This window comes from Acidovorax sp. GW821-FHT09A11 (assembly GCF_059418365.1).
The window spans coordinates 1-105,465 of record NZ_JBWKPS010000013.1 but is presented as its reverse complement, the minus strand read 5'-3'; the positions used below and the strand labels follow the sequence as shown (position 1 = coordinate 105,465).

The following is a 105,465-nucleotide window of genomic DNA, read 5'->3' as shown; positions in this document are numbered from 1 at the left end:
GGACGGGGGCCTGTGGCGCCGCGCCGCGTGTCGCCGTGGCGCGGCGCGCGGTGCCTGCGGATGCAGCCGCATCGGCCACCGCGGCCGGGCTGGCGGCCTCGGGGTAGTAGCTGGCGGGCGTCATGGGGGCGGCCGGGGCGTAGGCCTGTGGCGCCGTGCCAAAGCGGCTGGCCCCCGCCGGATCCGGAATGTACAGGCCTGCGGGCGCATTGCTGCGCGCCACGGGCTGCGGGGCGTACTGCTGGGGGGTGTAGCCCACCGGCGAGCGCACTGCCGTCGTGGCGGCGCCCGGCACCGACAGCCCACCGCCGGCACGCTGGAACTGCTGCCCGGCGCGCTGGGCGAATGGATTCCCGGAGCGCGCCGGACCCGCCGGCACGCCACTGGCGGCCAGCACGGCATCGCGCTGCGCGTTTTCGGCCGCAACGGCCGCCGTGAAGAACTCGGTGGCCTTGGAGTTCTTGCCTTGCGCGCGGTACAGCCGCCCGGTGGCGGTCAGCACCTCGGGATCGCGGGGTGCGCGCGCCAGCGCCACGGACAGCAGCGACTCCGCGTAGCCGTAGTCCTTGGCGCCGGTGGCCATGGCCGCGGTCTGCAGGAGCAGGGACACATCATTGGGCGACTTTTCCAGCAGCCGCGCATACAGCGCCTGCGCCTGGGCATAGTCGTTGTTGGCCGCGTACATGCGGGCCAGCGCCGCCATGGCCAGGGGTTCGTCGGGCTGCTCGGCCAGCAGGGGGGCGAGCGTGTCGTAGGCGGCGACCAGGTCGCCCGCTTCGCGCAGGCCCTCGGCCTGGCGCACGATGTAGGCCCGGCGGATGTCGCTGAAGCTCTTGCGCTCGCGGTCGTTCATGGGGGCGGTCTGCAACTGCCGCAGGATGCCCGCCAGTTCCACGTCCTGCTGGGTCTTGAGCAGGGTCGCCGCGTACTGCAGGCGCAGGCCCACGTCGGGCCGGGCGGTGCGTGCTAGCACCTGGCGCACCATGCCCAGGGCGCGCTGCGGCTCGCCCGCGTCCGCGTAGGCCAGGGCCATGGCCCCCAGCAGCTCGGGATCTTGCGTGGCAAAGGACTCCGCCTGCGCCAGGGCGGCCAGCGCCTCGGACTGCCGGCCTTGCGCCGCCAGCGCCGACGCCGCCGAGGCCTGCACATGCACCCACACGCGCTTTTGCAGCGCGGCGATGTCCCGGGTGCGGTGCTTTTCGGGAATGCGGTCCAGGAGGGCCAGCGCACCCGGCCAGTCACCGGCCTCGGAGGCCAGCAGGGCGCCCGCGTACAGCGCCTCGGGCATGTTGGGGTTGGACAGCAGCAGCCCGTCCATCACGCCGCGGGCCTCGGCCACCGCGCCCATGCGCAGGTACAGGCGCGCGAGGTCCAGCCGCACCCAGGGGCTGGCCGGGTCGTTCAGCAGCGCGTCTTCCAGCGCGGCGCGGGCAGCCGCGACATCGCCGCGCTCCGTGGCGGCGCGCGCCTGGCCCAGGGCCTGCGCGGCGCGCAGGCGCCCCAGGGCGCCCACTTTTTCCTGCTGCGAGGGGGACAGTTTCTCGACGAGCGCCAGCGCTTCGGCGGCCTTGTTGTTCTGCGCCAGCACGCCCACCAGGCCGCGCACCGCGTCGGGGTTGTCGGCCTGGCGCGCCAGCACGCGCCGGTAGGCCGCCTCCGCCGCGTCGTATTGGCCGTCTTCGACCAGCAGGTCCGCCAGATCGCTCTCCGCCGTCACCTCGGCGGGATTGAGCCGCACGGCCTGTTCCAGCGAACGCCGGGCCGCCGCCGTGTCGCCGCGTTCGCGTTCCGTGGTGGCCTGCTCCACCAGGCTCCAGTAGGTGGCGCTGTCCAGGGCCTGCTTCCAGCGGCTGGCCGATCCGGCGCGCGAGGCGCGCTCCAGCAGCCCCCGCGCCTCGGCAAACCGCTCCTGGCGCAGCCGCAGGATGCCCAGGCCGCCCAGGGCGTCGCCATCGCTGGGGCGCGATTCGAGCACGTTCAGGAAGGCGGCCTCCGCCGCGTCCAGTTCGCCGTCGTCCAGGGCCTGGAATCCTGCCGTGGTGCGCTGGCGCAGCGGATCGGCCGTGCGGCCGGGAGCGGCCTGGGACTGCTTTTGCAGGTTCTGCGCCTGCACCAGGCGTGTCTGCACCGCCGTGTCGCCAGGATTGGCGCGCAGGAACTCCTGGTACAGCGGGATGTCGGCCGAGCGATTGCCTGTCCAGGCCAGCGCCTTGCGCCAGCTTTCCGTGGCAGCCTTGCCCACGTCGGGACGCCCCGCCAGCCGCGCCAGCTGGGCGATGCCGTCGCGGCGCGTGGACTCGCGGTAGGTCAGGTGCTGCGCTAGGGCCAGCGCGATCTGCGGATCCTCGGGCGACTCCTGCGCCAGGCGGCTCAGGCCGCGGCGGGCTTCGTCCCAGCCGCCCGCCGTGGCGCCCAGGGTCTGGTAGTACTCCAGGGCCAGCGGCCCGGTGGGGGCGCGGTCTCCCAGCGCCGCCTGGTAGGTGCTCAGCGCCTGGCTGGCCTGGCCGCTGCGGGCCTGCTGGCGCGCGGTTTCGATCTGCGGCGCGCTGCGCCCCGTGCGGATGGACTCCTGCAGCCGGCTCACCAGGGGGCTGCGCGGGTGCGCCGCCTGCAGCTGGTTCAGGTAGCGCTGCGCGCCCTCGGGGCGCTGGGCATTGAGCTCCACCAGCGCCATCCCGTACAGCGCCTGGGCATTCTGCGGGTTGATGCGCAGCAGCTTCTGCCATGCCTCGCCCGCCCGCTCGGTGTCACCGCGCTCCTGCCAGTACTGTCCCTGGTCCAGCAGGGTCTGCTCCGCCCCGGTCTGCGCCCAGGCCGCGGCGGGCGCCATCAGCGAGGCCAGCAGCCCCATGGCCAGTGTGTGGTGACGACGACGTTTGGAGGACATGCCTTCCTTCTCCCTGCGAGGTTCCCGGCCACCGAGGTGCCGGGACTGTGTTGCGTGATTCAGAAAATACCGGGCGTGCTTCGCCTTGCCTCAACCTTTTTGCTTGAGCCGCGCCCGTGCGCGCGCCCTGAGCGACAGGTACATGATGATCGCAATCAGCACCGCCGCCGACACGCCCAGCAGGATCAGCAGCAGCGGGTTGCGCGAAAGAAACCACTGCGCGTACAGCAGGGGGCCCAGCTGGCCCACATGGTAGTTTTTCTCGGCGACCAGGCTGTCCACCTGCTTGCCGCGGATCACCGTGGTGCTGCCCTGCACGTGCTTGAGCAATTCGGCGTCCAGCAGGGCATCCATCACCTGCCCCAGCCCCGCGGGCTGGTTGCTGGCCACGAGCACCACGCTGCGGCCGCTGCGCAGGGGCGATTCAAAACCAGCCACCAGCGCATCGGTGCTGTTGCTGGAGAACGCGACCTGGTTGCGCCGCGCGTGCACGCTGGACTCCTGGCCAAAACCCCACCAGCGCAGCAGGCGGTTGGCGAAGTCCGACATCTGGAAGCTCTTCGCATCGCCCTGCAAGGCCGCGGGGATGGCGCTGGCCCACTGCTTGAGCAAGGGCTGGTTGCCGCCGGAGGCAATGACCAGCAGGTCCTTGTCGGCGAGCCTGTCCACCTGCTGGGCCTGCGCCACGGTCACGCCCAGAGCGGGGTACCCCGTCACGCGCCCCATGACGCCCATCAGCCCCAGGTAGGCCGTGTACTCCTGCACCCCCGGCTTGTCCGGCATGACCACGGCGGACTCCGAGAGATCGGCCATGCGGGTGAACGGGAACCCGGCATTGCCGAAGGCGGCCAGGTCGGGCATCGCGATGAAATGCGGGAAGCCGGAGATGTCGATGGTCGAATCGGCCTCCACCGAGCCGCGCACGTTGTCCAGCGGCACGTCCTTGCACGCGCCCTGCTTGACCACGTCGTAGTAGTAGTGCATCTGCAGCTGCGACTGGGCTGGCAGCTTGAACAGCGGGATGTGGAAGCTCTCGCGCTCCGGCGCCATCTCGCCCTTGGGCATCACCGTCGTCAACAGGCGGTCGAGCGCGCCCGGCTCCTCATGGTTCACCGCATGCAGCGGCAGGGACCGCAGGAACTGCTGGTTCACGTTGATATTGAGCGTGGACTTGTCCGCGTTGGGGCGCGGCGTATAGCGGTAGCGCAGGTCCACCGGGATGCCCTTCTGGCGCCACGCGAACAGGTCGGGCGGCAGGAAGAAGTTCACGCGGATCAGGTCGGGCGAATAACCGGACACGTTGAGCGCCTGGGCTTCGACCAGCTCGCCAAACTTCACCGGACGGTCGTTGGCCAGCCAGTTGGGCGCATCGTAGGGCTTGCGGGGCTTGAGTTCCGTGACCTCGGTGATCCGCGCCAGCGGGCCGGACAGGGCCGAGGAGCCGATGGCCAGCGCCTTGGCGGCCACGGCCAGCTCAGCCTCGTCACGCCCCATGACCAGCAGCAGCTTGCCGTTGCGGTCGGCCGGGTGGCTGACCACCGCCACCGTGGGGCCCTGGATTTCGGGCAGCGCCAGGCCCGCCGGGGCCTGGCCCCGGCCGGCCACCATCACGACGGCATTGCCGCGCGGTGGCAGTTCGCCAATGAAGGAGGGGAACTTCGCGCCCCGGAAACCCGCCAGCGCGCCGAACCAGGAAGACATGGTTCCCGCGGCCTGCAGCATGCCCGCGTTGGGCGCCGCGTTGAACACGATGGGCAGGTCCAGCGGCCGCACGTCCCGGCGGTCGAAGAACGGCTGGGGCAGCAGCGCCAGATCGTTCGTCTGCGCCACCGGCGCGACGGTGAGCTCCAGCACGCTGTCGTTGCCGATGTTGGCCCACAGGCTGGAGTGCAGCGGGTCCTCGCACTCCATGGTGTAGTGGCCGATGAGCTGCAGGTTCAGCCGGTTGAACTCGGTGATGAGGCGCGGCGGGATGGTGATCTCGCGCTGCAGGTTCTCGCCCGCCTGCTGCGTGGTCACCGGAATCGTCGCGGCCACCTGCTCGTTCACCAGCACCTTGATGTGGGACAGGTTGGTGAGCAGGGCGGGCGAGTACGAATAGTTCAGCTTCAGCCGGGCGCCGGTGACCACCTCGTCGCCGCGCACGCTGAAGGCCACGCCGCTGGTGCCGTCCACGCCCCGCAGTTGCAGGGGAAAAAGGGCGCCCAGGTCCTTGAAGCTGGTGCGGTGCACGCGCACACCGCCGTCGGACGGCGGTGCCGCGTCCACGCCGGCCGCCACGGGCGCGGGGGCCGCGGAGAGCTGCGAAACCGGCACGGCCGTCCCTGCCAGTACCAAGGCCAGCATGGCAGGCAGCATGCGCTTGCGCGGCAGCCGCGCTGTCGGATGTCTTTTGGAAATCATGGTGTGGAGTCTTTGGAAACAGGGAAAGGCTTGGAACGTGTCGGTGTTCTCAGCGGGGCTTCAGGGACTTGACGGCCGAGACGGTCAGCTGCCCCATGCCGCGCAGCCCGATCACGATCACGCTTCGGAGCGAGCGCAGTGGCTTGTCGCGCTGGCCGGTGCCCCAGCTGGTGATCCACGCATCGGCCCGCGCGAAGGTCAGCGACGCCAGCTCGGCCTGCTGGTGCAGGCTGAGGTTGTCGAACTTCACGCCCAGGCGGCCCTTGCCGCTGAACGTGACGACCGCGGGAAAGACACCTTCTTCGTCCGACCGGAACAGCGACACCGAAAGGCGGCTGCCCATGGGAATGTCGCTGTCCGGGGGCACGGACAGGCCCAGCCCGTGCTGGGAGAAGTCTTCGGTCTTGCACACCAGCGTGCGCCCGTTGTCGAAGCGGATCACGGCGGGCAGGGAGGCGGCCACGCGCGGCGTGCCCCGGATCTGGCGGGTCTCGCTGGCCACCGCGACGCTGGCGCCCAGCAGGATGACGTTGTAGGTGGTCCAGACCATGTTGATGACCAGCGTCGTGGTTTCATCGCCCGCCGACGAGAACAGCTTCCAGATTCCCACCGCGAACCCGACGAGATTGATGAGGAGCAGCACCACGTAGGGCCGTGCGATGGTCCAGTCGAAATAGGCCTTCTCGATCACCCCGCCCTTGGCCGTCACGTTGAACTTGCCCAGCTTGGGGTTGATGAACGCCACCAGCACCGGGCGCATGATGTACCAGGCCAGCACCGACTCGTACACCTCGTTCCAGAACGAATGGCGAAAGCGCCCCTGGATGCGGGAGTTGGTCACGCTGGCGTGGGCCAGGTGGGGCAACGCGTAGGCGGTGATCATCAGCGCGGTGGCCTGGAACACATGCGCGCCGAAGAACAGGTAGGCCAGCGGCGCCGTCAGGAAAACCAGGCGCGGCAGGCCGTAGAAGAAGTGCAGCATCGCGTTCAGGTAGCACAGGCGCTGCCCGAACTTGAGGCCCTTGCCGAACAGCGGATTGTCGGTGCGCGCGATCTGCGCCATGCCGCGTGCCCAGCGGATGCGCTGGCCCACGTGGCCGGACAGGCTCTCGGTGGCCAGGCCCGCGGCCTGGGGCACCTCGAGGTAGGCCGTGTTGTAGCCCAGGCGGCTGAGCTTGAGCGCGGTGTGCGCGTCCTCGGTCACGGTTTCCACCGCGATGCCGCCCACTTCCAGCAGCTCCTTGCGGCGGATGATGGCGCAGGAACCGCAGAAGAACGAGGCATTCCACAGGTCATTGCCGTCCTGCACGATGCCGTAGAACAGTTCGCCCTCGTTGGGCATGCGGTGGAACGTGTCCAGGTTGCGCTCGAACGGGTCCGGCGAGAAGAACACGTGCGGCGTCTGCAGCATCACCAGGTTGGTGTCCTTGAAGAACCAGCCCATGCAGATCTGCAGGAACGAGCGCGTGGGAATGTGGTCGCAGTCGAAGATGGCGATGTATTCGGAGTGCGTGACCTTCAGCGCCGCGTTGATGTTGCCGGCCTTGGCATGGTGGTTGTTGTCGCGGATCAGGTAGCCCACACCCAGCTCTTCGCAGAATTCGCGGAACTCGGGGCGGCGGCCGTCGTCGAGCACGTACACGTGGAGCCGGTCGGCCGGCCAGTCCAGGCTCATGGCCGAGAACACGGTCTGGCGCACCACTTCGAGCGGCTCGTTGTACGAAGGGATGAACACGTCCACGCTGGGCCAGGTGCTGATGTCCTGGGGCATGGGAACCGGGCGACGTTGCAGCGGCCACGCCGTCTGGAAGTAGCCGATGAGCAGCACCGCGAACGCATACAGCTCCGCCAGCACGAGGCCGTACCCGAAAGCCGCATCCAGCAGGTTGGTGAACCCGATGGTGTCCGTGAAGCGCCAGTAGATGTAGCGCGACGACGCCGAGATCGACAGCACGATCATGGCCAGCGTGGACAGGCGGCCGGGCGTCTTGCTCAGCAGCAGGGCGGCACCGAACGAGCCCACGGAAAAGAGGATCTGGCCCTGGAGGTCGAGCGGCACGCTGATGACCAGCCCCATCAGGAGGGCGCTGAACACCACCGCCGCGACACGCACCACGGGGTGCTGCCACAGGTTCCACCCCGTGATGGCATGCACCACGGTGCGCCAGCGGGCCTGGGGGCTGTGGGAGTCGGCGTCGGCGACTTCGTCGGCCCGGGGACGCTGGTCGACGCTCATCGCGCGGCTCCCGCCAGCGGCAGGCGCAGGCGCTGCGCCAGGACGCGCGCGCAGGCGCGCAGGTCATCGGCCGCCTGGCCCTGTGCGTCGTACTCCAGCACGCTCTGGTCGTAGGCCAGCGCTTCGCGCACGGCCTGGTCCTCGTGGATCACGCCCACCAGCCGCTCGCCCAGGTTGTCCTGCATGACGCGCGTGATGTCCTTGGACAGCTGGCGCGCGCCGTCGGCCTGGTTGAGCACATAGAGCGTTTCGGAAAAGTCGGGGCGCGGCGTGCAGTACGTGTGCACCAGGCGCTGCATCAGGGCGAGCGAGGCATACGATGCCGCGTCGGGCAGGCTGACCACGACGACCACCTGGGCTGCCGCCAGCGCCTGCTGCATGTAGACGGAGGGGCCGGGCGGCGTGTCGATCAGCACGACCGCGTCCTGCGGCAGTTCCAGGCTCTCCAGCTGCTGTGCCAGCCAGTGCGGATGCGCATCCAGATGCCGCTCGAAGGCCACGCGGTCGGCCTCGTTCACCACCCCATAGGGCAGCACATGCACCCCCGAGGGGCTTTCCACGCAGACGGAGGCCCAGCCTTCGCCCGCCAGGCTGGCCCGGGACACGCCCGCGAGGGAGCGGGGATCGGCTCCGAAGTGCAGGCCCAGCGCATTCTGGGGGTCCATGTCCACCACCAGCAAGGTCGCCACGCCCTGGCGCTCCAGCGCGGTGGCCAGGTTCGCGGTCAGTGTCGTCTTGCCCACGCCGCCCTTGGCAGAAACGATGGCAATCACTTTCATGGGTGGCCCTTGCGAGGCTGCCAGGCCGCTGCGGGCCGGGCCGGGGTGTCGCCCGCGCCCGCCAGGCGCGCAAACACCGACGGCAGATCGGCGGGCAGCGAACCGGGTTGCCCCGCCGCCGCATCGGAAGGGGAAGGGGCCGCCGCGGTGCGCAGGCCGGCCAGACCGGCCAGGGGCGAACGGGCGGCCAGCGCGGCCGAGGGTGGCACGCGGTCCGCCGGCATGGATGTGGGCGCCACCACGGGCGGAGGAACCTCGGCCGCAGGCCGCGCGGCGGGTTGCGCCCAGCCCGCGGGGGCGGGCCGTGCCGAAGCCGGCGCGGGCGCGAAGGCCGTCTGGGGCGTCGGGGCACCGGGGACGCCGGCGCGGCGGTCTACGGAAGGAACGTCATCGGCGACGGCGTCGCGGACGGCCGACACCAGCGGCCAGCGCTCCCTGGAGAGCTTGTGCTCCTGCTGGCGGGCCAGCTCATGGTAGGGGTCCGCCTTGGCGCCGAACTGCTGAAAGAGGTTCACGATGTCGTCTGAATGCTTCATGGGTCACCGTCAATGCCGAAACGTAGAAATCCGAAATCCGCAGGGCTCAGCGTGCCAGCTGGAGGTGCACGCACCCCCAGGCATCCGCGGGCGCGCGCTGCACCACCTTGAGCTGGCCAGCGCCGGCCAGTTCGAACCAGCCCTGATAGACGCCCTCCAGGAAACCACCCGACCATGGTGCGTGGTCGGGCCCGAACGCAGCGGACACGGGCGACAGGCTGTGGTGGATGTCCAGTTGCGCCACGTCCTGCACCAGGCGGACCCAGCCCCAGTCGATGCGGGTCCACACGGCCGACATGGCCTGCTCCAGCTCCTGCAGGGTGGCGCACGCCGGCAGGGGGTGCTCCGCCGCGAACCGTGCCCCCACCCGGAACATCAGCGCGCGCAGGTCTTCCGGCGCGAGTGCGGCGGCAAACTCCGACGCCAGGGCCTGAAAGAACCCTCTCCACTGGACCGTGCACTGCTGCTGGGCCAGGTGTTCGGCGATCTCGGGACTGGAGGGCATGGAAACGATGGAGGACATGGCGCGCACGCGAGCAGGCATCGGGCCGGTGATGGCCCTCGGCGGGGTGGACTAAGGGTTTACCATATGCATCGGTTGATACATGTGGTTTCAAACAGCGTTTGCAGGAATTTTAGGAGCCCTGCCCGCCGAAATGGCACTTGCCGCAGCGAACAGAAGGTCAACTTAGTTCAACTGGCGGTATCTACGTAGAGGGTTGTGGGTGCCACACCACATATCTCGCATCAATTGCTATTGAATTTTTCATTCGATAGTCAGTGACAATTGAAAAGCCCGCATTTGCGACCCGCCGCCAACTGGGCTGCGCTGGAAAAATTCCGAGTGTTTCAGTCTGTAGCCGACCCGATGACCCCGCCACCCAGGCACACCTCCCCGTCGTACAGGACCGCGCTCTGGCCGGGCGTGACCGCCCATTGCGCCTGGGAAAACCGCAGCTGGAAATCCGTGCCCGCCGCGCTGACGACCGAGCAGGCGGCGTCCTGCTGCCGATAGCGGGTCTTGGCGCCGTAGTGGCCGGGAACCGGTGGGTGGCCCGACGTCCAGCTGGCATCCTGGGCCTGCAGGGCGTGGGACAGGAGCCAGGGATGGTCATGCCCTTGCACCACGCGCAGCGTGTTCGTGGCGAGATCCTTGCGGGCGACAAACCAGGGCGCGTGATCGCCGCCGCCACGCTGCACGCCTTTTTCCTTGATGCCGCCAATGCCCAGCCCCTGGCGCTGGCCCAGCGTGTAGAAGCTCAAGCCCACATGCTTGCCGATGGTGCGCCCCCGGTCGTCCTGGATGGGGCCCGGTGCGTGGCTGATGTAGCGGTTCAGGAACTCGCGGAACGGCCGCTCGCCGATGAAGCAGATGCCGGTGGAGTCCTTCTTCCTCGCGTTGGGCAGCCCGATCTCCTCGGCGATGCGGCGCACCTCGGTCTTGTGCAGCTCGCCCACCGGGAACAGGGTCTTGGACAGCTGGGCCTGGTTCAGGCGGTGCAGGAAGTAGCTCTGGTCCTTGGACGGGTCGAGCCCCTTGAGCAGCTCGAACAGGCCCGAGGCCGGGTTCTGGCGCACCCGCGCGTAATGTCCCGTGGCGATCTTCTCGGCGCCCAGGCGCATGGCGTGGTCCAGGAAGGCCTTGAACTTGATCTCGGCGTTGCACAGCACGTCGGGGTTGGGCGTGCGGCCGGCCTGGTACTCGCGCAGGAACTCGGCGAACACGCGGTCCTTGTAGTCGGCCGCGAAGTTGACGTGCTCGATCTCGATGCCGATCACGTCGGCCACGGCGGCCGCGTCCACGAAGTCGATGTTGGACGAGCAGAACTCGCTGTCGTCGTCGTCTTCCCAGTTCTTCATGAAGATGCCGACCACCTCATGGCCCTGCTGTTTGAGCAGGTGGGCGGTCACGGCGGAGTCCACGCCGCCGGAGAGGCCGACGACGACGCGCTGCTTGGGGGATGCTGTCATCGCACCGATTGTATTTTTTGTAGCGGCAGGGCACGCGCGGGCGCCAGGAACGCCCTGTCCCCCGGCAGGCCATCCGGCGGCCGGGGGACAGGGCTGGGCGGAACTACACGAACTTGCCCGTGATGCCGCCGTCCACCACCAGTTCGGTGCCGGTCACATAGGCCGCCGCATCGCTGGCCAGGAAGGCGCAGGCGTGCGCCACGTCCCAGGCCGATCCCATGCGGCCCATGGGCACCTGGCGGGCGCGCGCGGCGCGGGCTTCATCAAGGCTGGTGTCCGAGAACATCTTGGCCACCGTGGTCGCGATGCGCGGGGTGTCGATGAGCCCCGGCACCACGGTGTTGGCGCGCACGCCCTGGCCCGCGTACTGCTGCGCCACCAGACGCGTGAAGTGGGTGACCGCCGCCTTGGTGACGCCATACGCCAGGTGCGGGTAGCCCAGGTAGCGCATGCCCGCGATGGACGAGATCGCAATGATGGAACCCCGCCCGCGCTCCACCATGCCGGGCAGCACCTGCTGGCAGGCCAGCAGCAGGCTGTTCACGTTCACGCCGTGGATGCGGTCGAAGTCCTCGGCGCTGGTCTCCAGCGGGCCGCCCGTCTTGCCGATGCCCACGTTGTGGTGCAGCACGTCGATGGCGCCTCCGAAGCGTTCGCGCGCCTCGGCGAACAGGCGCTTCACCTCCGCCGCCTCGGCCACATCGCCCACGAAGGTGGCGGCGGTGCCGCCTTCGGCATGGATCAACGCCGTGGTCTCTTCAGCGGAGGCCGCATCGCGGTCGGCCACGCACACGCTGGCGCCCAGGCGGGCGTAGGTCACGCAGGCAGCGCGGCCAATGCTCCAGCCCGGTCCGGCAGACCCGCCCCCGGCCACGAAGACCACACGGCCCGACAGGTCCAGCGGCAGGGCGGGGGGATGCGGTACGGCGCTCACGCCGGGCCGCCCTGGCCCGCGCCGCCGACGAAGGGGATCGCATGCTCCACCGTGTCCCAGATGAAGCGGCCCGACGGGCTGTTCTGCTCCTCCACGATGTGCGCCACCAGCCCGGCCGCGCGCGAGATCACGGCAAAGCCGCGCATCACCGCCGTGGGCACGCCGATCTCGCCGAGCAGCGCCGCCACCGCGCCCGTGGCGTTGATGGTGATGGCGCGGCCTGCGACCTCATCGACGGCGCTGGACAGCATCTCCAGCGCGCGGATCTTGTCGCCCTGCAGTTCGGCCTCGGCGCGGCCCATCTCCAGCAGCTTGTAGGCGCGTGGGTCCACGGGCTTGTGCAGGTGGTGGCCAAAGCCGGGCACGGGGGATTTCAGGCCCTTGTAGTGGCGTGCAATGGCCAGCGCTTCGGCTTCGGGGTCCTCAGCCGCCGCGATGCGGTCGAGCAGACTGGAGCAGTTCTCCATGGTGCCCACGAAGGAGCTGCCCACGGCCAGCAGGCCCGCGCTCACGGCGCCCTGCAGGTTCTCGGGCGCGCTCATGTAGATCAGCCGCGTGGCGATCGCACTGGGCGTGAGGCCGTGCTCCATGAGCACGATGAGCACCACGTCGGTGATGCGCAGGTCCACGCCGCGCGGGGCGCGGCCCAGTATCTGCATGAGCATCACCTCGGTGAAGGTCTTCTTCCCCATCAGGTCCTCGACCAGGTTCGCATCGCGGTAATGCAGGCTGGTGAGGGTGTGGGTGCACAGGCGGGTGACGGGGGTCTTGGAAGTGGTGGAGGTCATGTGAATGGTTCCTTCAGGCCGTGGTGGCCAGTGCGGCCAGAGCCGCATCGCGCACGGCGGACTTGAGCACCTTGCCCACGGGCGAACGCGGCAGGCTCTCGTGAAAATGGACGTGCTTGGGCGTCTGCACCGGCCCCAGGCGTTCGCGCACGAAGGCGATCAGCTCGGCCTCGCTGGCCTGCGCGCCGGGGCACAGCTGCACGGCGGCCTGCACGGTCTCGCCCCACTTGTCGTCGGGCAGGCCGAACACGGCGCATTCGTGCACGGCCGGGTGCTGGCCCAGCGCGTTCTCCACGTCCACGGGGTAGACGTTGAAGCCGCCCGTGATCACCATGTCCTTGAGCCGGTCCTTGAGGTAGAGATAACCGCGTTCGTCGATGAGCCCGCGGTCGCCGGTGTGCAGCCAGCCGTCCACCAGGGTCTCGGCGGTCTTCTCGGGCAGGCGCCAGTAGCCGGTCATCAGCAGGTCGCCGCGTGCCACCACCTCGCCCACCTCGCCCGTGGGCAGCAGGCGGCCGTCGGGCGCCATGATGGCCACGTCGCTGAACCAGGTGGTGCGGCCCACGGCCGCCCAGTTGTGCGGGTCCTCGAAGTCTGCGGGCTGCATCACGGTGAGAATCTGCGGCGCCTCGGTCTGGCCGTAGGTGGTGCCCAGCACCGGGCCGAAGAAATCGCGCACCTGGCGGATCTTCTCGGGCGGCATGGGCGCGCCGCCGTAGATGAGCCGGCGCAGGCGCGGAAAGTCCGCGCGCGATACGCCGGGCAGCGCCATCAGCATGTAGACCAGCGTGGGCGGCATGAAGCACACCGTGCCGCCGCGCTCGCGGAAGGCCGTGCGCACCGCCTCGGCGCCCGCGCCGGCCAGCACCACGTGGCAGCCGCCCTGCGCCAGAATGGGCAGCAGGTAGGTGGAGGTGCCGTGCGTGATGGGCGCGGCCACGATGTAGCGCTCGTGCTCGTCGAAGCCCCAGGCGTGGATCTGGTTGGTGATGTTGGCCATCCACGCGCGGTAGGGCTGCATCACGCCCTTGGGCGCGCCCGTGGTGCCGCCCGTGAACTTGATGGCCTGGGTCGCGTCGCCCGGCAGATCGATCACGGGGCGCGGCGCGCCGGCATGCGCGGCTGCAAGGTCCGCCAAGCCTGCGGTCGGCAGGTGGAAGCCAGGCGCGCCGTCGAGCAGCTCGGCGCAGGCCGCGTCCAGCACCAGGATGGAGGGCTCGGTCGCATCGATGATGCGGCGGATCTCGGGCCGGGTGCTCTTGGGGTTGAGCGGCACCCACACCTTGCCGCAGGCCAGCACGGCCAGCAGCGCGGCGATGTGGTCGGCGCTGTTGCCCGCGCAGATGCCCACGCGGCTTTGGGGTGTGGGGTCGATGGCGGTGAAACCCGCCGCCAGCGCCGCCACGCGGGCGGCCAGCGCGTCGTAGCGGATGGCGCCCTCGGGCGCGTCGATGGCGATGCGGTCGGGCCAGCGCTGGGCGGCCCGCCAGAAGAAGTCGATGGGGAACATAGGGGCGGCAGGGGAGGTTGCGTATTACTCGGCCGATGCGCCCGATTCCTTGACGACCTCGCGCCAGCGCTTGATCTCGGCGGCGGCAAAGCTGCGCATCTTGTCGGGCGTGCCCCCATCGGGCGTGGCGGCCAGCTCCTGCAGGCGGTTGCGCACCTCGGGCTGGGCCAGCACCTTGTTCAGGGCCGCATTGACCTGCTCGACCACGGCGCGCGGCGTGCCCGCCGGTGCGGCCAGGCCAAACCACGACTGCACGTCGAAGCCCGCATAGCCCGACTCGGCCAGCGTGGGCACATCCGGCAGCAAGGGCGAGCGCTGGGCGCTGGTGATGGCAATGGCGCGCAGCTTGCCCGCCTGCACATGCGGCAGCGCCGAGGGCGTGTTGTCGAACATCGAATCCACCTGGCCGCCCAGCAAGTCGGTGACGGCAGGCGCGCTGCCCCGGTAGGGCACGTGCAGCATCTTGAGCCTGGACTGCATCTTGAACATCTCGCCCGAGAGATGGATGGACGAGCCGCTGCCCGAGGACGCGAAGGTGATGCCGTCCTTGGACTCCTTGGCGTAGCGCACGTAGTCGGCCAGGTTCTTGATGGGCAGCCTGGGGTTGACCACCAGGATGTTCGGAATCCTGGCGATCATGCCGATGGGCTCGAAGTCCTTGACCGGGTCGTAGCCGAGCTTGGGGTACAGCGTGGCGTTGATGGTGTTGGCGATGGTGTAGACGTACAGCGTGTAGCCGTCGGCCGGCGAGCGCGCCACGGCCTCGGCGCCCACGTTGCTGTTGGCGCCCGCGCGGTTGTCCACCAACACGGGCTGGCCCAGCTGGTCGCCGAGCCTGGCGGCCACCAGGCGCGCGATCACGTCGGTGGCGCCGCCGGCTGCATAGCCCACGACGAGCTTCACGGGCTTGGCGGGCCAGCCCGTGGCGCTGGCGGTCTGGGCCTGCAGGGGCAGGGCGGCGGTGCAGGCGATGGCGGCGGCCAGGGCCAGCAGGCGCCGGCGCGGAGCCGTGTAGGGCGTGGCAGAGGGGGTGGTGTGCGAGGTCATGTCTTGTCTCCTGGTGTGTCTGAAAATCCGTCTGGGCGCCCCGGCGGCGTGGCTCTGCGGCACACTGCGCGCTGGTTGCATCGACGGACAAATTCTTTCCCATGCCCTCCCGACCTGCGAATCGAAACGTCCGTCTGCCGGACGTTCCACCCCCGCCCGAAGCCCCCGACGACCCCGGCAGCCGCACGCTGCGCCGGGGCCTGCAGGTGCTGGACGCCGTGCTGGCCCAGGGCCGCGACGGCGCGCGCGTGGTCGACCTGTGCCGCGCGGCGGGGCTGGAGCGCGCCACCGTCTACCGCCTGCTGGCCACGCTGCTGGAGAGCGGCTATGTGGCGCAGCGCGGGCGCTTTCGCTACGTGGCGGGCCCGCGCCTTGCGGCCATGGCCGAGCCCGCGGGCCAGCCCAACATGGCCATGCGCCTGGCGCCCGTGCTGGAGCGCGTGAGCCGCGCCTGCGGCGATGCGGCCTTCGCCATCGTGCGCGAGGGGCCCACTTCGCACTGCATCGCCCGCCACGTGGGCACGCACCCGGTGCAGATCCTCGTGATCCAGGTGGGCACGCGCCAGCCGCTGGGCGTGGGCGCGGCGGGCCTGGCGCTGCTGGCCGCATTGCCCGATGCCGAGATGCAGGCCGCCATCGCCGCCAACGCGCAGGCGCTGCCGCGCTACGGCGGCATGACGCCCGAGCGCCTGGCCATCCTGGTGCGCGCCACGCGCGAGCGCGGCTGGTCGGTGGTGGGCAACCACGCCACCCAGGGCGTGCTGGCCGCCGGCATGGCCGTGCGCAACGCGGCCGGCGAGCCCGTGGCCGCGATCAGCGTGGCATCCACCGTGGACCGCATGCCGCGCGAGCGCCAGCAGCTCATCGCGCGCTGGATGCGCGAGGCGCTGGCGGCGCTGCTGCCGGGCGGGGTGTGAGCGGCCGGGCGCCAGATACTATCAAAACAGTAGCTGTCAGCGCTTATGGATAAAGCGCTACAAGCCTATTTCGACCAAAACCCCGGTCGCGGCGGAATGTGCGAACATCCGCCCCATCACGCGCCGTGATGGCCGCGGCCCCGAGGACCCCGATGGAACTGAGACAACTGCGCTACTTCGTGCGCGTGGTGGAGCGCGGCTCCATGAGCCGCGCCGCGCTGGACCTGGACGTGGTGCAGTCCGCGCTGAGCCAGCAGATCACCCGGCTGGAGGGCGAGCTGGCCACGCGCCTGCTGCACCGCACGCCGCGCGGCGTGGCGCCCACCGAGGCGGGGCTGGCCTTCTTCCGCGAGGCGCAGCTCACCCTGCGCCATGCCGACCAGGCCGTGCGCGCCGCGCAGCAGGCGCGGCTGTCGGGCACCGTCACCGTGGGCCTGGCGCCCACCACGTCGAGCGTGCTGGGCCTGCCGTTGATGCAGGCCATGCGCGCGCGCTACCCCGACGTGCGGCTGCACATGGTCGAGAGCATGTCGGGCCACCTCACGGCCATGCTCAACGCGCGCGAGCTGGACCTGGCCGTGCTGTTCGACACCCGCCTGCACCAGGCGCGCCAGGCCAGCGGCGCGCGCCGCTGGGAGATGGCGCCTTTGCTCGAGGAAGACCTGTTCCTCATCTGCGCGCGCAGCGGCCCCGGCAACCCCGGCGGCCGGCAGCTGCCCGAGACCCTGACGGTGGCCGAACTGGTCCATGAACCCCTGATCCTGCCCACCGGCCCGCACGGCCTGCGCAGCACGCTGGACACCGCCTTCGCGCGCGACCGCGTGGCGCCGCACGTGGTGCTGGAGGTGGACTCGCTCGCCATGGTGATGGCCGCCGTGGACGCGGGCCTGGGCTCCACCGTGCAGCCCTGGGCCGCCATGGGCCGCTACCCGGATGCCGCCCTGCGCTTCCAGTGCGCGCGCCTGACCGACGCGCCCGCGCGCCGCGTCAACCTGCTGTGCAGCCTGCCCGATGAAGAGCTCTCGCCCGCCGCGCTGGCCACGCGCGTGGTGGTGGCCGACTGCGTGCGCCAACTCGTGGCCACCGGCCAGTGGTTCGGAACGACATGGATCGGTGGCGAGGGCGCGCCCGCCTGAACCTGCCACGCGCTGCCATCTCGATCCGTGATACCCCCATGACCTGAGCCTGCTGCACGGAGGGCCCACGTCTCCCTACAGTCGCCGTCACCACGATGAACGACACGGCGACCTCGCCAGGAGACACCCCATGGGCCCCAAAACCCCTTCTTCATTCCCCCACGCACAGCGCATGGCCTGGAGCCACCGGCCATGAGCGGCGACGCTGTGGTTGATGTGCTCGTCATCGGCGGCGGCAACGCCGCCCTGTGCGCCGCCCTGATGGCGCGCGAGGCCGGCGCCAGCGTGCTGTTGCTCGAATCGGCCCCACGCGCCTGGCGCGGTGGCAACTCTGCCCACACCCGCAACCTGCGCTGCATGCACGACGCGCCGCAGGACGTGCTGGTCGGCGCCTACCCCGAAGAAGAGTTCTGGCAAGACCTGCTCAAGGTGACGGGCGGCCTCACCAACGAACACCTGGCGCGCCTGGTGATCCGCGAGTCGAGCACCTGCCGGCCCTGGATGCGCCGCCACGGCGTGCACTTTCAGCCCGCGTTGGCCGGCACGCTGCACGTGGCGCGCACCAACGCGTTCTTCATGGGCGGGGGCAAGGCGCTGGTCAATGCCTACTACCGCAGCGCCGAGGCGCTGGGCGTGCGGGTGCGCTACGAAGCCCCGGTGGAGCGCCTGGACATCGACAACGGCCGCTTCGTCGCGGCGCACCTGGCCGGCGGCGAGCGCATCACGGCCAAGAGCTGCGTGCTCGCGGCGGGCGGGTTCGAGTCCAATCGCGAATGGCTGCGCGAGGCCTGGGGCCAGAACGAACGCGGCGAGTGGCCGTCGGACAACTTCCTCATCCGCGGCACGGCCTACAACCGGGGCGTGCTGCTGCGCCACCTGCTCGACGACCACGGCGCCGACCGCATCGGCGACCCCACGCAGGCGCACATGGTGGCCATCGACGCGCGCGCGCCGCTGTACGACGGCGGCATCTGCACGCGCATCGACTGCGTGTCGCTGGGCGTGGTGGTCAACCGCGATGGCGAGCGTTTCTACGACGAGGGCGAGGACTTCTGGCCCAAGCGATACGCGATCTGGGGCCGCCTGGTGGCGCAGCAGCCGGGGCAGATCGGCTACTCGGTCATCGACAGCCAGGCCATCGGCCGCTTCATGCCGCCCGTGTTCCCGGGCGTGAAGGCCGACACCCTGCCCGAGCTGGCGCAACAACTCGGCCTGCCCGTGGACCGCTTCATGCGCACGCTGGACAGCTACAACGCCGCCTGCCGCGTGGGCACCTTCGACCACACCACGCTGGACGACTGCCACACCGAGGGCATCGCGCCCGCCAAGACCCACTGGGCGCGGCCCATCGCCACCGGCCCGTTCTACGGCTACGCGCTCAGGCCCGGCGTGACCTTCACCTACCTGGGCCTGCGCACCGACGACACCGCCGCCGTGCGCTTTGGCGACGCGCCCAGCCCCAACCTGTTCGTGGCCGGCGAAATGATGGCCGGCAACGTGCTGGGCAAGGGCTACACGGCCGGGGTGGGCATGAGCATCGGCACGGCCTTCGGCCGCATCGCGGGCGCACAGGCCGCTTTGGCATCCAAACAGGATCCAGCGCTTATCCACAAAGCGCCAGCAGCTATGAAAACAGGAGTTAGTGATGCAAACGCTTGAAGCCCTGACGCGCGACGCCCGGGCGCTGGCGAACGGCAACATCGTGCTGTCGGCCCCCGAAACCGAAGTGGCCCGTCAGCTGCAGATCTGCAACGCCTGCCGCTACTGCGAGGGCTTTTGCGCCGTCTTCCCCGCCATGACGCGGCGGCTGGAGTTTGGCAAGGCCGACATCCACTTCATTGCCAACCTGTGCCACAACTGCGGTGCCTGCCTGCACGCCTGCCAATACGCGCCGCCGCATGAATTTGCGGTGAACGTACCGCAGGCCATGGCCCAGGTGCGGGGGCAGACCTACACCGACTACGCCTGGCCCCTGGCGCTCGGTGCGCTCTACCAGCGCAACGGGCTGACCCTGGCACTGGCCCTGGTGGCAGGCCTCACGCTGTTCATGGTGCTGGCCGTAGCGCTGCATGGCCAGGGCCTGGGTGCGCTGTGGCAGTCGCCCGTGGGCGGCTTCTACGGCATCTTTCCGCACAACCTGCTGGTGGGCCTGTTCGCGCCGGTGTTCCTGTTCGCCACGCTGGCGCTGGGCCTGGGCGTGCGCCGCTTCTGGCGCGATATCACGCCCGCCACCAGCGGCGCGCCACTGAGCGCGCCCGCCACGGCCGAGGCCACCGATGCGGTACTGCGCCTGAAATACCTGGACGGCGGCCACGGCGACGGCTGCCACAACGAGGACGACGCCTACACCCTGTCGCGCAGGCGCATGCACCACCTCACGTTCTACGGCTTCATGCTGTGCTTTGCCGCCACCAGCGTCGCCACGCTGTACCACTACCTGCTGGGCGCGCCCGCACCGTACGACCTGCCCAGCCTGCCCAAGCTCTTGGGTGGCATAGGCGGCGTCAGCCTGGCCATTGGCACAGCGGGCCTGTGGCGCTTGAACCTGCGCCGCCATCCCGCGCAGGGCGATGCGGCGCAAAAGCCCATGGACCGCGCCTTCATCGCGCTGCTGTTCCTCACCGCCACCAGCGGCCTGCTGCTCTGGGCCGCGCGCGGCACGCCCGCCCTGCCGCTGCTGCTGTGCCTGCACCTGGGCGCGGTGATGGCGCTGTTCGCCACCCTGCCCTACGGCAAGTTCGCGCACGGCATTTTCCGCACCGCATCGCTGCTGCGCCATGCGGTGGAAAAGCGCCAGCCCAACCCCATCGGGCTGGGCGCTGATTGATTCACTGACACCACACAACCCACGATGAAGGAGACCCCATGACCCCCAAACGAACCCTGCTGCAATGCGCCCTGGCGCTGGCAATCCTGCCCCTGGTCTTCGGCGCCGCCGCGCAAGACTTTCCGCCCAAGAAGCCCGTCACCCTGGTCGTGGGCTTTGCCGCGGGCGGCGCGGCCGATGCGGCCGCCCGCCTGATCGCCAAGAAGCTCTCCGAGAACATCGGCCAGTCGGTGGTGGTGGACAACAAGGGCGGGGCGGGAGGCAACATCGCACACCAGTTCGTGGCCAATGCGGCGCCGGACGGCACGGTGCTGCTGCTGGGCTCGGTGGGGCCGCTCACCATCGCGCCGCACCTGATGAAGCTCACCTACGACCCGTTCAAGGACCTGGCGGCGGTGTCGGGCGGGGTGAACTTTCCGAACGTGCTGGTGGTGCACAAGGCTGCGGGCGCGAAGACGCTCGCAGAATTCGTGCAGCTGTCCAGGAAGAAGCCCGGCAGCGTGGACTTCGCCTCCACGGGCGCGGGCTCGGCATCCCACCTGGCGGGCGAATTGTTCAACCAGCGCGCGGGCATCGACATGACCCATGTGCCCTACAAGGGCGGGGCACCCGCCTTGCAGGATTTGCTGGGCGAACGCGTCACCTCGTACTTTGCCGCGCCCCCCACCGCGCTGCCACATGTCGAAACGGGCAAGCTGATCCCGCTGGCCACCACGGGCCTCACGCGGCCGGCCTATCTGCCCAATGTCCCCACCGTGGCGGAATCGGGCTTTCCCGGCTTCGAGGCGCTCAACTGGTACGCCTTCGTGGCGCCGGGCAAAACGCCGGTGCCGCTGCTGGAACGCTGGAACCAGGAGATCGTGAAGGTGCTGAACGACGCGGGCGTGAAAGAGGCGCTCAACAAGCATGGCCTCACGCCCCAGCCCACCACGCGCGCCGAACTCACGGCCTTCATGAAGAAGGAATCGACCCAGTGGGCCACCATCATCAAGGAGCGCAAGCTCACGGCGGAGTAGAGGGGGGAAGAATCACTCCCTTGAGGCACTGCACGGCGTCCCGTGAGCACGCCGGTGAAGAGGATGCGGCAGTCCCGGGCCTCAGGGCCGCGCCGTGTCCGGCATCTGCAGCACGCTGGGGTCGGTATGGATCAAGTCCAGCGGAAAGCGCTGCCCGGCCAGGTAGTCCTGGATGCACTGCAGCACCAGTGGCGTGCGGTGGCGGTCGGCGCAGGACCTGATCTCGTCCAGCGTCATCCAGACCGAACGCACGATGCCCGCGTCCAGCGGGCGCCACGCATGGTGCGTGCCCAGGGTGCCGGCGAACGCAAAGCGCATGTAGGTGATGTCGTCGCCCGTGCGCGTCTTGGTGAACCGGTTCATGTACACCCCCACGAGCGCCGTGGGCACGAAATCATGGGCCGTCTCTTCCAGCACCTCGCGCGCGCAGGCCTGGATGGGCGATTCGCCCGGGTCCAGGTGGCCGGCGGGGTTGTTGAGCTTGAGACCGTCGGTCGTCTCTTCCTCGACCAGCAAAAAACGGCCATCGCGCTCGATGAGGGCGGCCACGGTGACGTTGGGTTTCCAGCGGTGGGGCATGGCGCGCATTATGACCACGGGCCATGACGCGCGCTGCCGCGGCCGGCATCGCCCTTCGCAGCGCCGTGCCGCGCTCAGCGCTGCGGGGCCGGTGCGGGCCGCAGCACCAGCCACAGCGCCAGCGCGATCAGCACGCCGCCGGCGGCGTGCGCCAGCGTGGCCACCTCGCCCAGCACCAGCCAGCCCCAGGCCACGCCGAACAGCGGGATCAAGAAGGTCACGGTGAGCGCCTTGACGGGCCCCACGTCGGCGATGAGCCGGAAATACAGCACGTAGGCGGCCGAGGTGCACAGCAGGCCCAGCGCCAGCATCGCGCCCCAGACGGCGGGGCCGGCCGCGAGCCAGGTGGCCACCGGCTGGTTCGCCGCCTCCCACAGGGCGAACGGCGCCAGCGCGAGCACGGCCCCCCACTGGCTGCCCAGCGCCACCAGGCGGCTGTCGAGCCCGCCGCGCTGCGTGATCCAGCGCCGCGTGAGAAAGCCCGCCAGGCCGTAGCAGGCCGTGGCCACCAGGCAGGCGGCGATGCCGCCCAGCACCGGCGCGCTGAGCGCCACCGGCCCCGCCTGCGCGAGCACCGCCACGCCCGCCATGCCCAGCAGCACGCCGCCCACGCGGGCGGGCGTGAGGCGCTCGCCGAATGCCAGCGCACCGATCACCACGCCCATGAGCGGCGTGGTGGCATTGAGGATGGCGCTGTAGCCCGCTGGCAGCACGCGCGCGGCCAGCGCGAACATCAGGAACGGTATGCCCGAATTGATGGCGCCCAGCACCAGCGCGGCGCCCAGCTTGCCCCCGAACGCGGGCCGCAGCCGCACCACCGCCAGCAGCGCGAGCAGCCCCGCCGCGCCCAGCACCACGCGGCCGAACGCGGTGGGCACCGCCCCCCACACCGGCGCGGCGATGCGCATGAAGAGAAAGCTGCCGCCCCACAGGGCGGCCAGGGCGAAAAGACGGAGCAGGCTGGGGAGGTTCATGCCCGGCATCTTCGGGGCATGGTGCCGTGGCGGCAAACCATTTATCCTGCACACCCGTTTAGCCACGCTATACAAGCACCATGCGCCTGCCGCCCCTGATCGCCATCCGCTTCTTCGAGGCCACGGCCCGCCACGCCAGCGTGCGGCGCGCGGCCGAGGAGCTGCATGTCACGCCCGGCGCCGTCTCGCAGCAGGTGCGCAAGCTCGAGGAGTTCCTCGGCTGCGCGCTGTTCGAGCGCCAGCCGCGCGGCCTGGCGCTCACGGCGGCCGGGCGCGACTACCAGGTGGCCTGTGCCGAGGGCCTGGCCCTGATCGGGCATGCCACCTCGCGCATCGCGTCGACGAACCGGCGGCACGTGGTGCTGGTGAGCTGCACGCCGGGCTTCGCCGTGCAGTGGCTGGTGCCGCGCCTGCATGGCTTCCTGCAGCAGCATCCGGACATGGACGTGCACGTGGGCACGACCAACCGCGCGGTGGACCTCGCGGCCGAAGGCGTGCACTTTGCCGTGCGCCATGGGCAGGGTGCATACACCGGCCTGCGCTCCGAGGTGCTGGTGGCCGACGACCTGGTGCCCGTGTGCAGCCCGCGCCTGCTCGCGCCGCGCCGGTCGGCGCGCGTGGCCGACATCACCAGCGCCCGGCTGCTGCACGACGAGCACCGTGGCGACTGGCGCCTGTGGTGCGAGGCGCATGGCGTGGCTGGCGTGGATTGCGACGGCGGCGTGGTGTTCGCGCATTCCAACGCGGCCATCGAGGCCGCCGTGGCCGGGCGGGGGTTTGCGCTGGCAAGGCGTGCGCTCGTGCAGCAGGAGCTGGACGCGCGCGAGCTGGTCTGCGTGCACTGCAAGCCCCTTCCGGCGCCGCTGGCCTACCACCTGGTGTACCGGCCCGAAGCCCTGATCGACCCCGCGCTGCGCCGCTTTCGCGACTGGGTCATGGCGCAGGGGAGCGCCGGTCAGGGAGCGAGTGCACGCACCATGTAGACCGCGCCGTCTCCATAGCTCGCCAGCCGTTCGCGCTGCGCCGCATCGGCCAGGGGTTGCACGGCATAGCCTTGCCGCTCCCAGTACGCCTGCGAGCCCTGCACCGACACCAGCGCCGTGTGCCGCAGGCCCTGGCCCCGGGCCTCTTCCCACATCGGCTGCAGCAGCGCGCGGGCCAGACCCTGGCCCGCGCAGGCGGGCAGCACGGCCATGTCGTGCAGGTAGAGCGTATCGGGCTGCGGCACGGCCTCGAAGCCGCCATGCAGTGGCGTCACCTTGCCCATCACCGACCGGTAGGCCGCCAGATAGGCGCACACCACGCCCGCGCGCTCCAGCACCAGCGAGCAGTTGGCCGGGCTGGCCAGGCGGGCCGCGAAGACCTCGCCGCTCTCCACGAAGCCCGCGCCATAGCAGGCCAGCTGCACCGCGAGCAGGCCGGGCAGGTCGGCGACGGCCAGGGGGCGCACCCTCGTCATCGGATCATCGGAAGGGGCCACCACGCCAGGGGCCCGGATGTGTTCCATTCAATGCGGCAACACCGGCGGCTGCACGAAGTCGTCGAGCGACAGGCCCTTTTCCCTGAGCAGGGCTTCCAGCACCGGCTGCAGCCGGCCCAGGCTTTCCTGCACGGCCTCGCGCACCGTGTCCACCACCACCTGGGTGCTGCGCTCGATCTCGATGTTGAGCGGGTCGCCCACCTTCTTGTGTTCAAACACCGTCGCACGGCGCGTTTCGGGAATCATCCAGATCTCGAACCAGCCCTCCTGCCGGTTCACCTCGGCCACCGTGAGGCTCGCGCCGTGGATGGCGATGTAGCCCTTGGCAAAGATGTAGCGGCGAAACGCCTCGGGCACGGCCACGCGCCACACCAGGTTGTTGTCGAACTCGCGGCGCTCGATGAGCGTGCCGGTGAAGTCCACATGGCCCGACAGCGGGTGGCCGCCGATCTCGGCGCCGTCCTTGGCCGCGCGTTCCACGTTCACGCGGTCGCCCTGCTGGTAGCCGCCCAGCGTGGTGATGTTCAGGCTCTGCAGCATCACGTCGAAGCTGGCCTGCGTGGGCGAGAGGATTTCCGTCACCGTGAGGCACACGCCGTCGGTGGACACGCTGGCGCCGATGGCGAGGTCCTGGCAGAAGCCTTCCGGGAAGTCGAGCGTGAAGGTGCGCAGGCCTGCGCGATCGTGGATGGCGGCAATGCCTGCCGTGGCTTGGACGATGCCTGTGAACATGGCGCGGTTTCCGGGTAGGTGGCAGAGGGGAGGGCCTTCAATTTTGCCACCCGGCCCCGCGCGCCGGGGCGGCGCGGTCCCGCCGCGCCTACGGGCTGTGCGCCAGCGGGGGCGCACGCCGCGCGTGGCCCACCAGGCAGCCGACAAAGTCCATGAGCGTGGCCGAGACACGCTCGCGGTGCCAGACCACGGTGATGGGCCCGAAGCGGATGCTGGAGTCGATGGCGATCTTCCTGAACAGCCCCAGCGACGCCATGTAGTCGGCCATGGATTCCGAACACACGCCCACATAGTCGCCCTTGTGCAACAGCGCCTGCATCATGGCCAGCGACGCCGTCTCGGCCTTCGGCACCAGCCATGAGGCCTCCTGCGCGATCAGGTAGGCATCCATCTGGATGCGCGTCAGCGTGCCGCTGGGCGGCATGACCCAGTTTTCGTGCAGCACGTCCGCGAAGCCCAGCCCCGCGCTGCGCGACCAGTACTTGCTGCCGTGCCCGATGACGACGGCCACCTGGTCGTCAAACAGGACCTGGTGGTCCAGCCCCGGCCGGTGGGCCCGCGCATCGAGCACGCCGATCACGGCATCGAGCGCGCCCGTCTCCAGCCCCTTGAGCAGATGGTCGAACGGCCCGTCGTGGATCGACACGGCCACATCGGCATGGTCCTGCTGAAAGGCGCTCACGGCCTCGGGCAGGCCGCCGGCGATACCCGCCCAGACACTGCCCACGTTCAGGCGCGGCACGCGTCCCTCGGCCATGGCGTGCATCTCCCGGCCCGTGCGGGCAATGTCGCCCAGCACGTTGATGGCCAGCCGCTTGAGCAGGTGCCCGGCGGGCGTGAGCTGCACCTTGCGCCCACGCACCACGAGCGCCGAGCCCACCACGCCCTCCATCTCGGCCAGCCAGTGCGACATGGCCGACTGCGTCATGTGCAGCCGCGCCGCCGCCAGCGTGAGCGTGCCCGCCTCGTCCAGCACCAGGAACGACTCCAGGTGCCGGACCTTGATGCGCCGCGCCCAGGACGTGCCTTCCGAACGATCAATCATGAACAAATCCTCATGGCCCCATTCTGCCTTTTCACTAGGCAATCAGCAGTATTCGTCATGACAATGTGCTCATCTTTTCTGTAACTTCCCCGTCGAGGTCACCGTGTTCAACACAATCAACAACGTCTCCAGGCTACTGATGGGCGTCGCTGCCGCAGCCGCCACGGCCACCGCCGCGCATGCGCAAGGCGCCTACCCAAACCGTCCCGTGCGCCTGGTGGTCTCGCAGGCGGCGGGCGGCAGCTCCGACACGATCGCGCGCCTGTGGGCAGAACATGCCGGCAAGGCCCTGGGCGGCACCATCGTGGTGGAAAACAAGCCCGGCGCAGGGGGGCTCATTGCCGCACAGAACGCGCTGAGCGCCCCCGCCGACGGCTACACCCTGCTGTACGGCAGCGTGTCGCTCATGGTGCTCAACCAGTTCACCTACAAACCCCTGCCCTACAACCCCGAGAAGGATTTCACGGGCGTGGCCATGCTGACCACCGTGCCGATCGTGCTGTCGGCCAATCCCGCCACGGGCATCAAGACGCTGAAAGACCTGACGGAGAAGGCCAAGGCGGCCCCCGGCAAGCTCAATTTCGCGTCCGCCGGACTGGGCAATTCCACCCACCTCGCCGTGGAACTGGTGAATGAAGCGCTGGGCATTTCGATGACCCACATCCCCTACAAGGGCGAAGCCGACGGCGTCATGGCCACCATGGGCGGGCAGACCGAACTGATGGGCGTGGTGTATGGCACAGCGTTGCCGCACATCAAGGCCAAGAAACTCAATGCGCTGGCCGTGCTGTCCCCCCAGCGCGCACCCGAGCTGCCCGATGTGCCCACCCTGGGCGAGCTGGGCGTGAAGGGTTTTGACTCCCTGGGATGGAGCGCCGTGGTGGCGCGCGCCGGCACGCCGGCCGACATCGTGGACAAGCTCAACAAGGCCACGGAAAGCTTCCACAAGAGCCCCGAAGTGCAGGCCAAGCTCAAGACCATGGGCGTGATCGCCGTGTCCGGGCCTGCGTCGCTGGTCATGGAAACCACGGTGCGCGACGCCAAGGCCTGGGGCCCCACGCTCGAGAAGCTGAACCTCAGCGCCAAGTAAGCCCGCGCCCCGCAAGCCCCTCTCTCTCAATCCACCCCGTGCCGTGTCACTGATGCCGCACGGGGTTCGCCCTTGAATGCTATGAAAAAAGAAGCCATGGTGGTCTGCCCGCAGCCCGAGGCCGCCGAATCCGGTATCGACATCCTGCGCGCCGGCGGCAATGCCGTGGATGCGGCGGTCGCCTGCGCCCTGGCCCAGACGGTGGTCGATCCGCTGATGTGCGGCATTGCGGGCTTTGGCACGGCCGCCGTGTACCTGCCCGGCGCCCGGGTGCATGAGTATTTCGACTTCCACTCGCCCGCGCCGCTGGCAGCCCGGGAGAACATGTGGGAGCACCTGCTCGAAGGCGAGACCAAGGACGGCTTCGGCTTCATCTTGACAGGCCGCGTCAACGACATCGGCCCCCAGTCGATTGGCACACCCGCCACGCTCAAGGGCCTGGAAGCCATGCACCAGGCGCACGGCCGCCTGCCGTGGAAGCAGGTGGTGGAGCCCGCGATCCGCTGGGCCTCGGACGGTTTCTTTGTGCGCCCCGGCATGCACGCCTTCTGGATCGACGAGCCCGCCATGGGCCGCGTCGGCAACCTGGAGCGGCTGCAGTACTGCGAGGACAGCCGCAACCTGTACTGCCGCCCCGATGGCCGCCCCAAGCCCATCGGCACGCCGCTGCGGAACGTTGGCATGGCCAGCGTGCTGCGCCAGATCGCCGAAGAGGGCTCGCAGCCGTTCTACCGGGGCGATCTGGCCCAGAAGATGATCGCGCACCTGCAGTCGCTGGGCGCGCTGATCACGCTCGAGGACCTGGCCCGGTACGAGGTCACGCGCAACCCACCGCTGGTGGGCAGCTACCGCGACCGCACCGTCACCACCAACCAGCCCCCCGGCGGCGGCGCCATGCTGCTGGAGATGCTCAACATCCTGGAGCACTTCGAGCTGCGCGGCATGGAGCACAACAGCCCCGAATACCTCCGGCTGGTGTGCGAGGCGATGAAGAAGGCGACGGCCGACAAGGACCGCTGCATCGGCGATCCGAAATTCTTCGACGTGCCGCTCGACAAGCTCCTGTCCAAGGACATGGCCCGCGAGGCGGCCGAACAGATCCGCGCGGGCCAGCGCTTCAGCGTGGAGCGCGTGAACCCCGGCGCGCCCGTGCCACGCGACACCACGCACCTGAGCGTGGTCGATGCGGACGGCAACGCCGTGTCGATGACGCACTCGCTGGCCATGCCCTCGGGCATCATCACGCCGGGCATGGGCTTCCTGTACAACGGCTGCATGGGTGTGTTCGACCCGCGCCCGGGCCGTGCGGGCAGCATCCAGCCGGGCAAGAGCCGCTTCACGTCGTCCTGCCCCACCATGACGTTCAAGGACGGCGGGCTGGACATCGTGCTGGGCGCACCGGGTGGAACGCAGATCGCCATGGGCGTGCTGCAGGTGCTGCTCAACGTGATCGACCACGGCATGGAGATGCAGGCCGCCGTGTCGGCGCCGCGGTTTTCGTCCACCAGCAACGCCATCGACGTGTGCAACCGCATCCCGCGTCACACCACGCGCGCGCTCGAAGCCCAGGGCTACGCGGTCGGCCGCAACCCCTACAACTACACCATTGGCTGGGTGCACGGCGTGCAGGTGCAGCCCGACGGCCTGCACGGCGGCGCCGACCCCGGGCGCGATGGCGTGGCGTACAAGCTGCGCATGGACGCGGCGCACTGAGCGCCAGCGGGCGGGCAGGCGGGCCCGCGGCGAAGCCGCGTCACTCGCTCCTCTTTGGATAGCTGGTGGCGATTCATCGATCAGCGCACCCGCCTCGCCGGCCCCTGATCGGCCGCTCAACGTAACGCAGCGCAGGGCGGGGTGCGCGGGCCGGGGCGCCAAGGCATCATCGGCCCGCTCCCGGCATGCGCCGACCGGCTTGCCCCTACCTGGCCCGCAGCAGTTCGCCCACTTCCAGCAGCACCAGCTCGTTGTCATCGGCCTTGTTCGGCTCGCGGCTGCTGCTGAAGGGCAGGTTGTTGTCGTTGCCCACGACGATGTGCGTGCCGTCCACCACGTCCACGTTCTCGATGGTGAAGAACGGGAAGGTGAGCACGCCGTTGTTCAGCGGCTTCCGGGCCAGGCGCTGCGGGTCCTGGATGTTCATCAGGTCGATGTAGCCCACCTTGCGGATCTCGCCGCCCACGTTGGCGTCGCTCATCTCGACCTTGTAGACGCGCTTGAACTTGGCCAGGTCGTGGAAGCAGTCGGTGCGCTTGTGGCCTTCCAGGCAGGCCTTGTCGGCTGTGCCTTCGCCGTTGTCGCGTTCGATGATCAAACCCGTGGTGCTGTCGATCATGTTGAAGTCGCCGATCGCGTGGTGGTTGGCCTCCAGCACGTACTTCCAGTGGCGGCCCGTCCACTGCTCGGACTTCACATCGAACTCCAGCACGCGCAGGTACTGCCTGCCGCCCACGTTCTCATACGCCTTGGCCTCCTCGTTCCACAGCGCGCCTTCCAGCAGCGCATAGAGCTTGCTGCCGTCCCTGGACGCGGCCATGCCTTCGTAGCCCTTGGAACGCTTGACCTCGAACGGCGTGGGCTTGGCGTCCGGCGCGCCGGGCATCAGCACGCCGGGGGCGTCGGGCGAGCGCACCACCTTGCCGTCCACCTTGGTCTCGAACACACCCAGCACCTTGCCGTTCAGGTCGGCCTTGATGAGGGAGGGACCGAACTCGTCGCCGATCCACAGCGCGCCGCCCGCGAACTGGAAGCTCTCGGGGTCGAAGTCGGCACCGGTCAGGTAGCGCTGTTCCGTGCCTTCGTGCGTGATGCGAAACGGCACCTTCTTGTCCGGGTCGTGCAGGAACACGGTCTTGATCCGGTTGAACTGGCCGCTCTTGAAGTCCACGGCGTAGTGGTTGAGGTAGAGCATGAAATCCGGCGAATTGGCCTTGGCGCCCGCGCCGTTGTCGGTGAGGATCCAGAACGAGCCGTCGGCCATGCGCTTGATGCCCGAATGGCCCTGGATGGGCTGGCCCCTGAAGGGCACGGACACGCCGGTGTCGCGCCCGCCCGACTGGCCCATCACGGTGCCCACGGCCTCCACGCGGCGCGGGGTAGTGAACTTGCCGCTGGCCTGCAGGTCCTGCGGGGCGTCCTTGGGCGCGGCGATCAGCGTGAAGGCCGGCAGCACGGCGTGGCCCGCCAGCGTGGCGGGGTAGGCCTGCTGGGCGTGGGAAGGAACCAGGGCAGCGCAGGCCAAGGTGGCGCCAGCAGCAATGCGTGAGAGGTGAAACATGCGTCGACTTTGAAGAAACAAAAGGCGGACGATGCCGGGGCGGTGTGACAGGGAAGTGACGGAGGGCACACACGCGTTCTTTCTACGCACCGGAAAACCTGGACACCCCCTTGCCGGGCGGGCGGGTGGCCCGACGCGGCTAAAAATCCAATATGATGGACAAAATCCCATTTGATGGAAATTCAATGCCCCTCTCCGCCGAGGACATCAGCGCCAGGATTGGCCGCCGCATCCATGGGCTGCGTGCGTCGCGCAACGACAGCCTCGACAGCCTGGCCGCCCGTTCCGGCGTGAGCCGCTCGATGATCTCCGTGATCGAACGGGGCCAGACCAACCCGACAGCAGTGGTGCTCGACCGCCTGGCATCGGCGCTGGGCGTGTCGCTGGGCGAACTGTTCGGCGAGGCGCCGCCCACCCCGGCGCGGGCCGCTCCGCTGGTGCGGCATGGCGACCAGGTGGAGTGGGTGGACCCGCAGTCCGGCTATGTGAGAAAGCAGGTGTCGCCCCCCGCGTGGCCCTCGCCGCTGCAGCTGGCGGAGGTGCGGTTTCCCGCCGGCGCGCGCGTGGCCTACGAGGGCGGCCGGCTGGACGGCTCGCTGCACCAGCAGGTGTGGGTGCTCAAAGGCCGCATGGAGATCTCGCAGGGAGACACGCTCCATGTGCTGCGCAAGGGCGACTGCCTGGCCGTGCGGCTCACGGAGCCCCTGGTCTTTTCCAATCCCGCCGACCAGGAGGCCCACTACCTGGTCGCTCTCTGCGATGTGGCCGCCCACGGCCACCGCTGACCGGATTCCCGCCACTTTGTCCATCTCCGCCACCATGAACTCCACCACCACGCCCTCTCCCGACGTCCATCTCATCGACTGCACCGAGCCAGCGCATGCCAGCGCCATTCTGGACATCCTCAACGATGCCATCGTGACCTCCACGGCGCTGTATGACTATGTGCCCCGCCCGCCGTCGGCCATGGCCAGCTGGTTCGCCGCCAAGCGGGCCGGCGGATTCCCGGTGCTGGGGGCCGCCGATGCCCAGGGCAGGCTGCTGGGCTTTGCCTCGTGGGGCACATTCCGCGCGTTTCCGGCCTACAAGTACACGGTCGAGCACAGTGTCTATGTCCACAAGGACTGCCGGGGCCGCGGACTGGGCGCCTGGCTGATGCGGGCCTTGATCGAGCGGGCGAAGGCCGCCGACATCCACGCCATCGTGGGGTGCATCGACGCGGCGAACGCAGGCAGCATCCGGCTGCACCAGCAGCTGGGGTTCGTGCACACGGGCACGATGCCCCAGGTGGGTTTCAAGTTTGGGCGGTGGCTGGATGCGGCGTTCTACCAGCTCACGCTGGACACCCCCCGCACCCCCATCGACGGCTGACACCGCGGAGGGCGCCGCCCCTGGCAAGGGTGGGGCCTGGTGTCATGGCGCCCGCCCCCCTGTCAGGAGGCGGCGCTCTCCTCGATGCGCACCAGCGTGCCGACGGCGACCCGGTCGAACAGGTCCATCACATCGGCATTGGCCATGCGCACGCAGCCGTGCGAGGCGGGCACCCCGAGGGGCGATCCCTCCGGGCAGCCATGGATGTAGATGAAGCGGCGCAGCGTGTCCACCGCGCCGCCCCGGTTCACGCCGGGTTCGCAGCCGGCCAGCCAGAGGATGCGGCACAGGATCCAGTCGCGCCCCGGGTGCCGTGCCGCCAGCGCGGGCGAATAGATCTCGCCGGTGGCCCGCCGCCCGACGAACACCGTGCCCGGCGCGCAGCCCGCGCCCACCTTGGCGCGCACGCGGTGCTGGCCGCGCGGGGTGCAGCCGCTGCCCTTGCGTTCGCCCACGCCGTTCAGGGCGGTCGATACCGGGTAGCTGCGCTCGATGGCCCCGGCCACCACCAGGTGCAATCGCTGCTGCGCCACGTGGATGTGCAGTTCAGGCCCGGTCATCGGGGTCAGCCCGCCGCCACCAGCCCCGCGCCGTGCCCGCGCGTGAAGGCCTCTTCGAACACCGAGTAGCCCGACCAGTCGCTGTGCGCGAACGCCAGCCGCGCCGTGGCGGGGGTGGGAATCCAGGGCGTTTGCTCACCATTTGATAGCTGCCTGCGCTTTCCTGGCAAGCGCTGGAGGCCAATCTGACTTAAAAATCCGAGCATCCCGGGCGTGGGGATGGCCATGGCGTGGCCGTAGCGCGTGATGTCCACGCGCGTGGCACGCTGGCGCAGGTCGGGGTGGGGCACCGCCAGTGCGGCCAGGATCGGATCGGCCCAGTGCTGCCAGGGCTGGGTGGCGAGTTGCTGGCGGCCGTCGGGAGCATCGCCCAGCGCCTGGTAGTAGGTCAGCACCGTGGGCCCCGCGAGCACGGCACGCGCGTCCAGGCGCTGGTGTCCGGCGTTCACGTAGCCCAGGCCGCCCGCCGTGGGGTCGGCGTACAGAACGTTGTCCCAGGCGGGGGCGGCGCCGGGCCTGTCGGTCAGGGCACTGTCGATGTGGATGTTGGCCACGAGCCAGGGCGCCCAGCCCAGGCGCCTTGCGGCGCCGGTGAGGAACGCGGGCGGGTTTTGCACCACGCGCGCCGCCATGAACACCGGCAGCGCCACGATGCAGCGCGGCGCCTGCCAGCGCTCCACGCTGTCGGTGGCGTGGTTGAAGGCATCCACCTCCACGCCGTGGCGATTCTCGGTGATGCGCAATACGCTGGTGGCGGCGCGCAGCTGGCCGCCACCTTGGGCACTGTTCTGCAGCGGGGCCGCCAGGCGCTGGGTGATCCAGCCATTGCCCTGCGGCCAGGTGAGCACGCTTTCGCGTGCCTCGTCCGCGGCCTCGCCCGGGGCGTGAAAACCATGGCGGCTCGCAAAGTAGTGGATGCCCGCCCATGCCGACACGCGCGCGGTGCCCGCGCCGTAGTCGTCGCGGCAGCAGTAGTCGAGGTACCAGCGCAGGTGCGGATCGTCCAGCTCCTGCTGCTGCAGCCAGGCGTCGAACGTCACCGCATCCAGCGCCTGGTGCGCGGGTGCCAGGGGCTTTCTGGCGTCCAGCGACTTGAGCACCGGCATGGTGAAGCGCGCGGCCTTGGACTGCTGCGCCACGGCCTGCGCGAAGCGGCGGTACTGGGCCAGGGTTGCATCGTCCACGCCCTGCACCGGCAGCAGGCCTTCCTGCCATGCGCCCTCGAAGAACAGGCGCTCCTGCGGGCTGTGGCACAGGTGGCGCTCGTCGTAGCGCCAGCGGCCGGCCACGCGCTGGCGCAGGCCCAGCTCTTCCAGCAGGTCCTGCACTTCGCGCGCATCGTCGCCGGGCACCGGCAGGTAGTGCGCGCCCAGCGGGCAGGCAATGCCCTGCACGGCCCCGCCCCGGCTGTTGCCGCCCGCGCTGTCCTCCAGCTCCAGCAGCGCGAAGTCCGCGATGCCCGCCAGCCGCAGCGACCGCGCCGCCGCCAGCCCCGCCACGCCGCCGCCCGCGATGATGACCTGCGCGCGCCGCACCACGGCCGGCGCGGGCCAGGAGCCGGTCTTGAGCCAGTCGCGCAGCTGGTGGCCGCGCGCCATGTCGATGCCGGTGAAGCCGCCTTCCAAGACGCGAGGGGCCTTGTCGCAACCCGGCAGGAGCACCGCGGCGGCAGTCGAGGCGGCGGCGGTGGCTAGGAAATGGCGACGTTGCATGGCGTCAGTGTCTCCGGGTGTACGCAACGCCTGCGCGGCTTGCGACCGGCGCGGCCCAGACCAGCGGCCCCCGCGCAAGGGCCGCAAAGCCGCATTGGCGGCGCTTCGCTGGCGTGCGCTGGGGGCGTCCCCCTGCCCGCTGCGCGCAGCGCTGCGAGAGCGGGGGGAAGACGCGAAGCGGCTCAGGGGGGCTTCTCAATGTTTTCCCCACTCGCGCTCGTACGTGTGCACCAGCGCCTGGTTGGACAGCCGATTCACCTCGGCGGGCACCCGCGCCATGTCGCGCGGAAAATCGAACAGCAGGGGCAGCGAGTCGGTGCCCAGAAACCGCAGGCCATCGGGCAAGGCCCCGGGCAGGCGCCAGGGCCTGCGGCTGGCGATGATGAAGCCCCATTCGCCAAAACTGGGCACATGGGCGTGATACGGCGCGGCCTGCAGGCCCACGGACTCGATGGTCTGCACCACGGTCCAGAAGCTCTGGCGCGCCACCAGCGGCGACGTGGTCTGCACCACCGCGTAGCCGCTGGCCGCCAGGCGCTTGTCCAGCAGCGCATAGAAGCTGTTGGTGTAGAGCTTGCCGATGGAAAAATTGGTGGGGTCGGGAAAGTCCACCACGATGACATCAAACGTGTCCGACCCCTCCTGCAGCCAGCCAAAGGCATCGGTGTTGACGATCTTCACCTTGGGGTTCTGCAAGGCGTTGCCGTTCAGGCGCGCGAGCGTGGGGTTCTCGCTGAAGATTTTTGTCATGGCCGGGTCCAGTTCGACCAGCGTCACGGACTCGACCGACGGGTACTTGAGGATCTCGCGCACCGCCATGCCGTCGCCACCGCCCAGCACCGCCACGCGTTTGGGCGCGCCGTGGGCCGACATGGCGGGGTGCACCAGGGCCTCGTGGTAGCGGTACTCGTCGGACTGCGCGAACTGCAGGTTGCCGTTGAGGTACAGCCGGTGCCCCACACGCCCGTGCGTGACCACGATGCGCTGGTAGGGCGATGCGGTGCTGAACACGATGCGGTCCTGGTAGAACTTGTCCTCGGCCACGCTGGTGATGTACTCGGCCCCCGCCAGGGCGGCCAGCAAAATGCCCAGCACCATCACGCAGGCCACCAGGTGCGCCTTCAGGCGCCGCAATTCATGCCGGAACAGCCACACCGCCCACAGCGCCACGGCCGCGTTCATCAGGCCGAAGAGCAGCCCCGTGCGGATGAGCCCCAGGTGCGGCACCAGCAGCAGCGGGAACGCCAGCGACACCGCCAGCGCGCCCAGGTAGTCGAACGTGAGCACCTGCGAGACCAGGTCCTTGAGCGCCACGTTGCGCTTGAGGATGCGCATGACCAGGGGGATCTCCAGCCCCACCAGCGTGCCCACCATGAGCACCATGCCGTACAGCAGAAAGCGAAACGCGCCCGGCGTGTAGGCGTTGGCCAGGAACAGGGTGGCCGGCAACGCGCCGCCAACCAGCGCCACCAGCAGCTCGATGCGCAGGAAGTGCGCGGGCAGCTGCCGCTCGAAGTAGCGCGACAGCCACGAACCCACGCCCATGGCGAACAGGTAGGTGCCGATGATGGTGGAGAACTGCAGCACCGAGTCGCCCAGCACATAGGACGCGAGCGCGCCCGCGGCCAGCTCGTACAGCAGGCCGCAGGCGGCCACGACGAAGACGCTGGTGAGCAGGGCGATCTCGATGGGGCGGGGGCCGGAGCGGGCGCCCATGGCCTCGGGCGGGGAGGCGGGGGAATTCAGGTCGGATTGCAAGGCGGTCACCGGCGCGGCCCCGGGGGGGGCGCCGCTTCAGGCAAGGTGCGTCAGTGGATCGCCGCCGCCACGATGATGCTGATGCCCAGGCACATCGCCGCCACCACCAGGCCCAGCGCCTGGTTCTGCTTCTCGACGATTTCGCGCCACAGGTCATACGGCGTGATCTTGTCGACGATGACGAAGCACAGCCAGAAGATGACCACGCCAATCAGCGCATACAGGATGGACCCGAGGAACGCCGCGGGCCTGAGCCATTCGATTCCCATCATGATGTGATCTCCTTGAACGAAAAGGTTGCCGCCAGACAGGCTGGCGGGAAAGGTTGCAAAACTGCCGGCGCCCCCCGGGCTTGCGACAACCCGGGGCTACTTGTGGCTGCCGCCGGACGAATACCCGCCATACGAGCCGCCCGAGCTGCGGTAGCTGGACGACGAGCAGTTCTCCACCCGCGGGTCGCAGCGGCTGCAGCGGCTGAGCAGCAACAGCAGGATGAGGATGACAATGGCGATAAGGATGACGGTGCCGCAGCCCAGCCCGGACTTGGCCACGAAGGGCCCCGGGTCGTCGCGCTGCAGCACGTCTTTCTTGTCGTCGAGCTTGAAGGCCTTGGCCACCGTGTCGCTGGCGAGCTTGTCGCCGGCCGACCAGGTGATCTCATTGGGGCTTTGCTCCATCGAGAGCAGGCCTTTGGCGCTGGCGAAGTCGCGGTTGGTGGTTTTCTGCCCGCGCGTGACCTGCCAGTAGAACTCGCCCAGCACATAGGTGGTTTCGGCCTCGTAGGTGTACTTGAGGTCGTACTTGGTGCCCATGTAGGTGGCCGAGCGCCCCGTGGCCGCCATCTGCGGCGCGCCCGTGGTGGGGCGCACCATGCTCCAGCCTTCTTCGGAATCGACCAGGAAGGCAAAACCGCGCTTCTGGTTGTAGAGCAGGTATTCGCTCCAGCCGAAATGCTCGTCGTCGCCGGGCTCCACGCCCATGCGGTGCTGAAAGCCCACCACCTGCCAGTGCTCGCCCTGCAGCTGGCCCTTGCTGCCCAGCGGAATGAGGGGCTGCACGGGCTCGTCCTGCTCGGCCGAGCGCAGCTCGCCGCCCACACCGCTGTCCAGGCTGATGATGCTGGCGCACGAGCCGCAGGTGACGCTCTTGGAGGTGGACAGCTGCACCTGCACGGGCGCGCCGCAGTGCGGGCAGTTGAACTGGCGGCCTTTTTCGTCCTTGGCCGATTCGTCCTTGAGGCCGGTGAGCTGCAGGTCTTCCAGCAGCACGGCCTTGCCGCGCTCGACGTTGGGCGGCGTGTGGCCGTAGTCGATGCTGACCACTTCGCCGTCGGCGCTGCGCAGTTCGACCATGCCGAACGGATGGCCCAGCGGCGGCAGCTTGGGCAGCTCGCCCTGGGCCGAGATGAGCGATGCCTGGCCCGTGTAGGCCACGCTGTAAGGCTTGCCGTTGATGGCGGTGGTGCTGCCGATGCGAAAGCGCGCGGCCTCGGGCATCTCGCGGCCCGGGTCGATGGGGCGGGTGAAGACGTAGGCGCCGTTGTCCTCGCCCAGCGTGGCCAGGGTGCCGTCCTGCAAAAAGGCGGCCCATTCGGTCCAGGTGCCCGCGTCGCCCTTGTACTGCAGGCGGCCGATGAGGGTGAAGGGCACATCCTTGCCATCGAGCTGGATGCGCCCGCTGGCCATGAGCTGCAGCGGGCTGTGGTCGTCGAACAGCTCGGCCATCTTGCCCAGGCGCTGCAGCACGTCGCCATTGCGCACCACGGTGCTCTGGCAGTAGCCGCAGACGGCGTGCGTGGACTGCGCGCTGCGGAATTCAACCGGCGCGCCGCAGCCCGGGCAGGGCGCGCGGTAGTAACGCTGTGTGGGGTCGGTGGCCATCGGGGGGCTGCTGCCTGCGCCGCGCTACGCGGCTTTGGGGCCTTTTTGGCCTCTGGCGCTGATCCCTCCAGCGCAAGCAGCTATATTTATGATAGCAACCGGAATCAGACCAGCTTCTTGAGCAGTTCGGCCTTCTTGGCGTCGAACTCTTCCTGGGTCAGGATGCCCTTGGACTTGAGCTCGCCCAGCTTCTCCAGCGTGGCCATCACGTCCTCGGGCTTGACGCCCACTGCGGCAGCAGCAGCCGCCGCAGGCGCTGCCTGCGCGGCCGCACCGCCGCCTTGCAGGCCCTGCTGCAGGTTCTGCGCCAGCACCTGGCCCAGCGCCACGCCCGCGCCCAGGCCCATGGCGTCGCCCGCGATGCCGCCACCGCCATTGCCCGCGCCTTCGGCGAACTTGGGGATGGCCTGCGCCGTCTGGTACTGCATGAACTTGCCCATGTCGTTGCCGACCATGCCCATGCCGATCTTCTGGTCGAGGATCTTTTGCAGCTCCTCGGGCAGCGAAACGTTCTGCACCGTGAGGTTCTCGATCAGGAGGCCCAGCTTGGCGAAGACGGGCGCGAGCTCCTTGGTCAGCGCATCGGCGAACATGACCTGGTTGGCCGCCAGGTCCAGGAACGGCAGGCCGCTGCCCGCGATGGCGTTGCTGATGTTCTGCAGCACCAGGCCGCGCAGCTGGCCTTCGAGGTCGGCCACGGGGTAGGACTCGCGCGTGCCGGAGATCTCGGTGTGGAACAGCTTGGGGTCGGCGATGCGGAACGCGTAGTTGCCGAACGCGCGCAGGCGCACGGCGCCGAAGTCCTTGTCGCGGATCGTGATGGGCTGGGGCGTGCCCCACTTCTGGTCGATCTGCTGGCGCGTGCTGAAGAAGTAGACGTCGCTCTTGAAGGGGGACTCGAAGAGCTTGTCCCAGTTCTTGAGGTAGGTGAGCACCGGCAGCGTCTGCGTGGTGAGCTTGTAGGTGCCGGGCGCGAACACGTCGGCCACCTGGCCCTCGTTCACGAACACCGCCATCTGCGACTCGCGCACCACCAGCGTGCCGCCGTTCTGGATTTCCATGCCCGCCATCGGGAAACGCCAGGCCAGGGTGCCGTCCCCCTCTTCAGTCCACTGGATGATGTCAATGAACTGTTTCTTGATGAAGTCCATGATGGCCATGTGTGCTCCCGGCGGTTGTAAGAGGGGGTTGAAAAGAGCGGCCATCATAGCAACGGCACCGGTGCCGGCCGGCGCTTTTTTCAGCCCGCCGGCGTGAAGGGCTTCCCACCCGGGCGCGGCCCCGCCGCGCCACCCGTCCGGCACGGGCGTTTGATAGCGCCTATGTTTGCATTAGCCAGTACCAATTGGCTTTTGCTATTGAGAATGACTACCATTCCTTCATCCCTGCCGCCACGGCGGGGCCTGCAGATACCCGGAGTCCTCCATGTCCCACATCCGCCGCGCCGCCCGCCAGAACAAGACCATGCTGCTGAAGACGGGCAGCTACTACCTGATCCACATTGGCGTGGCCGCCCTGGTGGCCTACGCCGTGACCGGCAACCTGTGGGCCTCGCTCACCCTGAGCCTGCTCGAGCCCACGGTGCAGGCGGTGGCCTTCTTCTTCCATGAGAAGGCCTGGGACCGCGCCGCCCGGCGCCGCGCGCGCGATGCCGCCCTCGCCCACACGCCCAGCGCGGCGCTGCAGGCCGGCTGACCTCCGTCATCCCAAGGAGCCACCATGTACACAATCCCCCTGCGCAGCCGCACCGCCACGGGCCTGGCTTTTCAGCGCTGGCTGGTCCAGCGCCTGGCCGGGCTGGCCCCCGCCGGCCCCGGCTAGGCACCGGAAGGAAACAGGAAAAGAAAAAAGCCCCGGCTGGCGGGGCTTTGTCGGGGGCGTGGACCGCGATGGCCGTCAGGCCTTCACGTCCAGCAGCGAGCCCATCATCTCATCCTGGGTCTTGAGGGTCTGCAGGTTGGCCTTGAACGCATAGGTGGCCGACATCTGCTCGACGGCCTCCTTCTCCAGCGCCACCCCTTGCGCCTCCTGCTCGCGCTGCACCGTGGCGCGCACCCCCGCGCTGTCGGCGGCCTCTTCCTGCGCCACCACCTCGCGGCGGTAGCCCGGGGTGTTCATGTTGGCCACGTTGTTGGCCGACGCGTCCAGCCGCAACTGGGCGGCCTGCAGGCCGGAGCTGCCGATCGAAGAAATGCTTGCCATCACGTACCCCGCGCACAGCGCCCAGTCAAGGAACGGGGATTGTCCGCCCGCGCCGCTGCGCAGGCAAGGAAGGCGCCATCAACCATGCGCCTGCAGCAGGCATTGCGCGAAGGCCTGGGCCGCGCGCGGGGGCTGCGGCGACTTGCGCAGCACGCTCACGAACTGGCAGCGGTAGTGGAACCGCCCGGGCAATACCGCCTGCATGAGCCCCTGGCGCTCGAAGCCCTCGGCATAGTGGTCCGGCAGGAAGCCCAGGTAGCGGCCCGAGAGGATGAGCGTGGCGATCGACTCCTGGTCGAAGCCCGTGGCCTTGCGCGGCAGGCGCGTGCTGTGGCTCAGCTCCATGTTGGGCGAGTGGTAGCCCAGCCCCGCGAACTGGTAGGCGCGCAGCGATTCCCAGGTCAGCGCGGCATGGTCGGTGCCGTGCAGGGGGTGGCGCGCGCCGCAGTACAGCAGCATGGTTTCGGCGAACAGGTCGGCATAGACCAGGCTTTGCGATGTGCGGTGCGCCGGGATGATGCCCACGTGGAAGCTGCCGTCGATCAGCCCGCGCTCGATGGCCGGGATCGAGGCCACGTGCATCTGCAGGCTCACTTCGGGCGCCTGGCTGGCGAACAGTGCGATCGCATCGCCAATGTGGGCGGCCGGGTTGCTGGCGGTCTTGTCGAACACCGCCACCTCCAGCCTGCCGCCCATGCGGCGGTGGATGTCATCGATGCTGCTGCGAAACGCGTCCACCGCGGACAGCAGCCGCAGGGTTTCGTCGTATACGCGCTGCCCCTCGGCCGTGAGCGCGAAACCGGCCCGCCCGCGCCGGCACAGGGTGAGGCCCAGGCGGGTCTCCAGGTCCTTCATGTGGCGGCTCACGGTGCTGGTGCCGATGTTCAGTTCCAGCTCGGCGGCCGACATGCCCCCGCACTCCGCCACGCTCTTGAACACCTGCAGCAGGCGCAGGTCCATGTCGCTGAGCTGCCCCAGCACGGCGCGGTGCCGGGCCGCGCTGGCGGGCGGGGCAGCTGCTGGGGTGGCGGGCATTACTTGCATAAACCGTCAAGTAAACATTGATATTTGACTATTTTAGAGATTAACCGCCAGCGCAACAATGCCACGCACCCGCCCTGCATGGACGGGCCTGCCCCTGCTTTTGCCGCCGTCTTGCACTGGAGAATCCCATGAGCTTCGTCAACATCGAAAAAACCGCCGCTGGCGCCGAAGGCCCCCGCATGGACGCCGAATGGCTGGAGGCGCACTGGATGCCCTTCACCGGCAACCGCAACTTCAAGGCCAAGCCGCGCATGATCGTGAGCGGCCAGGGCGCCTACTACACCGACGCCGAGGGCCGCAAGATCTTCGACGGCCTGTCGGGCCTGTGGTGCTCGGGCCTGGGCCATGGCCGCAAGGAAGTGGCCGAAGCCATCGGCAAGGCCGCCGCGACGCTGGACTACTCCCCGGCCTTCCAGTTCGGCCACCCGGCTTCCTTCGAGCTGGCCAACCGCCTCAAGGCGCTGACCCCCGCCGGGCTCGACTATGTGTTCTTCACCGGCTCGGGCTCCGAGTCGGCCGACACCTCGCTCAAGATGGCCCGCGCCTACTGGCGCGCCAAGGGGCAGGCCAGCAAGACGCGCCTGATCGGCCGCGAGAAGGGCTACCACGGCGTGAACTACGGCGGCATCTCCGTGGGCGGCATCGTGGGCAACCGCAAGACCTTCGGCCAGGGCATCGAGGCCGACCACATTCCCCACACCCAGCCACCGGCCGGCACCTTCCAGAAAGGCATGGCCAAGGACGGCGGCCGCGCGCTGGCCGACAAGCTGCTGGACGTGATCGCGCTGCACGATGCATCGAACATCGCCGCCGTGATCGTCGAGCCCTTCTCGGGCTCGGCCGGCGTGGTGATCCCGCCCAAGGGCTACCTGGAGCGCATCCGCGAGATCTGCACGCAGAACAACATCCTGCTGATCTTTGACGAGGTGATCACCGGCTTCGGCCGCTGCGGCGCCTGGACGGGGGCCGAGGCCTTCGGCGTGACGCCCGACATCCTGAACTTCGCCAAGCAGGTGACCAACGGCGCGCAGCCGCTGGGCGGCGTGATCGCCACCAAGGAGATCTACGACACCTTCATCAGCCAGGGCGGCCCCGAGTACATGCTGGAGTTCCCGCACGGCTACACCTACTCGGCCCACCCCGTGGCCTGCGCGGCGGGCAACGCGGTGCTGGACATCCTGCAAAAGGAAGACATGCCCGGCCGCGTCCAGGCGCTGGCACCGTATTTCGAGCAGGCCGTGCATGGCCTCAAGGGCACCAAGCACGTGGCGGACATCCGCAACTACGGCCTGGCCGCGGGCATCACCATCGCCGCGCTGCCGGGCGAGCCCGCCCGCCGGCCCTACGAGATCGCCATGAAGTGCTGGGACAAGGGCTTTTACGTGCGCTACGGCGGCGACACCATCCAGCTGGCCCCGCCCTTCATCAGCACCGAGGCTGAAATCGACCGCATGGTGAACGCCCTGGGCGACGCCCTGGCGGAAACCGCCTGACACGCGGCACGCCTTTTGCTCCTGAATTGATAGCATCCAGCGCTTTTCACATGGGCGCTGGAAGCATTTTTTAATCATATCCAGACATGAACCACGACAAGAACGTCACCACCACCATCGGCCACCTGATCGACGGCCAGCCCGTTGCCGACACGGCGCGCACCCAGCCGGTGTTCGACCCCGCCACCGGCGAGTCCCACACGAGCGTGGCCCTGGCAAGCAAGGCCACGGTGGAACAGGCCATCGCCTCGGCCCAGGCCGCCTTCCCGGCCTGGCGCAACACCCCGCCGCTCAAGCGCGCGCGCGTGTTGGGCAAGCTGAAAGTCCTGCTCGAGGACAACGCCGACAAGATCGCCGCCCTGATCACCGCCGAGCACGGCAAGGTGCTGGCCGATGCGCATGGCGAGCTGCAGCGCGGCATCGAGAACGTGGAGTTCGCCAGCTACGCGCCCGAGCTGCTCAAGGGCGAGCACAGCCGCAACGTGGGCCCGTCCATCGACTCCTGGAGCGAATTCCAGGCGCTGGGCGTGTGCGCCGGCATCACCCCGTTCAACTTCCCGGCCATGGTGCCGCTGTGGATGTGGCCCATGGCCGTGGCCTGCGGCAACACCTTCGTGCTCAAGCCGTCGGAGCGCGACCCGTCCTCGACGCTGTTCGTGGCCCAGCTCGCGCTCGAAGCCGGCCTGCCGCCCGGCGTGCTCAACGTGGTCAATGGCGACAAGGAAGCGGTGGACACGCTGCTGGCCGACCCGCGCGTGAAGGCCGTGAGCTTCGTGGGCTCCACGCCCGTCGCCGAGTACATCTACGCCGAAGGCTGCAAGCACGGCAAGCGCGTGCAGGCCCTGGGCGGCGCCAAGAACCACGCGGTGCTGATGCCCGATGCCGACGTGGGCAACGCCGTGAGCGCGCTGATGGGCGCGGCCTATGGCTCCTGCGGCGAGCGCTGCATGGCCATCCCCCTGCTCGTCGCCGTGGGTGACGAGGTGGGAGACGCCGTGGTCGGCGGGCTGAAGGCCGAGATCGCCAGGATGAAGGTCGGCCCCGGCACGGACAACGGCAACGACATGGGCCCGCTGGTCACCCGGCAGCACTTCGAGAAAGTGAAGTCCTATGTGGACAGCGGCGTGGCCGAAGGCGCGACCCTGGTGGTGGACGGCCGGGGCGTGCAGGTGGCCGCAGGCCATGAGAACGGCTACTTCCTGGGCGCGTGCCTGTTCGACAACGTCCGGCCCGGCATGAAGATCTACCAGGAAGAGATTTTCGGCCCCGTGCTGGGCGTGGTGCGCGTGAAGACGCTGCAAGAGGCGATGAACCTGATCGACGCCCACGAATACGGCAACGGCACCTGCATCTTCACGCGCGACGGCGAAGCCGCGCGCTACTTCACCGACCACATCCAGGTCGGCATGGTGGGCGTGAACGTGCCCCTGCCCGTGCCCGTGGCCTACCACTCGTTCGGCGGCTGGAAGCGCAGCCTGTTCGGCGACCTGCACGCCTACGGGCCCGATGCCGTGCGCTTTTACACCAAGCGCAAGACCATCACGCAGCGCTGGCCCTCGGCCGGCGTGCGCGAAGGCGCAGTGTTCAGCTTCCCCAGCAGCCGCTGACCGAGCCCCCGCGCCCAGGCCAAGACGCCCCGCAGCCGCCCCGGCTGCGGGGCGTCTTGCCTTGTGGGGGATTGCAGCCGATGGGGTCATGGCTGATCCACCCATATAAGCAGATTCGCTTACTAGGGTTTTCACGACCACCGCCCTACAATCGCAGACCCTTACAAAGCTGACAGCCACTGCAGCGCCTCTGCAGCCCGGTTTTTGCACCCACCCCCTGAGTTGGAGACACTGAATGCCCGAGAACACCACGGCCCAGAACAACAACAACGATTCCGACAAGCGCGCCCAGCTGCGCCGTGCCGCTCTCGAGTACCACGAATTTCCCAAGCCCGGCAAGATCGCCATCGCCGCCACCAAGCAGATGGTGAACCAGCACGACCTGGCCCTGGCCTACTCGCCCGGCGTGGCCGCGCCCTGCGAGGAGATCGTGAAGGACCCCGCCAACGCCTTCCGCTACACCGCGCGTGGCAACCTGGTGGCCGTCATCAGCAACGGCACCGCCGTGCTGGGCCTGGGCGACATCGGCGCGCTGGCCTCCAAGCCGGTGATGGAAGGCAAGGGCGTGCTGTTCAAGAAGTTCGCCGGCGTGGACGTGTTCGACATCGAGATCGACGAGAAGGACCCGGCCAGGCTGGTGGAGGTGATCGCCGCGCTGGAGCCGACGTTCGGCGCGATCAACCTCGAAGACATCAAGGCACCCGACTGCTTCTACGTGGAGCGCGAACTGCGCAAGCGCATGAAGATCCCCGTCTTCCATGACGACCAGCACGGCACGGCCATCACCGTGGCGGCGGCCATCGTGAATGCGCTCAAGGTGGCGGGCAAGAAGATCGAGGACGTGAAACTGGTCACCAGCGGCGCGGGCGCGGCGGCGCTGGCCTGCCTGAACCTGCTGCTCAAGGTGGGCGTGCAGCGCAAGAACGTGTTCGTCACCGACCTGGCCGGCGTGGTCTATGAAGGCCGCGAAGAGCTGATGGACGACGACAAGCGCCAGTTCATGCAGAAGACCGAGGCCCGCAAGCTGGCCGAGGTGATGGTGGGCGCGGACGTGTTCCTGGGCCTGTCGGCGGGCAACGTGCTCAAGCCCGAGATGGTGGCCACGATGGCCGAGCGGCCGGTGATCTTCGCGCTGGCCAACCCCAATCCGGAGATCACGCCCGAGCTGGCGCACAGCGTGCGCGGCGACATCATCATGGCCACGGGGCGCTCGGACTACCCCAACCAGGTGAACAACGTCCTGTGCTTCCCCTACATCTTCCGGGGCGCGCTGGACTGCGGCGCGACCACCATCACCGATGAGATGGAGATCGCCGCCGTCCACGCCATCGCCGACCTGGCCCAGGCCGAGCAAAGCGAGGTGGTGGCCGCGGCCTACGTGGGCGAGAAGCTGACGTTCGGCCCCGAATACCTGATCCCCAAGCCGTTCGACCCGCGCCTGATGATGAAGATCGCGCCGGCCGTGGCCCAGGCCGCCGCGGACAGCGGCGTGGCGCAGCGCCCCATCGCCGACATGGACGCCTACCGCGACCGGCTGCAGACCTTCGTCTACGCCTCGGGCACGACGATGAAGCCCATCTTCGACGCCGCGCGCACCGCGGCCCGCAAGCGCGTGGCCTACGCCGAGGGCGAAGAGGAACGCGTGCTGCGCGCCGCGCAGATCGTGGTGGACGAGAAGGTGGCCCGTCCCACGCTGATCGGCCGCCCGGCCATCATCGCCCAGCGCATCGAGAAATTCGGCCTGCGCCTGAAGGAAGGCGTGGACTACGACGTGGTCAACACCGATTTCGACCACCGCTACCGCGACTTCTGGCAGACCTACCACCGCATGACCGAGCGCAAGGGCATCACCCAGCAGGTCGCCAAGATCGAGATGCGCCGGCGCCTCACGCTCATCGGCTGCATGATGCTGCACAAGGGCGAGGTGGACGGCCTGATCTGCGGCACCTGGGGCACCACGGCCAACCACCTGCTCTACATCGACCAGGTGATCGGCAAGCACGCGGGCGGCGCCGACAGCACGGCGCAGGACGTGCCCGTGTATGCCTGCATGAACGGCCTCATGCTGCCAGGGCGCCAGGTCTTCCTGGTGGACACGCACGTCAACTACGACCCCACGCCCCAGGAGCTGGCCGAAATCACCGCGCTGGCCGCGGAGGAAATGATGCGCTTTGGCATCAAGCCCAAGGCCGCGCTCCTGTCGCACTCCAATTTCGGCACCAGCAACCACCCCAGCGCCGTGAAGATGCGCCAGACGCTGGAACTGCTGCGCCAGCAGGCGCCCTGGCTGGAAGTGGACGGCGAGATGCACGGCGACGTGGCCTTGGACGGCAAGGCCCGTGCGGCCCTCATGCCCAGCAGCGAACTGACGGGCGACGCCAACCTGCTGGTGTTCCCCAACATCGACGCGGCCAACATCGCCTACAACCTGCTCAAGACCGCTGCGGGCGGCGGCATCGCGATCGGCCCGGTGCTGCTGGGGGCAGCCAAACCGGTCCACATCCTGACGCCCAGCGCCACCGTGCGCCGCATCGTGAACATGACAGCCCTGACCGTGGCGGATGCCAACGTGTCGAGATAAGCCCAAAATAGATAGCAAGCACTAACTTAAAAAGCTGCTTGCCCCCTTCAGCGTCTGCCCAATCTTTGTGCAGACGCTTGCTTTTTGGGGGCCGTTGAGCGACACTAGCGGCTCGAAATTTCGGGTTAACCCGTAGTTTCTGAAAGGTTCGTTGATGCTGAAGGCTGTAGCCACCCGGGCGCGCAAAGCAGGGTTTTTGTGTGTTTTGGGTGTTGCGTTCGTGTTGTCCCCGGTGGCGGGGCATGCCCGGAAATCCCCGTCCACCGACGGTTCCCTCACCCCCATCGCACTGGCCGAGTTGCCGCCCCAAGGGCGTGCGACGTATGCGCTGATCCGTGAGGGGGGCCCCTTTCCGTATGACAAGGACGGATCGGTTTTTGGTAATCGCGAGCGGCTGTTGCCCGCCCACAAGCGGGGCTATTACCGTGAGTACACCGTCAGAACGCCAGGATCGCGCGACCGGGGAGCCCGGCGCATCGTGTGCGGCGGCAAGCCCCGGGTTCCGGACGCCTGCTACTACACCGGCGACCACTACGCCAGTTTTCGCGAGATCGTCGAATGACCCCCGATGCGGTGCACGCAGACCAGAAGAACCCTGGCAGCGCACACCGCGCCACCTTGAATCCCCCACGCGCAGGCCGCATTCCGCAGCCTTGCGAGAAGCCAGAAGTTTGTGGACTTTATAAAGAAAGAGTAGCGGAGATGCAGACGCCACTTCGTAAAGACCTGGAAACGCCACTGCGTGGCGTGCGCACCAACATCGTGCAGTCCATTCGCGCCTTCCGCGTGCAGGACCTGCAGGATGCCGCCACCTCCATGGGTCACCATTTCTTGTACGCCAACCTGGCCCACGCACAGTCCAAGCAGGATGTGCTGGACCTGATTGCCGGGCAATTCACCTTCCCGTCGCACTTCGGCAAGAATTTTGATGCGCTGTACGACTGCATGACGGATCCCTTGCACAAATCGGGCCCGCAGCCTGGTTTCATCGTGGTGCTGGAGCAGATCCCCGCCACCGGCAAGTTCGACAAGGAAGCGCGTGAACAGCTGCTCGATATCTTCCGCGACGCCGCCGACTATTGGGGCGACCGAAAAATCCCCTTCCGCTGTTTCTATTCTTTTCTGTAGCCCGTTCTGCATCCACCAGCCAAGCAGAACGGGCGAACGAGGCTACCGGCACCCAGGGTGTCGAGGGCATTGAGATCGCCGCGGAGCCCGCCGAGAAAATGCCGACCGACAAGCTCGTCGACGTGTCCCCGATGGCGCTGCGCATGAGCAGCCCTTTCAACGCCGGCTACTGGCTTTCGGCTGCCTGAGTCTGGCGGCTCATCCCCCTGAGCGGCTGCGCGCCGCTTCCCCCTTCTCCCGGCGTCGCCGGAAAGGGGGGATGCCCTCACTGCGGGGCGCCCCTTGCCTGGCATCCTCCGCTCGGGCCGTGCCAGTGGCTGTCATCTTAGTCAAATCAGACTCTAGCGCTTATCCATCAAGCGCGAGCAGCTATTGATTCAAGAGCACTGCTGTGCCAAGGCCACAAACTCGCTCACCGGAACCTCCTCGGCGCGGCGCTGGGTGTCGAAGGTGCCGGCGAACTGGCGCGCTTCGAGCCAGCGGCCCAGCGTGTGGCGCAGCAGCTTGCGGCGCTGGCTGAAGGCGACCTGCACCAGCTCTTCCAGAAGGGGCACCGACAAGGGCGCGGGCTCTGCGTGCGGCACCATGCGCACCACGGCGCTGTCCACGCGCGGGGGCGGGTCGAAGCTCTCCGGGGGAACGAACAGCACGTTTTCCATGGCGTAGCGCCATTGCAGCATCACCGACAGGCGCCCGTAGTCGCTGGTGGCAGGCTGGGCCACCATGCGGTCGATCACTTCCTTTTGCAGCATGAAGTGCTGGTCTTCGATGACCTGCACATGGTCCAGCAGATGGAACAGGATGGGCGTGGAGATGTTGTAGGGCAGGTTGCCCACCACGCGCAGCCGCAGGCCAGGCTGCGCGGCCTTCTCGCGCATCGCTTGCGCCAGCGCGGTGAAGTCCACCTTGAGCACGTCGGACTCGATCACCTCCAGCTGGCCATGCAGCCGCAGGCGCAAGGCCAGGTCGCGGTCCAGCTCGATGACCGTGAGGCGCCCCAGGCGCTCCACCAGGGGCTGCGTGAGCGCCGCAAGGCCCGGTCCGATCTCGACCATGGGCTGGCCCGGCTGGGGCGCAATGGCCTGCACGATGTCTTCGATGATGCCCTTGTCGGACAGGAAATGCTGCCCGAAGCGCTTGCGGGGGATGTGCTTCATGCCATTGGCCCGCTGGTGCTGTCGATATGCCGGGAGACGGCATGCGAGCTGTGCAAGGGCGGCCAAGCCGCGCAGGCGGCGCTTCGCCGGGGGGCGCTGGCGGGGGCCCCTCCCTTCCCGCATCGCGCAGCGATACGGAAGAAGGAGGAGGAAGGTGCGCAGCGCCTCGGGGGAACGTACTCCATCTTCATTGCGGCGGGTCGCGGTATTCCACATACGCGCGCCCGCGCAGTTCCTGCGCCCAGGTGGCGTAGGCCTCGTCCAGCTTCTTCTCGCGCACCGTATCGCGCGCCATGTCGCGCTGCTCGCGCTGCGTGAGCTTGGCCTCGCGGCGCTCGAGCAGCTGGATCAGGTGCACACCGAAGCGCGACACCAGCGGCTCGCTGACATCGCCGGGCTTGAGGCTGTTCAAGGCCTGCTCGAATTCGGGCACGTAGCGGCCCGGATTGGCCCAGCCCAGGTCGCCGCCCTCCTTGGAGCTGCCGTCCTGGGAATGCTCGCGCGCCAGCGCCGCGAAGTCGGCCTGGCCCGCCAGCACGCGGCGCCGGTAGTCCGCCAGGCGCGCCGCCGCGGCGGACTCCGTCAGCTGCGGCCCGGTGCGCAGCAGGATGTGGCGGGCATGGTTCTGCACCACCGTGGTGGGCACGCCCGCCGTGACGCGCTCCACCACCTTGAGCACGTGAAAGCCCGCCGGCGACCGCACGGGCCCGACGATGCTGCCCACCGGCAGGCCCAGCGTGGAGTTCACGAACAGTTCGGGATACCGGTCCGCCGGGCGCAGGCCCAGCAGGCCTGCGGCGCGCTGCCCTTCGGGCGCGTCGGAGAACTCGCGCGCGACGGCCGCGAAGTCCTCACCCGCGCGCACCTTGTCGGCCGCGCGCTGGGCGCGTGCCTGGCGCTCGGCCACCTGCACGGGGCTGGCATTCTCGGGGACGAGGACGAGCACGTGCCCCAGGTTGATCTCCATCGAGGCCACATCGGCGCCCCGTTGCTGCTCGCGCAGGTACTGGTCGATGTCCAGGTCGGACACCTTCACGCGCGCCTCCACTTCACGTTCGCGCAGGCGCTGCTGCAGCAGCTGGTTGCGCAGCTCTTCACGGAAGCGCTCCTTGCCCATGCCGTCCCGCGCGAGGCGGCGGTAGAGGTCGTCCACCGTCATGTTGTTCTGCCGGGCCACGCCTTGCTCGGCCTGCGACACGGCGAAGTCATCCACCTTGACGCCGGACTCCTTCGCCTGCTGCAGCTGCACGCGCTCCAGGATGATCCGTTCGAGCACTTCACGGGCGAGCAGGTCGCGCGGCGGCATGGCGCCCCCCTGCTGCGCCAGCTGTGCCTCGGCGCGCGCGAGCCGCGAGCGCACCTCGTTGTTGGTCACGGGTTCGGAATTGACCACGGCCACGATGAAATCCGCCTGACGGGGCGCCGAACTGCTGCCGCTGCCCGCCGCCGTCTCCGCGGGCAGCGTGATCGAAGGTGCGGCCGCCGGGCGCGCCGTCAGCCCCTTGCCTGCAGGCGCGCCGGAAGGGCGCAGGCCCTGGGCCAGGGTGCCCTGGGACATCAGGGAAGCCAGGGTGGCAATGGCCAGTGCGATGACACGGTGATTCATGGCGTTAAGCGTTAGTCATAGTTGCTGAAACGGCTGGGCGTTGTCACCTGCTCGCGCAGGTTCTGGTAGCGCGGCACATTTTGCTTGAAGGTATCCAGGGGGCTGGAGCCCAGGCTCAGGCGGGAGAAGCCCACGAATTCGATCTGGAACAGCAGGCGGGTGTTGGACGTGGTGACACTGCTTTGCAGGCGCTCGAGGACCACGCGGCCGATCCAGCAGCAGCTGTCGTACTCAAAGCCCACCACGGTGTCCACGAGTTTGCGGTCCTGCAGGCTGTAGTTCAGTCGCCCGACGCTGTACCAGCGCCCGCCGCCCTGGCCACGGCCGGCGGCGCCGGATGGCTTGTTGTTGTGGGTCTCGCTGCTGCCCCACAGCGCGTCCAGCGGCCATTGCCAGCCAATGTCGATCTGCTCGCTGGTGCCGCGCTGCAGGCGGTAGGCGGCGCTCACGGTGCGGTAGTTGCCCGGGCTGTAGCGCGCACCGATGGTCGAGCGGATGGAACGGCCGGTCTTGGGGTTGTACTGCACGGTGGAGTCAAAGCCCCACTGCGGCGTCCAGGTGATGCCCGCGCCCAGCAGCAGGTCCGACAGGCGCTCGCTCACGGGCGCGCCGCCCGGCAGCGTCACCTGCTGGTCGGAGAAACGAACGCGTTGCGCAACGCCGAAGCGCGCGGCCTCGGCGCCCGTGTTCGGGTCCAGCAGCCGTGTGCTGAGGCCCAGGGTGAGCAGGTTGTTGTCGGCCAGCCGGTCGTTGCCCCCGAAGGCGTTCTCGGTGTAGATGGTGGCGAAATTGAAGTCGTTGGCCGCCGTGTCGTACACGGGCAGGCGGCTCTGGTCACGGTACGGCGTGTACGTGTAGAAAGCACGCGGTTCCAGCGTCTGCAGGAAGGCGCGGCCGAAGTATGCGGCGTCGCGCTCGAAGACCAGGCCGCTGTCCAGGCTGAAGGTGGGCAGCGCGCGGCTGGCCGAACGCTCGCCATTGGACAGCGGGGTATCGAACTGGTACTGCGTGGCGTGCAGCTGCAGGCGCGGCGTGACGAAGCCCCCGGGCGACAGGAACGGCCGGCTGATCTGCGCCATCGCATAGCTGCGGTGGGCATTGGGCTGGCCCGTCAGCTCGCGGGCCGCCTGGAAGCGCGTGGTGTCCAGCTCCACGCTGGCATCCACCCCGCCACCGAGCTGCGAGGGGGCATAGCGCCATTGCAGCTGGGGCATGCGGTCGTAAGGCGGCACGATGGGAGAAGTCACGTCCTGCAGCGTCTGCCACTTGAGGGTGCGCACGCTCGCGGACATGTCATTGCGCGCCCAGGACAGCGTGGCATCGCCGGGCAGCAGGCGCTGGCGCAGAAGCTCGGAGGCGCGGCCGAAGTCGCGCCAGTAGTTGTCATCGCTGACGCGATTGAGGTTGAGGTTGAGCCCCACCCCGCCGATGCCGGTGTTGAAAGCACCCTGGTGCTGTCCCGAAAAGCTCCACCGCATGCGGTCGCGCAGGCGGTCGGTGGGCATGACGTCGGCGCTGACCTGGCCGGAATAGCTCGGCTCCAGGTAGCGGAACTCGCCCCCCAGGTTGGCGCCGCGCTTGGTCATGAGGGCGGCGCGCAGCGTGGCATCGCGGTTGGGCGCGATGTTCCAGTAGTACGGCTGCATGTAGGCCACTCCGTCGCGGCTGTCCAGGCCGATGGTCGGGGGCAGCAGGCCGGACTTGCGCTTGTCCGACAGCGGGAAGGTGATGTACGGAATCGGCAGCAGCGACACGCCCTTGAACTCCAGCACCGCGTCTTCCGCCGTACCCACCTCTTCCTCGTTGTCGATGCGGATGGTGGCGGCGCGCAGCACCCAGTCGGGCCGCCAGCTTTCTTCATTGCCGCGCTCGCACGTGGTGTATGTGGCGTTGTGCACCACGGCCCGGTCGCGGTCGATGAAATCCACGCGCGTGGCATCGCCGTGCGCCTGGGTGGCCAGAAACTTGTACCGCGCGTCGCTGAAGAAGCCCTCGAACGCATCCACCCGCAGCTCCAGCGCCGTGCCTTCGTACACATTGCCCGCGCGGTTGATGCGCACCTGCCCGCTGGCCTTGGCCAGGTCTTCGGGCACGTTGTAGTCCAGGCGGTCGGCGCGGATCACGGTGTCGCCCCGGCGCAATTCGGCATTGCCTTCGATGACGGCGTTCAGGTCGGTCTGGCCGCTGATGTGGTCACCCTTCACGAACACCGGCAGCTGGGGGCGCACGGCGTCCGGAATCTTTTCCTGCAGCAGCGGCGAGGTGCGCAGCGCGGGCGGTGCATCCCAGGCGCTGGGCGGGGGGGCCTCCGCCGCCTGCGCCAGCGCGGAGAGCGGCAGCCCGCACCAGGCCAGCGCCACGCCATAGGCCAGGGCCCGGGGCACGGGCGCGCGCAGCCGCACGGCCTTCGCCGTGGCGGGCCGGGTCCGGGGGGAAGGGGTCTGCACGGTAGGGGGCTTGCGGCGTGGCACGTGGGACGATGGGCAGGGGCGGATGAAAGAAGGACCCGCTCACCACGGAGGCGGGGAGCGGGTTTGTAAAATCGGATTATCCATGAGCCACCCATCCTCCCCTTCTCCCGCCTGCCCGCCCCCGGGCATGGCCGTGGCAACCCCCGCAACTTGTACCGTGGCCTGGCCCGACGCGGCCCGCCAGACAGCCTTCGAAGCCTGGCTCGCCCCCCTGGTGGGCCCGCACCAGTTGCTGCCCGCCACGCTGCGCCCGGCGTCGGCCGATGCGAGCTTCCGCCGCTACCTGCGCATCGACAGCGCCACGGGCAGCAGCCGCATCGTGATGGATGCCCCGCCCCACCAGGAGAACTGCCGCCCCTTCGTGCAGGTGCAGGGCCTGATGGCGTCCGCGGGCCTGAACGTGCCGCAGATCCTGGCCTGGGACGAGCCCGGCGGGTTCATGCTGCTGTCGGACCTGGGGCACCGGACGGTGATCGAGCTGCTGGACCCCGGGCAGCCCCAGGCCGCCTACGCCTGGTACCAGCAGGCCACCGATGTGCTGCTGGACTGGCAGAAGGCCTCCCAGCCCGGCGTGCTGCCGGCCTACGACGAGGCGCTGCTGCGCCGCGAGCTGGCGCTGTACCCCGACTGGTACCTGGGCCGACACCGCGGCGTCACGCTGGACGACCAGCAGCAGGCCACCCTGGGCAGCGCCTTCGATGCCATCGTGGCGCACAACCTCGCTGCGCCCCAGGTCTACGTGCACCGCGACTTCATGACGCGCAACCTGATGGCCCCCGTCGAAGAAGGCGCGCCCCTGGGCGTGCTGGACTTCCAGGACGCCGTCTACGGTCCCATCACCTATGACATCGCCAGCCTGCTGCGCGACGCGTTCATCAGCTGGGAAGAGGAGTTTGTCATCGACATTACCGTGCGTTACTGGGAAAAGGCGCGCAAGGCCGGGCTGCTGGGCGCCCGCAGCGCCAGCGGCTGGGGCGATGACTTCGGCGAGTTCTACCGCTCGGTGGAATGGATGGGCCTGCAGCGCCACCTCAAGGTCGCGGGCATCTTCGCGCGCCTGACCCTGCGCGACGGCAAGCCCAGGTACCTGGCCGACGCGCCGCGCTTCATGGCCTACATCCGCGCCACGGCCAACCGCTACCGCCAGCTGGGGCCCCTGCTCAAGATGCTCGACCAGATCGAGGGCACCGAGCCGGTCACGGGATTTGCCTACGGCCGGATGTAGGGGCGCCACCGGGCGCATGCCAGGAAAAATCGAGTCCAATCAGGCTGTAGCGCTTGTCCTTCAAGCGCAAACAGCTATAAATTAGGTAGCAAATGCCCCGTTTCCACTGCCCGGCCCTTCTGTCCACCGGCGCCGAGCTGGACCTGCCCCCGGGCGCCGCGCGCCATGTGCAGGTGCTGCGCCTGCAGCCGGGCGATGCCATCACGCTGTTCCACGGCGGCCAGGACGGGGGCGACCCGGGCGGCGAGTTCGACGCCACCGTGCTGCGCATGGGCCGCAGCGACGTGCGCGTGCTGGTGGGCGCGCACCATGCCACCGAACGCGAAGCCGCGCGCACGGTGCACCTGCTGGCGGGCATCACCGCCAACGAGCGCATGGACTGGCTCGTCGAGAAAGCCACCGAACTGGGCGTGGCCAGCATCACGCCCCTGGTGGCCGAGCGCAGCGTGCTCAAGCTCAAGGGCGAGCGGGCCGAGAAAAAAATTGCCCACTGGCAGGCCGTGGCCGTGGCCGCCTGCGAGCAGTGCGGCCGCAACCGCGTGCCCGTGGTGCACGGCGCCGTGGACCTGGCCAGCTGGGTGCGTGCGCGGCAGGCGGGTGGCGCCGGGGCCGAAGCGGTGGCACAGCGCCTGCTGCTGTCGCTGCGCGCGGGCACCGCGCCACTGCATGCGGCGGCGGCCCCCGCCGGGCCCGTGGTGTTTCTTTCCGGCCCGGAAGGCGGCCTCTCCGGCGCCGAGGAAGATCTGGCGCTGCTCCACGGCTTCGCCCCGGTCACGCTGGGGCCGCGCGTGCTGCGCGCCGAGACGGCGCCGCTCGCGGCCCTGGCGGCGCTCACGCTTCTCGCGGGCCCGTGAGGGGTTCACCCAGGCTGTACGCAGGGCGGCCCCCGCCCTAGAATGAACCGCAGAGCACCGGCAGCCGCCCGCCCGCGCGCCGCTGGCCCCGCGTTCCGCGCGATCCCACCACACTGGCAGGAGTTTCCATCTTGCGCACATCTTCCCGCCGGCGCCGCCTCAGGGATGTGGTTCTGTCGACCGATCCCCGGCGGCGCACGCTGGTGAGCATGGCGCTGCTCGCGCTGGCGCTCATGTCCAGCAGCGCGGGCGTGATGCTGCTGGTGTCGATGGCGAGCAGCGCGGTGAACGCCGCCGCCGTGCAGTGGTGGGCCGCCATTTCAGTGGGCGGGCTCGTGGTGATGACGGCGTTCATCCGCTCGGGCGAGACCGCCCGGCTCAACGACCCCTCGCTCACCGTGCCCCAGATGGTCTGGACCATCACCAGCGGCGCCGTGGCCTACGTGCTGGCGGGCGATGCGCGCGGCGTGGTGCCCAGCGTGCTGGCCATGATCCTGTTCTTCGGCACCTTCGGGCTGACCGTGGCCGAGGTCATCGGCATCGGCGTATATGCGCTGCTGGCCTTTGCCTGCGCCGTGGCCGCCACCACCCGTTTCAGCGCCAGCCCATTCGGCTACCTGGACACCGCCTATGCGCTCATGGTGCTCATCGTGCTGGGCGGCAGCATCGCGCTGAACCTGCGCATCCAGCGCATCCGCGCGCGGCTGCGCGAGCAGCGCGAGGCCTTGGCCCACGCCCTCGCCGTCAACCGCGAGCTGGCCACGCGCGACGAGCTCACGGGCCTGCCCAACCGCCGCGCGATGCTCGACCTGATGGACCTGGAGCATCGGCGCAGCCTGCGCAGCGGCCGCCCCATGCTGCTGGCGGAACTTGACATCGATCACTTCAAGCGTGTCAACGACAGCCACGGCCATGCCACCGGCGACCGCGCGCTGCAGGCCTTTGCCGGCGTGGTGCGCGCGAGCGTGCGCGACACCGACGTGCTGGCCCGCTGGGGCGGCGAAGAGTTCGTGCTGATGCTGTCGGACACCCATCTGGACGATGCGCGCGACCTGCTCGAGCGCGTGCGCCTGGCCGTGGCCGCGATGGAGATCCCGCACTCCACCGGCGTGCTGCGCCTGTCCGTGTCGGCCGGCCTGGCGCTGCACCTGCCGGGCGACACGGTGGAGCTCACGCTGGAGCGCGCGGACCAGGCGCTCTACACCGCCAAGTCGCTGGGCCGCAACCGCGTCGTGGTGGCGCCGTCCGGCCCACGGGGCGCGGTCTCGCTCGGCGCCCGGGCTTGACATGGGGCGGCATGCCGCGCGTGCCCACGACCGCGACCTGCGCCGCGAAGGACGCGGGCAAAGCCGCCACCCGGCGGGCGCTTTCAGGTCCGCAGGCGGGGCGGGGCGCGCATCTGCTCCGGCGTGGTGAAGTAGGCGGTCGACGCGCCCAGCTGGCCGCGCACCTGGGCCAGCTCGTGGCGCGCCACGCTGCGCAGGTGCACCTCGTCGGGCCCGTCCATCAGGCGCAGCGCGCGGCCCCAGGTCCAGAACGCTGCCAGCGGCGTGTCGGGCGACAGGCCCATGGCGCCAAAGATCTGCATGGCGCGGTCCACCACGCGCTGCTGCAGGCGCGCGGCCACCACCTTGATGGCCGCGACCTGGGCACGCACCTGGCGGACATCGGCGGCATCGCCCTGGTCCAGCAACCAGGCCGCATGCAGCACCAGCAGCCGCGCCTGGTCGATCTCGATGCGCGACTCGGCAATCCACTCCTGCACGTTGGCCTGCTCGGCCAGCGCCTTGCCGAAGGCCGTGCGTTCGAGCGCGCGCTCGGTGGCCAGGCGCAGCGCCAGCTCGCACTGCCCGATGGTGCGCATGCAATGGTGCACACGCCCCGGCCCCAGGCGCGCCTGTGCCATCGCAAACCCCGCGCCCCAGTCGCCCAGGAGGTGGTCGGCCGGCACCCGGACATCCTGCAGCAGGACCTCGCAATGCCCCTCGGGGGCGTGGTGGTGCAGCACGCTGATGTTGCGCACCACCCGCAGGCCCGGCGTGGCGGCGGGCACCAGCACCATGCTGTGGCGCGCGTGGCTCGGGGCCTCGCCGCCGCCACCGTCTGCGCCGGCATTGCGGCACAGCACGATGAACAGCCGGCACTGAGGATGCGCCGCCCCCGTGATGAACCACTTGCGGCCGCTGAGCACCAGCACATCCCCTTCGCGCCGTACCGTGGTCTGCAGGTTGGTGGGGTCGGACGAGGCCACATCCGGCTCGCTCATGGCGAAGGCCGAGCGCATCTGGCCACGCAGCAGCGGCTGCAGCCAGCATGCACGCTGCGCGGGCGTGGCAAAGCGGTGCAGCAGCTCGATGTTGCCGGTGTCCGGCGCCTGGCAGTTGAACACCTCGGCGGCCCAGGGCAGGCGGCCCATCGCCTCGGCCAGCGGCGCGTAGTCGAGGTTGGACAGGCGGGTGCCGGGCTCGTCGGGCCCCAGCGTGGGCAGGAACAGGTTCCACAACCCCTCCTCGCGGGCCAGGGCCTTGAGGTCTTCCACGAAGGGCGGCGGGTAGTCGCCCGCCAGCGCGGCCGCATGCCAGGCGGCGTTGTAGGGCAGCAGATAGCGGTCCATGAACGCCACGAGGCGGTCATGCAGTTCACGGGCCAGGGGCGAAGGTGCGAAGTCCATGCGGCCATTGTGAAAACCGCACGGGCACGCGTCACAACGCAGGCGACACCGGGCTTGACGCAGGTCACGCACACCGCGGCCCCGGCCCGCTGCCTGCTCTGGAACGCTCCTCATTTCATAGCTGCCAGCGCTTGCCAATCCGGCGACAGCGGGCATTTTTTCCATGGGTCGCGCGGCAGGCCGGTACCATCGCACGATGAGCACGCACTACGAAACCCTGCACCCCGCCGACGTCTACCGCGAGGCATTCGCGGTGGAACCTCCGCCGGCACCCGACGAGCGCCACCTGTGGCCGCGCAAGCCGGGCGGCTTCATCGTGCATGCAGCCGCCGCGGCGGCCATGGCCACCCCGCGGGGCGAACAGGCCCCAGCACCGGCTGTGGACGACAAGGCAGCCGCCGCCCGCGTGCTGGTGCCCGCGCAGTGGGGGCTGGTGCCGCACTGGGTCAAGTCGGCGTCCGACGCGAAGCTGCGCGCCCCCAAGCTGGTCAACGCCAAGTCCGACCTGGCCTCCACCGGCACGGCATTCCGCGATGCCTGGCTGAACGGCCAGCGCTGCATCGTGCCGATGATGGCGTTCTATGAAGACGACTTCCGCTCCGGCAAGGCCGTGCCCACGCGCATCTCCCGCGTGGACGGCAAGCCCATGGGCGTGGCCGGGCTGTGGGCCCGCTGGCAGGGAGCCGGTGGCGAGGTGATCGTGAGCTACTGCCTGCTCACCGTGAACGCCAACAACCACGCGCTGCTGCACCGCTACCAGCAACCGGGCAGCGAAAAGAGCATGCCCGCCATCCTGAACGAAGGCGCCTACGACGCCTGGCTCACGGCCCGCCCCGACAAGGCCAAGGAATTCATGCGCCAGTACGCGGCCACCGCGCTCACGGCCAACCCGGTGGAGAAGAAAGCCGACAAGGTGTCCAGGGACTGGCTGGACTGACGGCCATCTTGCCCGCGGCCATTGCAAGGCCGCCGGCTCCGCTGACTCACTTACCTGTGAGCAAAGCTGCACAACGAAGGGCTGCTGACCTCGTTATGCACTTTCGTGCTGGCCGAATGGAACTCGATGTATCGGAGAAGAGAATTCAAACAGGGGAATATTGAATATAATTAATATTCTGAAAATATTATATTAATCCCCTTTCAGAAATGCGGAATGCTTCCGGAGGGCCCGCCGTCAAATATGTTGCCATTTACCATATTGTCACCAAAAGACAAAAGGCTGCCACCTAGGTTATTATAACCTGTGTCGTTGGCCACAATCGTGGATCCTCGAAGGTAAGTCGTGCCGCCACGGGTGGTGATGCCGTATGTGTAACCTCGGACGGATACATTGCTGATGGTTGATATGGAATTGGCTGCACCAATGTGGATGCCGTAGGTGCTGGTAGCGGTCGTCGCATTCGTCATTTGGACGTTGCGAATATCCATGCGCCCATTGACAACGCTGACGGCCATATTGATGCCGTAGGCATAGCCTTCGATGGTACTGTCTTCCACGACAACATACCTGGCCGCAAGGTACCTTACAGCACTCGCCGCCCCAGACACGCCAGTAAATGTAAGCCCACGCAATACCACGACGTCGGTCGGCGCCGCATTAATCACAACACCATTCACCCCAGAACCCGCCGTCAAAATCCCTGCAATATGTCCCTTTCCATTAATGGTAATGGATTTTGTAATGGTGACGCCCCCGAAACCTCCATCATCCAATGCATTGATCTCGCCGCCAGCTGCTGTTTTGCTGATCGCCCCAGCAAATGTCTTGCAGGGGGCTGTCCGGCTGCAGGGGTTTACGTCATCTCCGACTCCTGATACCCAGGTTCGTGTCGCTTGCGCGTACACCGAGGAACTGAGTCCCAGCATGAGCGTGGCCCAGAACAATACGCCCCATTTTGAGAAAGACTTTTTCATGTTGATCTCTTTCGTTAGTCTGACCATGAGCCAACCGCTGGTAGATCGTGTTGACTACTGGCACCACGTTCCCGCGCGGGAGGTTGGCAAACCCGCACACAAACAAGTGTATTGATTTGTATCACTTCATACAACGAAATACCAACAGCCTCGCAGACGCATGCTGAGCATGCAATTCATGCAGCGTCGGTACAGGAAAAGAGTCGACAAGATGGCCAAGTGCTTTCTGGAGCGAACCGGCACCTCAGCTGCCGGGCCCTCAACCGAGTCTCCCAGCACAAACGTTCGCGCGATGAATCCCTATCCGCCCAACGGAAGCTGAGGCTCCCCCAGCGACAGCATCAGCCGGTTCGCCCAGTTGAAGAACGCCGCGCCGTGCAGCGCGTCGGAGATCGCGAAGTCATCAAGCCCTGCAGCGCGCAGGCCCTCGATGTGGGTGCCGTCCAGCGCCGTCGGCGTGGCGGTGAGGGCCACCGAGGCCGCGACGATGGCGTTCCAGCGCGGGTCGAGATCGGCCCCGACACCCTCGTCCAGCAGCCGCTGCACATCGGCCTGGCGGTGCGAGAAGTGCGCGGCAAAACGCGCATGCACCGACGCACAGTAGATGCAGCCGTTGGCGCGCGAGGTGGCCGTGGCCGACAGCTCGCGCTCCGCCCGGGGCAAGCCGGCATCCGGGTTGTAGAAGATGTCCTTGTCGGTGCGGGTGCGCGCGCCCAGCGTGTCGGGGTCGCGCGCCAGCAGGCGAAAGTACGGCGACTTGGCGCGTGCGGCGTCCACCAGGCCGGCGTAGTGGCGCTCGGTCAACTCGTCCTCGGCCAGCGGGGGCAGCCAGGGCAGCCATTCGAGCTGCGCCTGCGTGAAGGCCGTGGGCTCATGGTTGCCGGGGTGGGTGATGACGGCGGTATCGCTCATGGCTGGACCTCTGCGGTGTGGGGGGTGGACGACGACGCGGCAGGTGCCGGATGCGCTGCGAGCAGGCGCAGGCCCACCACCACGCGGATCTGGAACGACAGGAACGCCACCAGCTGCGACAGGATCACGATGTCGGTGGCCGGCCAGCCGGCATCCAGCAGCGCCTGCAGCGCCGCCGGGCTGGCATCGCGCGGGTGGAAGGTGAGCAGGTGCGCATGCGCCAGGCCCGCCGACAGCCGCGCGCCCAGCACGGTGCGCTGCGACTCGCCCACGGCGTAAGCGGGGCCGTCGGTGTTTTCGCGGCTCAGCGGGCCGGCGGGGTAGTGGCCGTACGGGCCCTGCGCCGCGCCACGGCTGACCTCGGCGGCGATGGCGGAGGCCAGCCCCGCACCCGCGTCCTGCGCCACCAGAGCGGCGGCATAGAACGCCGCGGCGTCCGGCTGCTGGTGCAGGCCTGCGACGAACGCCGCAACCGCCAGGCGCTCGGCCAGCGTGACGGTGCCCGGCGCCGGAGCGGTGGGTGCGAACAACGCGCGGTAGCTCTCCTGCGCATAGGTGCGCGCCTCGAGCCGGTGGCGGCGGATGGTGTCCAAGTGGTCGCCGGGTTCGATGCCGGTGAGCAGGTCGATCACGTCGGGCAGTGCTGCAGCGTGCGGCGTTGCTCCGGGGGAGGGAATGGGGGCAGGGGTGCTCATGCGATGGCCTCGGTGCGGGTGGAGGAAGCTGTTGGTGTGGGTGCCGTGGTGGTTGCGGCTGCAGTGGTGGGAGTGGTGTTGGCAGCACCGGTGTGCTTGCGCACCCAGCCCAGCGCTGGTGCTACGCGCGTGGCTGTGAGTTCGATGGAGCGCAGGATGTGCGCATGCGGCGGGTCCACCGAATGCACCTGGAACACGATGTCGGTGGCGCGTGCCAGCGCCGTGTCGGACTGCAGGGAGGCGATCACGTCGTCGGGCGTGCCCACGTGCACGTCGTACGCGGCAATCAATGTCTCCAGCGGTGCATCGGGCCCCGGGCGCGATGCCTGGCCAGGCTGCAGCGCGGCTGCGACAAAGCGGGCGGCGGCGCGGCGCAGGCCCGCATCGGCCAGGCGCAGTGCCTCCTTGCGGTCGTCGGCCACGAACAGGCTGCGCGAGCCGACGATGCGCGGCGTGGCGCCGCCGGGCAGTGCGGCAAGGTAGGCGTCGATGATGGGGTGCTGCAGGTCGTGCAGCGCGGCGCCTGGTGCCTCGGCCGTGCGCGGCTGGGTGCGCGACAGCATCAGCCCGTCGCCCGCCTGCCCCGCGCGTTCGCCGCCCGCCACCGAGAACGTGGCCTGCCAGATGCGACCCAGCAGCTGCTCGGCGGCCGGGTACAGCCGGTCGCCACCGGGCAGGGGCCTGCCAGCCCAGGCCTCGCGCACCAGGGCCAGGTGGCGTGCATAGACCGCGCTGCGGTCATCGCTGGTGATGCCGAAGGCCGCGAACGATTCGGGCGTGCCGCCCGTGCCCACGCCCAGCTCCAGCCGCCCGCCCGAGAGCAGGTCGAGCACGATGGCGTCCTCGGCCACGCGCACCGCGTTTTCCATGGGCAGGGTCACGATGCCGGTGCCCAGGCGGATGCGCCGCGTGCGCGCCGCCACTTGGGCCAGGAAGACGAAAGGCGAGGGCAGGCCGCCTTCGTGTTCGTGAAAGTGGTGCTGCGCCACCCAGGCGGAGTCGAAGCCGAAGGCCTCGGCATGGGCGATCTGCTCGGTCACCAGCCGGTAGCGTTCCCCGGCCGGGGCATCGTCAAGCAGCCTGCTGAAGAACCCGAGGCGTTTCGTTGGGGAGGTCAGGGAGAGGGTCATGGTGCTGGTTTTTCTTTCCGGGAATGGCTTCGATGAGTTCACGCGTGTAGTCGCTGCCGGGGCGCAGGAACACGTCTTCCACGCGGCCCGCATCCACCTGCCGGCCGCCCTGCAGCACCGAGACGGTGTCCGCGATCTGGCGCACCACGGCCAGGTCGTGCGAGATGAAGAGGTAGGTCAGGCCCAGGTCGCGCTGCAGCGTCTCCAGCAGCGCCAGGATCTGCGCCTGCACCGTCACGTCCAGGGCCGACACCGCCTCGTCGAGCACCAGCACGCGGGGCTGCAGCACCAGGGCGCGCGCAATGGCCACGCGCTGGCGCTGGCCGCCCGACAGGGCGCGCGGGCGGCGCTCCAGCACGGCCGGCGGCAGGCCCACGCGCGCCAGGATGTCGTGCACGCGGCGCGCGCGCTCGGCGGCGGGCAGCAGGTCGAAGTTGAGCAGGGGCTCCTCGATGATCTGGAAGATAGTCTGGCGCGGGTCCAGCGAGCTGAACGGGTTCTGGTAGACCAGCTGCACCGTGCGGCGGAACTGCCGCAGCGCCTCGCCGCGCAGGGTGGTGAGGTCCGTGCCTTCGATGACGATGCGGCCCGCCGTGGGCTGGCGAAAGCCCACCACGTCGCGGATGGTGGTGGTCTTGCCCGAGCCCGACTCGCCCACGATGGCGTGTGTGGTGCCGCGCCGCACGCGGAACGACACGCCGTCCACCGCGCGGAAAGGCTCCTTGCGCCCGGCCACGTCGAAGTCGTGCACCAGGCCGTCCACCACGATGGCGAAGTCCTCGGGCCGCTCTGGCGCGTCGTTGGCGGCGGCGGCACGGGCAGGGCGAAAAGCGCCCTGCGCAAGCGACGGCGCGTCGGCCAGCAGCTTGCGCGTGTAGGCGCTGTGCGGATTGCGCAGCACGCTGGCCGTGTCGCCCTGCTCCTGGATGCGTCCGCCCTGCAGCACCACCAGCCGGTGGGCGCGGTCGGCCGCAACGCCCAGGTCATGCGTCACCAGCAGCACGGCAGTGCCGAACTCATGGCGCAGTTCGTCGATGAGGTCGAGGATGCGCCGCTGCACCGTCACGTCGAGCGCGCTGGTGGGCTCGTCCGCAATGATGAGCGCAGGCTGCAGCGCAATCGCGATGGCGATCAGCACGCGCTGCTTCATCCCGCCCGACAGCTCGTGCGGGTACTGCCGCGCACGCAGCTCGGGCTGCGACAGGCCCACCTTGGCCAGCAGGTCAACCACGCGCCGCGCGATGACCTGGCGATCGCCGTAGCGGTGGATCTTCAAAATCTCGCCCACCTGCTCGCCCACCGTGCGCACGGGGTTGAGCGAACTGGTCGGGTCCTGCGGGATGAGGCTCACCACGCGGCCGCGCACGCTGTCGAAGCGGTCGGGCGACCAGCCAGCGACGTCCGTACCGTTCAGGCGAATCGCGCCATGCTCCACCCGGCCGTTGTCGGCCAGCAGCCCGATGAGGGCTTGCGCGGTGGTGGTCTTGCCCGAGCCGGACTCGCCCACCAGCGCCACGACCTCGCCGGGCGCGATGGCGAACGACACGCCGTGCACCACACGCTGTTCATGGTCCTTGTCGCGGTAGGCGATGGAGAGGTTCTCCACCTCCAGCACCGGCGGCTGCGCCACGGCCTGGTCGATGGTGGTCATGCGCGCCCCTTCGTCAACGCCGCGCTGATGCGGTTGGCCGCCAGCACCACGGCCACCACCACCAGCCCGGGCACGGTGGTGAGCCACCAGGCCGTCGAGATGTAGTTGCGCCCCTCGGCGATGAGCAGGCCCCATTCGGGCGTGGGCGGCGGCGCGCCGTAGCCCAGGAAGCCCAGCGTCGAGATCGACAGGATGGCCGAGCCGAATTGCAGCGCCGCCATCGCGATCACCGAGGTCAGCGAGTTGGGCAGCACATGGCGCCACAGCACGGCACCAAAGCGCCCGCCACTGCCAAAGGCCGCCTCCACGTAGTCGGAGCGGCGAACGCGCACCACCTCGGACCGGGTAAGCCGCGCAAAGCTGGCCACCGACGCCACGCCCACAGCCACCGCCGCATTCAGCGTGCCAAAACCCAGGATGATGATGATCGACAGCGACAGCAGCAGCGAGGGCACCGAAAGCAGTACGTCGACGGTGCGCATGATCACGTCCTCCACCCAGCCGCCGATGGAGCCCGCCAGCACGCCCAGCAGCGTGCCCAGCACCAGCCCCACCGCCACCGCCAGGAACGCGCCTGACAGCGAATGCACCGCACCGAACACCAGCCGCGCATAGCCGTCGCGGCCCAGCGCATCGGTGCCCAGCCAGTGCGCGGCCGACGGCGTCTGCAGCTGCTGGCCGGCCACGCCCACGGTGGCGCTGTAGCTGGTGAAGACACCGGGCGCGACCGCCCAGAGCGCCACCAGCGCGATCACGCCCCAGGCCAGCCACAGGCTGAGGGGTGCGCTGCGCGCGCGCTGCAGGATGCGGCCGCCCCAGGTGCCGCCCTGCGCGCGCGATGGCGGGGCGGCCAGGATGGGCGCCGTGGGCACCACGACGGCGGCGGGCGCCGCCACGGCGCGCTCGAAGCGGTGCGGGGCCGGGTGTGCGGCACCCGTGAAAGCGCCCAGGTCGGCGGTCGAAGACGTGGTGGTCATGCGGGATCTCCTCAGGTGCCCAGGCGCGAACGCAGACGGGGGTCGAACACGGGGTAGAGCAGGTCCACCACCAGGTTGATGAACACGAAGGCCGTGGCCGAGACCACCACCACCGCCTGCAGCACGGCGGTGTCCTGATTTCCCACCGCCTGCTGCGTGAGGCTGCCCAGACCGTTGAGGCCGAACACCGCCTCGGTCACCACGGCGCCCGCCAGCAGTTCGCCGAACAGCACGCCCGCGATGGTCAGCGTGGGCAGCACGGCGTTGCGCGCAACGTGCTTCCACAGCACCCACTGGCGCGTCGCGCCCTTGGCCCGCGCCACGGCCACGAAGGGCTGCGTGAGCACCTCGTCGATGTTGCGGATCAAGATCTGCGCCAGCGGCGCGGCAATGGGAATGGCGAGCGTGAGCGTGGGCAGCACCAAGCCCTGCCACTTGCCGGGGTTGATCACCGGAATCCACCCCAGGCGGAACGACACCACCTGGATCAGCATGATCCCCAGCCAGAACACCGGCACCGAGATGAACAGCGAAGGCAGCGACTGCAGCGCCGAACGCAGCCAGCCCCAGCGCGTGAGCTGCGAGGCAAAGGCCAGCACCACCGCCAGCAGCAGCGCCGCCGCAAAACCCAGCCCCGCCAGTCGCAGCGTGGGCGGCAGGTTGGTGGCCAGCCCCTGACTCACCGGCACCCCCGCCTGCACCGAGTACCCGAAGTTGCCGCTGAGGAAGCCCAGCAGTGTGTGCTGATACTGCTGCCACACGGACGTGTCCGCACCGTAGGCTGCGCGAATGTCCGCGATCTCCTGCGGCCCCAGGCCCAGCTCGGGGTTCAGGAATTTGATCAGGATGGCATCGCCGGGCAGCAGCTGCAGCAACACGAACGATGCCGTGAACGCCGCCCACAGCACCAGCAGGGCCTGCCCCGCGCGGTTGGCAAGGTACTTGAACATGTCGGACTTTCCTTGTGTGGCAAAGGACATCCAGCCTGCGAGGTGGGTGCCCTCAAGAGCTCAGTGCTTTGCCGCAATCCATGTGCCGTAGAAGCTGGGGCGGCCGACGGCCTCGAACTCCACGCCCTTGACCGAAGGTGCGCCTGCGAAGGCCTGCGGCTCCTCGAACACCGGGATCACATAGGCCTGGTCGATCAGGTAGTTCTGCACATCGGCCGTGAACGCCAGGCGCCTGGCCGGGTCGGTCTCGGCGGCGATGGCTTCGAGCAAACCGTTCAGCTTCGTGTCTTCGAACGACTTGACCTTGCTGCTCACGCCACCCTTTTGCAGCAGCACGTTGCGGTTGGTCGGGTAGTAGTTGCTCTTGATCACGTCGGGGTCGGCGCGGCCCACCATGCCGGGTGCCACAGGGGTCTTCTCGGGGTCGAGGCTGTCCACCGTGCGGCTGCCGGAGTCGCCCGCCAGCACGTTGAGCTTGACGCCCACCTTGGCCCACTGCTGCGCCACGAGCTGCAGGGTTTCCTTGTTTTGCGGCTGCGGCAGCGACTCGTACGCGGCCAGCACCAGCTCCTTGCCGTCCTTCTCGCGCAGGCCGTTCGCATTGAGCTTCCAGCCGGCGTCGTCCAGCAGCTGTTGGGCCTTGGCCTCGTCGTAGCCCAGCTTGGCCGACAGGTTCACGTAGCCCAAGGCCGTGGACGCGATGACCGAGGTGGCCTGCGGGTAGTTGGCCGAGAACAGGGTCTGCACGATCTCCTTGGTGTTGGTGGCGTGCAGCAGCGCCTGGCGCACCTTCACATCGGCCACCAGCGCGTTGTCGGGGCGAAAGACCACGCTGTTGTTCACGCCGCGCGTGGAGGGAGCGTAGATGGCGAACTTCTGGTCCAACACGCGCTTTTCGTCATAGGCCTGCACCTGGCGGATGAAGCCCGCCTGGCCCGACAGCAGCGCGCCGATGCGCACGCTGTCTTCGGGCGTGACGATGAGCTTGATCTCGTCGAGCCGCGCCCGGCCCTGGTGGGCGTGCTGGGCCGGGCCCCAGGCGTAGTCCTTGCGGGCGGTGAGCGTGAGCTCCTTGCCCAGCGTCTCGGCCGTCACCACGAAGGGGCCGGAGCCGATGATCTTGGTCGCGTCGCCCAGCTCTTCGAAAGGCCGCGCCAGCGTGGCCAGCGACACCAGGCCCGAGCCGATGACGGACGTGCCCTGCAGAAAGCCCGGCGAGGGCTTCTTGAAGTAGAACTTGACGGTGAGCGGGTCCACGACCTCGCTCTTGTCGTAGTTGTTGATCACCTCGGACACCGGCAACTTGAGCTCTTTGTTGCCCAGGCCGTAGGTGTCGTAGTTCCTGGCCACGGCGGCGGCATCGAGCGGTGTGCCGTCCGAGAAGGTCACGCTTTTTTTCAGCTTGAAGGTGTACTCGGTAGCCGTGTCGTTCACGGTCCAGGACTCGGCGATCCAGGGCTGGATCTGCAGCGTCTTCGGGTCCTGGTAGGTAAGCTTGTCGGTGATCTGGTTGAGGATGCCACCGTTCGGGTAGAAGCCCCCCGCCGGCGGGTACAGGTTGGTGTGCGCCTGCTGCTCCAGGTACACCAGCGTGCCGCCCTGCACGGGCTGGTCGGCAACCACGCTGGTGGAGGCGGCTGGCTCGCTGGCCTGTCTGGAGCAGCCCGCCACCAGCACGCCCAGGGCCACGGCCGATACGCCCACTGCCCACCATCCCACCGATTTTTTCTTTGCAAGAAACACGTTTTGACCTCGTCGCCGCGCAGGCATTGAAATGACACATCCGGCCCCCTTCGTCGCAGGCATCGGCACGGTGTGCACACTGCGGCGGAGCCAGTTCATGTGTATTCATGCTATCGGTGCGCAGGCCCGGGCATGCATGTATTAAGTAGCATCGATATGCGGAAAACGATGCAGCAAACCGCCCTCCGCGCTTATCTGGAACCTGCATATGCGAGCACGGTTTTCTTTGTTGGCTTCACGGGTGCGGCTTCCAACAATCTCCCCACGACGCTGCTTGTTCCGTGCCCGATGTCCGAGGCCGCAAGCGGTTGGAAAGAACACCGCCACATGTCCCACTCCCCCGCCCCCCTCAACGACTACCTGGCCGAGAAGCGCGCCGCCGTGCTCGCGCGCGACGCGGCCATCGAGCGCGGCACGGCGCAGCCCGCGGCCCTGAAAGCCCGCGTGAGCGCCGAAGGCCGCAGCGGCGTGCGCCGCATCCGCATCCGCGACCACCAGGTGATCAGCGACAGCCCGCCCGATTTCGCGGGCTACAACCTGGGCCCCAGCTCGCCGGAGCTGCAGCTGGGTGTGCTGGGCAGCTGCGTGACGCACATCTTCCTGATCCAGGCCGCCTCGCGCCAGGTGCCGCTGACCAGCCTGGAGGTGGAAGTGAGCGGCGTGATCGACCCGCGCGGCGGCAAGCCCGGGCACGAACAGACGCCCATCTGGCCGCACGACATCGCCTACACGGTGCACATCGACTCGCCCGCGAGCCGGGCCGACATCGACGCACTGTTCGAGGCGGTGGAACGCACCTGCCCCATCCTGAACCTGCTGCGCAACCCGCAGCAGGTGCGCGCCAGCGTGGCGCTCACCAACTCCGGCGCCGCCGCACCGCTGCCTGCCGCACAGCCCTCCGCAGCCGCCGAAGCCGTGCCCGCCTGACCCGCCGATTGACCACGCAAGGAACCCAGCCACCATGGCATTGACACTCGACCACATCGTGATCGCGGTGAAGGATCTGGACCAGACCATCGCCGACTACCGCGCCCTCGGATTCAACGTGCTGCAGGGCGGGGAGCACCCCGGCCGACCCACCTACAACGCGCTGGTCGTCTTCGCGGACGGCGCTTACTTCGAGCTGATCGCCTGGCGCTCGCCATCGCCCGGCGAGCGCTGGTGGGAGCTCTTGAACGCGCACGGCGACGGCATCGTGGACTTTGCGCTGCTGCCACCCGACACCACCACCACGGTGGCCGGCGCCAAGGACCGGGGCCTGGCCTACAGCGGCCCGCACGACGGCGGCCGCGTGCGGCCCGATGGCGAACGCCTGCGGTGGCAGACGGCGCGCCCCCCGTCGCACGACCTGCCCTTCTTGTGCGGCGACCAGACCCCGCGCGCGCTGCGCGTGCCCGAAGGCAACGCCCGCGTGCACCCCAACGGCGCCCGCGGCGTGGCCAGCCTGGCCCTGGCCGTGAAGGACCTGGATGCCAGCCTGGCCCACTACCGCGCCCTGCTGGGCGAGGCCCAGGCCGCCAACGTGAGCGCGCCCTTCCTGCAGCCCGGCACGGGCGCGCGGGTGGGCACGGTCACCCTCGGGCGCAGCACCCTGGTGCTGACGCAGGCAGGGCCGCTGCCGGGCACGGCAGGCCATGCAGCCAGCACACAGCTGGGCACGCGGGGCGAGGGCCCATACGCACTGGTACTGGCCACCGACGGTGCCACGCCGGCGCCTCCCACGGCAGACCGCACCCATGGCGCGGCCATCGAATTCGCGGCGGCGTAAGAGTCCTCCCGAGTGGCTGCGCGGCTGACGGTCCTAGAGCCCCAGCGCCGCGAACAACTGCTCTGCACGGGCCGTGGCCGCGTCGGCCATGCGCATGGGCCGGCCCCACTCGCGCTGGGTTTCGCCGGGCCATTTGTTCGTGGCGTCCATCCCCATCTTGCTGCCCAGGCCGCTCACGGGCGAGGCGAAGTCCAGGTAGTCGATGGGCGTGTGTTCCACCAGCAGCGTGTCGCGCGCCGGGTCCATGCGGGTGGTGATGGCCCAGACCACATCCTTCCATTCGCGCACGTCCACATCGTCGTCCACCACCACGATGAATTTGGTGTACATGAACTGGCGCAGGTGGCTCCACACGCCCATCATCACGCGCCGCGCGTGGCCCGCGTAGGCCTTGCGGATGCTCACCACGGCCATGCGGTAGCTGCAGCCCTCGGGCGGCAGGTAGAAGTCCACGATCTCGGGGAACTGCTTTTGCAGGAGCGGGATGAACAGCTCGTTCATCGCCAGGCCCAGCACGGCGGGCTCGTCGGGCGGCTTGCCGGTGTAGGTGCTGTGGTAGATCGCGTCCTTGCGCATCGTGATGCGGTCCACGGTGAGCACGGGGAACTCGGCGCATTCGTTGTAGTAGCCGGTGTGGTCGCCGTAGGGCCCCTCCAGCGCATGCTGCCAGCCGCTCGCGTGGCTCGCGTCCGGCGCTATGTGGCCTTCGAGCACGATCTCGGCGGTGGCGGGCACCGAGAGGGGCACGCCCAGCGCGGGCGTGACCTCGGTGCGTGCGCCGCGCAGCAGGCCGGCGAACTGGTATTCGCTCAAGGAGTCGGGCACGGGCGTGACCGCGCCGAGCAGCGTGGCCGGGTCCGCACCCAGCGCCACGGCCACGGGGTAGGGCTGGCCGGGGTGCGCGGCGCAGTGGTCGGCGAAGTCGAGCGCGCCGCCCCGGTGGGCGAGCCAGCGCACGATGACCTGGTTGCGCGAGAGCACCTGCTGGCGGTAGATGCCCAGGTTCTGCCGCGCCTTGCGCGGCCCGCGCGTGATGGTCAGGCCCCAGGTGATGAGCGGGGCCACGTCGCCCGGCCAGCAGTGCTGCACGGGCAGGCGGGCCAGGTCCACGTCCGGCCCTTCCCACACCACCTGCTGGCAGGGCGCGCCCCGGGCCACGGTGTGCGGCGCCATGTGCCACAGCGTCTTGAGGAAGGGGCCCATGGCCAGCATGTCCTTGACGCTGCGGGGTGCCTCGGGCTCCTTGAGGGTGGCCAGCAGTTCGCCCAGGGCGCGCACGCCATGCAGGTCGGCCACGCCCATGGCGCGGGCCACGCGGCCGGGCGTGCCGAACAGGTTGGTGAGCACGGGCAGCGCGTGGCCCGTGGGCTGCGTGAACAGCAGCGCGGGGCCGCCCGCGCGCAGCACGCGGTCGCTCAGCGCCGTCATCTCCAGGCGCGGCGACACGGGCTCGCGCACGCGGCGCAGGTCGCCCGTGGCGTCGAGCTGGGCCATGAAGTCGCGCAGGTCGCGGTAGGCCATATCAGTACCAGATTTTGATTTTGAATTTGAATTTGAATGAAATCAGCCTGTAGCGCTTATAAATGGTGCGCCAGTAGCTATCAATTAATGAGCATCCAGTTCCAGCCCCGACCAGCGCGGCGCCAGGTCGTGGGGCACGTCGATGAGGTCGAGCGCGCGCGCCACGCTGTAGTCCACCACCTCGCCCACGGTCTGCGGGCGCAGGTAGAAGGCCGGCAGCGGCGGGCAGACGATGCCGCCCATCTCGGTCACGGCGACCATGTTGCGCAGGTGCGTGAGGTGCAGCGGCGATTCGCGCACCATCAGCACCAGGCGGCGGCGTTCCTTGAGCGCCACGTCGGCCGCGCGCGTGAGCAGGTTGTCGGCCAGCCCATGCGCGATGGCGGCCAGCGTGCGCATGGAACAGGGTGCGACCACCATCGCATGGCATTGGAACGAGCCACTGGCAATGGCCGCGCCCACGTTGTGCACGTCATGCACGCGGTGCGCCAGGGCCTCGACGGCGGGGCGGTCCAGGTCCAGCTCGTGCTGCAGGTTGCGCCAGCCCGCGTCGGAGACGACCAGGTGCGTCTCGATGCCGCCTTGGCCCTGCAGCACCTGCAGGAGGCGCGCGCCGTACACGGCGCCGCTGGCGCCCGAGATGGCGACGATGATGCGGCGGGTGGGCACGGGCTCAGCCATGGGGCGCGCCCTCGGCCGCCCGGGCGCGCAGGGGTTGCGCCTGCTGGTCGGCCTCGACCTGCTCCAGCACGAGCGCCGCCTGCACGGGGTCGAAGTCTTCGTGCGCGCGCTTCTTCACGCCGTAGTGCTGCAGCTGGTAGTGCCGGTCGGCGGTGATGCCGTGGCGCGCGAGCGTGCTTTTCACGCAGACCAGCGGGCAGCCGTCGAGCGCGATGATGGGCCGGCCCGAGCGCACGGTTTTCAGCAGGTGCGGCACATCGCCGCCCACGCCGGCGATGCACGACATCTCGGCGACGCCGTGCCGGTCCAGACGCAGCGCCACGTGGTTGGCCAGCTGCGCGGCGCTGGAGCAGCCCGAGCAGGAGTAGACGAGGGGGTGGTTCAGGGCCTGGTGGGGGGTCATCGCTCACCCTCCGTGGCGTGGCGCAGGGCCCCGGCGGCGCCGCAGGTGGTCCAGCACCTGGCGCGGTGCCAGCCTCTGCGCCCACTGGCGCGGGTCCAGCACCGGCAGCTCGATGGCGTCGAGCGCGTTCTTCACCACCAGGCCCAGTTCGGTGTCGCCCTCCATCGACAGGCGGCGGCTGAAGAACAGCGTGTCGGGGTCCTGCTGGCGCTGGGCGAGCAGCAGGAAGTCGTGGGCCGTGGCGCTGAGCGTCAGGTCCGCCACGGCGGGTGCCGCGAGCGGGGCATGGGGCGCGAAACGCTGGCCGGTCCAGGCAAAGTCGAACGCCAGGCGCGCATCGCGCACCTGCACTCGCATCTTCTTGTCGAACAGCAGGCGGCCCACGTCGGGGGGCAGGTGCCGGGCCAGCGCGAGGTTGAGCGCCGTCACCAGCAGCACCGAGCCCGGGTAGGCGGGCAGGCGCGACAGCACGGCCCCCACGGGAGGGGGAACCACCCGCGGGTTCGAAGGCGAAGAGGAGAAAGCAGCCATAGGGTAGGAATCGGGCGCTCAGGCCACGTAGAAGAACACGGTGAAGAAATGGCAGGCACTGCCGCCCAGCACGAACAGGTGCCACAGCCCGTGGCCATGGCGCACGCGGTGGTCCAGCGCGTAAAAGACGATGCCCAGCGTGTAGCAGGCCCCGCCCGCCAGCAGCCAGCCAAAGCCCCCGGGCGTGAGCGCCCGCCACAGCGGCACCACGGCCACCAGCGCCAGCCAGCCCATGAGCACGTAGATGGCCAGCGACAGCGCCCGCGCGCCGCGCGCCCACCAGATCTCCTGCGCGATGCCCAGCAGCGCCAGGCCCCACACCACGCCCAGCAGCGACCAGCCCCAGGGGCCGCGCAGCGACACGAGCGCGAACGGGGTGTAGCTGCCGGCGATCAGCAGGTAGATGCTGCAGTGGTCGAGCTTTTGCAGCACGGCCTTGATGGCGCGCCGGCGCACGCTGTGGTACGCGGTGGACGCGGCGTACAGCGCCACCAGCATGGCGCCGTAGATGCTGAAGGCGACCACCTTCCACGGGTCGCCCAGGCGCGCCGCGAGCGTGATGAGCACGGCCGCGCCCGCCGTGGCGAGCACGGCCCCGGCCAGGTGGCTGATGCTGTTGAAGCGTTCTCCGGCGTACATGCGATGGGGGCCCGCGGGTCAGGACTGCGCCACGGCGCTCCGCACGCGCCCCTGCTCCAGGCCCGGGCGGCCGAACCAGTAGCCGTCGCAGGGGAGGTCGGGCATCAGCGGCTGCATGCGCTCCACCAGGTCGCAGGCCGCCTCGGGGGCGCGCGCGTGGCGGGCTTCGTCAAACGCGGCCACCACCTGCGGCATGTGCTGCGCCTGCGGGCTCAGGCGCAGCACGTCCACGCCGCAGGCGCGCAGGCCCGCCAGTTCGTTGGCCAGGTTGTAGACGCGGGCCGATTGCGTCTGCGTGCCGTTGAGCACGAGAAAACCCTCGTTCTCGCGCGTGCGCAGCGGCAGCCCGTCGGCATGCTGCAGGCAGCTGAACTGGCAGTCGTCCTTGGGCAGGTTGCGGTGGCGCGCGGTGAAGCAGCGCGCCGAGTACGCCAGCGGCATGCGCCCGTAGGCGAAGACCTCGGTCTCCAGGCCCTGCGGGCGCTGCGCCAGCACGGCCGACAGCGCGTCCCGCGACATCTCCACCGGCATCACCCAGCGGGTGGCGCCGAACTGCGCCATCCACTGCAGCGAGTGCGCGTTGTACAGGTTCAGGTGCGGCCCGGCCACGAAGGCCCGCGGCCCGGTGGGTGGCCGCGAGAGGCAGTGCACGGCGCCCATGTCGTTGGCCTCCACGGTGAACTCGCCGTTGGCCGTGATCTTGTGCAGCAGGCCCACGTCCGCACTGGATTCGATGAGCACCTGGGTGGACAGCACGGCCTCCTTGCCCGCGTCCCGCAGCATGCGCGCCAGCGCCAGCCAGTCGGCCAGGCGCAGCTCATGGCGGCGCGAGCACACTGTCTCGCCCAGGTACACCACGTCGACGGGCGTGGCGGCCATGGCTTCGTAAAACGCGAACACGGTGTCGCGCGGCCAGTAGTACAGCAGGGGGCCGAGAGAGAGTTTCATGGGGCGGGCTTCAGGGGTTTGATCGTGGGATCCAGATGCTGGGAGCGGCGCATGGAGTTCGAATCTGGCGCGGCCCAAGCCAGCGACCGCCGCGCAAGGGCCGTCCCGCCGCGCTGGCGGTGTCCCCCTTCCCGCATCGCGCAAGCGAGGCGAGAGAAGGGGGAAGGCGCGAAGCGTATCGGGGGGTTGTTCTTCATTTCCAGGGGCGGTGGTAGGCGCCCAGCGTGTGCTGCTGCCCTTCGGCCACCTGGTCCAGGCTGGCCATCCAGCGCGTCTTGGGCGCGTAGCGGTGAGGGTGGGCCAGGCACTGGTCGATGGCCTCGCGCCAGACCTGCGTGACCTGGGCCACGTAGGCCGGGCTGCGCTGGCGCCCTTCGATCTTGATGGCGCGCACGCCCATCTTCACGAGCTGGGGCAGCAGCTCCAGGGTGTTGAGGCTGGTGGGCTCCTCGATGGCGTAGTAGTTCTCGTCGCCACCCACGTCGAAGCGGCCCTTGCACAGCGTGGGGTAGCCGGCACTCTCGCCGGGCGCATAGCGGTCGATCAGCACGCCGTTCAGGCGCGACTCGCGGCCCTGCGGCGTTTCCACCCAGCGCACGGCCTTCGGGGGCGAGCACACACCGTGCGTGTTGGGCGATTCGCCCGTCGCATACGACGACAGCGCGCAGCGCCCCTCGACCATCACGCACAGGCTGCCAAAGCCGAACACCTCGATCTCCACGGGCGTGCGGTCGATGACCTGGCGCACCTGCTCCATCGACAGCACGCGCGGCAGCACGGCGCGCACGATGCCGAACTGCTCGCGGTAGAAGTTGATGGCCTCGTAGTTGGTGGCCGAGCCCTGCACCGACAGGTGCAGCCGCAGCCGGGGGTGGCGCTGCACCGCGTACGACATGAGGCCCGGGTCGGCCAGGATGACCGCGTCCACGCCCAGGTCCACCGCCTTGTCCAGGGCGCTGCGCCACGGCGCGGGGTTGGCGGCCTGCGGGTAGGTGTTGAGCGCCATGAAGACCTTGCAGCCACGCGCATGCGCATGGGCGATGCCGCTGGCGATGGCCGCCTCGTCAAAGTTCAGGCCCGCGAAGTTGCGCGCGTTGGTCGCGTCGCGCAGGCCCAGGTAGACGCAGCTGGCGCCATGGTCCACCGCCGCCTTGAGCGCGGGCAGGCTGCCGGCGGGGCAGACGAGTTCGAGGGCGGGCGCGGCCTCTGCAGGGTTGTGGGGTTCCATGGCTCTGGTTCAAACGCAGGCCCCCGGTGGGAGCCCAAGCACTGGGTGGCACCATACCGAGGCCGCTGCGCGCGCCGGCTGATCTTCATCAACCGGAGTGCACAATGCCAGAGCAATGCAGTCGGACTTTGACGCGGCCCGGCCGCCCATGCCCGCCTCGACCCTTTCCTTCCCCATTCCAACAACACCCTTCGCCGTGAACAAGAACCTGTGGCTGCTGGCCCTGTGCCAGGGCCTTTTCCTGACCAACAACGTGGTCTTCATCGCCATCAACGGACTGGTGGGCCTGCAGCTCGCCCCCTTTGGCTGGATGGCCACGCTGCCCGTGATGGGCTATGTGGTGGGCGGGGCCCTGTCCACCGCGCTCGTGGCCCGCAGCCAGGCCCGGTGGGGCCGCAAGGTGTCGTTCCAGATCGGGCTGGCCGTGGCGATCGCGTCGTGCGGCCTGTGCGCGTGGGCGGCCTTCAGCGCCAGTTTCTGGCTGCTGTGCGCCGCCACCGTGGTGGCGGGCTACTACAGCGCCAATGGCCAGCTCTACCGCTTTGCCGCCGCCGAGCTGGCCCCCGCGGCCTACCGCGAAAAGGCCGTGTCGCTGGTGCTGGCGGGCGGCCTGCTGGGCGCCGTGGCCGGGCCGAACCTGGCCAGCGCCACGCGCACGCTGTTTCCGGTGCCTTTCGCGGGCGCCTACGTGGTGCTCATGGGCGTGGCCCTGCTGTCCATGCTGTGCATGGCGGCGATCCGCTTCGAGGCGCAGCCCGCGCGGCGCGACGCCGCGGGGCAGCCCGTCGCGGGCCGCCCCCTGTCCGAGCTGATGCGCCAGCCCGCGTTCGTGGTGGCCATCCTGGGCGCCGCGCTGGGCTATGGCGTGATGAACCTGCTGATGGCCGCCACGCCGCTGGCGATGCAGGTGTGCGGCTTCAACTTCGATGCGGCCGCGCTGGTGCTGGAGTGGCACGTGATCGGCATGTTCGCGCCCGGCTTCGTCACCGGCCACCTCATCAAGCGCTTTGGCGTGCTGTCCATCATGGGCGCCGGCGTGCTGCTGAACCTGGCCTGCGTGACCGTGGCGCTCATGGGCGTGGAGCTGCACCATTTCGGCATCGCGCTGTTCATGCTCGGCGTGGGCTGGAACTTCCTGTTCACGGGGGCCACCACGCTGTCCATGACCGCCTACCGCCCCGAGGAAAAGGACCGCGCCCAGGCCGCCATCAACTTCTGCGTGTTCGCCACGCTGGCGCTCAGCTCGTTCTCGTCCGGCGTGCTGGTCACCACGCAGGGCTGGACGCTGCTCAATGCCGGGTCCCTGGTGCCCATCGTGGTCACGGGCCTGGCGCTCGCCTGGCTCGCGGCCCGGCGGCGGCGCGCCGTCTAGGCCCGCGTGGCTCCGGCGCCGGCACCGCCCGGCACCGCGACCGCGTGGGCGAGCCACCGGGCAAACGCGGCCACGGCGGGGTCTTCCTGCCGCCCCTGCGCCACGAAGAGACTGTAGCCACGCAGGCCGCTGTCATGGTGCGGATGCGCCAGCGCCAGTTCGCCGGACAGCAGCTCGCGCTCCACGAAGTAGTGCGGCACCAGGCCGATGCCCAGGTCCGCGCGCACCGCCTCGACCAGCATGGAAAACAGGTCGAACCGGTGGCCGCCCAGGCTGTGCGCCGGCACGCGCGTGATGCCCGCGCGGGTGAACCACGCATCCCACGCGCCCAGCCGCGAGCTCAGCTGCAGCAGCGGCACCGCGCGGAAGTCGCCGCGCTCCATCGCACGCCGGTGGCGCGAGCCGGGAGCGCACACGGCCACGCACACCTCGCTCATCAGCGGCACGGGCTGCACCCCGGGCCAGGCGGCGTCGTTGTACTGCACGGCCACGTCGAAAGGGATCTCCTGCATGTAGGTGTGCGTGGGGTACACCTGCAGGTGCAGGCTGCAGCCCTTGTGCGTGGCCAGGAAGGCGGGCAGGCGCGGCAGCAGCCAGCGCTCGGCGAACACGGGCACGCAGCCCACCAGCAGCCGCGCGCCGTCGGGCCGCTGAGCCATGGCTTCGAGCGTGTGGTTCTGCAGGCGCAGCAGGTCGCCCACCACCTGCGCGTGGTAGCGGCGGCCCGCCTCGGTGAGCGTGGAGCCGCGCGCGCCGCGCTGCACGAGCTGCAGGCCCAGCTGGCCTTCGAGCAGGCGCAGCTGCTGGCTCACGGCGCTGTGCGTGAGGCACAGCTCTTCGGCGGCCTTGCTCACGCCGTGGTGGCGCGCCACGGCATCGAAAACGAGCAGGGCGCGGGTGCTGGGAATGTGCTGGCGCATGTAAGAAAAACTGTCGGCCCGGCAGATTAAAGCAGAACCGCGCCCCGCCAATCGGTCCAACAATTGCAGGGCGCTTGCGTGCCAGGCGCCGCGCGCACCGGATGCCGCGGCCCGCGTGTGGCCGGGCCCCCCTTCCTTCGCAACTCCGCCCTCTCCATCATCCCGACCATGAAGAACCCTGCCTCCATCTTCCGCTTCACTCCCGGCGCCGTGGCGCTGGCCGCCGCGCTGCTGGGCCCTGCCGCCCACGCGCAAGGCGCCGTCGCCGCCACGCCCACCACGCTGCGCCCGGCCGTGGACCAGGCCTACACGCAGCTCATGGCGGCGCCCCAGATCCTGAAGCTGCTCGACGCGGTGAAGGCCGACCACGACCGCGCGGCGCAAGACCTCCGCATGCTCACCGAGATCGAGGCGCCACCGTTCAAGGAGCAAAGGCGCGCCGAGGCCTTCCTCGCACGCCTGAAGGCCCTGGGCCTGGCCAGCGCCGCCGTCGACGCCGAAGGCAACGTGGTCGGCATCCGCAAGGGCATGGGCAGCGGGCCCAAGCTCGTGATCTCGGCCCACCTGGACACCGTCTTCCCCGCCGGCACCGACGTGAAGGTGAAGGAGCGCGACGGCAAGCTCTACGCGCCCGGCATCTCGGACAACACGCGCGGCCTGGCCGTGCTGCTGTCGTGGCTCAAGGTGCTCAACGACCAGCAGATCGCCACGGTGGGCGACCTGGTGTTCGTGGGCAATGTGGGCGAGGAAGAGCTGGGCAACCTGCGCGGCATGAAGCACCTGTTCAAGGAGCACCTGGACATCGACGGCCTGGTGGCGCTGGAGCCCGCGCCCGACGGCACGGTGCTGGTGCTGGGCACCGGCAGCCACCGCCACGAGGTGACCTTCAAGGGCCCGGGCGGCCACAGCTACGCGGCCTTCGGCCAGGTGCCCAGCGCGATCCACGGCATGGGCCGCGCGATCGCCAGGATCGCCGAGATCCGCACCCCCAAGAGCCCCAAGACCACCTTCACCGTGGGCACGGTGGGCGGCGGCACCTCGGTGAACACCATCGCGCCCGATGCGCGCATGGCGGTGGACATCCGCTCCGACGAGATGGCCCCGCTGCTGGCCACCGAAAAGCAGGTGCTCTCGGCCATCGATACCGCCGTGGCCGAGGAGAACGCACGCTGGAATGTGAACACGCTCTCCGCCTCCACCAGGCTCATCGGCGACCGCCCCGGCGGCCGCACGGCGGCGGACTCGCTGATCGTGGAAGCCGCCGTGCGCGCCAACACCGCGTTCGGCCGCAAGACGGTGCTGGGTGGCGCGAGCACCGATGCCAACGTGCCCATGTCGCTGGGCATCCCGGCCATCGTGATCGGGGGCGGGGGCAAGACCGGTGGTTTCCATGCGCTGTCGGAGTGGATCGACCTGACCGATGCCTGGCAGGGGGCGCAGACCTCGCTGGTCACGGTGCTGGGCCTGGTGGGGGTGCAGGGCGTGAGCGAACCCCTGCTGGAGAAACGCCCGGCGCGCAGCCAGTGAACGGCGGGCGGCGGGCCCTCCCGCCACGGCCTGGCCGGCGGCCCGGCACCTGCCAGCCTTGCCGGCCCAGCCCGTCGCCCACGCACGGGCGGTAGGGGAATTCACGATTGTTGACACTGGGGCCAGGGCGCGGATGCGTACCATCGCTGGTACCGGGCCCAGGGCCGTGAGCGGCCCCGGGCCGGCGCTCGGCCGTTTTTTACCCCCTTCTGCAGGAGATCACCATGGGTTTGCTCGATTCCGTATTGGGTGCCGTCATCAATAGCGCATCACAGGGCGGCCCCCAGGGCTCCGCCGGCGGCGGCGGTGCCGCAGGCGGGCTGGGTGGCCTGCTGAGCCTGGCCGCGCAGAACCCCCAGCTGGTGCAGGCCGTGATGTCCCTCATCAGCAACGATGGCCCGGTGGGCGGGCTGCCGGGCCTGATGGCCCGGTTCCAGCAGGCCGGGCTGGGCAACGTGATCGCCTCCTGGCTCAGCGCGGGGCCCAACCAGGCCATCTCGGGCGAGCAGCTTTCGGACGTGCTGGGCAGCGGCCCGCTGTCGCAGATCGCCGCGCAGCTGGGCGTGGGCTCCGGCGCGGCGGCAGGCCAGCTGGCCCAGGTGCTGCCGGGCCTGATCGACCAGCTCAGCCCGCGCGGCGAGGCGCCGCAGGGCGGGTTTGGAACGTCCAGCGACCTGTTTGGAATGCTGGGCGGTTTGCTACAAAAATAGTAGCTTTCAGCGCTTGATGGACAAGCGCTACCGGCCATTCTGGCCCGAAACCACTGCGGCGGCGCTCACCCCGCCGCCGGGCAGCGCCGCTCCAGCCACTGCCGCAGCATGTCGAACACCGGCGCGGCCAGTTCGGGGCTTTCATTGAACAGCTCGTGGAACAAGGGCTCGAAGCCGTGCGACTGCACCAGCGCCCGGGGCGCGGCGGCCGCGAAGGCACGGCTGCCGGCGGGATTGACCAGCTTGTCGCTGCCCGCCCACAGGAGCAGCGTGGGCACGCTCCAGTGCGCGGCGCGGGCCACCGTGGCGGGGCCGCCCGTGGCGATGAAGCGCGCCAGGCGCGCGCTGATGCGGTCGTGGCACAGCGGGTCGGCCAGGTAGGCCGCGGGCACGGCCGGGTCGTGGGAGAGGTACTGCGCATCCAGCCCGTTGCCCACGCGCAGGTTCGGTGCGATGCGCGGCAGCGTGGCCAGCAGCAGTTTTTGCACGGCGCCCAGGCCCGCGTCGAGCGCGGGGGATGAGAGCACCAGCGCATCCACCGGCCGCAGGTTCAGGGACACAAAACGCGAGGCGACCAGCCCGCCCATGCTGTGGCCCAGCAGCACCAGGGGCTGGCCGGCCGGCATGCGGGCACGGGTGGCGTCCACCATGTCGGCCAGGTCGTCCAGCAGCCGCATGTCCGAGGTGAGGCCGCCGCGCGGGCCGCTCGACTCGCCGTGGCCGTACTGGTCGTAGCCGCGCGCGGCGAATCCCCAGGCATTCAGGCGCCGCGCCAGGGCGTCGTAGCGGCCCACGTGTTCGCCCAGGCCGTGCACCAGCAGCACGGTGCCCCGTGCCGGCACGCCGCGCCCCACCAGGGGCCAGTCCTGCACCGCCAGGTTTTCCCCATCCCCCGCGGTGAAGGTGGTCAAGGTGCTCAGGGTGGACGCAATGGAGTCAGAGGACATGGTGGAACGGGCTCAAGGCAACGCGGCCGGCCGGGCCAGCGCCCTGGCGGCGCGCGTTGCGGTGCGGGGGAAGGGCGGCGGCTGCATCCACACACCGGGGGAGGAGGCAGCGCCAGGGCACATGCGCGGGGGCGGCGATGCGCGCGGTGGGGTTCAGGCCGCCACGGCGGTGGCCTGCTGCGCCGCCATGGCCGCGATCACCTGCGCCACGGCGGCGGTGAGCTTCTTGGCGTAGGGCACGTGCAGGAACTCGTTGGGGCCGTGCGCGTTGCTCTTGGGGCCCAGCACGCCGCAGACCATCATCTGCGCGGTGGGAAAGCCTTCGCTGAGCATGTTCATGAGCGGGATGGTGCCGCCCTGTCCGATGTGGCCGCACGGCGCGCCGAAGTGGGCCTGCGAGGCGTCGTTGAGCGCCTGCTCGAACCAGGGCGTGGCGCTGGGCGCGTTCCAGCCCGTGGCGCCGCTCGTGCCCTGGAAGGTGACCTTGGCCTGGTAGGGCGCGTTGTCTTCGAGCAGGGCCTTGAGCTCCTGCACGGCCTGGCCGGCATCCACCAGGGGCGGCAGGCGCAGGCTGAGCTTGAACGCGGTGTAGGGGCGCAGCACGTTGCCGGCGTCCTGCAGCGCCGGGAAGCCCTCGGCGCCGGTGACGCTGAGCGTGGGCTCCCAGGTGCGCTTGAGCAGGGCCTGCACCGGGTCGGTGGTGGTGGGCAGGGCGAAGGTGGTGGCGCCGCCGCAGTCGTAGTGGGCCCAGGGGAAGCGCTTGTACACCTCTTCGCCCAGGATGGCGGCCGTGGCGCGGGCCTGGGCCAGGCGGTCGGCGGGCACCTCGCAGTGGAAGCTCTGGGGCAGCAGGCGGCCGGTGGCACTGTCTTCCAGCCGGTCGAGCACCTGGCGCATGATGCGGAACGACGAGGGCACCAGGCCCGAGGCGTCGCCCGAGTGGATGCCTTCGGTCAGGATCTCGACCTTGAGCGTGCCGGTGGCCATGCCGCGCAGGCTGGTGGTGAGCCACAGCTGGTCGTAGTTGCCCGCGCCCGAATCCAGGCACACCACCAGCGCCACGTTGCCCATGCGGGGCTTCAGGGCATCGATATAGGGCAGTAGGTCGCGCGAGCCGCTTTCCTCGCAGGTCTCGATCAGGCCCACGATGCGCGGGTGGGGCACGTTCTGGCGCTTCAATTCCTGCACGGCCGCGATGCTGGCATAGACCGCGTAGCCGTCGTCGGCGCCGCCCCGGCCATAGAGCTTGCCGTCCTCGTACTTGGGCGTCCAGGGGCCCAGGTCGCCGCGCCAGCCCGAGAACTCGGGCTGCTTGTCGAGGTGGCCGTACATGAGCACGGTGTCCGTCGCGCCGGGCTGCGTGGATGCGATCTCGAAGAACAGCACGGGGGTGCGGCCTTCCAGGCGCACGACGTCGAGCGTGAGGCCTTCGACTTTCTGCGATTCGACCCACGCGGCGGCGTTGCGCACCACGGTGTCGAGCAGGCCCTGCTCGGCCCAGTCGGGCGAGAACATGGGCGACTTGGCGGGGATGGCGATGTAGTCGGTCAACTGGCGAACAATGTCGTCGTCCCACGCCTGGCTCACCCGCTCGAGCGCGAGTGCAGGTTGCAGGATCTGGTGGGGGACACGGGCATTCATGGGGGCTCTCCTGAAAAAGTCTCTGGGGGACCAAAAACAGCATTCCAACACAACCCCCGCGCGGACGCCACGGTGGGCGCGCAGAGACCCTCACGGCGGGCGCGGACGCCGCACGCGCCCCAGCCCCCGCGCAGCGGGCGCCGCCCCCTGAGGGAGGGCGGCGCGGGGAGGCATTTCAATACCTGGAAGCCGGGTGGGTCTCGGGGTTGTCCCGCGCCGCCATCTGGGAGGCGGGGCGCCGCAGGGCCGTGGCCACCTCCACGCGGTTGCGCCCGTTCTCCTTGGCCTGGTAGAGCGCGCGGTCGGCGGCGGCGATCAGCATGTCCCAGCTGTCGCCGGGTTCCAGCCGGCCGCCGAAGACGCCGATGCTCGCGGTGACGGCGATGCCCACGCCCGCATCGGCATCGGCGGCGCCGGCGGGGCGAACGCGGCAGCGCGATTCCTCCACCGCCTTGCACAGCTCGCGCGCCAGCTGCTCGGCCCCCAGCAGGGTGGTGTCGGGCAGCACCACCATGAATTCCTCGCCGCCGTAGCGGCCCACGAGGTCCTGCGCCCGCACGCGCTCCTTCAGCACGCTGACCACGCTGCACAGCACCTGGTCGCCCGCGGGGTGGCCGTGGCGGTCATTCACGCGCTTGAAATGGTCGATGTCCACCATCATCAGCGCGATGGACTCGCGCGTGCGCACGGCGCGCGCCACGTCGCGGTCCAGCGCGGCGATCAGCGCGCGGCGGTTGGCCACGCCCGTGAGCGGATCGAGCGCCGCCATGATGCGGTTGTTTTCGTCCGCGCGGTCGCGCGACATGAACACGAAGCCCATGGAGCTGATGAGCACCACCGACACGGTGCCCATGAAGGTCAGGGTCTGCAGGGCGCTGCCCTGCAGGATGCCGGTGGCCGCCTCGCTGGCGCTGAGGGCCAGCAGCGCGCGGCCGCCCAGGACCAGCGCCTCCAGCCCGAGCCCCGCCACCAGCAGCCATTGGCCGCGCCCCACGGTGGCATGGCGGCGCTCCAGCGCCGCGGCCAGGGCCCACACGGCCTGCAGGCCGATGGCCAGGCCCACGAAGCTCACGCGCGCCGGAAAGTTGTCGATGAATGCGATGACGAACCCCGTGACCAGCGCGGACGGCGTGAGCAAGAGCAGCCACCGCACCGGACGGCCCTGGAACTGGTAGATCGCCGCGATCATCCCCACGAAGACGCAGGACAGCAGCAGGTTGCCCACCACCACGGACAGCGCGTCCGGCACCTGCCCGCGCAGCATGATCAGCAGGTGCCCCATGGCATTGACCAGCAGGGCGGCGGCCCACCGCCCCAGGCCGTCGCGCCGGCGCCCCCAGCCCACCACGGCCATGGAGGCCGCCATCATCAGCGAGCTGACAATGATCATTGCCAGCATGGTGGGAACATGGGCGGCCATGGCGGGCAGGTGGGGTTGTGCGGACAAGGAAGTTCAGCCCAGCATAAACCATGGAATCGGGCGCGAGAACCGATCAATTGCCAAGCCGCCCGCGCCGGGCCCGCCACCTGCCCCCGCAGGCCCGCGCCCGTCAGCGCAGCCGGGCGGGGGCGGGGGACGCTGCCAAGGCCGGCCGGTCCGCGGGCGCAGGCTCGCCGCCGGGGCCGCGCGAGAGCTTGAAGACCTGCACCGCCCCGGCCAGCCGCTGCGCCTGGTCGCGCAGGCTCTGGGCGGCGGCGGCGGACTGCTCCACCAGCGCGGCGTTCTGCTGGGTCATCTGGTCGAGCTGGTTCACCGCCGTGTTCACCTGGCCGATGCCGTCGGACTGCTCGCCCGAGGCCGCCGTGATCTCGCCAATGATGTCGCCCACGCGTTGGACAGAGCCCACGATCTCGTCCATGGTGCTGCCCGCGTTCTGCACCAGGCGCGCGCCCGACTCCACGCGCTCCACCGAGGCGCCGATGAGCGCCTTGATCTCGCGCGCCGCCTCGGCGCTGCGCCCCGCCAGCGACCGCACCTCGCTGGCCACCACCGCGAAGCCCCGGCCCTGTTCGCCCGCGCGCGCCGCCTCCACCGCCGCGTTGAGCGCGAGGATGTTGGTCTGGAAGGCGATGGAGTCGATCACGCTGATGATGTCGGCGATCTTGCGCGAGCTCTGGTTGATGTCGCCCATGGTGGTGACGACCTCGCCCACCACCTGGCCGCCGCGCGCGGCCACGGCGGCGGCGGTGCTGGCCAGCTGGTTGGCCTGGCGCGCGGCATCGGCCGACTGGCGCACCGTGGACGTGAGCTGCTCCATGCTCTGTGCCGTCTGGGCCAGGCTGCTGGCCGTGGCCTCGGTGCGGGCCGACAGGTCCTGGTTGCCGCTGGCGATCTCGGCGCTGGCGGTGGTGATGCTGTCCACCGCCGTGCGCACCTGCTGCAGCATCTGCGTGTAGCGCTGGCGCATGCCTTCGACCTCCTGCACCAGCGCGCCGATCTCGTCGCGCCGCGTGGTGCGGAATTCCTCGGTGAGGTCGCCCTGCGCCACCAGCGTGATGGCCTGCGTGAGGTCCTGCAGCGGGCGGCTCACGCCCCGGCGCAGCATGAGGAACAGGCCGATGGCCAGCAGCACCACGGCCAGGGCCATCAGGCCCCACACCGCCAGCGTGACGCGGCGCTGGCTGGCCATGGCTTCGCCGTCGGCCACCTCGGCCACCACCCACCAGCCCCCGCCCGTCTTGCGCACCAGCGCCCAGGGATCGGTGGCGCCCGCGCCCAGCACGGGCGCGGCCTCGCGCACGAAGCCGTCGCCGGAGGCGGCCAGCGCCTCGAAGAAGGGGCGCGCCTCGGGGTAGGCCTCCAGCACGCGCTTGCCGCGCGCCGTGGGGTGGTACACGAACACGGCCTTGTCGAGCGAGGCGCCGGGGTTGACCACGTAGGTGCCGCCGTGCTCGAAGAATTTTGTCTGCGCCACCTGCTTTTGCAGCATGGCATGGAACACGCTGATGTCGTTGCCGATAAAGAGCAGCGCGATCACCTTGCCCGAGGCGTCCTTGGACGGCAGGTAGTGGCCCATGTAGGGCTTGCCCCCCACCACGGTGACGCCGGTGTAGGGCTCGCCCCTGGCCACCGTGGCGTAGGCCGGGTCGTCGCGGGACAGGGGCGTGCCCTGCTGGCGCTCGCCCTTGTCGTTCTTGACCGACGTGGTCACGCGCATGAAGTCCTCGCCCTTGCGCGCGAACACCGTGGCGATGCCGCCCGTCTCGCTGGCGAACTTGTCGACCGAGCCGTAGTCCTCGTTGACCAGCGCGCCGTAGCTGCGCAGCTCGCCCGTGGCCTCGTCCAGGTGCATCACGCCCTCGAAGTAGCGCTGAAAGCCCCGCATGGTGAGCTGCACCAGTTCGCGGTTGGTGTTGTCGGCCGCGTCCAGCGACTGGGCCACGCTCTGCGCCGTGTCGCCCACGCTGGCCACCACCTGGGCGCGCGTGCTGCGCTCGGTCAGCACGGCGATGGCCAGCCCCACGAACACGAGCACCAGGGCCACCAGCGCAATGGCCGCCAGCGTGACCTGCCGGGCGACGGAACGGTTGTTGGCAAGGGAAGCGGCCATGCGGTATGTCTCCTGGAGATTGAAAGCCCAAAGCCGGCTGGGCCGGTCTCAGAAAGGGTTCTCAAACGCCTGAGAACACGCTGCTTCACTCTAAGTCCGGAGGCTTGTTACATTTATTCACGCATTCCCTTACGCAAAGCTGCGTACCTCGACGCGGCCCGTGCATGGACCATAGCGTGCGAAACGGGGCGCCCCCCGGGGGGATGGCCCAACGCGGATCAGGGGGTCTTCCCCTTCATCCAGCCCAGGCCTTGCGAGGTGCCGGCCGCCGGCCGGTACTCGCAGCCGACCCAGCCGCGGTAGCCCAGGGCATCGATGGTGTCGAAGAGGTAGGGGTAATTCAGCTCGCCGGTGTCGGGCTCGTGGCGGCCGGGCACGCCGGCGATCTGGATGTGCGAGACGCGGCCCGTGGGCAGGTAGCGCCGCAGCTTGGCCGCCAGGTCCCCTTCCACGATCTGGCAGTGGTACAGGTCCATCTGCACCTTGAGGTTGTCGGCCTGCACCGCATCCAGCAGCTCGTGGGCATGGTCCTGCCGGTTCAGGAAGTAGCGCGGCATGTCGCGCAGGTTGATGGGCTCGATGAGGATCTCGCGCCCGGCCCGCGCGGCCTGCGCTGCCGCCCAGCGCAGGTTGCCCGCGCACAGGTCCTTGAGCGATTCGCGCTCGACGCCCGGCGGCACGGTGCCCGAGAGCACATGGATGCGCGGGCAGCCCAGCACCTCGGCATGGCGCAGGGCTTCCTCGACTCCCGCGCGGAACTCTGCCTCGCGCCCCGGCAGCGCGGCCGTGCCGCGTGCGCCGTGTTCCCAGGCGGCGGCCATGCCGGCGCGGTCGGTGCCGCCCGCCGGGGCGTTGAACAGCACCAGCTGCAGGCCGCTGTCCTGCAGCCGCGCGGCCACCTCGGCGGGCGCGAACGCGTACGGAAACTGGAACTCCACGGCGGTGAACCGGTCGCGCGCGGCGGCCTCGAAGCGCTGCAGGAACGGCAGCTCGGTGTACATCAGGCTCAGGTTGGCGGCAAACTGGGGCATGGCAGGCGGTGGAGGGCGTCGGGACCCGGCAGCTTATCGCGCGGCATGGGGGCCTGGGCGCACCGCCGCGAAGCAATAGGCTCAAAACAGCCCCTGGCGCTGCATGGAAAAGCGCGAACAGCTATATATTCAATAGCAGCCTGACGGTACACCAAGGACACACGCATGCGCATTGGAGAACTCGCCCGACGCACCGGCACCACCCCCAAGGCCATCCGCCTGTACGAGGGACGGGGCCTGCTGGGCACCGTGGCGCGCAACGGCAGCTACCGCCAGTACGGCGAGGCCGATGTGGCCCAGGTGCGGCTGATCCGCCAGGCCCAGGCCCTGGGCTTTCGGCTGTCGGAACTCGATGGCCTGGACCAGATGCACACCGCCGAGGGCGGGGACCGCATGGCGCAGCGGGTGGCGGCCCGGCGGGTGGCGGTGGCGCAGGAGCTGCTGCGGCTGCAGGCGCTCGATGCCGAACTGGCGCAGCTGCAGGCGCAACTGCATGACTGCGACGGCATGGCCGTGCCCGCCACGGCGCAGGCCTGCGCCGTGGCCGCGCCGGTTCCGCCCGCGGCCCGCGACGCCCGGCAATTCACCGCCCCGGTGGCGCGGGGCGCGCCGCATCGCGCGCCGGCTTGATCCAGCTGCTTGACTCTGCCCCGTGGGGCAAGGTGACCATGGCGCCATCGACAACAACGTGTGTGATGGAGGTTCTGTGGCACAACAACGCATTCTGGTCATCCTGGGCCACCCGGCGCCCGCCAGCCTGTGCGCGGGCATGGCCCGCGCCTATGCCGAAGGGGCGCTGGACGCGGGCGCCGAGGTGCGGTTCCTGGACGTGGGGCAGCTGGCGTTCGATCCGCTGTTCCTGGGCTACGGCGCCGCGCAGCCCCTGGAGCCCGATCTGGCCGCCGCACAGGCCGACATCCGCTGGGCCGGACACCTCGTGTGGGTTTACCCCATCTGGTGGGGCGCGATGCCCGCGCTGCTCAAGGGTTTCATCGACCGCACCTTCCTGCCCGGCTACGCGTTCAAGTACCGCGCCGGCTCGCCGCTGTGGGACAGGCTGCTGGCAGGGCGCTCCGGCGAACTGCTGGTGACCATGGATTCACCGCCCTGGTACTTCCGCTGGGTCACGCGCATGCCGGGGCATCACCAGATGAAGAAGGCCATCCTGGAGTATTGCGGCATCCGGCCCGTGCGGGTGCACAGCTTCGGGCCGGTGCGCACCGCCAGCAAGGAGCGGCTGGCGGGCTGGGTGGCGCACGCGCGGGACCTGGGGCGGCGCAGGGGCGCGAAACCCGGTACCGCGAGCGCCAGCCCCGCGCCGCAGGCCCCCGCATCGCCCTGACGCCGCGGCGCCCGTTCAGGCCAGGGCCAGGTACTTTTCAAGGTGGCCCATGGCGCGGGCCACGTACGCCTCCTTCTCGCCAACCGGAGCCACGTAGTGAAGCGCGCTTTCCGCGGCCTCCACGCCTTCCAGCCGGGCGATCACCCACGCGGCCAGGTACGGCGCGGCCAGGCAGCCGCCGGCCGTGGCGATGTTGCCGTGCGCGACCAGGGGCTGGTTCAGCACCGTGACCCCGGCCTCTTGCACCCAGGGCCTCGTGGTCAGGTCGGTGCAGGCGGGCACGCCGCCAAGCAGGCCCAGGCGGGCCAGCACCAGCGTGCCCGAACACTGGGCGCCCAGCAGCTGGCGGGCAGGATCGAAGTCCATCTGCGCCATCAGGGATGCGTCGTTCACCACCTCGCGCGTCTGCATGCCGCTGCCCACCAGCACGGCATCGGCCGTGCGGGCCCAGGACAGCGGCGCCTGCGCTTCCACCACCACGCCGTTCATGGATCGCACCCGGGGCGCGGGGCAGGCCAGGCACACGTGCCAGCCCGGCTTCTTCACCCGGTTGAGAACACCCAGGGCGACGAGCGAGTCCAGCTCGTTGAAACCTTCGAACGTCAGTATGGCAATGCGCATGGCGCTTCTCCTGGCGGGAAAACGGCCCCCGCCGGCGGTGGATGAACAGTGGAACCCATGGTATCGGCGGTGTTCAATACAATCAAAAAATTGTCATGAATACACTGCGGAGGCGCCATGGGCCAGGTCCGGTACAAGCAGGTGGTGGATGCGCTGGCCACCGACATCCGCGCGGGCCGGCTGCGGCCCGGCACCCGCCTGCCCACGCACCGCGCCCTGGCGCAGCGCCACGGCCTGGCGCTGGCCACCGCCAGCCGCGTGTACGCCGAGCTGGAGGCCATTGGCCTGGTGGTGGGCGAAACCGGGCGCGGCACCTTCGTGCGCGATGCCTCCTGCCCGCGCGGCCTGGGCGCCGACCTGGCCGTGCCCGCACCCGGCTCGGCGGACTTGTCGTTCAACAGCCCCGGCGTGCCGGGGCAGGCGGACCTGCTGCGCGACGCGCTGCGCAGGCTGGCGGCATCGGGCGACCTGGAATCCCTGCTGCACTACCACCCCTACGGCGGGCGGCCGCACGAGCGCGCCATCGTCGCCCGGCACCTGGCCACCCGCCAGCTGTGGGTGACCGGCGAGCAGGTGCTCATCGTCAACGGCGCGCAGCACGGCATGGCGGTGGCGGCGCTGGGGCTGCTCAGCCCCGGCGACGTGGTGGCGGTGGATGCCCTCACCTACCCCGGTTTTCGCGTGCTGGCCGAGCGCATGCGGCTGGACCTGGCGCCCGTGCCCGTCGGGCCGGGCGGCACGGACCTGGACGCCCTGCAGCGCCTGTGCCAGGCCCGGCCCGTGCGCGCCATCTACACCATGCCCACGCTGCACAACCCGCTGGGCTGCGTGATGGATGCGGGGGCCCGCAAGCGCCTGGTGGCGTTGGCGCGCGCCCACGACCTGCTGGTGCTGGAGGACGCCCCCTACGCCTACCTGGCGGCCGACGCGCCGCCGCCCGTGGCCGCGCTGGCGCCCGAGCGCACGGTCTACCTGTCGAGCCTGTCGAAGAACGTGGCCACGGGCCTGCGCTTTGGTTTTGTCGCGGCCGCGCCGGCGCTGATCGCCCCCATCGAGCGCGCCGTGCGTGCCACCTCCTGGAACACGGCGGGCGTGATCACTGCCATCGCCTGCGGCTGGATCGAGGACGGCACCGTGGCGCGCCTGGAGGCCGAAAAGCGCACCGACGCGGCCCGCCGCCAGGCCATCGCCAGCGAGGCCCTGGCCGGGCTGCCGCTGGTGCGGCACCCGCATTCGTACTTTGCCTGGCTGCCGCTGGGCGACGACCAGCGTGCGGACCGCGTGGCCGGGGCGCTCGCGCAGCGCGGCGTTGCGGTGTCCACCGCCGAAGGGTTTGCCACCACGGCACACGTGCCGCATGCGCTGCGCCTGGCGCTGGGCTCCATCCCCTGCGAGGACCTGCCACGGGCCCTGGCCGCCGTGAAGGCGGTCGTGGAAAGCGACTCTTCCTGAGCGGCATGGCCGCGCCGCGACACGCCGCGCCTTCCGGGGCCGCCGCCCGGCTTCATTGCTTGCCGGTGAACGCCCGCACCGCGGCGCGGCCCACGGCGGGGTCATCGGTAAAGAAGCCGTCGATGCCCGCGCGCAGATACGCCGTGATCTCGGCCGCGCTGTCGCCGCGCGCCGTGCCATCCGCCGCCGGAGCCTTCTTCAGGCCGGCGGGAAGGAAGGCGTTCTCGGGCCGCAGCGTCCAGATGTGCACGGCCAGGCCTTCGGCGCGGGCACGCGCGACCAGCGGCGTGGGTTCGCCGGGCAGGCCGTCCTTCACCGGCACGACCAGGGTCTTGAAGGGGCCGATGGCATTGGCATACGTGGCCACCTGCTTCAGGCCTTCGGGCGTGATCAGGTCGGCATAACCGCGCGCATTGGCCGCGCCCTGGGCCACAAAGTCATACGGCCGGCCCGAGGGAGCCACCAGCTGCACCAGGCGCACGCTGCTGAGCCTGCGGATCGCCTGCAGGTTGGCCACCTCGAACGACTGCACGAACACGGGGGCGTCCTTGTGGTTCCAGCCGTTCTTCTCCAGCACGGCGAGCAGCGGCGCCTCCAGCGGCTGGCCGATGGACTGGAAATAGGTGGGGTGCTTGGTCTCGGGGTAGATGCCGACCACGCGGCCGGTTTTGGCGCTCGCCGCCTTGGCCAGGTCGATCACCTCCTGCAGCGTGGGCACCTCGAACTGGCCGTTGTAGGCCACGTTGGCGGGGCGTTGCGCGGGGATGCGCTCGCGGGCGCGCAGGGTTTTCAGCTCGGCCAGCGTGAAGTCTTCGGTGAACCAGCCGGTGATGGACTGGCCGTCGATGGTCTTGGTGGCCTTGCGGCCCGCGAACTCGGGGCGGTCCACCACGTCGGTGGTGGCTTCCTTCACCGAGCCATCGGCGCCCAGGATGGCAATGGCGTTCTCGTGCCGGGCCACCAGCACGCCGTCCCTGGTGATGACCAGGTCGGGCTCGATGATGTCGGCGCCATCGTCAATGGCCTGCTGGTACGCCGCCAGCGTGTGCTCGGGCCGCAGGGCCGAGGCGCCCCGGTGGGCGATCACCGTGGGGGTGGGCGGCCAGGCCTGGGCCATGGCGCCCAGCGCCCAGGTGGCGAGCAACGCGGCAGCAGTCGTGGCGCGCAGTGCAATGCGTTTCATGCGGGTCTCCTACAAACAGAGCCCGCACCTTAGCCGATGCGCTTGACAGCGGCGTGTCGCCGGGGCGCACACACCCACAAGCGCTACGCATGTTCGAAGTGGAAGACCGCCGTGCCCGCGCGCGCATTCGGCAGCCAGCGCACCTCCTGCCCATCCTGCAGGCCAAAGGCATCCAGGATGCGCAGGCTGTTCTTGGTGGCCAGCACCTCGAAGTCCTTGTAGGTGCCCACGCGGATGTTGGGCGTGTCGTACCACTGGTAGGGCAGGCGCCGCGTGACGGGCATGCGACCGCGCAGGATGGACAGGCGGTTGGGCCAGTGCGCAAAGTTGGGGAAGGCCACCACGCCAGTGCGGCCCACGCGCGCGGTCTCGCGCAGCATGGTTTCGGCATTGCGCAGGTGCTGCAGCGTGTCGATCTGCAGCACCACGTCGAACGAGTTGTCGCCGAACATGGCCAGGCCCTCGTCGAGGTTGAGCTGGATCACATCCACGCCGCGCTGCACGCAGGCGAGCACGTTGGCATCGTCGATCTCCACGCCGTAGCCGCTGCAGCCGCGCTCGCGCTGCAGGTAGTCGAGCATGGCACCGTTGCCGCAGCCCAGGTCGAGCACGCGCGAGCCGGGGGGCACCAGGCGTGCCAGGGCTTGCATCGCCGCTTTTTCGGTCATGGCTGCAGCTCCTTTGCAATGCTATCGAAGTAAGAGCGCATCACGCCCATGTAGCGGGCGTCATCGAGCAAAAAGGCATCATGCCCGTGGGGCGCGTCGATTTCGGCGTAGCTCACGCTGCGGCGGTTGTCGAGCAGCGCCTTGACGATCTCGCGGCTGCGCTTGGGTGAGAAGCGCCAGTCGGTGGTGAAGCTCACCAGCAGGAAGCGCGCCGTGGCCCGCGCCAGCGCCCGCGTGAGGTTGCCGCCCTGGGTGCGCGCGGGGTCGAAGTAGTCCAGCGCGCGCGTGATCAGCAGGTAGGTGTTGGCATCGAAGTAGTCGCTGAACTTGTCGCCCTGGTAGCGCAGGTAGCTCTCGATCTGGAATTCGATGTCCTGCGTGCTGTACTTGAGTTCCAGGCCCTCGCGCAGCTGCCGCCCGAACTTCTCGTTCATCACGTCGTCGCTCAGGTACGTGATGTGGCCGATCATGCGGGCGATGCGCAGGCCGCGTTTCGGAATCACGCCGTGCCGGTAGAAGTGGCCGCCGTGAAAGTCCGGGTCGGTCACGATGGCGCGGCGGGCCACCTCGTTGAAGGCGATGTTCTCGGCCGTGAGGTTGGGCGCGCTGGCCACCACCACCGCGTGGCGCATGCGCTCGGGGTACTGCAGTGTCCAGGAGAGCGCCTGCATGCCGCCCAGGCTGCCGCCCAGCACGGCGGCGAGCTGCTGGATGCCCAGGCGGTCGAGCAGGCGGGCCTGGGCGTTGACCCAGTCCTCCACCGTGACCACCGGGAAATCCGCGCCGTAGACCTCGCCCGTGTCGGGGTGGTTGTGCATGGGGCCGGTGGAGCCGAAGCACGAGCCCAGGTTGTTCACGCCGATGACGAAGAAGCGGTCGGTGTCCACGGGCTTGCCCGGGCCGATCATGTTGTCCCACCAGCCTTCGCTCTTGTCCTGGCCCGCGTAGACGCCGGCCACGTGGTGCGAGGCGTTGAGCGCGTGGCACACGAGCACGGCATTGGAGCGGTCGGCGTTGAGCGTGCCGTAGGTCTCATAGGCCAGGTGGTAGTCGCGGATGGACGCACCGCTTTGCAGCGGCAGCACCTCCGCAAAGTGCATGGTCTGAGGTGTTGCGATGAACGACATAGTTGGAACTGGTGAGCCCTCATGTTCCACCGCTTGCGCGCGCCGCTGCTCCACAAACAAGGAAGCCGCCCTGGCCTGGAGCGCCGCCCCAGGACAAAAAAACCCGGCGTCGCTAAAAACGAGGCCGGGTACATGGGTCGGACGGGTCTTTAGCAGGATTTATAAAGCGCCCGCAAGCTGTGGCAAATCGGCGCGTCTGGCAAATATACCAAAAGCGCCTGCGGATGGCTCCTGCTTTTCGCAGCCTCCCTCAGCCGACCGGCGTGAAGATGGCCAGCAGCCCCAGCACCAGGAAGATCACGGCAGACACGATGTGCACCGCGCGGATCGGCACCCGGCGGGTGATGCGCTCGCCCAGCCACACCACGGGCGCGTTGGCGATCATCATGCCCAGCGTGGTGCCTGCCACCACCCACAGGTAGGCGTTGTACTGCGCGGCCAGCATGACGGTGGCGATCTGCGTCTTGTCGCCCATCTCGGCCAGGAAGAACGCGATCAGCGTGGTGCCGAACACCCCCCAGCGCGGCGAGCCGTCGGCCTCGCCTTCGTCAAGCTTGTCGGGGATCAGCATCCAGATGGCCATCGCGATGAACGATGCCCCCAGGATCCAGCGCAGGATCTGCGGCCCCACGAACGTCGTCACCCACGAGCCCACGGCGCCGGCCAGGCCATGGTTGACCAGCGTGGCCACCAGGATACCGAGGACGATGGGCCAGGGTTTGCGAAAGCGTGCGGCGAGCACGAGCGCCAGAAGCTGCGTCTTGTCGCCCATTTCGGCGAGCGCGACGATGGCGGTGGAGATGAAAAACGGTTCCATGTGGGGGTCCTGTCCGGCCGGATGTTGTTCGAAACGCATTGACTGCACCCCGACTCCGGCCATTTGGATCGGCATGCAGTCAATGGTCTCGCCCAGCTAGAAAACCGCATGCGCCATAGGTCCACCGGACCCAAGTTTGTTGACGCATGCCCCCGGCGCATTGCGCACCGGGCGGGCTACTCCCCAAAGACCCGCGTATTTTACCCTGCGCCAGCCTGGCGGGGGTGCCCCGGCCGTGACCGCCTGTCTTTTTTCCTCGGGAAAACCCTTCCACGCACGCGTGAAAACCCCTGATTTGTGCACGACGGGCGGCTTTCCCCAGAAATAAAACCCCACGCGCCACATAAAGTGATTAATAATGGGTTCGCTTTTCTGCTTGCAGGAGAGCAGTTAGCTTAGCGGTGAATGGTCAGTTTCGCGTCTTTGAAGTCGTCACAGGTTTGTTGATTGCGTCGGGCTCCATCGCGTTTTCATGTTTTTTCAGGAGTCCTTCATGGGCAACAAACTTTACGTGGGCAACCTGCCCTACTCTTTCCGCGACGAAGATCTGCAGCAGACCTTCAGCCAGTACGGCTCGGTTGGCAGCGCCAAGGTCATGATGGAGCGCGACACCGGCCGCTCCAAGGGTTTCGGCTTTGTCGAAATGGGCAGCGATGCAGAAGCCCAAGCCGCCATCCAAGGCGTGCATGGCCAAAACTTCGGCGGCCGTGACCTCGTGGTCAATGAAGCCCGCCCCATGGAGCCCCGTGCTCCCCGTAGCGGCGGCTTCGGCGGCGGCAACGGTGGTGGCGGCGGCTACGGCGGTGGTGGCGGCGGCGGTTACGGCGGTGGCCGTAGCGGCGGCGGCGGTGGTGGTGGTTACGGCGGTGGCCGTAGCAGCTACTAAAAAGACCTCATCGGCAGACCTCGCGGCCTGCCGAAGGCAAGACAAAGGAGCCTCAGGGCTCCTTTTTTCATGGCCGCGCGGTATCGCCACCACAGTCGGCATCACCGCTTGCTTTTTCGGCAAAAGTGTGGCGCATAATGGGTTGGCGGGTGCAACCCGTTTCCAAGTTTGCGGTGATCCGTCAGTTTCGCGCTGAGAGCGTCATTGAGATTAGCTGGCTGCGTTTTCGGGACTCCATCGCTTTATCCATGTGTTTTTGAGGAGTCCCTCGATGGGCAACAAACTGTACGTCGGCAACCTGCCGTACTCGGTGCGCGACAGCGATCTGGAACAGGCCTTCGGCCAATTCGGCGCAGTGACCAGCGCCAAGGTCATGATGGAGCGCGACACGGGTCGATCCAAGGGCTTTGGCTTCGTGGAAATGGGCAGCGACGCAGAAGCCCAGGCCGCGATCAACGGCATGAATGGCCAGCCCCTGGGCGGCCGCAGCATCGTCGTGAATGAAGCACGCCCCATGGAGCCCCGCCCACCCCGCAGCGGTGGATTTGGCGGCGGTGGCGGCGGCTACGGCGGCGGTGGTGGCCGCAGCGGTGGTGGTGGCGGCTACGGCGGTGGCCGTGAAGGCGGCGGTGGTGGCTATGGCGGCGGCCGCGAGGGTGGCGGCGGCGGTGGTTACGGCGGTGGCGGCCGCAGCGAAGGTGGATTCCGCAGCCCCTACGGCTCCGGTTCCCGCAACGGCGGCGGTGGCGGTGGTGGCCGCAACGGCGGCGGTGGCGGCTATGGCGGTGGCGGCGGCAGCAGCTACTGAAGAAGCACCCTGCCGGGGAGTTTTCCTGGCAAGGCCAAAGCCCCTTCGGGGGCTTTTTTCATGGGCGGCCGCCCCAGCCGGCGGGCGGGCGGCGGCAGCGCCCCGGCGCGGGGCCGGCGCGCTATGTCTGCTCGTCCTGGCGCCGCTTGCGGGGGCGGCCTGACAGCAGCTTGTCGAAAAGCGCGTTCGGCAGGAGCCGCAGCACCTTGGCGACCACCCCCATCTGCCACGGGATGACCCGGTAACTCACGCCCTGGGTGATGGCCCGGTAGGCATGGTCCGCGAAATCACCGGCCTGCATCAGAAACGGCATGCTGTAGCGGTTCTGGCGCGTGAGCGGCGTGTCGATGTAGCCCGGCGAAATGGTGACCACGCGCACGCCGTGCGGGCGCATTTCCCCGCGCAGGCTTTCGCAATAGCTGATGACGGCGGCCTTGCTGGCGCAGTAGGCGCCGTGGCCGGGCAGGCCCCGGATGCCCGCCACGCTGCCGATGCCCACCAGCGTGCCGCTGCCCCGCTGCGCCATGGCATCGACAAAGGGGTGGAACGTGGCCGCCACGCCGATATTGTTGGTGGCAAAGGTGCGCGCCATCACTTCGAGGTCATCACGCACGGCCGTGTCCATGCCCACGCTGATGCCGGCATTGGCGATGACCACGTCCGGTACTCCCTGGCGCGCGACACAGTCGCGGCCCGCCGCAACGATGCTGTCGGTGACCGCCACGTCTGCGCTATAAATTTCGTAGCTATCCGCGCTTATCCCTTGTGCGTCAGCCCATGTTTTCACCTCGGATGTCCGGCGCGCCGCCAGCGCCAGGCGGTAGCCCGAGCGATGGAAACGCAGGGCCAGCGCCTGCCCGATGCCGCTGGACGCTCCGGTGATGAAGACAAGGGGAGTGGTCATGGGGGGCTCCGGGCAGGGACAGGGGTGGGCTCGGCGGCTAGGGCTTGGCCGTGCCGGGCTGGAGCACGCCGCGCACGCGCCCGCGCAGTTGCAGCACCTGGTCGAGGTTGTCGTAGTCCATGCCGTCGGCGGTGAAGCGATCGTTGCCGCGCGTGAGGGTGACGGGCTTGTCCGAACGCACACGCTCCGTGCTGGTATAGGCGTGCAGGAATTCGCTGCGGAACTCGAGCCGCGGCTGCGCCGGCGTCCCCGGCCTGGCGGCCAGGGGCTCGCGCGTGACGATGGCGTTGCCGAACAGCTGGACCTCCGAACCATCGGCGTTGGTCAGGGCGCGGTCCGCCGTGGCCACGGTGAGGCGCCCGGCGGGCGTGACCGAGCGCATGCGCGCCTTGTCGATCTCCAGCGTGTCGGTGTCGGGGTAGTGCCGCGCCTCCGCGCCCTGCACCTCGCTCTGCAGCCGCCCCGCGGCGTCAAAGCTCTTCACCGAGAAGGATTTCATGAAGTAGTCTGGCTGGTGCCCCTGCTGGCGTTCGGCGGCGGGCAGCAGGGGCATGGGCGCGTTGCGCACCAGCCACCAGGTGCCCAGCGCCAGCAGGCCCATGAGCACGACGGGCAGGTACAGCGAGAACTGGTCCCAGCCCTGGCGGATCACGTTGCGCGTCATGGGGCCGCCTCCGGGCCGGGGGCGCCAGCCTGGCCCGTGGTCCATGGGTGCGGGGCGGGCCGGGTCATGCGGTGTATTCCGCCAGCAGTGCGGCGTAGCGGCCCGTGGCCACCAGCAGCAGGTCGCACAGCTCCCGCGCGGCGCCGTCGCCTCCCCGGGCCTGGGTCACGAAATGGGCCGCCTGGCGCACTTCGGCCTGGGCATTGGCCGGCGCGCACGCAAAGGCGCTGCGGCGCATGACGGGCAGGTCTGGCCAGTCGTCCCCCATCGCGGCGGCGTCGGACCAGCCCAGCCCCAGGGTGGCCAGGATCTGCTCGGCGGCCGGGCGTTTGTCCTCGGTGCCGAAGACGGCGTGCTCCACGCCCAGGGCCTTCAGGCGCACGCGCAGGGGCAGGGAGTCGCGCCCCGTGATCACCACGGGGGTGATGCCCGCCTTTTGCAGCAGCTTGAGCCCGTGCCCATCCAGGGTGTTGAAGCGCTTGAGGGTCTCGCCCGATTCGCTGATGTACAGGCCGCCGTCGGTCAGCACGCCGTCGACATCGAAGAAGGCGACGCGCACGCCCTGGGCCCGCAGCAGCAGCTCGGGATCGATCTGCAGCGCGGGCGCGGCATCGGGCAGGAAGGAGGAGGAGGAAGAGGGGCCCGCCACCATCAGATCACCTTGGCGCGCATGAGGTCGCCGATGTGCACGACCCCGGTGAGCACGCCCGCGGCATCCACCACCAGCACGCTGGTGATGGCATGGGCCTCCATCATTTCCGCGGCATCCACCGCCAGCGCATCCGGCGCGATGCGGCGCGGGCTGGGGTGCATCACCTGCTCGGCCGTGGCGGTGCGCAGATCGGCCCCCGCCTCGATGCGGCGGCGCAGGTCGCCGTCGGTGAAGATGCCCAGCACCTGCCCGGCCGCGTCCACGATGGCCGAGGCGCCCAGCCCCTTGGCGCTCATCTCGCGCATGAGGTCGCTGAAGGCGGCGCCGGGCGCCACTTTCGGGATTTCCGCCCCTGTCCGCATGACGTCGCTCACATGGGTGAGCAGCTTGCGCCCCAGCGCACCGCCAGGGTGCGAACGGGCAAAGTCTTCGGGGCGGAAGCCCCGGGCATCGAGCAGCGCCACGGCCAGGGCGTCGCCCATGGCCAGCTGGGCGGTGGTGCTGGCGGTGGGGGCGAGCTGCAACGGGCAGGCTTCTCGTTCCACGCCGCTGTCGAGCACGATGTCCGCATGTTTGGCCAGGGTGGATTGTGGCCGCCCTGTCATCGCAATCAACATGGCTCCCAGGCGTTTGATCACGGGCAGCAGGGTGGTGACTTCATCCACCTCCCCGCTATTGGAGAGCGCCAGCACGATGTCGATGGACTTGATCATGCCAAGGTCGCCGTGACTGGCTTCGGCCGGGTGCACGAACATGGCGGGTGTCCCGGTGGAGGCGAGCGTGGCGGCAATCTTGCGCCCGACATGCCCACTCTTGCCGATGCCCATCACCACCACCCGCCCGCGCACAGTGAGGATCGCCTGCACGGCCTGCGTGAACGACGCGCCAACACGGGTCTTCAGCCCCAGGACGGCCGCAGCCTCGATGTCAAAAGTCTCACGTGCCAGACGCAGGGCCTGATCAGCATCAAAGGGGGGCAGTGCGGCAGGTGCGGGAGTCATCCCGGGATTCTATCGACCGGGCAGGCCCTGGGCGGGCCCTGGATTTATTGTCCCCCTCTGGCACGCCCCGTGCTTCGGACAAGAAGATCGTGAACAGGCTGCTGGCCTCGGATAGCATCGAACCATGTCCTCTCTCGCCCTCACCTTGCTCTACCTGCTGGCCGCGGTGCTGGGCGTGGTGGCCTGCCGCAGCCTCAAGCTGCCCCCCATGCTGGGCTACCTGGCGGCGGGCGTGCTGATCGGGCCGCATGCGCTGGCGCTGGCGCAGAACTCGGAAGGGGTGCGCCACCTGGGCGAATTCGGCGTGGTGTTCCTGATGTTCGCCATCGGGCTGGAGTTCAGCCTGCCCAAGCTGCGCGCCATGCGCCGCCAGGTGTTCGGCCTGGGCCTGATGCAGGTGGTGCTGACGATGGCCGTGGTGTCGGGCGCGGCGCTGCTGCTCGCGCGCGTGGCGGGCGGCGTCTGGGAGATGGGCTGGCAGACCGCGCTGGCGCTCTCGGGCGTGATGGCCATGAGCAGCACGGCCATCGTGGTCAAGCTCATGGCCGAACGGGCGGAGCTGGAAAGCGAGCACGGCCGCAGGGTGATGGGCATCCTGCTCTTCCAGGACCTGGCCGTGGTGCCGCTGCTGGTGCTGATTCCCGCGCTGAGCTCGTCCCCGGACCAGCTCCTGACCGCGCTGGCGTGGGCCCTGGTCAAGGCCACGGTGCTGGTGGGCATCCTGCTCACGGGCGGGCAGCGGCTGATGCGCTGGTGGCTGACCCTGGTGGCGCGGCGCAAGAGCGACGAGCTGTTCATGCTCAACCTGCTGCTGATCACCCTGGGCCTGGCCTGGCTCACGGAGCTGGCGGGGCTGAGCCTGGCCCTCGGGGCCTTCATCGCGGGCGTGCTGGTGTCGGAAACCGAGTACCGCCACCAGGTGGGCACGGACATCCGGCCTTTCCACGACGTGCTGCTCGGCCTGTTCTTCATCACCATCGGCATGATGCTGGACTGGCACATCCTGGTGGACCGCTGGGCCCTGGTGCTGGCGCTGCTCACGGTGCCCCTGCTCCTCAAGCTGGTGATCATCCTGGTGCTCGCGCGGGGCATGGGCGCCACGACCGGCGTGGCCCTGCGCACCGGGCTGTACCTGGCCCAGGCGGGCGAATTCGGCTTCGTGCTGCTGTCGCTCACGCAGGCCAACGGGCTGGTGCAGCCGGCGCTGATGAACCCCATCCTGGCGGCCATGGTGCTGTCGATGCTGGCCACGCCGTTCCTCATCATGTACAGCAACCGCATCGTGATGAAGCTGGTGGCCAGCGACTGGCTGCAGCAGTCGCTGCAGATGACGAGCATCGCGCGCAAGTCCATCAACAGCAGCAAGCACGTGATCATCTGCGGCTACGGCCGCTGCGGACAGAACCTGGCGCGCATGCTGGAGCATGAGGGCATCCCCTACATGGCGCTCGACCTGGACCCGGACCGCGTGCGGCAAGCCGCCGCCGCCGGTGATTCGGTGGTGTACGGCGACGCCACCCGCCTGCAGGCGCTGATGGCCGCGGGCCTGGTGCGCGCGAGTGCCGTGGCCATCACCTACATCGACGTGCCCGCCGCGCTGAAGGTGCTGGCCAACGCGCGCTCCCACGCGCCGCAGGTGCCGGTGGTGGTGCGCACGCAGGACGATCTCTACCTGGACAAGCTGCAGGCCGCCGGCGCCACCGAGGTGGTGCCCGAGGCCATCGAGGGCTCGCTGATGCTGGCCAGCCATGCGCTGGCGCTGGTGGGCGTGCCCATGCGCCGCGTGCTGCGCCTGGTGCAGGACCAGCGCGACGCGCGCTACAACCTGCTGCGCGGCTACTTCCACGGCGCGGACGACGACACCGTCAATGAGCGCGACCAGGAACGCCTGTCCACCGTGAACCTGCCCCCCGGCTCCACCGCGCTGGGCAAGAGCCTGGGCCAGCTCGCGCTGTCGGCCATGGGGGTGCGGGTGGTGAACCTGCGCCGCGGCAGCGGCCACATGAGCTCGGCGGTGGACGATGCGCTGCTGGCGGCGGGCGACACGCTGGTGCTCTCGGGTCACCCGGCGGCGCTGATGCTGGCCGAGGACAAGCTGCTGCGCGGGTAGCAGGGTACATCCCCCTGAGGCACTGCGTGCCTTCCCCCTTTTCTCTACGCGCTCCGGGAAGGGGGACGATGCCCTCGCTGCGGGGCGGCCCTTGCCTGGCATCTCTCGCCCGATGCGTGCCAGTGGCTGAGGCTGACGCCAAAATTTGAATTAAATATGGCTCTGGCGCTTATCCATCAAGCGCCAATAGCTATATATTTAATAGCAAACTACAAAAGCTCGGCGGGCCCGGGCCTCCCGAACAGGTAGCCCTGGAAGCGCTTGCAGCCGTTGCGCAGCAGGAAGTCGCGCTGCCCCTCGGTCTCCACCCCTTCGGCCACCACGTCCAGCCCGAGGCTGTGGGCCAGCGCGATGATGGTGCAGGCGATGGTGGCATCGTTGGGGTCGGTGAGCACGTCGCGCACAAAGCTCTGGTCGATCTTGAGCTGGTCCAGCGGCAGGCGCTTGAGGTAGGAGAGCGACGAGTAGCCCGTGCCGAAATCGTCCAGCGAGAACCCCACGCCCTGGGTGCGCAGCGCCTGCATCTTGTGGATGCTCTCCTCCACGTCCTGCAGCAGCAGGCTTTCCGTGAGCTCCAGCTTGAGGCGCGCGGGGTCGGCCCCGCAGTCGCGCAGCACGCTGAGGACTTCCTCCGCGAAGTCGGGCTGCCGGAACTCCTGCGCGCTCACATTCACGGCCACGCTCCAGCCCGCGGTCCCGGACGCCGCGGTCCACCGCGCCAGCTGGCGGCACGCCATGGCCAGCACCTGGCGCCCCAGGGGCAGGATGAGGCCGGTCTGCTCCGCCAGGGGGATGAAGTCCCCGGGCGGCACCATGCCGCGCAGCGGATGGTTCCAGCGCACCAGCGCCTCGGCGCCCAGCACCCGGCCCGTCTCGTCCACCACCGGCTGGTAGTGCAGCAGGAACTCGTTGCGCGCGAGCCCCTGCCGCAGATCGCCCTCCAGCGCCGACCGCGCGGAGGCCGCCGCCTGCATGGCCGGATCAAAAAAACACAGCGTGTTGCGGCCCTGCGCCTTGGCCTGGTACATGGCCAGATCGGCGCGCTTGAGCAGCTCCTGCACGGGCAGCTGCACATCGCGGAACAGGGCAATGCCAATGCTGGGCGTGCTGTGCACTTCGCTGCCATGCACCACATAGGGCTGGTTCAGCGCGGCCAGCACCTTCTGGGCCACGGCTTCCGCTTCGGCCGCAGCCGCCTGCGTCTCGGCATCCAGGCCCTGGACCACCACCACGAACTCGTCGCCCCCCAGGCGCGCCACGGTGTCCGTGGCCCGCACGCTGGCGCTGACGCGGCCGCCCACCTGCACCAGCAGCCGGTCGCCCCACTCGTGGCCCATGGTGTCGTTGACGCCCTTGAAGTTGTCCAGATCCAGGAACAGCAAGGCCCCATGGCTGCCCTCGCGGGCGCACATGTTCACCGCGCGCTCCAGCCGGTCCATCAGCAGCCGCCGGTTGGGCAGACCCGTGAGCTCGTCGTAGAACGCCAGGCGCTGGATCTCCGCCTCGGCCAGCTTGCGCTCGGTGATGTCGCGGGCCACGCCGCGGTAGCCCGTGAACTGGCCCTCTTCATCGAAGATGGGCTCGCCGCTGATCGATACCCAGACGGGTTTTCCGTCTTCGGTCAGGCGCTGCATCTCGAAGTCGTGAAAGACCTCGTGCGCCTCCAGCTGCCTGCGGTGCTCGCGCCACTGACCATCGCCCACGAAGGTGTTGGGCAGCTCCCAGCGCGTGAGGCCGTAGTGCATCTCGTTGGGCACGCCGGCCTCGTGGTAAGGGTTGCCGTCCAGCCGCACGAAGCGGAACTGCGCGTCCTGCTCCCAGTACCAGTCGGAGGACAGGTGCGTGAGGCTGCGCCAGCGGGACTCGCTCAGGCGCAGGGCTTCCAGGGTGCTCAGGTAGTCGGTGACGTCCGTGAACGTGCGCACGCGGCCGCCCTGCTCCAGGGCGCGCGTGCGCACCTCGATGTAGCGGCCGCCGCGGGTGCGCCGCACGTAGGCGTCGGGCATGGTGAGCCGGCCACCGTGGGAGGAATACTCGGACGCCACGTAGTTGCGCGCCGCGGGCTCTATGAGCTGGAATTCCGCGCCGAAATCCCCCCGCTCGGTCTGGAAACGCACCACTTCCTCGACCTTGGGCTGCGTGGCCAGCAGTGCTTCCGGCAGATCCAGCAGCTCCAGATAGCGCCGGTTGTAGACGCGGATCCGCCCTTCGGCATCCACGTTGGTGATGCCCTGCGACACGCTGGCGAGCGTGCCTTCCAGGGCTCGTGTCTTGTCGGCCAGGAGGGCGCTGGTGCGTTCGAGCTCCGCCTCGACCGCGCTGCGCGCCAGCTCGGCGCGGCGGGCCATCTCCAGCTGGCCCACCGTGTTCAGCAGGGGCTGGAGGAACTGCACGTCCGACGCCGAATAGCCCTCGGGCCGGTTTGCCAGGCCGACCATGGCCACCAGTTCCCCCGCCGCGTGGATGGGAAGCCCCAGGTAGGTGCGCAGCGGCGGGTGGCCCCGGGGCGTGCCCACGCCGCGCGTGTCGTGGCTGGCGTCGTTGGAGAGCACCGGCTCGCCGGACACCAGCGCCGCCCCGACCAGGGAGTGCAGGTTGTCGAACACCATGCCTTCCTCGGAATGCTGGGCATAGCGGGCCCTGGAGGCCTCGTCCCAGCTGATGTCGGTCATGGCGTGCACGCGCAGGTAGGGGTGCCCATCCTCGGCGCGCTGCACCTGGCCCACGAGGCCGAAGGCGCTCTGCGTGAGCGACATCAGCTCCTTGAGCAGGGCCTCGAAGGCGGCCCGGGGTCCCGAACTGGCGATGAACATCGCCTGGGCGAGGGAGATGGCCTGCAGCAAGCGGTGCTGGCGGGCCAGCATGGCCTCGGCCGCCAGCCGCGCGCGGGCGCTGGAATTGCGCTCGAGCACCGAGTCGATCTGCGCGGGCAGCGTCAGCAGATAGTCCAGCGCGGGGTCCTGCACCGCGAAGTCGTCGAAGCCATGGCGCATGGCCTGGGCCGCATGGGTTTCCGCCCCCATGCGCACGACGATCATGGCCGGCACGCCGTCGAGCAGCCGCAGCAGGTCGAAGGCCGAGCCATCGACCGTGCGCTGCGCCGCCAATACGATGTCCGGCCTGCTGTGCCCCAGATGTTCCCGCGCATCCGCCAGCGACGCGGCCACGTCCACCCGCCAGCCGGACCACGGGTCCGCGAGCGCGTCGACCACCGCCTGTGCATGGTGGTGATCGCTTTCGATCAGCAGGATGGAGATGGGCATGGCCGATCTGCGGTGTGAAGGGGTGTTTCAGCGTGGCGGTACAGCGGATGTAACAGCGCTGAAACATTATGAGGGTTCGCGGCGCAGGGTGCGGTCCCGATCAACCCTGCTGGATACACTTGCCACGCCTTTCGCCTTCGGGCGCCCCGCGCAATCCTTCATTTCCCCCCCGCAGCCATGCAGCCACTCAGCGTCAACGAATACCTCCGCCAACACATCCGCACCGTGCCCGACTGGCCGGCGCCCGGTGTGCAGTTCCGGGACATCACCCCGCTGCTGCAGGACCCCAAGGTGTTCCGGGTGCTGATCGATGCCTTCGTGCACCGCTACATGGACAAGGCGCTGCGCCCGGATGTGGTCGCCGGGCTGGATGCGCGCGGATTCATCCTGGGCGCCGTGGTGGCCTATGAACTGAACGTGGGCTTCGTGCCCATCCGCAAGAAGGGCAAGCTGCCCTTCACCACGGTCGAGGAAACCTACGAGCTCGAATACGGCAGCGCCACCGTGGAGCTGCACACCGACGCCGTGAAGGCCGGGGACCGCGTGCTGCTCATCGATGACCTCATCGCCACGGGCGGCACGATGATGGCGGGCAGAAAACTGCTGGAGAAGCTGGGCGCCACGGTGACCGAGGGCGCCGCCATCGTGGACCTGCCGGAACTGGGCGGTTCACGGCGCCTGCGCGAGTCCGGGCTGCCGCTGTACACGCTGGTGGACTTCGAGGGCCATTGAGGCGGAGGCGGCAAGGCGGCGGCGCGGCAACGCCCGCACCGCCCTGCGCCACGGCACCACCTTCGGCCCCCCCTTTCGACGACCCGGGGGAATGCCGGACCTTCGGGTCCTGCCCCGGGGGTGTTCAGTTCAGCTCGCCGTACTGGGTGCTGCTCAGGTCGGGGGCGGGGCTGTCGGCACCCGGCATTTCCGTGTCTTCAAAGCCCGTGGGCTGGGCAGGGGGCAGCAGCGGCCCCGAGCGCACCGGCACGCCGGGCTTGGCGGCCGCGGCGGGCACGGCCACGGCGGAAGCCCCGGCCGCCGTGGCCAGGGCGCGTTTGAACGCCGCCACTTCGTCCGCCTCGATGGGCTCGTAGCGCGGGGC

The 105,465-nt window shown here is 69.3% G+C and carries 92 protein-coding genes, 1 pseudogene and 1 riboswitch; of the genes and pseudogenes, 32 read left to right on the top strand and 61 right to left on the bottom strand.

The features are described from left to right. From AC07PV_RS23235 to AC07PV_RS23185, 11 genes are all read right to left on the bottom strand, one after another. Nucleotides 1-2,887: tetratricopeptide repeat protein (locus AC07PV_RS23235; RefSeq protein WP_494631444.1), on the bottom strand; the 2,887-nt coding region annotated here is incomplete at its 3' end. Between the two features lie 90 nt (nt 2,888-2,977). Next, nucleotides 2,978-5,290: a cellulose biosynthesis cyclic di-GMP-binding regulatory protein BcsB gene (gene bcsB / locus AC07PV_RS23230; protein WP_494631443.1), complete on the bottom strand. Its 2,313-nt coding sequence runs from the start codon at nt 5,288-5,290 to the stop codon at nt 2,978-2,980. A gap of 49 nt (nt 5,291-5,339) precedes the next feature. Next, nucleotides 5,340-7,526: a UDP-forming cellulose synthase catalytic subunit gene (gene bcsA, locus AC07PV_RS23225; protein ID WP_218297089.1), complete on the bottom strand. Its 2,187-nt coding sequence runs from the start codon at nt 7,524-7,526 to the stop codon at nt 5,340-5,342. Further along, nucleotides 7,523-8,305: a cellulose biosynthesis protein BcsQ gene (gene bcsQ, locus AC07PV_RS23220; protein ID WP_218297088.1), complete on the bottom strand. Its 783-nt coding sequence runs from the start codon at nt 8,303-8,305 to the stop codon at nt 7,523-7,525. The genes bcsA and bcsQ overlap by 4 nt, the downstream gene beginning before the upstream one ends. Next, on the bottom strand, nt 8,302-8,841 hold the full coding sequence (gene bcsP / locus AC07PV_RS23215) for a cellulose biosynthesis protein BcsP (protein ID WP_494631441.1): 540 nt from the start codon (nt 8,839-8,841) through the stop codon (nt 8,302-8,304). The genes bcsQ and bcsP overlap by 4 nt, the downstream gene beginning before the upstream one ends. A gap of 46 nt (nt 8,842-8,887) precedes the next feature. Next, nucleotides 8,888-9,364, bottom strand: a complete 477-nt coding sequence (gene bcsD, locus AC07PV_RS23210; RefSeq protein WP_255590973.1) for a cellulose biosynthesis protein BcsD — start codon at nt 9,362-9,364, stop codon at nt 8,888-8,890. A 326-nt stretch (nt 9,365-9,690) separates the two neighbouring features. Further along, nucleotides 9,691-10,812: a tRNA 2-thiouridine(34) synthase MnmA gene (gene mnmA / locus AC07PV_RS23205; RefSeq protein ID WP_369640868.1), complete on the bottom strand. Its 1,122-nt coding sequence runs from the start codon at nt 10,810-10,812 to the stop codon at nt 9,691-9,693. A gap of 103 nt (nt 10,813-10,915) precedes the next feature. Continuing rightward, on the bottom strand, nt 10,916-11,746 hold the full coding sequence (locus tag AC07PV_RS23200; protein ID WP_494631439.1) for an SDR family NAD(P)-dependent oxidoreductase: 831 nt from the start codon (nt 11,744-11,746) through the stop codon (nt 10,916-10,918). Continuing rightward, entirely contained in the window at nt 11,743-12,534 is a 792-nt protein-coding gene (locus AC07PV_RS23195; protein WP_494631437.1) for a citryl-CoA lyase, read from the bottom strand. The genes AC07PV_RS23200 and AC07PV_RS23195 overlap by 4 nt, the downstream gene beginning before the upstream one ends. A 13-nt stretch (nt 12,535-12,547) precedes the next feature. Beyond that, nucleotides 12,548-14,044 (bottom strand): class I adenylate-forming enzyme family protein, encoded by a 1,497-nt coding sequence (locus AC07PV_RS23190; RefSeq protein WP_494631436.1) that lies wholly within the window; start codon nt 14,042-14,044, stop codon nt 12,548-12,550. 24 nt (nt 14,045-14,068) lie between these two features. After that, complete coding sequence (locus AC07PV_RS23185; protein WP_494631434.1) at nt 14,069-15,091, bottom strand: tripartite tricarboxylate transporter substrate binding protein; 1,023 nt, start codon at nt 15,089-15,091, stop codon at nt 14,069-14,071. Between the two features lie 101 nt (nt 15,092-15,192). Here AC07PV_RS23185 and AC07PV_RS23180 point away from each other — a divergent pair, with 101 nt between their 5' ends. The 5 genes from AC07PV_RS23180 to AC07PV_RS23160 all read left to right on the top strand — a co-directional run bounded on the left by AC07PV_RS23180 (nt 15,193) and on the right by AC07PV_RS23160 (nt 20,987). Continuing rightward, a complete protein-coding gene (locus AC07PV_RS23180; protein WP_218297081.1) occupies nt 15,193-16,008 on the top strand; it encodes an IclR family transcriptional regulator in 816 nt (271 codons plus the stop codon). Between the two features lie 152 nt (nt 16,009-16,160). After that, nucleotides 16,161-17,144 carry a LysR family transcriptional regulator gene (locus AC07PV_RS23175; protein WP_218297080.1) on the top strand — a complete coding sequence of 328 codons (984 nt, stop codon included), beginning with the start codon at nt 16,161-16,163 and terminating at the stop codon, nt 17,142-17,144. 192 nt (nt 17,145-17,336) lie between these two features. Beyond that, nucleotides 17,337-18,803 (top strand): FAD-dependent tricarballylate dehydrogenase TcuA, encoded by a 1,467-nt coding sequence (gene tcuA, locus AC07PV_RS23170; RefSeq protein WP_494631433.1) that lies wholly within the window; start codon nt 17,337-17,339, stop codon nt 18,801-18,803. Beyond that, nucleotides 18,790-19,971, top strand: coding sequence for a tricarballylate utilization 4Fe-4S protein TcuB (gene tcuB / locus AC07PV_RS23165; RefSeq protein WP_494631432.1), 1,182 nt, complete (start codon nt 18,790-18,792; stop codon nt 19,969-19,971). Before tcuA ends, tcuB begins: the two co-directional genes overlap by 14 nt. Before the next feature lie 38 nt (nt 19,972-20,009). After that, on the top strand, nt 20,010-20,987 hold the full coding sequence (locus tag AC07PV_RS23160; RefSeq protein WP_494631430.1) for a Bug family tripartite tricarboxylate transporter substrate binding protein: 978 nt from the start codon (nt 20,010-20,012) through the stop codon (nt 20,985-20,987). 81 nt (nt 20,988-21,068) lie between these two features. On the opposite strand, the gene AC07PV_RS23155 is transcribed toward AC07PV_RS23160, so the two are convergent. Together AC07PV_RS23155 and AC07PV_RS23150 are read right to left on the bottom strand one after the other, a co-directional pair. Then, nucleotides 21,069-21,566 (bottom strand): NUDIX hydrolase, encoded by a 498-nt coding sequence (locus tag AC07PV_RS23155; RefSeq protein WP_218339396.1) that lies wholly within the window; start codon nt 21,564-21,566, stop codon nt 21,069-21,071. A 74-nt stretch (nt 21,567-21,640) separates the two neighbouring features. After that, the gene (locus tag AC07PV_RS23150) at nt 21,641-22,540 is read right to left on the bottom strand and encodes a DMT family transporter (protein WP_494631429.1); all 900 of its coding nucleotides are present in this window, start codon (nt 22,538-22,540) and stop codon (nt 21,641-21,643) included. An 80-nt stretch (nt 22,541-22,620) separates the two neighbouring features. Here AC07PV_RS23150 and gcvA point away from each other — a divergent pair, with 80 nt between their 5' ends. Continuing rightward, complete coding sequence (gene gcvA / locus AC07PV_RS23145) at nt 22,621-23,523, top strand: transcriptional regulator GcvA (RefSeq protein WP_494631428.1); 903 nt, start codon at nt 22,621-22,623, stop codon at nt 23,521-23,523. On the opposite strand, the gene AC07PV_RS23140 is transcribed toward gcvA, so the two are convergent. The 3 genes from AC07PV_RS23140 to AC07PV_RS23130 form a co-directional block, all read right to left on the bottom strand. Next, nucleotides 23,496-23,999 (bottom strand): GNAT family N-acetyltransferase, encoded by a 504-nt coding sequence (locus AC07PV_RS23140; protein WP_494631427.1) that lies wholly within the window; start codon nt 23,997-23,999, stop codon nt 23,496-23,498. The genes gcvA and AC07PV_RS23140 overlap by 28 nt on opposite strands. A 48-nt stretch (nt 24,000-24,047) precedes the next feature. Continuing rightward, the gene (locus AC07PV_RS23135) at nt 24,048-24,752 is read right to left on the bottom strand and encodes a riboflavin synthase subunit alpha (protein ID WP_218297073.1); all 705 of its coding nucleotides are present in this window, start codon (nt 24,750-24,752) and stop codon (nt 24,048-24,050) included. 88 nt (nt 24,753-24,840) lie between these two features. After that, the gene (locus tag AC07PV_RS23130; protein WP_218297072.1) at nt 24,841-25,797 is read right to left on the bottom strand and encodes a LysR family transcriptional regulator; all 957 of its coding nucleotides are present in this window, start codon (nt 25,795-25,797) and stop codon (nt 24,841-24,843) included. 139 nt (nt 25,798-25,936) lie between these two features. On the opposite strand from AC07PV_RS23130, the gene AC07PV_RS23125 reads away from it, so the two are divergent. Both AC07PV_RS23125 and ggt read left to right on the top strand, forming a co-directional pair. Beyond that, on the top strand, nt 25,937-26,887 hold the full coding sequence (locus AC07PV_RS23125) for a Bug family tripartite tricarboxylate transporter substrate binding protein (RefSeq protein WP_218297213.1): 951 nt from the start codon (nt 25,937-25,939) through the stop codon (nt 26,885-26,887). An 81-nt stretch (nt 26,888-26,968) separates the two neighbouring features. Next, complete coding sequence (gene ggt, locus AC07PV_RS23120; protein ID WP_494631426.1) at nt 26,969-28,600, top strand: gamma-glutamyltransferase; 1,632 nt, start codon at nt 26,969-26,971, stop codon at nt 28,598-28,600. 205 nt (nt 28,601-28,805) lie between these two features. Here ggt and AC07PV_RS23115 read toward each other — a convergent pair whose 3' ends face one another. Then, nucleotides 28,806-30,161, bottom strand: a complete 1,356-nt coding sequence (locus AC07PV_RS23115) for an esterase-like activity of phytase family protein (protein WP_494631425.1) — start codon at nt 30,159-30,161, stop codon at nt 28,806-28,808. A gap of 185 nt (nt 30,162-30,346) precedes the next feature. Here AC07PV_RS23115 and AC07PV_RS23110 point away from each other — a divergent pair, with 185 nt between their 5' ends. Both AC07PV_RS23110 and AC07PV_RS23105 read left to right on the top strand, forming a co-directional pair. Beyond that, entirely contained in the window at nt 30,347-30,946 is a 600-nt protein-coding gene (locus tag AC07PV_RS23110) for a helix-turn-helix domain-containing protein (protein ID WP_218339391.1), read from the top strand. A gap of 34 nt (nt 30,947-30,980) precedes the next feature. Beyond that, nucleotides 30,981-31,532 (top strand): GNAT family N-acetyltransferase, encoded by a 552-nt coding sequence (locus AC07PV_RS23105; protein ID WP_218297068.1) that lies wholly within the window; start codon nt 30,981-30,983, stop codon nt 31,530-31,532. Between the two features lie 62 nt (nt 31,533-31,594). Here the strand turns inward: AC07PV_RS23105 and AC07PV_RS23100 are convergent, their stop codons facing one another. From AC07PV_RS23100 to AC07PV_RS23075, 6 genes are all read right to left on the bottom strand, one after another. Continuing rightward, nucleotides 31,595-32,092 (bottom strand): L,D-transpeptidase family protein, encoded by a 498-nt coding sequence (locus AC07PV_RS23100; RefSeq protein ID WP_494631424.1) that lies wholly within the window; start codon nt 32,090-32,092, stop codon nt 31,595-31,597. 5 nt (nt 32,093-32,097) lie between these two features. Continuing rightward, on the bottom strand, nt 32,098-33,804 hold the full coding sequence (locus AC07PV_RS23095) for an NAD(P)-binding protein (protein ID WP_492806680.1): 1,707 nt from the start codon (nt 33,802-33,804) through the stop codon (nt 32,098-32,100). A 195-nt stretch (nt 33,805-33,999) separates the two neighbouring features. Next, entirely contained in the window at nt 34,000-35,520 is a 1,521-nt protein-coding gene (locus AC07PV_RS23090) for a polyamine aminopropyltransferase (RefSeq protein ID WP_492245265.1), read from the bottom strand. A gap of 92 nt (nt 35,521-35,612) precedes the next feature. Continuing rightward, on the bottom strand, nt 35,613-35,834 hold the full coding sequence (locus AC07PV_RS23085; protein WP_370627755.1) for a DUF350 domain-containing protein: 222 nt from the start codon (nt 35,832-35,834) through the stop codon (nt 35,613-35,615). Between the two features lie 96 nt (nt 35,835-35,930). Continuing rightward, nucleotides 35,931-37,442 carry a DUF4178 domain-containing protein gene (locus AC07PV_RS23080; RefSeq protein WP_494631423.1) on the bottom strand — a complete coding sequence of 504 codons (1,512 nt, stop codon included), beginning with the start codon at nt 37,440-37,442 and terminating at the stop codon, nt 35,931-35,933. A gap of 104 nt (nt 37,443-37,546) precedes the next feature. Next, nucleotides 37,547-38,602 (bottom strand): SPFH domain-containing protein, encoded by a 1,056-nt coding sequence (locus AC07PV_RS23075; RefSeq protein ID WP_494631421.1) that lies wholly within the window; start codon nt 38,600-38,602, stop codon nt 37,547-37,549. A 265-nt stretch (nt 38,603-38,867) separates the two neighbouring features. Here AC07PV_RS23075 and AC07PV_RS23070 point away from each other — a divergent pair, with 265 nt between their 5' ends. Next, nucleotides 38,868-39,137 (top strand): DUF2061 domain-containing protein, encoded by a 270-nt coding sequence (locus AC07PV_RS23070; protein ID WP_218339387.1) that lies wholly within the window; start codon nt 38,868-38,870, stop codon nt 39,135-39,137. 201 nt (nt 39,138-39,338) lie between these two features. Here AC07PV_RS23070 and AC07PV_RS23065 read toward each other — a convergent pair whose 3' ends face one another. Further along, nucleotides 39,339-39,644, bottom strand: a complete 306-nt coding sequence (locus tag AC07PV_RS23065) for a flagellar basal body protein (protein ID WP_218297062.1) — start codon at nt 39,642-39,644, stop codon at nt 39,339-39,341. Between the two features lie 78 nt (nt 39,645-39,722). Continuing rightward, a complete protein-coding gene (locus AC07PV_RS23060; protein ID WP_494631420.1) occupies nt 39,723-40,679 on the bottom strand; it encodes a LysR family transcriptional regulator in 957 nt (318 codons plus the stop codon). A gap of 137 nt (nt 40,680-40,816) precedes the next feature. Here AC07PV_RS23060 and aptA point away from each other — a divergent pair, with 137 nt between their 5' ends. The 5 genes from aptA (at nt 40,817) to AC07PV_RS23035 (ending at nt 47,497) form a co-directional block, all read left to right on the top strand. Next, nucleotides 40,817-42,181, top strand: coding sequence for an omega-aminotransferase AptA (gene aptA / locus AC07PV_RS23055; protein WP_494631418.1), 1,365 nt, complete (start codon nt 40,817-40,819; stop codon nt 42,179-42,181). 86 nt (nt 42,182-42,267) lie between these two features. Beyond that, nucleotides 42,268-43,788 (top strand): CoA-acylating methylmalonate-semialdehyde dehydrogenase, encoded by a 1,521-nt coding sequence (locus tag AC07PV_RS23050; protein WP_494631416.1) that lies wholly within the window; start codon nt 42,268-42,270, stop codon nt 43,786-43,788. A gap of 235 nt (nt 43,789-44,023) precedes the next feature. Beyond that, nucleotides 44,024-46,369, top strand: a complete 2,346-nt coding sequence (locus AC07PV_RS23045) for an NADP-dependent malic enzyme (RefSeq protein WP_218297059.1) — start codon at nt 44,024-44,026, stop codon at nt 46,367-46,369. Between the two features lie 154 nt (nt 46,370-46,523). After that, the gene (locus tag AC07PV_RS23040) at nt 46,524-46,931 is read left to right on the top strand and encodes a guanyl-specific ribonuclease (protein WP_218297058.1); all 408 of its coding nucleotides are present in this window, start codon (nt 46,524-46,526) and stop codon (nt 46,929-46,931) included. A gap of 140 nt (nt 46,932-47,071) precedes the next feature. Continuing rightward, nucleotides 47,072-47,497, top strand: coding sequence for a barstar family protein (locus tag AC07PV_RS23035; protein ID WP_010464776.1), 426 nt, complete (start codon nt 47,072-47,074; stop codon nt 47,495-47,497). A 377-nt stretch (nt 47,498-47,874) separates the two neighbouring features. On the opposite strand, the gene rsmA is transcribed toward AC07PV_RS23035, so the two are convergent. The 3 genes from rsmA to AC07PV_RS23020 form a co-directional block, all read right to left on the bottom strand. Continuing rightward, nucleotides 47,875-48,654 (bottom strand): 16S rRNA (adenine(1518)-N(6)/adenine(1519)-N(6))-dimethyltransferase RsmA, encoded by a 780-nt coding sequence (gene rsmA, locus AC07PV_RS23030; RefSeq protein ID WP_218297057.1) that lies wholly within the window; start codon nt 48,652-48,654, stop codon nt 47,875-47,877. 187 nt (nt 48,655-48,841) lie between these two features. After that, nucleotides 48,842-50,260, bottom strand: coding sequence for a peptidylprolyl isomerase (locus AC07PV_RS23025; protein WP_218297056.1), 1,419 nt, complete (start codon nt 50,258-50,260; stop codon nt 48,842-48,844). Nucleotides 50,261-50,271: 11 nt separating this feature from the next. Further along, entirely contained in the window at nt 50,272-52,707 is a 2,436-nt protein-coding gene (locus AC07PV_RS23020; RefSeq protein ID WP_370627751.1) for an LPS-assembly protein LptD, read from the bottom strand. 106 nt (nt 52,708-52,813) lie between these two features. Here AC07PV_RS23020 and AC07PV_RS23015 point away from each other — a divergent pair, with 106 nt between their 5' ends. From AC07PV_RS23015 to AC07PV_RS23005, 3 genes are all read left to right on the top strand, one after another. After that, nucleotides 52,814-53,956, top strand: coding sequence for an aminoglycoside phosphotransferase family protein (locus AC07PV_RS23015; protein ID WP_370628522.1), 1,143 nt, complete (start codon nt 52,814-52,816; stop codon nt 53,954-53,956). 92 nt (nt 53,957-54,048) lie between these two features. Next, nucleotides 54,049-54,810: a 16S rRNA (uracil(1498)-N(3))-methyltransferase gene (locus AC07PV_RS23010; RefSeq protein WP_494631414.1), complete on the top strand. Its 762-nt coding sequence runs from the start codon at nt 54,049-54,051 to the stop codon at nt 54,808-54,810. A gap of 131 nt (nt 54,811-54,941) precedes the next feature. Further along, nucleotides 54,942-56,096, top strand: coding sequence for a diguanylate cyclase (locus AC07PV_RS23005; protein ID WP_255590965.1), 1,155 nt, complete (start codon nt 54,942-54,944; stop codon nt 56,094-56,096). A gap of 83 nt (nt 56,097-56,179) precedes the next feature. On the opposite strand, the gene AC07PV_RS23000 is transcribed toward AC07PV_RS23005, so the two are convergent. Next, nucleotides 56,180-57,481 carry an acyl-CoA dehydrogenase family protein gene (locus AC07PV_RS23000; RefSeq protein WP_492806689.1) on the bottom strand — a complete coding sequence of 434 codons (1,302 nt, stop codon included), beginning with the start codon at nt 57,479-57,481 and terminating at the stop codon, nt 56,180-56,182. Between the two features lie 196 nt (nt 57,482-57,677). Here AC07PV_RS23000 and AC07PV_RS22995 point away from each other — a divergent pair, with 196 nt between their 5' ends. Next, entirely contained in the window at nt 57,678-58,418 is a 741-nt protein-coding gene (locus AC07PV_RS22995) for an SOS response-associated peptidase (RefSeq protein ID WP_494631413.1), read from the top strand. A gap of 203 nt (nt 58,419-58,621) precedes the next feature. On the opposite strand, the gene AC07PV_RS22990 is transcribed toward AC07PV_RS22995, so the two are convergent. The 8 genes from AC07PV_RS22990 to AC07PV_RS22955 all read right to left on the bottom strand — a co-directional run bounded on the left by AC07PV_RS22990 (nt 58,622) and on the right by AC07PV_RS22955 (nt 67,480). Beyond that, nucleotides 58,622-59,395 carry a right-handed parallel beta-helix repeat-containing protein gene (locus AC07PV_RS22990; protein WP_218339379.1) on the bottom strand — a complete coding sequence of 258 codons (774 nt, stop codon included), beginning with the start codon at nt 59,393-59,395 and terminating at the stop codon, nt 58,622-58,624. A gap of 300 nt (nt 59,396-59,695) precedes the next feature. Beyond that, on the bottom strand, nt 59,696-60,307 hold the full coding sequence (locus AC07PV_RS22985) for an alkylhydroperoxidase domain protein (protein WP_218339378.1): 612 nt from the start codon (nt 60,305-60,307) through the stop codon (nt 59,696-59,698). Next, nucleotides 60,304-61,002, bottom strand: a complete 699-nt coding sequence (locus AC07PV_RS22980; RefSeq protein ID WP_218339377.1) for a CMD domain protein — start codon at nt 61,000-61,002, stop codon at nt 60,304-60,306. The genes AC07PV_RS22985 and AC07PV_RS22980 overlap by 4 nt, the downstream gene beginning before the upstream one ends. Further along, nucleotides 60,999-62,132 carry a putative FMN-dependent luciferase-like monooxygenase gene (locus AC07PV_RS22975; RefSeq protein WP_255590964.1) on the bottom strand — a complete coding sequence of 378 codons (1,134 nt, stop codon included), beginning with the start codon at nt 62,130-62,132 and terminating at the stop codon, nt 60,999-61,001. Before AC07PV_RS22975 ends, AC07PV_RS22980 begins: the two co-directional genes overlap by 4 nt. Next, on the bottom strand, nt 62,074-63,783 hold the full coding sequence (locus tag AC07PV_RS22970; RefSeq protein WP_494631412.1) for a dipeptide ABC transporter ATP-binding protein: 1,710 nt from the start codon (nt 63,781-63,783) through the stop codon (nt 62,074-62,076). Before AC07PV_RS22970 ends, AC07PV_RS22975 begins: the two co-directional genes overlap by 59 nt. After that, on the bottom strand, nt 63,780-64,760 hold the full coding sequence (locus tag AC07PV_RS22965; protein WP_218297048.1) for an ABC transporter permease: 981 nt from the start codon (nt 64,758-64,760) through the stop codon (nt 63,780-63,782). The genes AC07PV_RS22970 and AC07PV_RS22965 overlap by 4 nt, the downstream gene beginning before the upstream one ends. Before the next feature lie 11 nt (nt 64,761-64,771). Beyond that, nucleotides 64,772-65,710 carry an ABC transporter permease gene (locus AC07PV_RS22960; RefSeq protein WP_494631411.1) on the bottom strand — a complete coding sequence of 313 codons (939 nt, stop codon included), beginning with the start codon at nt 65,708-65,710 and terminating at the stop codon, nt 64,772-64,774. A 60-nt stretch (nt 65,711-65,770) separates the two neighbouring features. Continuing rightward, entirely contained in the window at nt 65,771-67,480 is a 1,710-nt protein-coding gene (locus AC07PV_RS22955) for a TIGR04028 family ABC transporter substrate-binding protein (protein ID WP_494631409.1), read from the bottom strand. 300 nt (nt 67,481-67,780) lie between these two features. On the opposite strand from AC07PV_RS22955, the gene AC07PV_RS22950 reads away from it, so the two are divergent. Together AC07PV_RS22950 and AC07PV_RS22945 are read left to right on the top strand one after the other, a co-directional pair. Beyond that, complete coding sequence (locus AC07PV_RS22950; protein WP_218297045.1) at nt 67,781-68,380, top strand: OsmC family protein; 600 nt, start codon at nt 67,781-67,783, stop codon at nt 68,378-68,380. Nucleotides 68,381-68,414: 34 nt separating this feature from the next. Then, entirely contained in the window at nt 68,415-69,221 is an 807-nt protein-coding gene (locus AC07PV_RS22945; RefSeq protein WP_494631408.1) for a VOC family protein, read from the top strand. A gap of 33 nt (nt 69,222-69,254) precedes the next feature. Here AC07PV_RS22945 and ubiD read toward each other — a convergent pair whose 3' ends face one another. From ubiD to ubiU, 7 genes are all read right to left on the bottom strand, one after another. Beyond that, the gene (ubiD, locus tag AC07PV_RS22940) at nt 69,255-70,742 is read right to left on the bottom strand and encodes a 4-hydroxy-3-polyprenylbenzoate decarboxylase (RefSeq protein ID WP_494631406.1); all 1,488 of its coding nucleotides are present in this window, start codon (nt 70,740-70,742) and stop codon (nt 69,255-69,257) included. Nucleotides 70,743-70,826: 84 nt separating this feature from the next. Next, complete coding sequence (locus AC07PV_RS22935) at nt 70,827-71,423, bottom strand: UbiX family flavin prenyltransferase (protein ID WP_218297042.1); 597 nt, start codon at nt 71,421-71,423, stop codon at nt 70,827-70,829. Continuing rightward, entirely contained in the window at nt 71,416-71,826 is a 411-nt protein-coding gene (locus tag AC07PV_RS22930) for a putative zinc-binding protein (RefSeq protein ID WP_218339368.1), read from the bottom strand. Before AC07PV_RS22930 ends, AC07PV_RS22935 begins: the two co-directional genes overlap by 8 nt. Nucleotides 71,827-71,829: 3 nt before the next feature. Continuing rightward, entirely contained in the window at nt 71,830-72,357 is a 528-nt protein-coding gene (gene ubiT, locus AC07PV_RS22925) for a ubiquinone anaerobic biosynthesis accessory factor UbiT (RefSeq protein WP_369640892.1), read from the bottom strand. Nucleotides 72,358-72,375: 18 nt separating this feature from the next. After that, on the bottom strand, nt 72,376-72,996 hold the full coding sequence (gene trhA / locus AC07PV_RS22920) for a PAQR family membrane homeostasis protein TrhA (RefSeq protein ID WP_218297039.1): 621 nt from the start codon (nt 72,994-72,996) through the stop codon (nt 72,376-72,378). Nucleotides 72,997-73,014: 18 nt separating this feature from the next. Then, on the bottom strand, nt 73,015-73,944 hold the full coding sequence (locus AC07PV_RS22915) for a U32 family peptidase (RefSeq protein ID WP_218339365.1): 930 nt from the start codon (nt 73,942-73,944) through the stop codon (nt 73,015-73,017). A 193-nt stretch (nt 73,945-74,137) separates the two neighbouring features. Then, complete coding sequence (ubiU, locus tag AC07PV_RS22910; protein WP_494631405.1) at nt 74,138-75,172, bottom strand: ubiquinone anaerobic biosynthesis protein UbiU; 1,035 nt, start codon at nt 75,170-75,172, stop codon at nt 74,138-74,140. Nucleotides 75,173-75,368: 196 nt separating this feature from the next. Between ubiU and AC07PV_RS22905 the strand changes: the two genes are divergently transcribed. Further along, complete coding sequence (locus AC07PV_RS22905) at nt 75,369-76,544, top strand: MFS transporter (RefSeq protein ID WP_494631403.1); 1,176 nt, start codon at nt 75,369-75,371, stop codon at nt 76,542-76,544. On the opposite strand, the gene AC07PV_RS22900 is transcribed toward AC07PV_RS22905, so the two are convergent. Next, nucleotides 76,541-77,464 (bottom strand): LysR family transcriptional regulator, encoded by a 924-nt coding sequence (locus tag AC07PV_RS22900; RefSeq protein WP_494631402.1) that lies wholly within the window; start codon nt 77,462-77,464, stop codon nt 76,541-76,543. The two genes, AC07PV_RS22905 and AC07PV_RS22900, sit on opposite strands and share 4 nt — an antisense overlap. A 168-nt stretch (nt 77,465-77,632) precedes the next feature. Here AC07PV_RS22900 and AC07PV_RS22895 point away from each other — a divergent pair, with 168 nt between their 5' ends. Together AC07PV_RS22895 and AC07PV_RS22890 are read left to right on the top strand one after the other, a co-directional pair. After that, a complete protein-coding gene (locus tag AC07PV_RS22895) occupies nt 77,633-78,991 on the top strand; it encodes a M20/M25/M40 family metallo-hydrolase (protein WP_494631401.1) in 1,359 nt (452 codons plus the stop codon). 224 nt (nt 78,992-79,215) lie between these two features. After that, nucleotides 79,216-79,701, top strand: coding sequence for a YidB family protein (locus tag AC07PV_RS22890; RefSeq protein WP_218297033.1), 486 nt, complete (start codon nt 79,216-79,218; stop codon nt 79,699-79,701). 65 nt (nt 79,702-79,766) lie between these two features. Here AC07PV_RS22890 and AC07PV_RS22885 read toward each other — a convergent pair whose 3' ends face one another. The 5 genes from AC07PV_RS22885 to otnI form a co-directional block, all read right to left on the bottom strand. After that, nucleotides 79,767-80,648: an alpha/beta hydrolase gene (locus AC07PV_RS22885; protein WP_218297032.1), complete on the bottom strand. Its 882-nt coding sequence runs from the start codon at nt 80,646-80,648 to the stop codon at nt 79,767-79,769. A 153-nt stretch (nt 80,649-80,801) separates the two neighbouring features. Then, a complete protein-coding gene (locus AC07PV_RS22880; RefSeq protein WP_494631399.1) occupies nt 80,802-82,289 on the bottom strand; it encodes a M20 family metallopeptidase in 1,488 nt (495 codons plus the stop codon). Between the two features lie 175 nt (nt 82,290-82,464). After that, a complete protein-coding gene (locus AC07PV_RS22875) occupies nt 82,465-83,709 on the bottom strand; it encodes a GGDEF domain-containing protein (protein ID WP_218297205.1) in 1,245 nt (414 codons plus the stop codon). Between the two features lie 130 nt (nt 83,710-83,839). Then, nucleotides 83,840-85,840 (bottom strand): methyl-accepting chemotaxis protein, encoded by a 2,001-nt coding sequence (locus AC07PV_RS22870; protein WP_218339362.1) that lies wholly within the window; start codon nt 85,838-85,840, stop codon nt 83,840-83,842. Nucleotides 85,841-86,058: 218 nt separating this feature from the next. Next, nucleotides 86,059-86,871, bottom strand: a complete 813-nt coding sequence (gene otnI, locus AC07PV_RS22865) for a 2-oxo-tetronate isomerase (RefSeq protein WP_218297029.1) — start codon at nt 86,869-86,871, stop codon at nt 86,059-86,061. A 165-nt stretch (nt 86,872-87,036) separates the two neighbouring features. Here otnI and AC07PV_RS22860 point away from each other — a divergent pair, with 165 nt between their 5' ends. Beyond that, nucleotides 87,037-87,501 (top strand): MerR family transcriptional regulator, encoded by a 465-nt coding sequence (locus AC07PV_RS22860; protein WP_494631397.1) that lies wholly within the window; start codon nt 87,037-87,039, stop codon nt 87,499-87,501. A 76-nt stretch (nt 87,502-87,577) separates the two neighbouring features. Continuing rightward, entirely contained in the window at nt 87,578-88,213 is a 636-nt protein-coding gene (locus tag AC07PV_RS22855; protein WP_218297027.1) for an NAD(P)H-dependent oxidoreductase, read from the top strand. A 15-nt stretch (nt 88,214-88,228) separates the two neighbouring features. Here AC07PV_RS22855 and AC07PV_RS22850 read toward each other — a convergent pair whose 3' ends face one another. Beyond that, the gene (locus AC07PV_RS22850) at nt 88,229-88,834 is read right to left on the bottom strand and encodes a DJ-1/PfpI family protein (protein WP_494631395.1); all 606 of its coding nucleotides are present in this window, start codon (nt 88,832-88,834) and stop codon (nt 88,229-88,231) included. Nucleotides 88,835-88,951: 117 nt separating this feature from the next. Between AC07PV_RS22850 and AC07PV_RS22845 the strand changes: the two genes are divergently transcribed. Then, on the top strand, nt 88,952-90,286 hold the full coding sequence (locus AC07PV_RS22845) for an aminotransferase-like domain-containing protein (protein WP_494631393.1): 1,335 nt from the start codon (nt 88,952-88,954) through the stop codon (nt 90,284-90,286). A gap of 52 nt (nt 90,287-90,338) precedes the next feature. Here the strand turns inward: AC07PV_RS22845 and AC07PV_RS22840 are convergent, their stop codons facing one another. From AC07PV_RS22840 to AC07PV_RS22825, 4 genes are all read right to left on the bottom strand, one after another. Then, complete coding sequence (locus tag AC07PV_RS22840) at nt 90,339-91,469, bottom strand: glycerophosphodiester phosphodiesterase (protein ID WP_494631391.1); 1,131 nt, start codon at nt 91,467-91,469, stop codon at nt 90,339-90,341. Between the two features lie 83 nt (nt 91,470-91,552). Then, entirely contained in the window at nt 91,553-92,137 is a 585-nt protein-coding gene (gene metW, locus AC07PV_RS22835) for a methionine biosynthesis protein MetW (protein ID WP_492246444.1), read from the bottom strand. Next, the gene (gene metX / locus AC07PV_RS22830; RefSeq protein WP_218297023.1) at nt 92,134-93,264 is read right to left on the bottom strand and encodes a homoserine O-succinyltransferase MetX; all 1,131 of its coding nucleotides are present in this window, start codon (nt 93,262-93,264) and stop codon (nt 92,134-92,136) included. Before metX ends, metW begins: the two co-directional genes overlap by 4 nt. Nucleotides 93,265-93,514: 250 nt before the next feature. Further along, nucleotides 93,515-94,081 carry a TMEM165/GDT1 family protein gene (locus AC07PV_RS22825; protein ID WP_218297022.1) on the bottom strand — a complete coding sequence of 189 codons (567 nt, stop codon included), beginning with the start codon at nt 94,079-94,081 and terminating at the stop codon, nt 93,515-93,517. A 23-nt stretch (nt 94,082-94,104) separates the two neighbouring features. After that, a riboswitch (yybP-ykoY riboswitch) is annotated at nt 94,105-94,278 on the bottom strand. Nucleotides 94,279-94,574: 296 nt separating this feature from the next. Here AC07PV_RS22825 and rbp (AC07PV_RS22820) point away from each other — a divergent pair. Together rbp (AC07PV_RS22820) and rbp (AC07PV_RS22815) are read left to right on the top strand one after the other, a co-directional pair. Next, nucleotides 94,575-94,967 (top strand): RNA-binding regulator, encoded by a 393-nt coding sequence (gene rbp / locus AC07PV_RS22820; RefSeq protein ID WP_218297021.1) that lies wholly within the window; start codon nt 94,575-94,577, stop codon nt 94,965-94,967. 271 nt (nt 94,968-95,238) lie between these two features. Next, complete coding sequence (rbp, locus tag AC07PV_RS22815) at nt 95,239-95,775, top strand: RNA-binding regulator (RefSeq protein WP_218339360.1); 537 nt, start codon at nt 95,239-95,241, stop codon at nt 95,773-95,775. A gap of 121 nt (nt 95,776-95,896) precedes the next feature. Here the strand turns inward: rbp (AC07PV_RS22815) and AC07PV_RS22810 are convergent, their stop codons facing one another. The 4 genes from AC07PV_RS22810 to AC07PV_RS22795 all read right to left on the bottom strand — a co-directional run bounded on the left by AC07PV_RS22810 (nt 95,897) and on the right by AC07PV_RS22795 (nt 98,996). Next, the gene (locus AC07PV_RS22810; RefSeq protein ID WP_218339359.1) at nt 95,897-96,679 is read right to left on the bottom strand and encodes an SDR family oxidoreductase; all 783 of its coding nucleotides are present in this window, start codon (nt 96,677-96,679) and stop codon (nt 95,897-95,899) included. 37 nt (nt 96,680-96,716) lie between these two features. Next, a complete protein-coding gene (gene lptC / locus AC07PV_RS22805) occupies nt 96,717-97,343 on the bottom strand; it encodes an LPS export ABC transporter periplasmic protein LptC (protein ID WP_218297018.1) in 627 nt (208 codons plus the stop codon). 64 nt (nt 97,344-97,407) lie between these two features. Next, the gene (locus AC07PV_RS22800; protein WP_255590959.1) at nt 97,408-97,995 is read right to left on the bottom strand and encodes a KdsC family phosphatase; all 588 of its coding nucleotides are present in this window, start codon (nt 97,993-97,995) and stop codon (nt 97,408-97,410) included. Continuing rightward, complete coding sequence (locus AC07PV_RS22795) at nt 97,995-98,996, bottom strand: KpsF/GutQ family sugar-phosphate isomerase (RefSeq protein WP_218297017.1); 1,002 nt, start codon at nt 98,994-98,996, stop codon at nt 97,995-97,997. The genes AC07PV_RS22800 and AC07PV_RS22795 overlap by 1 nt, the downstream gene beginning before the upstream one ends. Nucleotides 98,997-99,120: 124 nt before the next feature. On the opposite strand from AC07PV_RS22795, the gene AC07PV_RS22790 reads away from it, so the two are divergent. Then, nucleotides 99,121-101,106 (top strand): monovalent cation:proton antiporter family protein, encoded by a 1,986-nt coding sequence (locus AC07PV_RS22790; protein ID WP_218297016.1) that lies wholly within the window; start codon nt 99,121-99,123, stop codon nt 101,104-101,106. Between the two features lie 209 nt (nt 101,107-101,315). On the opposite strand, the gene AC07PV_RS22785 is transcribed toward AC07PV_RS22790, so the two are convergent. Then, a complete protein-coding gene (locus AC07PV_RS22785) occupies nt 101,316-104,369 on the bottom strand; it encodes an EAL domain-containing protein (RefSeq protein ID WP_218339358.1) in 3,054 nt (1,017 codons plus the stop codon). Nucleotides 104,370-104,546: 177 nt separating this feature from the next. Here AC07PV_RS22785 and AC07PV_RS22780 point away from each other — a divergent pair, with 177 nt between their 5' ends. Then, on the top strand, nt 104,547-105,101 hold the full coding sequence (locus tag AC07PV_RS22780) for an adenine phosphoribosyltransferase (protein ID WP_218297014.1): 555 nt from the start codon (nt 104,547-104,549) through the stop codon (nt 105,099-105,101). Between the two features lie 124 nt (nt 105,102-105,225). Here AC07PV_RS22780 and AC07PV_RS22775 read toward each other — a convergent pair. Beyond that, nucleotides 105,226-105,465: pseudogene (locus tag AC07PV_RS22775) on the bottom strand (hypothetical protein); the annotation flags it as partial.

Coding starts and splice junctions, on each gene's coding strand:
- AC07PV_RS23135 (WP_218297073.1), bottom strand. CDS start 24,752: ATGTTCACAGGCATCGTCCAAGCCACGGCAGGCATTGCCGCCATCCAC.
- AC07PV_RS22870 (WP_218339362.1), bottom strand. CDS start 85,840: ATGGCCGCTTCCCTTGCCAACAACCGTTCCGTCGCCCGGCAGGTCACG.
- AC07PV_RS22955 (WP_494631409.1), bottom strand. CDS start 67,480: ATGCCTGCGCGGCGACGAGGTCAAAACGTGTTTCTTGCAAAGAAAAAA.
- AC07PV_RS22985 (WP_218339378.1), bottom strand. CDS start 60,307: ATGAGCGATACCGCCGTCATCACCCACCCCGGCAACCATGAGCCCACG.
- AC07PV_RS23035 (WP_010464776.1), top strand. CDS start 47,072: ATGCAGACGCCACTTCGTAAAGACCTGGAAACGCCACTGCGTGGCGTG.
- AC07PV_RS23045 (WP_218297059.1), top strand. CDS start 44,024: ATGCCCGAGAACACCACGGCCCAGAACAACAACAACGATTCCGACAAG.
- AC07PV_RS22930 (WP_218339368.1), bottom strand. CDS start 71,826: ATGACCCCCCACCAGGCCCTGAACCACCCCCTCGTCTACTCCTGCTCG.
- AC07PV_RS23070 (WP_218339387.1), top strand. CDS start 38,868: ATGTCCCACATCCGCCGCGCCGCCCGCCAGAACAAGACCATGCTGCTG.
- AC07PV_RS23100 (WP_494631424.1), bottom strand. CDS start 32,092: ATGACCGGGCCTGAACTGCACATCCACGTGGCGCAGCAGCGATTGCAC.
- metX (WP_218297023.1), bottom strand. CDS start 93,264: ATGTCGTTCATCGCAACACCTCAGACCATGCACTTTGCGGAGGTGCTG.
- AC07PV_RS22845 (WP_494631393.1), top strand. CDS start 88,952: ATGGGCCAGGTCCGGTACAAGCAGGTGGTGGATGCGCTGGCCACCGAC.
- AC07PV_RS22935 (WP_218297042.1), bottom strand. CDS start 71,423: ATGGCTGAGCCCGTGCCCACCCGCCGCATCATCGTCGCCATCTCGGGC.
- AC07PV_RS22885 (WP_218297032.1), bottom strand. CDS start 80,648: ATGTCCTCTGACTCCATTGCGTCCACCCTGAGCACCTTGACCACCTTC.
- bcsQ (WP_218297088.1), bottom strand. CDS start 8,305: ATGAAAGTGATTGCCATCGTTTCTGCCAAGGGCGGCGTGGGCAAGACG.
- AC07PV_RS22795 (WP_218297017.1), bottom strand. CDS start 98,996: ATGACTCCCGCACCTGCCGCACTGCCCCCCTTTGATGCTGATCAGGCC.
- AC07PV_RS22860 (WP_494631397.1), top strand. CDS start 87,037: ATGCGCATTGGAGAACTCGCCCGACGCACCGGCACCACCCCCAAGGCC.
- AC07PV_RS23115 (WP_494631425.1), bottom strand. CDS start 30,161: ATGTTTCACCTCTCACGCATTGCTGCTGGCGCCACCTTGGCCTGCGCT.
- AC07PV_RS22950 (WP_218297045.1), top strand. CDS start 67,781: ATGTCCCACTCCCCCGCCCCCCTCAACGACTACCTGGCCGAGAAGCGC.
- gcvA (WP_494631428.1), top strand. CDS start 22,621: ATGCGCCTGCCGCCCCTGATCGCCATCCGCTTCTTCGAGGCCACGGCC.
- AC07PV_RS22915 (WP_218339365.1), bottom strand. CDS start 73,944: ATGAAACTCTCTCTCGGCCCCCTGCTGTACTACTGGCCGCGCGACACC.
- bcsB (WP_494631443.1), bottom strand. CDS start 5,290: ATGATTTCCAAAAGACATCCGACAGCGCGGCTGCCGCGCAAGCGCATG.
- AC07PV_RS22990 (WP_218339379.1), bottom strand. CDS start 59,395: ATGAAAAAGTCTTTCTCAAAATGGGGCGTATTGTTCTGGGCCACGCTC.
- AC07PV_RS22900 (WP_494631402.1), bottom strand. CDS start 77,464: ATGCGCCAGCACATTCCCAGCACCCGCGCCCTGCTCGTTTTCGATGCC.
- ubiD (WP_494631406.1), bottom strand. CDS start 70,742: ATGGCCTACCGCGACCTGCGCGACTTCATGGCCCAGCTCGACGCCACG.
- AC07PV_RS23185 (WP_494631434.1), bottom strand. CDS start 15,091: ATGACCTCGCACACCACCCCCTCTGCCACGCCCTACACGGCTCCGCGC.
- AC07PV_RS23155 (WP_218339396.1), bottom strand. CDS start 21,566: ATGCCCCACCGCTGGAAACCCAACGTCACCGTGGCCGCCCTCATCGAG.
- AC07PV_RS23050 (WP_494631416.1), top strand. CDS start 42,268: ATGAACCACGACAAGAACGTCACCACCACCATCGGCCACCTGATCGAC.
- AC07PV_RS23015 (WP_370628522.1), top strand. CDS start 52,814: ATGAGCCACCCATCCTCCCCTTCTCCCGCCTGCCCGCCCCCGGGCATG.
- AC07PV_RS22800 (WP_255590959.1), bottom strand. CDS start 97,995: ATGGTGGCGGGCCCCTCTTCCTCCTCCTCCTTCCTGCCCGATGCCGCG.
- AC07PV_RS22850 (WP_494631395.1), bottom strand. CDS start 88,834: ATGCGCATTGCCATACTGACGTTCGAAGGTTTCAACGAGCTGGACTCG.
- AC07PV_RS23085 (WP_370627755.1), bottom strand. CDS start 35,834: ATGATGGGAATCGAATGGCTCAGGCCCGCGGCGTTCCTCGGGTCCATC.
- AC07PV_RS23190 (WP_494631436.1), bottom strand. CDS start 14,044: ATGTTCCCCATCGACTTCTTCTGGCGGGCCGCCCAGCGCTGGCCCGAC.
- AC07PV_RS23180 (WP_218297081.1), top strand. CDS start 15,193: ATGCCCTCCCGACCTGCGAATCGAAACGTCCGTCTGCCGGACGTTCCA.
- AC07PV_RS22960 (WP_494631411.1), bottom strand. CDS start 65,710: ATGTTCAAGTACCTTGCCAACCGCGCGGGGCAGGCCCTGCTGGTGCTG.
- tcuA (WP_494631433.1), top strand. CDS start 17,337: ATGAGCGGCGACGCTGTGGTTGATGTGCTCGTCATCGGCGGCGGCAAC.
- AC07PV_RS23095 (WP_492806680.1), bottom strand. CDS start 33,804: ATGCAACGTCGCCATTTCCTAGCCACCGCCGCCGCCTCGACTGCCGCC.
- rsmA (WP_218297057.1), bottom strand. CDS start 48,654: ATGAAGCACATCCCCCGCAAGCGCTTCGGGCAGCATTTCCTGTCCGAC.
- AC07PV_RS23130 (WP_218297072.1), bottom strand. CDS start 25,797: ATGATTGATCGTTCGGAAGGCACGTCCTGGGCGCGGCGCATCAAGGTC.
- AC07PV_RS23140 (WP_494631427.1), bottom strand. CDS start 23,999: ATGACGAGGGTGCGCCCCCTGGCCGTCGCCGACCTGCCCGGCCTGCTC.
- ubiT (WP_369640892.1), bottom strand. CDS start 72,357: ATGGCTGCTTTCTCCTCTTCGCCTTCGAACCCGCGGGTGGTTCCCCCT.
- tcuB (WP_494631432.1), top strand. CDS start 18,790: ATGCAAACGCTTGAAGCCCTGACGCGCGACGCCCGGGCGCTGGCGAAC.
- AC07PV_RS22945 (WP_494631408.1), top strand. CDS start 68,415: ATGGCATTGACACTCGACCACATCGTGATCGCGGTGAAGGATCTGGAC.
- AC07PV_RS23160 (WP_494631430.1), top strand. CDS start 20,010: ATGACCCCCAAACGAACCCTGCTGCAATGCGCCCTGGCGCTGGCAATC.
- AC07PV_RS23040 (WP_218297058.1), top strand. CDS start 46,524: ATGCTGAAGGCTGTAGCCACCCGGGCGCGCAAAGCAGGGTTTTTGTGT.
- AC07PV_RS22790 (WP_218297016.1), top strand. CDS start 99,121: ATGTCCTCTCTCGCCCTCACCTTGCTCTACCTGCTGGCCGCGGTGCTG.
- AC07PV_RS22980 (WP_218339377.1), bottom strand. CDS start 61,002: ATGAGCACCCCTGCCCCCATTCCCTCCCCCGGAGCAACGCCGCACGCT.
- AC07PV_RS22875 (WP_218297205.1), bottom strand. CDS start 83,709: ATGGCCGCCCATGTTCCCACCATGCTGGCAATGATCATTGTCAGCTCG.
- AC07PV_RS23090 (WP_492245265.1), bottom strand. CDS start 35,520: ATGGGCGCCCGCTCCGGCCCCCGCCCCATCGAGATCGCCCTGCTCACC.
- bcsA (WP_218297089.1), bottom strand. CDS start 7,526: ATGAGCGTCGACCAGCGTCCCCGGGCCGACGAAGTCGCCGACGCCGAC.
- rbp (WP_218339360.1), top strand. CDS start 95,239: ATGGGCAACAAACTGTACGTCGGCAACCTGCCGTACTCGGTGCGCGAC.
- ggt (WP_494631426.1), top strand. CDS start 26,969: ATGAAAAAAGAAGCCATGGTGGTCTGCCCGCAGCCCGAGGCCGCCGAA.
- trhA (WP_218297039.1), bottom strand. CDS start 72,996: ATGTACGCCGGAGAACGCTTCAACAGCATCAGCCACCTGGCCGGGGCC.
- AC07PV_RS22825 (WP_218297022.1), bottom strand. CDS start 94,081: ATGGAACCGTTTTTCATCTCCACCGCCATCGTCGCGCTCGCCGAAATG.
- AC07PV_RS22895 (WP_494631401.1), top strand. CDS start 77,633: ATGAAGAACCCTGCCTCCATCTTCCGCTTCACTCCCGGCGCCGTGGCG.
- AC07PV_RS23175 (WP_218297080.1), top strand. CDS start 16,161: ATGGAACTGAGACAACTGCGCTACTTCGTGCGCGTGGTGGAGCGCGGC.
- AC07PV_RS23025 (WP_218297056.1), bottom strand. CDS start 50,260: ATGAATCACCGTGTCATCGCACTGGCCATTGCCACCCTGGCTTCCCTG.
- AC07PV_RS23075 (WP_494631421.1), bottom strand. CDS start 38,602: ATGGCCATCATGGACTTCATCAAGAAACAGTTCATTGACATCATCCAG.
- AC07PV_RS22840 (WP_494631391.1), bottom strand. CDS start 91,469: ATGAAACGCATTGCACTGCGCGCCACGACTGCTGCCGCGTTGCTCGCC.
- ubiU (WP_494631405.1), bottom strand. CDS start 75,172: ATGGAACCCCACAACCCTGCAGAGGCCGCGCCCGCCCTCGAACTCGTC.
- AC07PV_RS22880 (WP_494631399.1), bottom strand. CDS start 82,289: ATGAATGCCCGTGTCCCCCACCAGATCCTGCAACCTGCACTCGCGCTC.
- otnI (WP_218297029.1), bottom strand. CDS start 86,871: ATGCCCCAGTTTGCCGCCAACCTGAGCCTGATGTACACCGAGCTGCCG.
- AC07PV_RS23195 (WP_494631437.1), bottom strand. CDS start 12,534: ATGACCTCCACCACTTCCAAGACCCCCGTCACCCGCCTGTGCACCCAC.
- bcsP (WP_494631441.1), bottom strand. CDS start 8,841: ATGAAGCATTCAGACGACATCGTGAACCTCTTTCAGCAGTTCGGCGCC.
- AC07PV_RS23010 (WP_494631414.1), top strand. CDS start 54,049: ATGCCCCGTTTCCACTGCCCGGCCCTTCTGTCCACCGGCGCCGAGCTG.
- AC07PV_RS22970 (WP_494631412.1), bottom strand. CDS start 63,783: ATGACCACCATCGACCAGGCCGTGGCGCAGCCGCCGGTGCTGGAGGTG.
- AC07PV_RS23080 (WP_494631423.1), bottom strand. CDS start 37,442: ATGGCCACCGACCCCACACAGCGTTACTACCGCGCGCCCTGCCCGGGC.
- AC07PV_RS23110 (WP_218339391.1), top strand. CDS start 30,347: ATGCCCCTCTCCGCCGAGGACATCAGCGCCAGGATTGGCCGCCGCATC.
- AC07PV_RS22785 (WP_218339358.1), bottom strand. CDS start 104,369: ATGCCCATCTCCATCCTGCTGATCGAAAGCGATCACCACCATGCACAG.
- AC07PV_RS22890 (WP_218297033.1), top strand. CDS start 79,216: ATGGGTTTGCTCGATTCCGTATTGGGTGCCGTCATCAATAGCGCATCA.
- AC07PV_RS23150 (WP_494631429.1), bottom strand. CDS start 22,540: ATGAACCTCCCCAGCCTGCTCCGTCTTTTCGCCCTGGCCGCCCTGTGG.
- AC07PV_RS23125 (WP_218297213.1), top strand. CDS start 25,937: ATGGGCGTCGCTGCCGCAGCCGCCACGGCCACCGCCGCGCATGCGCAA.
- AC07PV_RS22975 (WP_255590964.1), bottom strand. CDS start 62,132: ATGACCCTCTCCCTGACCTCCCCAACGAAACGCCTCGGGTTCTTCAGC.
- rbp (WP_218297021.1), top strand. CDS start 94,575: ATGGGCAACAAACTTTACGTGGGCAACCTGCCCTACTCTTTCCGCGAC.
- lptC (WP_218297018.1), bottom strand. CDS start 97,343: ATGACGCGCAACGTGATCCGCCAGGGCTGGGACCAGTTCTCGCTGTAC.
- metW (WP_492246444.1), bottom strand. CDS start 92,137: ATGACCGAAAAAGCGGCGATGCAAGCCCTGGCACGCCTGGTGCCCCCC.
- AC07PV_RS23065 (WP_218297062.1), bottom strand. CDS start 39,644: ATGGCAAGCATTTCTTCGATCGGCAGCTCCGGCCTGCAGGCCGCCCAG.
- AC07PV_RS23105 (WP_218297068.1), top strand. CDS start 30,981: ATGAACTCCACCACCACGCCCTCTCCCGACGTCCATCTCATCGACTGC.
- AC07PV_RS22965 (WP_218297048.1), bottom strand. CDS start 64,760: ATGACCACCACGTCTTCGACCGCCGACCTGGGCGCTTTCACGGGTGCC.
- AC07PV_RS23000 (WP_492806689.1), bottom strand. CDS start 57,481: ATGGACTTCGCACCTTCGCCCCTGGCCCGTGAACTGCATGACCGCCTC.
- AC07PV_RS22995 (WP_494631413.1), top strand. CDS start 57,678: ATGAGCACGCACTACGAAACCCTGCACCCCGCCGACGTCTACCGCGAG.
- AC07PV_RS22780 (WP_218297014.1), top strand. CDS start 104,547: ATGCAGCCACTCAGCGTCAACGAATACCTCCGCCAACACATCCGCACC.
- AC07PV_RS23060 (WP_494631420.1), bottom strand. CDS start 40,679: ATGCCCGCCACCCCAGCAGCTGCCCCGCCCGCCAGCGCGGCCCGGCAC.
- AC07PV_RS22810 (WP_218339359.1), bottom strand. CDS start 96,679: ATGACCACTCCCCTTGTCTTCATCACCGGAGCGTCCAGCGGCATCGGG.
- aptA (WP_494631418.1), top strand. CDS start 40,817: ATGAGCTTCGTCAACATCGAAAAAACCGCCGCTGGCGCCGAAGGCCCC.
- bcsD (WP_255590973.1), bottom strand. CDS start 9,364: ATGTCCTCCATCGTTTCCATGCCCTCCAGTCCCGAGATCGCCGAACAC.
- mnmA (WP_369640868.1), bottom strand. CDS start 10,812: ATGACAGCATCCCCCAAGCAGCGCGTCGTCGTCGGCCTCTCCGGCGGC.